This window comes from Companilactobacillus tucceti DSM 20183, from assembly GCF_001434665.1.
Lineage (GTDB): Bacteria > Bacillota > Bacilli > Lactobacillales > Lactobacillaceae > Companilactobacillus > Companilactobacillus tucceti.
Window position 1 is genome coordinate 57,672 of the sequence record NZ_AZDG01000001.1, and the last position, 115,343, is coordinate 173,014.

At 33.5% G+C, this 115,343-nt stretch carries 123 protein-coding genes, 1 tRNA gene, 1 pseudogene and 2 other annotated features (2 of these 127 cut by a window edge); of the genes and pseudogenes, 101 read left to right on the forward strand and 24 right to left on the reverse strand.

What is annotated here, in order from left to right:
• The 7 genes from FC72_RS00280 to FC72_RS00305 form a co-directional block, all read left to right on the forward strand.
• A protein-coding gene (locus FC72_RS00280) for a peptidoglycan D,D-transpeptidase FtsI family protein (protein WP_057763587.1) crosses the window boundary here: on the forward strand, window positions 1-990 show its end. It extends 1,128 nt beyond the left edge of the window; 990 of the gene's 2,118 nt are visible here — the last part of the coding sequence; its start codon lies beyond the left edge, outside the window; the stop codon is at window positions 988-990.
• An 87-nt stretch (window positions 991-1,077) separates the two neighbouring features.
• A complete protein-coding gene (gene rpmG / locus FC72_RS10605; RefSeq protein ID WP_083480699.1) occupies window positions 1,078-1,227 on the forward strand; it encodes a 50S ribosomal protein L33 in 150 nt (49 codons plus the stop codon).
• Window positions 1,228-1,276: 49 nt separating this feature from the next.
• Window positions 1,277-1,840: a 5-formyltetrahydrofolate cyclo-ligase gene (locus FC72_RS00285; protein ID WP_057763589.1), complete on the forward strand. Its 564-nt coding sequence runs from the start codon at window positions 1,277-1,279 to the stop codon at window positions 1,838-1,840.
• Window positions 1,833-2,498: a rhomboid family intramembrane serine protease gene (locus FC72_RS00290; protein WP_057763591.1), complete on the forward strand. Its 666-nt coding sequence runs from the start codon at window positions 1,833-1,835 to the stop codon at window positions 2,496-2,498. The genes FC72_RS00285 and FC72_RS00290 overlap by 8 nt, the downstream gene beginning before the upstream one ends.
• The gene (locus tag FC72_RS00295; protein ID WP_057763592.1) at window positions 2,491-2,724 is read left to right on the forward strand and encodes a YqgQ family protein; all 234 of its coding nucleotides are present in this window, start codon (window positions 2,491-2,493) and stop codon (window positions 2,722-2,724) included. Before FC72_RS00290 ends, FC72_RS00295 begins: the two co-directional genes overlap by 8 nt.
• A 2-nt stretch (window positions 2,725-2,726) precedes the next feature.
• Window positions 2,727-3,689: an ROK family glucokinase gene (locus FC72_RS00300; RefSeq protein ID WP_057763594.1), complete on the forward strand. Its 963-nt coding sequence runs from the start codon at window positions 2,727-2,729 to the stop codon at window positions 3,687-3,689.
• An 11-nt stretch (window positions 3,690-3,700) separates the two neighbouring features.
• Window positions 3,701-4,105, forward strand: coding sequence for a rhodanese-like domain-containing protein (locus FC72_RS00305; protein WP_057763596.1), 405 nt, complete (start codon window positions 3,701-3,703; stop codon window positions 4,103-4,105).
• Window positions 4,106-4,150: 45 nt separating this feature from the next.
• On the opposite strand, the gene FC72_RS00310 is transcribed toward FC72_RS00305, so the two are convergent.
• Window positions 4,151-4,345 (reverse strand): DUF3042 family protein, encoded by a 195-nt coding sequence (locus FC72_RS00310; protein ID WP_057763598.1) that lies wholly within the window; start codon window positions 4,343-4,345, stop codon window positions 4,151-4,153.
• 82 nt (window positions 4,346-4,427) lie between these two features.
• On the opposite strand from FC72_RS00310, the gene miaA reads away from it, so the two are divergent.
• The 3 genes from miaA to FC72_RS00325 all read left to right on the forward strand — a co-directional run bounded on the left by miaA (window position 4,428) and on the right by FC72_RS00325 (window position 6,998).
• A complete protein-coding gene (gene miaA / locus FC72_RS00315; protein WP_057763600.1) occupies window positions 4,428-5,363 on the forward strand; it encodes a tRNA (adenosine(37)-N6)-dimethylallyltransferase MiaA in 936 nt (311 codons plus the stop codon).
• Window positions 5,347-6,600: a methionine gamma-lyase family protein gene (locus FC72_RS00320; protein WP_057763603.1), complete on the forward strand. Its 1,254-nt coding sequence runs from the start codon at window positions 5,347-5,349 to the stop codon at window positions 6,598-6,600. Before miaA ends, FC72_RS00320 begins: the two co-directional genes overlap by 17 nt.
• Window positions 6,601-6,924: 324 nt before the next feature.
• Window positions 6,925-6,998, forward strand: a tRNA-Arg gene (locus tag FC72_RS00325).
• A 78-nt stretch (window positions 6,999-7,076) separates the two neighbouring features.
• On the opposite strand, the gene FC72_RS00330 is transcribed toward FC72_RS00325, so the two are convergent.
• Both FC72_RS00330 and FC72_RS00335 read right to left on the reverse strand, forming a co-directional pair.
• Window positions 7,077-7,361 (reverse strand): hypothetical protein, encoded by a 285-nt coding sequence (locus FC72_RS00330; RefSeq protein WP_057763604.1) that lies wholly within the window; start codon window positions 7,359-7,361, stop codon window positions 7,077-7,079.
• 142 nt (window positions 7,362-7,503) lie between these two features.
• Complete coding sequence (locus tag FC72_RS00335; RefSeq protein ID WP_057763606.1) at window positions 7,504-7,695, reverse strand: hypothetical protein; 192 nt, start codon at window positions 7,693-7,695, stop codon at window positions 7,504-7,506.
• A 210-nt stretch (window positions 7,696-7,905) separates the two neighbouring features.
• Here FC72_RS00335 and FC72_RS00340 point away from each other — a divergent pair, with 210 nt between their 5' ends.
• The 15 genes from FC72_RS00340 (at window position 7,906) to recN (ending at window position 19,920) form a co-directional block, all read left to right on the forward strand.
• Window positions 7,906-9,276 (forward strand): carboxylesterase family protein, encoded by a 1,371-nt coding sequence (locus FC72_RS00340; protein WP_057763608.1) that lies wholly within the window; start codon window positions 7,906-7,908, stop codon window positions 9,274-9,276.
• Window positions 9,277-9,427: 151 nt separating this feature from the next.
• Window positions 9,428-9,673: a hypothetical protein gene (locus FC72_RS00345; RefSeq protein ID WP_057763610.1), complete on the forward strand. Its 246-nt coding sequence runs from the start codon at window positions 9,428-9,430 to the stop codon at window positions 9,671-9,673.
• Window positions 9,674-9,889: 216 nt separating this feature from the next.
• Window positions 9,890-11,428, forward strand: a complete 1,539-nt coding sequence (locus FC72_RS10705; protein WP_235805122.1) for a YfhO family protein — start codon at window positions 9,890-9,892, stop codon at window positions 11,426-11,428.
• A gap of 44 nt (window positions 11,429-11,472) precedes the next feature.
• Window positions 11,473-11,540, forward strand: a sequence feature (ribosomal protein L21 leader region).
• A 10-nt stretch (window positions 11,541-11,550) separates the two neighbouring features.
• Window positions 11,551-11,862 (forward strand): 50S ribosomal protein L21, encoded by a 312-nt coding sequence (gene rplU / locus FC72_RS00355; RefSeq protein ID WP_057763614.1) that lies wholly within the window; start codon window positions 11,551-11,553, stop codon window positions 11,860-11,862.
• A gap of 2 nt (window positions 11,863-11,864) precedes the next feature.
• Window positions 11,865-12,203, forward strand: coding sequence for a ribosomal-processing cysteine protease Prp (locus tag FC72_RS00360; RefSeq protein WP_057763616.1), 339 nt, complete (start codon window positions 11,865-11,867; stop codon window positions 12,201-12,203).
• 16 nt (window positions 12,204-12,219) lie between these two features.
• A complete protein-coding gene (gene rpmA / locus FC72_RS00365; protein WP_057763618.1) occupies window positions 12,220-12,492 on the forward strand; it encodes a 50S ribosomal protein L27 in 273 nt (90 codons plus the stop codon).
• A 166-nt stretch (window positions 12,493-12,658) separates the two neighbouring features.
• Entirely contained in the window at window positions 12,659-13,222 is a 564-nt protein-coding gene (gene efp, locus FC72_RS00370) for an elongation factor P (RefSeq protein WP_057763620.1), read from the forward strand.
• 23 nt (window positions 13,223-13,245) lie between these two features.
• Entirely contained in the window at window positions 13,246-13,668 is a 423-nt protein-coding gene (locus tag FC72_RS00375) for an Asp23/Gls24 family envelope stress response protein (RefSeq protein ID WP_057763622.1), read from the forward strand.
• Between the two features lie 5 nt (window positions 13,669-13,673).
• Window positions 13,674-14,075, forward strand: a complete 402-nt coding sequence (gene nusB, locus FC72_RS00380) for a transcription antitermination factor NusB (protein ID WP_057763624.1) — start codon at window positions 13,674-13,676, stop codon at window positions 14,073-14,075.
• Between the two features lie 38 nt (window positions 14,076-14,113).
• The gene (locus FC72_RS00385) at window positions 14,114-14,962 is read left to right on the forward strand and encodes a bifunctional 5,10-methylenetetrahydrofolate dehydrogenase/5,10-methenyltetrahydrofolate cyclohydrolase (RefSeq protein WP_057763626.1); all 849 of its coding nucleotides are present in this window, start codon (window positions 14,114-14,116) and stop codon (window positions 14,960-14,962) included.
• The gene (gene xseA, locus FC72_RS00390; RefSeq protein WP_057763628.1) at window positions 14,955-16,301 is read left to right on the forward strand and encodes an exodeoxyribonuclease VII large subunit; all 1,347 of its coding nucleotides are present in this window, start codon (window positions 14,955-14,957) and stop codon (window positions 16,299-16,301) included. Before FC72_RS00385 ends, xseA begins: the two co-directional genes overlap by 8 nt.
• Window positions 16,294-16,533: an exodeoxyribonuclease VII small subunit gene (locus FC72_RS00395; RefSeq protein WP_057763631.1), complete on the forward strand. Its 240-nt coding sequence runs from the start codon at window positions 16,294-16,296 to the stop codon at window positions 16,531-16,533. Before xseA ends, FC72_RS00395 begins: the two co-directional genes overlap by 8 nt.
• Before the next feature lie 2 nt (window positions 16,534-16,535).
• Entirely contained in the window at window positions 16,536-17,375 is an 840-nt protein-coding gene (locus FC72_RS00400) for a polyprenyl synthetase family protein (RefSeq protein WP_057763633.1), read from the forward strand.
• Between the two features lie 14 nt (window positions 17,376-17,389).
• Window positions 17,390-18,214: a TlyA family RNA methyltransferase gene (locus FC72_RS00405; protein WP_057763635.1), complete on the forward strand. Its 825-nt coding sequence runs from the start codon at window positions 17,390-17,392 to the stop codon at window positions 18,212-18,214.
• An 8-nt stretch (window positions 18,215-18,222) separates the two neighbouring features.
• A complete protein-coding gene (gene recN, locus FC72_RS00410) occupies window positions 18,223-19,920 on the forward strand; it encodes a DNA repair protein RecN (RefSeq protein WP_057763637.1) in 1,698 nt (565 codons plus the stop codon).
• Here the strand turns inward: recN and FC72_RS00415 are convergent.
• Window positions 19,912-20,238, reverse strand: coding sequence for a hypothetical protein (locus FC72_RS00415; protein ID WP_057763639.1), 327 nt, complete (start codon window positions 20,236-20,238; stop codon window positions 19,912-19,914). The two genes, recN and FC72_RS00415, sit on opposite strands and share 9 nt — an antisense overlap.
• 147 nt (window positions 20,239-20,385) lie before the next feature.
• Here FC72_RS00415 and gmk point away from each other — a divergent pair, with 147 nt between their 5' ends.
• The 10 genes from gmk (at window position 20,386) to FC72_RS00465 (ending at window position 30,940) form a co-directional block, all read left to right on the forward strand.
• Window positions 20,386-20,997 carry a guanylate kinase gene (gene gmk, locus FC72_RS00420; protein ID WP_057763641.1) on the forward strand — a complete coding sequence of 204 codons (612 nt, stop codon included), beginning with the start codon at window positions 20,386-20,388 and terminating at the stop codon, window positions 20,995-20,997.
• 4 nt (window positions 20,998-21,001) lie between these two features.
• The gene (gene rpoZ, locus FC72_RS00425) at window positions 21,002-21,256 is read left to right on the forward strand and encodes a DNA-directed RNA polymerase subunit omega (RefSeq protein WP_057763643.1); all 255 of its coding nucleotides are present in this window, start codon (window positions 21,002-21,004) and stop codon (window positions 21,254-21,256) included.
• A 76-nt stretch (window positions 21,257-21,332) separates the two neighbouring features.
• Window positions 21,333-23,738, forward strand: coding sequence for a primosomal protein N' (gene priA / locus FC72_RS00430; RefSeq protein ID WP_057763645.1), 2,406 nt, complete (start codon window positions 21,333-21,335; stop codon window positions 23,736-23,738).
• A 13-nt stretch (window positions 23,739-23,751) separates the two neighbouring features.
• Entirely contained in the window at window positions 23,752-24,708 is a 957-nt protein-coding gene (gene fmt / locus FC72_RS00435) for a methionyl-tRNA formyltransferase (RefSeq protein WP_057763647.1), read from the forward strand.
• Window positions 24,698-26,008, forward strand: a complete 1,311-nt coding sequence (gene rsmB / locus FC72_RS00440) for a 16S rRNA (cytosine(967)-C(5))-methyltransferase RsmB (protein ID WP_057763649.1) — start codon at window positions 24,698-24,700, stop codon at window positions 26,006-26,008. Before fmt ends, rsmB begins: the two co-directional genes overlap by 11 nt.
• A 16-nt stretch (window positions 26,009-26,024) precedes the next feature.
• Window positions 26,025-26,768: a Stp1/IreP family PP2C-type Ser/Thr phosphatase gene (locus FC72_RS00445; protein ID WP_057763925.1), complete on the forward strand. Its 744-nt coding sequence runs from the start codon at window positions 26,025-26,027 to the stop codon at window positions 26,766-26,768.
• Window positions 26,769-28,715, forward strand: coding sequence for a Stk1 family PASTA domain-containing Ser/Thr kinase (pknB, locus tag FC72_RS00450; protein ID WP_057763651.1), 1,947 nt, complete (start codon window positions 26,769-26,771; stop codon window positions 28,713-28,715).
• Between the two features lie 3 nt (window positions 28,716-28,718).
• The gene (gene rsgA / locus FC72_RS00455; RefSeq protein ID WP_057763652.1) at window positions 28,719-29,609 is read left to right on the forward strand and encodes a ribosome small subunit-dependent GTPase A; all 891 of its coding nucleotides are present in this window, start codon (window positions 28,719-28,721) and stop codon (window positions 29,607-29,609) included.
• Between the two features lie 12 nt (window positions 29,610-29,621).
• Window positions 29,622-30,284: a ribulose-phosphate 3-epimerase gene (gene rpe, locus FC72_RS00460; protein ID WP_057763654.1), complete on the forward strand. Its 663-nt coding sequence runs from the start codon at window positions 29,622-29,624 to the stop codon at window positions 30,282-30,284.
• On the forward strand, window positions 30,284-30,940 hold the full coding sequence (locus FC72_RS00465; RefSeq protein ID WP_057763656.1) for a thiamine diphosphokinase: 657 nt from the start codon (window positions 30,284-30,286) through the stop codon (window positions 30,938-30,940). The genes rpe and FC72_RS00465 overlap by 1 nt, the downstream gene beginning before the upstream one ends.
• Before the next feature lie 55 nt (window positions 30,941-30,995).
• Here FC72_RS00465 and rpmB read toward each other — a convergent pair whose 3' ends face one another.
• Window positions 30,996-31,181: a 50S ribosomal protein L28 gene (rpmB, locus tag FC72_RS00470; protein WP_010019437.1), complete on the reverse strand. Its 186-nt coding sequence runs from the start codon at window positions 31,179-31,181 to the stop codon at window positions 30,996-30,998.
• 184 nt (window positions 31,182-31,365) lie between these two features.
• On the opposite strand from rpmB, the gene FC72_RS00475 reads away from it, so the two are divergent.
• The 25 genes from FC72_RS00475 (at window position 31,366) to purD (ending at window position 58,046) form a co-directional block, all read left to right on the forward strand.
• Window positions 31,366-31,734 (forward strand): Asp23/Gls24 family envelope stress response protein, encoded by a 369-nt coding sequence (locus tag FC72_RS00475; protein ID WP_057763658.1) that lies wholly within the window; start codon window positions 31,366-31,368, stop codon window positions 31,732-31,734.
• 66 nt (window positions 31,735-31,800) lie between these two features.
• Window positions 31,801-33,438 (forward strand): DAK2 domain-containing protein, encoded by a 1,638-nt coding sequence (locus tag FC72_RS00480; protein ID WP_057763926.1) that lies wholly within the window; start codon window positions 31,801-31,803, stop codon window positions 33,436-33,438.
• Between the two features lie 55 nt (window positions 33,439-33,493).
• On the forward strand, window positions 33,494-35,530 hold the full coding sequence (gene recG, locus FC72_RS00485; protein ID WP_057763661.1) for an ATP-dependent DNA helicase RecG: 2,037 nt from the start codon (window positions 33,494-33,496) through the stop codon (window positions 35,528-35,530).
• 12 nt (window positions 35,531-35,542) lie between these two features.
• The gene (gene plsX / locus FC72_RS00490) at window positions 35,543-36,547 is read left to right on the forward strand and encodes a phosphate acyltransferase PlsX (protein WP_201781780.1); all 1,005 of its coding nucleotides are present in this window, start codon (window positions 35,543-35,545) and stop codon (window positions 36,545-36,547) included.
• Between the two features lie 37 nt (window positions 36,548-36,584).
• Entirely contained in the window at window positions 36,585-36,827 is a 243-nt protein-coding gene (gene acpP, locus FC72_RS00495) for an acyl carrier protein (protein WP_057763665.1), read from the forward strand.
• An 85-nt stretch (window positions 36,828-36,912) separates the two neighbouring features.
• Entirely contained in the window at window positions 36,913-37,602 is a 690-nt protein-coding gene (gene rnc / locus FC72_RS00500; RefSeq protein ID WP_057763667.1) for a ribonuclease III, read from the forward strand.
• 13 nt (window positions 37,603-37,615) lie between these two features.
• Window positions 37,616-41,170 (forward strand): chromosome segregation protein SMC, encoded by a 3,555-nt coding sequence (gene smc / locus FC72_RS00505; RefSeq protein WP_057763669.1) that lies wholly within the window; start codon window positions 37,616-37,618, stop codon window positions 41,168-41,170.
• A gap of 3 nt (window positions 41,171-41,173) precedes the next feature.
• Window positions 41,174-42,541, forward strand: coding sequence for a signal recognition particle-docking protein FtsY (gene ftsY / locus FC72_RS00510; protein ID WP_057763670.1), 1,368 nt, complete (start codon window positions 41,174-41,176; stop codon window positions 42,539-42,541).
• A gap of 1 nt (window position 42,542) precedes the next feature.
• Window positions 42,543-42,884, forward strand: a complete 342-nt coding sequence (gene ylxM / locus FC72_RS00515) for a YlxM family DNA-binding protein (RefSeq protein ID WP_057763672.1) — start codon at window positions 42,543-42,545, stop codon at window positions 42,882-42,884.
• A 9-nt stretch (window positions 42,885-42,893) separates the two neighbouring features.
• On the forward strand, window positions 42,894-44,330 hold the full coding sequence (gene ffh, locus FC72_RS00520) for a signal recognition particle protein (protein ID WP_057763674.1): 1,437 nt from the start codon (window positions 42,894-42,896) through the stop codon (window positions 44,328-44,330).
• Window positions 44,331-44,419: 89 nt separating this feature from the next.
• Window positions 44,420-44,692 carry a 30S ribosomal protein S16 gene (rpsP, locus tag FC72_RS00525; RefSeq protein ID WP_057763676.1) on the forward strand — a complete coding sequence of 91 codons (273 nt, stop codon included), beginning with the start codon at window positions 44,420-44,422 and terminating at the stop codon, window positions 44,690-44,692.
• Window positions 44,693-44,762: 70 nt separating this feature from the next.
• On the forward strand, window positions 44,763-45,278 hold the full coding sequence (rimM, locus tag FC72_RS00530) for a ribosome maturation factor RimM (RefSeq protein WP_057763678.1): 516 nt from the start codon (window positions 44,763-44,765) through the stop codon (window positions 45,276-45,278).
• Window positions 45,278-46,006, forward strand: a complete 729-nt coding sequence (gene trmD / locus FC72_RS00535) for a tRNA (guanosine(37)-N1)-methyltransferase TrmD (RefSeq protein ID WP_057763679.1) — start codon at window positions 45,278-45,280, stop codon at window positions 46,004-46,006. Before rimM ends, trmD begins: the two co-directional genes overlap by 1 nt.
• Window positions 46,007-46,121: 115 nt before the next feature.
• Window positions 46,122-46,475, forward strand: a complete 354-nt coding sequence (rplS, locus tag FC72_RS00540) for a 50S ribosomal protein L19 (protein ID WP_057763681.1) — start codon at window positions 46,122-46,124, stop codon at window positions 46,473-46,475.
• 247 nt (window positions 46,476-46,722) lie between these two features.
• Window positions 46,723-47,208, forward strand: coding sequence for a 5-(carboxyamino)imidazole ribonucleotide mutase (gene purE, locus FC72_RS00545; protein ID WP_057763683.1), 486 nt, complete (start codon window positions 46,723-46,725; stop codon window positions 47,206-47,208).
• Complete coding sequence (gene purK, locus FC72_RS00550) at window positions 47,201-48,328, forward strand: 5-(carboxyamino)imidazole ribonucleotide synthase (protein WP_083480700.1); 1,128 nt, start codon at window positions 47,201-47,203, stop codon at window positions 48,326-48,328. Before purE ends, purK begins: the two co-directional genes overlap by 8 nt.
• Window positions 48,329-48,338: 10 nt before the next feature.
• Window positions 48,339-49,046 (forward strand): phosphoribosylaminoimidazolesuccinocarboxamide synthase, encoded by a 708-nt coding sequence (gene purC, locus FC72_RS00555; protein ID WP_057763685.1) that lies wholly within the window; start codon window positions 48,339-48,341, stop codon window positions 49,044-49,046.
• Between the two features lies 1 nt (window position 49,047).
• Entirely contained in the window at window positions 49,048-49,299 is a 252-nt protein-coding gene (gene purS, locus FC72_RS00560; protein ID WP_057763687.1) for a phosphoribosylformylglycinamidine synthase subunit PurS, read from the forward strand.
• Window positions 49,296-49,973: a phosphoribosylformylglycinamidine synthase subunit PurQ gene (gene purQ, locus FC72_RS00565; RefSeq protein WP_057763689.1), complete on the forward strand. Its 678-nt coding sequence runs from the start codon at window positions 49,296-49,298 to the stop codon at window positions 49,971-49,973. The genes purS and purQ overlap by 4 nt, the downstream gene beginning before the upstream one ends.
• Window positions 49,974-52,187 (forward strand): phosphoribosylformylglycinamidine synthase subunit PurL, encoded by a 2,214-nt coding sequence (purL, locus tag FC72_RS00570; RefSeq protein WP_057763691.1) that lies wholly within the window; start codon window positions 49,974-49,976, stop codon window positions 52,185-52,187.
• Window positions 52,166-53,578, forward strand: coding sequence for an amidophosphoribosyltransferase (gene purF, locus FC72_RS00575; protein ID WP_057763693.1), 1,413 nt, complete (start codon window positions 52,166-52,168; stop codon window positions 53,576-53,578). Before purL ends, purF begins: the two co-directional genes overlap by 22 nt.
• Window positions 53,579-53,604: 26 nt before the next feature.
• Window positions 53,605-54,630: a phosphoribosylformylglycinamidine cyclo-ligase gene (gene purM / locus FC72_RS00580; protein WP_057763695.1), complete on the forward strand. Its 1,026-nt coding sequence runs from the start codon at window positions 53,605-53,607 to the stop codon at window positions 54,628-54,630.
• The gene (gene purN, locus FC72_RS00585) at window positions 54,627-55,196 is read left to right on the forward strand and encodes a phosphoribosylglycinamide formyltransferase (RefSeq protein ID WP_057763697.1); all 570 of its coding nucleotides are present in this window, start codon (window positions 54,627-54,629) and stop codon (window positions 55,194-55,196) included. The genes purM and purN overlap by 4 nt, the downstream gene beginning before the upstream one ends.
• A gap of 12 nt (window positions 55,197-55,208) precedes the next feature.
• Window positions 55,209-56,762 (forward strand): bifunctional phosphoribosylaminoimidazolecarboxamide formyltransferase/IMP cyclohydrolase, encoded by a 1,554-nt coding sequence (gene purH, locus FC72_RS00590; RefSeq protein WP_057763699.1) that lies wholly within the window; start codon window positions 55,209-55,211, stop codon window positions 56,760-56,762.
• Between the two features lie 9 nt (window positions 56,763-56,771).
• Window positions 56,772-58,046 carry a phosphoribosylamine--glycine ligase gene (gene purD, locus FC72_RS00595; RefSeq protein WP_057763701.1) on the forward strand — a complete coding sequence of 425 codons (1,275 nt, stop codon included), beginning with the start codon at window positions 56,772-56,774 and terminating at the stop codon, window positions 58,044-58,046.
• Here purD and FC72_RS00600 read toward each other — a convergent pair.
• Complete coding sequence (locus FC72_RS00600) at window positions 58,043-58,927, reverse strand: LysR family transcriptional regulator (RefSeq protein WP_057763703.1); 885 nt, start codon at window positions 58,925-58,927, stop codon at window positions 58,043-58,045. The genes purD and FC72_RS00600 overlap by 4 nt on opposite strands.
• 108 nt (window positions 58,928-59,035) lie before the next feature.
• Here FC72_RS00600 and FC72_RS00605 point away from each other — a divergent pair, with 108 nt between their 5' ends.
• Complete coding sequence (locus FC72_RS00605; RefSeq protein ID WP_201781781.1) at window positions 59,036-59,584, forward strand: prolyl-tRNA synthetase associated domain-containing protein; 549 nt, start codon at window positions 59,036-59,038, stop codon at window positions 59,582-59,584.
• Between the two features lie 60 nt (window positions 59,585-59,644).
• Here FC72_RS00605 and lexA read toward each other — a convergent pair whose 3' ends face one another.
• Window positions 59,645-60,268 (reverse strand): transcriptional repressor LexA, encoded by a 624-nt coding sequence (lexA, locus tag FC72_RS00610; RefSeq protein ID WP_057763705.1) that lies wholly within the window; start codon window positions 60,266-60,268, stop codon window positions 59,645-59,647.
• A gap of 91 nt (window positions 60,269-60,359) precedes the next feature.
• On the opposite strand from lexA, the gene FC72_RS00615 reads away from it, so the two are divergent.
• On the forward strand, window positions 60,360-60,602 hold the full coding sequence (locus tag FC72_RS00615; protein ID WP_057763707.1) for a DUF896 domain-containing protein: 243 nt from the start codon (window positions 60,360-60,362) through the stop codon (window positions 60,600-60,602).
• 61 nt (window positions 60,603-60,663) lie between these two features.
• The gene (locus FC72_RS00620; protein WP_057763709.1) at window positions 60,664-60,885 is read left to right on the forward strand and encodes a YneF family protein; all 222 of its coding nucleotides are present in this window, start codon (window positions 60,664-60,666) and stop codon (window positions 60,883-60,885) included.
• A 27-nt stretch (window positions 60,886-60,912) separates the two neighbouring features.
• Here FC72_RS00620 and FC72_RS00625 read toward each other — a convergent pair whose 3' ends face one another.
• Window positions 60,913-61,536 (reverse strand): lysophospholipid acyltransferase family protein, encoded by a 624-nt coding sequence (locus FC72_RS00625; protein ID WP_057763711.1) that lies wholly within the window; start codon window positions 61,534-61,536, stop codon window positions 60,913-60,915.
• Between the two features lie 62 nt (window positions 61,537-61,598).
• On the opposite strand from FC72_RS00625, the gene FC72_RS00630 reads away from it, so the two are divergent.
• From FC72_RS00630 to FC72_RS00785, 32 genes and pseudogenes are all read left to right on the forward strand, one after another.
• On the forward strand, window positions 61,599-62,318 hold the full coding sequence (locus FC72_RS00630; protein WP_057763713.1) for a tRNA1(Val) (adenine(37)-N6)-methyltransferase: 720 nt from the start codon (window positions 61,599-61,601) through the stop codon (window positions 62,316-62,318).
• Entirely contained in the window at window positions 62,311-62,592 is a 282-nt protein-coding gene (locus tag FC72_RS00635) for a GIY-YIG nuclease family protein (protein WP_057763715.1), read from the forward strand. The genes FC72_RS00630 and FC72_RS00635 overlap by 8 nt, the downstream gene beginning before the upstream one ends.
• A gap of 123 nt (window positions 62,593-62,715) precedes the next feature.
• Window positions 62,716-63,498, forward strand: a complete 783-nt coding sequence (rpsB, locus tag FC72_RS00640) for a 30S ribosomal protein S2 (protein WP_057763717.1) — start codon at window positions 62,716-62,718, stop codon at window positions 63,496-63,498.
• Between the two features lie 66 nt (window positions 63,499-63,564).
• The gene (tsf, locus tag FC72_RS00645; protein ID WP_057763720.1) at window positions 63,565-64,443 is read left to right on the forward strand and encodes a translation elongation factor Ts; all 879 of its coding nucleotides are present in this window, start codon (window positions 63,565-63,567) and stop codon (window positions 64,441-64,443) included.
• Between the two features lie 153 nt (window positions 64,444-64,596).
• Window positions 64,597-65,328: a UMP kinase gene (pyrH, locus tag FC72_RS00650; protein ID WP_057763723.1), complete on the forward strand. Its 732-nt coding sequence runs from the start codon at window positions 64,597-64,599 to the stop codon at window positions 65,326-65,328.
• Window positions 65,321-65,881 (forward strand): ribosome recycling factor, encoded by a 561-nt coding sequence (gene frr / locus FC72_RS00655; RefSeq protein ID WP_057763725.1) that lies wholly within the window; start codon window positions 65,321-65,323, stop codon window positions 65,879-65,881. Before pyrH ends, frr begins: the two co-directional genes overlap by 8 nt.
• Window positions 65,882-65,898: 17 nt before the next feature.
• Window positions 65,899-66,642, forward strand: a complete 744-nt coding sequence (locus tag FC72_RS00660; RefSeq protein ID WP_057763728.1) for an isoprenyl transferase — start codon at window positions 65,899-65,901, stop codon at window positions 66,640-66,642.
• Window positions 66,643-66,655: 13 nt separating this feature from the next.
• Entirely contained in the window at window positions 66,656-67,450 is a 795-nt protein-coding gene (locus tag FC72_RS00665; RefSeq protein WP_057763729.1) for a phosphatidate cytidylyltransferase, read from the forward strand.
• Window positions 67,451-67,468: 18 nt separating this feature from the next.
• On the forward strand, window positions 67,469-68,734 hold the full coding sequence (rseP, locus tag FC72_RS00670) for an RIP metalloprotease RseP (RefSeq protein ID WP_057763730.1): 1,266 nt from the start codon (window positions 67,469-67,471) through the stop codon (window positions 68,732-68,734).
• Between the two features lie 16 nt (window positions 68,735-68,750).
• Window positions 68,751-70,457 (forward strand): proline--tRNA ligase, encoded by a 1,707-nt coding sequence (locus FC72_RS00675; protein ID WP_057763732.1) that lies wholly within the window; start codon window positions 68,751-68,753, stop codon window positions 70,455-70,457.
• Window positions 70,458-70,496: 39 nt separating this feature from the next.
• Window positions 70,497-74,795, forward strand: coding sequence for a PolC-type DNA polymerase III (locus tag FC72_RS00680; RefSeq protein ID WP_057763733.1), 4,299 nt, complete (start codon window positions 70,497-70,499; stop codon window positions 74,793-74,795).
• 120 nt (window positions 74,796-74,915) lie between these two features.
• Window positions 74,916-75,383 carry a ribosome maturation factor RimP gene (gene rimP / locus FC72_RS00685; protein WP_057763734.1) on the forward strand — a complete coding sequence of 156 codons (468 nt, stop codon included), beginning with the start codon at window positions 74,916-74,918 and terminating at the stop codon, window positions 75,381-75,383.
• A gap of 46 nt (window positions 75,384-75,429) precedes the next feature.
• A pseudogene (gene nusA / locus FC72_RS00690) lies at window positions 75,430-76,480 on the forward strand (transcription termination factor NusA); the annotation flags it as partial.
• 90 nt (window positions 76,481-76,570) lie between these two features.
• Entirely contained in the window at window positions 76,571-76,879 is a 309-nt protein-coding gene (rnpM, locus tag FC72_RS00695) for an RNase P modulator RnpM (RefSeq protein WP_157051083.1), read from the forward strand.
• Window positions 76,876-77,175, forward strand: coding sequence for a L7Ae/L30e/S12e/Gadd45 family ribosomal protein (locus FC72_RS00700; protein ID WP_057763738.1), 300 nt, complete (start codon window positions 76,876-76,878; stop codon window positions 77,173-77,175). Before rnpM ends, FC72_RS00700 begins: the two co-directional genes overlap by 4 nt.
• A 13-nt stretch (window positions 77,176-77,188) precedes the next feature.
• On the forward strand, window positions 77,189-80,014 hold the full coding sequence (gene infB / locus FC72_RS00705; RefSeq protein ID WP_057763740.1) for a translation initiation factor IF-2: 2,826 nt from the start codon (window positions 77,189-77,191) through the stop codon (window positions 80,012-80,014).
• A gap of 11 nt (window positions 80,015-80,025) precedes the next feature.
• Window positions 80,026-80,385, forward strand: a complete 360-nt coding sequence (rbfA, locus tag FC72_RS00710; protein ID WP_057763742.1) for a 30S ribosome-binding factor RbfA — start codon at window positions 80,026-80,028, stop codon at window positions 80,383-80,385.
• A gap of 160 nt (window positions 80,386-80,545) precedes the next feature.
• Window positions 80,546-81,334, forward strand: coding sequence for a DNA/RNA non-specific endonuclease (locus FC72_RS00715; RefSeq protein WP_057763743.1), 789 nt, complete (start codon window positions 80,546-80,548; stop codon window positions 81,332-81,334).
• A 46-nt stretch (window positions 81,335-81,380) separates the two neighbouring features.
• Window positions 81,381-81,920 (forward strand): TetR/AcrR family transcriptional regulator, encoded by a 540-nt coding sequence (locus tag FC72_RS00720; protein ID WP_057763744.1) that lies wholly within the window; start codon window positions 81,381-81,383, stop codon window positions 81,918-81,920.
• A gap of 100 nt (window positions 81,921-82,020) precedes the next feature.
• Window positions 82,021-83,004, forward strand: coding sequence for a DUF5692 family protein (locus FC72_RS00725; RefSeq protein WP_057763750.1), 984 nt, complete (start codon window positions 82,021-82,023; stop codon window positions 83,002-83,004).
• A 582-nt stretch (window positions 83,005-83,586) separates the two neighbouring features.
• Window positions 83,587-85,314, forward strand: coding sequence for an LTA synthase family protein (locus FC72_RS00730; protein WP_235805118.1), 1,728 nt, complete (start codon window positions 83,587-83,589; stop codon window positions 85,312-85,314).
• A gap of 98 nt (window positions 85,315-85,412) precedes the next feature.
• Window positions 85,413-86,321 carry a tRNA pseudouridine(55) synthase TruB gene (truB, locus tag FC72_RS00735; RefSeq protein ID WP_057763751.1) on the forward strand — a complete coding sequence of 303 codons (909 nt, stop codon included), beginning with the start codon at window positions 85,413-85,415 and terminating at the stop codon, window positions 86,319-86,321.
• 12 nt (window positions 86,322-86,333) lie between these two features.
• Entirely contained in the window at window positions 86,334-87,272 is a 939-nt protein-coding gene (ribF, locus tag FC72_RS00740; RefSeq protein WP_057763933.1) for a riboflavin biosynthesis protein RibF, read from the forward strand.
• Between the two features lie 161 nt (window positions 87,273-87,433).
• Window positions 87,434-88,480 (forward strand): heat-inducible transcriptional repressor HrcA, encoded by a 1,047-nt coding sequence (hrcA, locus tag FC72_RS00745; protein WP_057763753.1) that lies wholly within the window; start codon window positions 87,434-87,436, stop codon window positions 88,478-88,480.
• 16 nt (window positions 88,481-88,496) lie between these two features.
• The gene (gene grpE / locus FC72_RS00750) at window positions 88,497-89,075 is read left to right on the forward strand and encodes a nucleotide exchange factor GrpE (protein ID WP_057763755.1); all 579 of its coding nucleotides are present in this window, start codon (window positions 88,497-88,499) and stop codon (window positions 89,073-89,075) included.
• A gap of 29 nt (window positions 89,076-89,104) precedes the next feature.
• On the forward strand, window positions 89,105-90,970 hold the full coding sequence (dnaK, locus tag FC72_RS00755; protein WP_057763757.1) for a molecular chaperone DnaK: 1,866 nt from the start codon (window positions 89,105-89,107) through the stop codon (window positions 90,968-90,970).
• A gap of 127 nt (window positions 90,971-91,097) precedes the next feature.
• Complete coding sequence (gene dnaJ, locus FC72_RS00760; protein WP_057763759.1) at window positions 91,098-92,225, forward strand: molecular chaperone DnaJ; 1,128 nt, start codon at window positions 91,098-91,100, stop codon at window positions 92,223-92,225.
• An 88-nt stretch (window positions 92,226-92,313) separates the two neighbouring features.
• Window positions 92,314-93,351: a hypothetical protein gene (locus FC72_RS00765; protein WP_057763760.1), complete on the forward strand. Its 1,038-nt coding sequence runs from the start codon at window positions 92,314-92,316 to the stop codon at window positions 93,349-93,351.
• A 100-nt stretch (window positions 93,352-93,451) separates the two neighbouring features.
• On the forward strand, window positions 93,452-95,293 hold the full coding sequence (gene lepA / locus FC72_RS00770) for a translation elongation factor 4 (RefSeq protein WP_057763762.1): 1,842 nt from the start codon (window positions 93,452-93,454) through the stop codon (window positions 95,291-95,293).
• Window positions 95,294-95,371: 78 nt separating this feature from the next.
• Complete coding sequence (locus tag FC72_RS00775; RefSeq protein ID WP_057763764.1) at window positions 95,372-96,709, forward strand: dihydrolipoyl dehydrogenase family protein; 1,338 nt, start codon at window positions 95,372-95,374, stop codon at window positions 96,707-96,709.
• Between the two features lie 40 nt (window positions 96,710-96,749).
• Window positions 96,750-97,316, forward strand: a complete 567-nt coding sequence (locus FC72_RS00780) for a sugar O-acetyltransferase (protein WP_057763766.1) — start codon at window positions 96,750-96,752, stop codon at window positions 97,314-97,316.
• A 110-nt stretch (window positions 97,317-97,426) separates the two neighbouring features.
• On the forward strand, window positions 97,427-98,248 hold the full coding sequence (locus FC72_RS00785; protein WP_057763768.1) for a Cof-type HAD-IIB family hydrolase: 822 nt from the start codon (window positions 97,427-97,429) through the stop codon (window positions 98,246-98,248).
• A 38-nt stretch (window positions 98,249-98,286) separates the two neighbouring features.
• On the opposite strand, the gene FC72_RS00790 is transcribed toward FC72_RS00785, so the two are convergent.
• Genes FC72_RS00790 through FC72_RS00800 form a run of 3 tightly spaced genes read right to left on the reverse strand, consistent with a single transcriptional unit; the run spans window position 98,287 to window position 100,506 of the window.
• Entirely contained in the window at window positions 98,287-99,213 is a 927-nt protein-coding gene (locus FC72_RS00790; protein WP_057763770.1) for a polyprenyl synthetase family protein, read from the reverse strand.
• A gap of 15 nt (window positions 99,214-99,228) precedes the next feature.
• Window positions 99,229-100,224, reverse strand: coding sequence for a hypothetical protein (locus tag FC72_RS00795; RefSeq protein WP_057763772.1), 996 nt, complete (start codon window positions 100,222-100,224; stop codon window positions 99,229-99,231).
• Entirely contained in the window at window positions 100,225-100,506 is a 282-nt protein-coding gene (locus tag FC72_RS00800; protein ID WP_057763774.1) for a hypothetical protein, read from the reverse strand. It abuts the gene before it with no gap.
• A 138-nt stretch (window positions 100,507-100,644) separates the two neighbouring features.
• Here FC72_RS00800 and FC72_RS00805 point away from each other — a divergent pair, with 138 nt between their 5' ends.
• The 4 genes from FC72_RS00805 to FC72_RS00820 all read left to right on the forward strand — a co-directional run bounded on the left by FC72_RS00805 (window position 100,645) and on the right by FC72_RS00820 (window position 103,921).
• Entirely contained in the window at window positions 100,645-100,848 is a 204-nt protein-coding gene (locus tag FC72_RS00805; protein WP_057763776.1) for a heavy-metal-associated domain-containing protein, read from the forward strand.
• Window positions 100,848-101,729, forward strand: a complete 882-nt coding sequence (locus FC72_RS00810; protein WP_057763934.1) for a DMT family transporter — start codon at window positions 100,848-100,850, stop codon at window positions 101,727-101,729. Before FC72_RS00805 ends, FC72_RS00810 begins: the two co-directional genes overlap by 1 nt.
• Before the next feature lie 139 nt (window positions 101,730-101,868).
• Entirely contained in the window at window positions 101,869-102,867 is a 999-nt protein-coding gene (gene moaA / locus FC72_RS00815; protein ID WP_057763777.1) for a GTP 3',8-cyclase MoaA, read from the forward strand.
• Between the two features lie 163 nt (window positions 102,868-103,030).
• The gene (locus tag FC72_RS00820; protein ID WP_057763936.1) at window positions 103,031-103,921 is read left to right on the forward strand and encodes a helix-turn-helix domain-containing protein; all 891 of its coding nucleotides are present in this window, start codon (window positions 103,031-103,033) and stop codon (window positions 103,919-103,921) included.
• A gap of 124 nt (window positions 103,922-104,045) precedes the next feature.
• Here the strand turns inward: FC72_RS00820 and FC72_RS00825 are convergent, their stop codons facing one another.
• From FC72_RS00825 to FC72_RS00855, 8 genes are all read right to left on the reverse strand, one after another.
• Window positions 104,046-104,699 carry a response regulator gene (locus tag FC72_RS00825; RefSeq protein WP_057763779.1) on the reverse strand — a complete coding sequence of 218 codons (654 nt, stop codon included), beginning with the start codon at window positions 104,697-104,699 and terminating at the stop codon, window positions 104,046-104,048.
• Window positions 104,700-104,711: 12 nt separating this feature from the next.
• Window positions 104,712-105,734, reverse strand: a complete 1,023-nt coding sequence (locus FC72_RS00830; RefSeq protein ID WP_057763781.1) for a sensor histidine kinase — start codon at window positions 105,732-105,734, stop codon at window positions 104,712-104,714.
• A 27-nt stretch (window positions 105,735-105,761) separates the two neighbouring features.
• Entirely contained in the window at window positions 105,762-106,193 is a 432-nt protein-coding gene (locus tag FC72_RS00835) for a GAF domain-containing protein (RefSeq protein ID WP_057763783.1), read from the reverse strand.
• 109 nt (window positions 106,194-106,302) lie between these two features.
• A complete protein-coding gene (locus FC72_RS00840; protein WP_057763785.1) occupies window positions 106,303-106,779 on the reverse strand; it encodes a hypothetical protein in 477 nt (158 codons plus the stop codon).
• Window positions 106,779-107,258 (reverse strand): cyclic pyranopterin monophosphate synthase MoaC, encoded by a 480-nt coding sequence (gene moaC, locus FC72_RS00845; protein WP_057763787.1) that lies wholly within the window; start codon window positions 107,256-107,258, stop codon window positions 106,779-106,781. Before moaC ends, FC72_RS00840 begins: the two co-directional genes overlap by 1 nt.
• Window positions 107,259-107,361: 103 nt before the next feature.
• Window positions 107,362-107,526 (reverse strand): FeoB-associated Cys-rich membrane protein, encoded by a 165-nt coding sequence (locus FC72_RS10610; protein ID WP_083480702.1) that lies wholly within the window; start codon window positions 107,524-107,526, stop codon window positions 107,362-107,364.
• Between the two features lie 15 nt (window positions 107,527-107,541).
• On the reverse strand, window positions 107,542-109,536 hold the full coding sequence (gene feoB, locus FC72_RS00850) for a ferrous iron transport protein B (RefSeq protein WP_057763789.1): 1,995 nt from the start codon (window positions 109,534-109,536) through the stop codon (window positions 107,542-107,544).
• Window positions 109,533-109,766 carry a FeoA family protein gene (locus FC72_RS00855; protein WP_057763791.1) on the reverse strand — a complete coding sequence of 78 codons (234 nt, stop codon included), beginning with the start codon at window positions 109,764-109,766 and terminating at the stop codon, window positions 109,533-109,535. Before FC72_RS00855 ends, feoB begins: the two co-directional genes overlap by 4 nt.
• Before the next feature lie 209 nt (window positions 109,767-109,975).
• On the opposite strand from FC72_RS00855, the gene FC72_RS00860 reads away from it, so the two are divergent.
• Both FC72_RS00860 and proS read left to right on the forward strand, forming a co-directional pair.
• A complete protein-coding gene (locus FC72_RS00860; RefSeq protein ID WP_057763793.1) occupies window positions 109,976-110,842 on the forward strand; it encodes a SufD family Fe-S cluster assembly protein in 867 nt (288 codons plus the stop codon).
• 50 nt (window positions 110,843-110,892) lie between these two features.
• Window positions 110,893-111,100: a binding site (T-box leader), on the forward strand.
• Between the two features lie 46 nt (window positions 111,101-111,146).
• Complete coding sequence (proS, locus tag FC72_RS00865; RefSeq protein ID WP_057763795.1) at window positions 111,147-112,586, forward strand: proline--tRNA ligase; 1,440 nt, start codon at window positions 111,147-111,149, stop codon at window positions 112,584-112,586.
• Window positions 112,587-112,798: 212 nt separating this feature from the next.
• Here proS and FC72_RS00870 read toward each other — a convergent pair whose 3' ends face one another.
• The 5 genes in view from FC72_RS00870 to FC72_RS00890 are tightly spaced (each overlapping or abutting the next) and all read right to left on the reverse strand, a layout consistent with a single transcriptional unit that may run on beyond the window.
• Window positions 112,799-113,056, reverse strand: a complete 258-nt coding sequence (locus tag FC72_RS00870) for a hypothetical protein (protein WP_057763797.1) — start codon at window positions 113,054-113,056, stop codon at window positions 112,799-112,801.
• On the reverse strand, window positions 113,053-113,598 hold the full coding sequence (locus FC72_RS00875) for an NTP transferase domain-containing protein (RefSeq protein ID WP_057763799.1): 546 nt from the start codon (window positions 113,596-113,598) through the stop codon (window positions 113,053-113,055). The genes FC72_RS00870 and FC72_RS00875 overlap by 4 nt, the downstream gene beginning before the upstream one ends.
• Window positions 113,588-114,070, reverse strand: coding sequence for a molybdopterin-guanine dinucleotide biosynthesis protein B (gene mobB / locus FC72_RS00880; RefSeq protein ID WP_057763801.1), 483 nt, complete (start codon window positions 114,068-114,070; stop codon window positions 113,588-113,590). Before mobB ends, FC72_RS00875 begins: the two co-directional genes overlap by 11 nt.
• The gene (locus FC72_RS00885; RefSeq protein WP_057763802.1) at window positions 114,049-115,278 is read right to left on the reverse strand and encodes a molybdopterin molybdotransferase MoeA; all 1,230 of its coding nucleotides are present in this window, start codon (window positions 115,276-115,278) and stop codon (window positions 114,049-114,051) included. Before FC72_RS00885 ends, mobB begins: the two co-directional genes overlap by 22 nt.
• On the reverse strand, window positions 115,278-115,343 hold the final stretch of the coding sequence (locus tag FC72_RS00890) for a MogA/MoaB family molybdenum cofactor biosynthesis protein (RefSeq protein WP_057763805.1). The gene runs 402 nt beyond the window's last position; the window shows 66 of its 468 coding nt (coding positions 403-468); its start codon lies beyond the right edge, outside the window — the gene reads right to left on this strand; its stop codon occupies window positions 115,278-115,280. The genes FC72_RS00885 and FC72_RS00890 overlap by 1 nt, the downstream gene beginning before the upstream one ends.

A 115,343-nucleotide genomic window follows, 5' to 3' on the forward strand; every position in this document is an offset into this window, starting at 1 on the left:
CCAACTACTGGTAAAACAACAGAAGATTCACTAGGTGTTATCAATAGAGCCTTCGTTATGGGATCTGCTGTTAAAGGTGCGACTGTTCTAGGTGCTTTGATGGATGGAGTAATTACGCCAACTAATAATACGCAGGCTGATGTCCCTATCTATTTACCAGGTACTGCAATTAAAAAATCAGTTTACCCAATTGGTACATTTAGTAGTTTGAATGCTGAAATGGCACTTCAAGTTTCATCTAATGAGTACATGATGGCATTGGCAATGAAAGAAGCTAATGCAAAGTACACACCTAATTCATATATTCATATGGATTCAGATATTTTCTCTAAGATGAGAGGATATTTTAATCAATTTGGACTTGGTGTTAAAACAGGTGTTGATATTTCTGGTGAAACGACTGGACTTGTCGGTTCTACGCATAATAGCGATGGACAATTAAAAACAGGTTCCGCACTGGATCTATCTTTTGGTAACTACGATTCATATACTTTAATGGAAATGGCACAATACATATCCACTATTGCTAATGGAGGATATAGAATGCGTCCTTATATTGTTCAGTCTATTCAAAAGACAAATGACAATGGTAAAAAAGGTGCAATTCAATCAGTTACTCAACCTAAGGTCTTGAATCGAGTTGGATTTACTAATTCTGAACTTAACGTTGTTAGAAGAGGTATGTACGCCGCTGTTCATGGTACAAACGGATGGACAACTGCTACAAAACTTAAGGATCTAACGCCAGCGGTTGCAGCTAAAACTGGTACTGCTCAGACATTCTACTTTAATCCTAAGGATCCTAATAATACTAATCCACCTGAAACTATTAATAATAGTTTGGTATCGTTTGGTCCGTATGATGATCCTAATATTGCCATGGCTGTTGTGTTCCCTAACATTACTTCTGAGTCTGGTAATTATTCTCAGGTTGTTGCAAAGGCAATTTATGAATATTACTATAAAATGACAGGACAGGGAAAGGATTAATCTAAATTAATTCTTTTAAAATGTCTGAAAAAATGGTATATTTAATTAGTTGAATTTTAGTTAAGTATAATTGAAAGGATGTTCCTAATGAGAGTAAATATAACAATGGAATGTACTTCATGTCATGAACGTACATATCTAACAAACAAGAGCAAACGTAACAATCCAGAGCGTCTTGAACTTAAGAAGTATTGCCCACGCGAACGTACTGTTACATTGCATCGTGAAACAAAATAAACAACAGGTTAATAGCCCTGTTGTTTTTTTTTACTAGGGAGGCAAAAAATTGGACAAAGTCAGTTTTAGAAAAAAGCAAATTGACTTAATTGATGAATTTATGAGATCAGGTAATGCTCAAGAAGAGATAAATGATCTATATATGCAATTATTTCAAGATGAAGAATTTTTAAATGCTAAAAGTATTGGTATTACTTTGAGTATGAATAATGAAATTCCTACTTTTCCGATTATTAAATATTGTTGGGATATGGGTAAAGACGTATATATCCCTAAAACATTTTCAGATTACACTATGACTTTTGTTAAATATACAAGTGAAACTCCACTTGAGACTAATTCTTTTGGAGTTAGAGAACCAGTTAATTTTGAGACTGATACACTAAATCCGCCTGAACTTATAATTGTTCCAGGTGTGGCTTTTTCAAAAGATGGTAATAATCGTTTAGGTTTTGGGGCAGGATATTATGATCGTTATTTGGCATCTTATCCTACTAGAACCGTTGCTTTAGCATTATCTGAACAATACTATTTGCAAACTCCTTGGCCTATTTATGTATTAGACAAACCAGTGGATAAAATTATCACGGTGAAAGGCAATAACAATGTATAGAGAAAGAGAACCTTATGTTACATGGTTATTATTGGCTGTAACGGTTTTTGTCTTCGTATTGGAAACACTTAGTGGTGGTTCCACAAGTACTGGTACTTTAGTTAATTTTGGAGCAAAGGTTACTCCTTTGATTCAGGATGGACAATGGTGGCGCTTGATTACACCAATATTTTTACACATAGGTATATTTCATATTCTAATGAATGGATTTACCCTATACATCATGGGTAAGTCACTAGAACCGTTAATGGGACATTGGCGATTCTTTGTTTTATATATACTTAGTGGAATAGTTGGTAATCTAGCTAGTTTTGCTTTCGGTGGATATTACACTATATCAGCTGGAGCAAGTACGTCATTATTTGGTACATTTGCTGCCTTTTTGTCGTTTGCCTTAATATATCGCGAGAATCAAGGATTCTGGGAACTAGGTAAGTCATTTTTGACTTTGATTGTTCTTAACTTACTGATCAGTTTAGTAGGTTCAAATTTTGATATTTGGGGACATATTGGTGGTATCATTGGTGGATTTTTCTTAGGTGTCGTTCTAGGATTGCCAAAAAGTACTCGTCCGAAGTTGATAATTAGGGTAGTTTCAGTAATAATTATTATTGTTGTTTCTTACTTTATGTATGTAAGAGGTATGAACATTGGATAATTTAAGTTTAAAAAATCTCTATGACGTACAACAATTGCTGAAGCGTTTTGGAACCTATGTTCATTTAGGTAAAAGGCTTTGGGACATTGAATTGATGTCAATCGAAGTCAGAAATTTATATAATAATGAAATGATTGATAAAAAGACCTTTATTAACGCGCAGTTGGTATTAAAGTCAGAGCACAGAAAAGAAGAGCATAAAGATAAAGAAGAGAAGGAAAGATAAAAGTGGTAGAAAAAAAATTAATCGGTGTTGACCTAGGTGGTACAACAATTAAATTTGCGATCCTTACTGCTGATGGGGATATTCAACAAAAATGGAGTATTGAAACTAATGTACTTGCAGATGGTCAAATGATTATTCCAGATATTGTTGATTCAATCAATCATCATCTAAAAATGTATGAAATGACAGCAGATCAATTTAGTGGTATCGGTTTAGGATCACCAGGTACAATTAATTTTAAAGAAGGTACAATTAAGGGCGCATATAATCTTAATTGGACTAATTCTGTTTACCCTGTTCGTGATATTGAAAAGGGTACAGGAATTCCCGTTACAATCGAAAACGATGCTAACGTAGCCGCACTTGGTGAAAGATGGAAGGGTGCTGGTAACAACGCTGATGATGTTGTATTCGTAACCTTAGGTACTGGTGTTGGTGGCGGAATTATTGCCAACGGTAATATCTTGCATGGTGCTAGTGGTGCAGCCGGAGAAATTGGTCACGTTACAGTTGAACCTGATGGATTCTTATGTACATGTGGAAAACGTGGTTGCTTGGAAACTATAGCATCAGCAACTGGTATCGTACACGTCGCAAGAGATCGTGCTTCTGAATATGCTGGTGACTCTGAACTTAAAGCTATGTTAGATGATGGTCAAGATATTTCTGCTAAGGATGTTTTTGATTTGGCTAAAAAGAATGATGATCTTGCATCTATCGTTGCAGATTATGTATGTGACTCATTAGGTTTTGCTTTAGCAAATGTTGCTAATTCACTAAATCCAAAATATGTTGTTATTGGTGGTGGCGTTTCAGCTGCTGGTGATTTCTTATTGGATAAAGTTAACAAAGCTATGCGCGTTAACGAGTTCGCTACTATCAAAGATTCAACTGAATTACGTTTGGCTAGTCTTGGTAATGGTGCTGGTGTTATTGGCGCTGCTTCATTGATCAAGATGAAATAGGGGGATTATTGATGGATGTTTTAAATGTTGTTTTATATGTTATTGTAATTGCTTTCTTCGTTTATATGGTTGGTTCCTGGGCTTACTACAAAATACAAGCCAAAAAATTAAAAGGTGCCATCGATCAAGACGAATTTGAGGCAAATATGAGAAGAGCTCAAATTATTGATTTACGTGAAAAAAATAATTTTGATTCTAAACATATTTTAGGCGCTAGAAATTTACCTTATACTCAATTGAAGTATAACGAAGGTGAATTGAGACCTGATTTACCAGTGTTTTTATATGAAGAACGTCCCTCTGTAAGTATTAGAGCAGCTTTGAAGCTAAAAAAATGGGGCTTTGAGGATGTTAAATGGTTAGACGAACGCTTTTCTGAATGGAAAGGTAAAACTAAAAAAACTACAAAACTATAAAAAAAGTCGAGACATTGTCTCGACTTTTTGCTATGGGTCAAATTTTTAGCCTTGATGTGCTTGTAGGCTTTTACGGTTTGCACGACGACGGTTAGCTTCAATGCGTTCGTTTTCTTGATCTTCAGGTTCAATTACGTGTTTCTTAAAAGCATGAAGAGCACCATATACTGCAGTAGCAGTAGTTACTGAACCGATTAAAAATCCCTTAGCAAAGCGAAAATGTTTTTGTTGTTTAGCCATAATGTCATACCTCCTATCCTTGATTACATTATGGCGTATTTTTGTAAAAATATCTATAAAATTGGCGTTAGAGGTGGATTTTTTGGAAAAAATTATAGCAATCGTGGGTCCAACCGCTGTTGGAAAGAGTGCTTTAGGTATTAACTTGGCACAAAAATTTGATGGAGAGATAATTTCTGGCGATTCTATGCAGATATATCGTCATTTAGATATTGGTACAGCCAAAGACTCTCCTGAGGAATTAAAACTCGTTAGACATCATTTGGTGGACATATGTAATGTAAATCAGCGATATACAGTTAAAGATTTTCAGGAAAAATCTGTTCAAATCGTTCATGAACTTAGTAAAAATAATAAGATTCCGTTTGTTGTTGGGGGAACGGGATTTTATCTGAACTCCTTAGTACAGAACCTTAATCTGGGTGGATCATCATCTGGAGATGATAAATTACGAGAAGAATTATTAAATTTGGAAAAAAGTGGTAAATTAGAAGTATTACAAAATATCTTGAAAAAAACTGACAGAGTTGCTTTTGATTCGATAGATATTAGTAATTCACGACGTGTTATACGTGCAATTGAAGTTTATAAGACAACTGGAAAATCTATCACTGAACAAGAAAATGGTTCTAAGTGGGCTGATTTTTATATTATAGGACTAACTGACGATCGCGATAAGTTATATGATCGTATTAATTTGAGAGTCGATAAAATGGTTGATATGGGACTTATAGAGGAAGCTAAATTAGTTTATGATAACCAAGATGATATACCACAGGCTAAAAATGGTATTGGCTATAAAGAACTATTCCCTTATTTTGACGGAACTTCTAGCTTAGATGATTGTTTGGACGAGATAAAGAAAAATTCTCGTCATTTTGCTAAAAGGCAGCTGACTTATTTTAGAAATCAAATGAATGTAGATTGGTATAACATTAGTGATGTGACTGACTACCAGCAAGTAATCAGTCAAAAGATAGAAAAATTTTTAGGAGGAAGAAATGACTACTTGGGATAAAGAATTTCCAGATAAACTAAAGGAAGTTATCAAGAAAACAGATCAACAAATTTCTGATAAATTATCTGAGATCGACAATCGAGTTTTAGATAATCAAGATAAAGTTTTAACTGCCTTTCGCAATGAGGGAATTGACGAAAGTAGTTTACTTGGAACAACTGGTTATGGGGATGATGACCGTGGTCGCGATCAATTAGAAGCTATATATGCGGATGTTTTTAAAACTGAAGCTGCATTAGTTAGACCACAATTTGTTTCGGGTACACATACTTTAGCTACAGCATTGTTTGGAATGCTTCGTCCAGGAAATAATTTGCTATATGTAACTGGCGAACCATACGATACTATGCAAGAAGTAGTGGGAACAGCTGGAAATAAAAAGGGTTCATTAATAGATTATAAGATTGGCTTTGATTTTGTTGAGATGATCGGCGACAAGGTTGATTTTGCAACTATGGAAAAGAAAATAAAAGAGCAGACTCCTAAAGTTATTGCAATTCAAAGATCTAGAGGTTATTCAACTCGAAAGAGTTTAACAGTCGCTGAAATTGCTGAAATTATCAAGCATATTCGTTCTGTGAAACCGGATGCAATTGTGTTCGTTGACAATTGTTACGGAGAATTTTCCGAAACTATCGAACCAACTGAAGTTGGCGCAGATATTATGGCAGGATCTTTAATTAAGAATGCCGGTGGTGGTCTAGCTAGAACTGGTGGATATATTGTCGGTAAAAAAGAATTAGTTGAACTATCTAGCTATCGTTTAACTGCTCCTGGAATTGGTGATTCTGAGGGAGCAACTATTGATCGTCAAGCTGAAATGTTCCAAGGATTTTTTATGGCACCTCGAGTTACAGGTAATGCTATTAAAGGAGCAATCTTTGAAGCAGCCATCTTTGAAAATCTTGGTTTGAACGTTTCACCTAAGTGGAATGAAGACAGAACCGATTTAATTCAAACTATTACTTTTAATGATCCTGAAAAAATGGTTCAGTTTACTAAAATGGTTCAAAAGTTCTCACCAATTGATTCAAACGTTTTGCCAATACCTAGTCCGATGTCAGGGTATGAAGATGAAGTCGTTATGGCTGCAGGTACGTTTGTTTCAGGTGCCAGTGTAGAATTTTCTGCAGATGGTCCAATGCGTGCCCCATACATTATTTATATCCAGGGAGGATTAACTTACGAGCATGTTAAAATCGCCATTTCAAATGCATGTAAAGAGTTATTCTTTTAATAATGTAAGTATCTTAGTTATTTAATTGAAATTATCAGCAATCAAAGATATTGTCCAGATACGGATGACATAAAAAGCTGTCTTAAAACTTGGAGTGTGGGTCTATGAAACTAGAAAACTTAATTCAAATTGTAAAGAATGATAGTCCTAAGGATTCCAAGGATGTTGTTCATGATCGCGAAATTGCTGCTGAATTAGAGAAAGAAAATAAATAATGATTAAACTAGATCGTAAGATCTAGTTTTTTTAGTCTAATAAAAATGATTTTTTTTATTTTTCCCGTTGACATATAACAGGTACATTATCTATAATAGTACAAGTGATGTCGCAGTGGCTCAGCTGGATAGAGCAACGGTCTTCTAAACCGTAGGTCGTGAGTTCGAATCTCACCTGCGGCATAATTAAAAAGTCGTAAGTATTGTTTATCAATACTTACGACTTTTTCTTTTGCCTTTTTAATTTCAATTTAAATAATTTTATTCTCTGGTTATGCTTAAGATTGAAGAAGTTTTTATTGATCTTGAATTATCTTTTCCAATAGTAAACCAATCACTTGTACCTAATAGACCCTCAATTTTAGCTACTTCGTCAATAGAATTATATTGCTTGCCATCTTTGAAGTATCCCTCAAAGATTTGTTCCAAATAATATGTGTCTCCCTCGTCGCTAAAGCGTGATGAAAGAGCTTTACTTGTTTTTATGTATGTATCTGGTTTAATCTCAATCGTTTCTCCATTGATTAAAGTAATGATTATGTTCATAAGATTCACCCCCTAAGCCAAGTATAGCAAAATACTGATATTAATTGATTGTAAGCACTAACTTTTTTTCGGATTGTTTTTATTATTGAAATAATTCGAATAAAAAAATCGATAACTGAAAGTGTTACCTTCAATATATCGACTAATTAAGTTCTTCAATCAATTCTTTTTTACGAGTATCCATTATTTCTTGCAATTCTTTAAGATCATCTAAAGTAGATTTTTTGCGGATAAAACTTCTAGCAGAAGATCGCATAGCAATATAATTAGCACGCTCTTTATTGTTTTTGTGCCATTTCCTATTTGCCTCTCGTTGTGCATCTGTTAAAACCATATTATTCTCCTTTAATTCCCCTGTTTACAAGATTATACACAGTTGCTTTAAATCAAATCAAGAATTTTCATAAAATGAACCTACAAAAAAATAATCTTTTGAGACAAATACTCATAATAGATATTTCTTGTAGATTATTTTGATTGTTATACAATTATTATTAAAATAATTCATTATATAGTAAGTTTTAAAAAAGGGTTGAGGAAATTTATGGAAAAAGTAATTGATACCACGACCGGAAGGTTCCAGGGGACGGAAACGGCTAATGGTGTTAAGTTTTTAGGTGTTAAATTTGGACATCCTAGAAGATTTCAGCGTGCCGTACCTTACCGTGCCAAAAAGAAACTTTCATTTGCTACACGCTATGGTACGCAACCAATGCAAGAAGCTGCATTGGATAATGATTACAATGATATTAAATTTGGTGAGGACTGTTTGAATTTAGATCTCTCCACACCAAATCCGAATGGTAAATTTCCAATTGTCATTGAATTTTATGGTGGCGGTTTTCTTCATGGTGGAACTTTAAGAAAAGTAATGCCATGGCTTGATAATAATCAAGTTATACATGTAGTGCCTAATTATCGATTAGGTCTGTTTGGATGGGCCAACGTTGATGGCGGTGATACTAATGTCGGCCTTTCTGATCAAATTTTAGCTATTGAATGGGTCATTGATAATGCTGATAAATTTGGCGGCGATGTTGACGATATTACGTTGATAGGCCATTCGGCTGGCGGTAAGTCAATTGCTGCATTGATGGCGTCAAATTCAACCGTTTTAGATAAAGTGAAAAAAGTCGTCCTATTTAGTGGATCATTACAAACAATTAGAGATAAGAAGACTGCAGATATAGTTTTGCAAAGATTTTGTGAAAAAAATAAGGTTACTTCTAAAGACTTATTTAATCTAACTGACGATGGATTATTACTTGCTCAAAACAAATGTACAGGTAAACACTTGGCAAGAAACTGGTTTGGTCCAATTGTGGATGAAGATCTTATTTCTGATAATTGGAAAGATGTTTTAATAGATCGTCAAAAGAGAACTGGTTTTAAAACCTTAGTTGAAGCTGGTAGTAATGAACTTATTGAACTTGATAAATTTTCAATTGATGAATTGAAAGATACAGTTTTGACGGATCTTTTTGGTGAGAATAGTAAAATCATTTTGGGTCAATTGCCCGATGACTATTCAAAAGATGAACTTCTAAAATTAGTTGGAGAGGCAATGTATACATATCCCGCCGATAGAACTGCGCAACTTCTGAAGGATAATGGTGAGGTATATGGCAACTATTCGAATGTGATAGATGGTCGTCATGGGGGTAATGTTAAGTATCTTGCAACTAAAAATTCAGATCTTCCAATAGATCAGAGGAAAAACCAGAAGTTCTATTTACAATTAATAATGGATTTTATTATCAACGGAAAGCCATACAACGATAATTTGAAATACGAGTGGCCATTATTTGATGATAATCAATTAGTAATGAAATTGGACCCCGATGATATCAGTAGTGTATCGATGATAAGTCATCAATGGATCAAAGATTTGCCATGGCAAACATATAAATTATAAAAAAATAAGCGTTAATTTATGTTGATGTATCAATTATTTGAGCGTGTTGGAAAAAATATAGTATTGCAATTCGAAAAGAATGATTTTAAAATATGGTTGTTGTGCTTAAAGTTTAAGCGATAAAACGCTTAGGATTTTCGAGGTGGGATGCTTGAAAAGAGAGTATTCATATTTAATTACGATAGCTTTTATACTGTTTGATTTAGTTGTTTCAGTTTTGACACAATTAAATGTCATTAGTAATTTAGCTGGAATAATGATAGGAATCTTTTTAATTGCAGCTTTGATCATATTGACCAGAGTTACAAGGGGAATTAACCTTAGACGTGCTAGAGTTGCTATATCGTTTTTTATGGCTCTATTCTTGTCACTGATGTTTACGTCTTTGGCAGTTTAATTAATTTGAATATTTGAAAAAGATTGTTGCAATGTATTTTGCTTCAATCTTTTTTAGTGTACTCTAAAATATATATTGTTTATAAGAGGAGTATTGGGCATGTCCAACAAAGCATTAAAGCGAACTATCTTAGGGACGATTTTTTTGGTCCTGAGTATTTTATATACGATTTTATTTTCTCCACATGCAACTATCCGACTGTTAGACAGTTATGACATGCTGTTTCATTTGAATAGGGTAAATAGTCTAGGGAATATTTTAGTGTCCCCGGTAAATTTTAATTATTGGGATCATGTTGGTAATTTTACAAGTGTATTTTATCCATGGCTTACTTTAACTCCAGGGTATTTTATTTTTAAGTTAGTTTCAGATCCTATTATTGGATTTTTGATATTTCTAACGTTAATTACATTTCTTACTTTTGTTAGTTCGTATTACTTCATGTCGAAATTTTCTAAGGACACTCTACAGGCGTTCTTATTTTCAATCATATATACGTTATCTTTCTTTAGAGTAGCTAGTGTGTTTTATAGGGTGGGGTTAGCTGAATATATTTCTTATATTTTTATTCCACTGATTTTTTATTCCTTTGCGGAAATTTTGTCTGGTAAATTTAATAAGTGGCCATTATTTGTACTTGGGTTAACGCTGACCATTTTGACCCATCCACTCACGGCATTTATTACTGTTATTATGTTGATACCATTAGTATTTTTTGTGCTTTTTTCAAAAGTCTCACATAGTTTTAAATATTGGGGGCAACTGATTTTAGCTGGGCTGCAATCAATAGTTTTGGTTATTATTATTTCTTGTGGCTTTATCTTGCCAATGGTTGAACAAAAAAGGGCACTTGCAACTAACAGGCCTGCGTTACTGAACTTAGCTCAAATGGCACAAAAACCGGTTGATTTGTTTAATAACGCATTGCATACAGATGTTAGAAGTTATTCTATTGGAATTATTTCTTTATTAACGATTGCTGTAATTTTGATTTTTATCTGGAAGGATAAGTTGAAATACCAAATAGTAGCGATTGAAGGATTAATTGCATTGTTTTTATCTACAAATATTTTTCCTTGGCATTTTGTACAGAATACCTTTTTTAATTTAATGCAATTTCCATGGCGCTTTTTAAACATGGTTACGTTTTTCTTTGCTATTTATTTGAGTCATATTTTGGCCAAACTAATGAAGAATCGTTCTTCATTGACTAAATTGTCGGTTCTGATTTTGACGACTATTGCTTGCGGTAGTCAAGTTTATTTGAGTGGTACAAAGGTAAATAGTCAACCAGCTCCATTTGCTATTGTTAATTCGAAAAATGCTGATCAAAAAATCAAGAATTTTCATCAAGAAGATTATTATCCTTTGCAGAGTTTACCTTATAGTAATGAAATTAAGAATCATAAGTTTATCGTCAATGGAAAGAAAGAGAAATTGCCATTTACTACAACGCAGAATTCTTATTTAGTTAAGTACTATAGTAAGGACCCTGTAAAATTGGATATTCCAGTTTTGTTTTATAAGGGCTTAGATGTATCAATTAATAATGAGACTATTAGTCCTAAGATCTCTAAACGGGGAACGATTCAAATTAAGACACAACAAGGACAAAATAATATTCAAATAAAATATCACTATACTAGGATTGCCATTATTTCAATGTCGATCAGTCTAGTTGGAATTGTGATTTTAATTTGGTTATTAGTTAACAATGGACGATGGTCATTTAGAAAACTTATTAAAGATAGTTGAAAAATATCTTAATATTTGCTATATTTTATTAGTTGCAATCACTATTGCATCTACAACCGCTCAAAATCAGGTTTAAGTCGTAGGCACCTGATTGGCGAGTCTTAGAAGGGAGTGTACACACTATGTACGCAATTATTAAAACTGGTGGTAAGCAATATAAGGTTGAAGAAAATGACTCAATCTTTATTGAAAAACTTGATGTTAAAGAAGGGGACGCTGTTACATTTGACGATGTAATTTTGGTTTCTGACGGAGACAGTATTAAAGTTGGAGATCCTGTTGTAGCAGGTGCTTCAGTTACAGGTAAAGTTGAAAAACAAGGTAAGGACAAGAAAGTTGTTACTTACAAATACAAACCTAAGAAGCATTCACATACTAAGACAGGCCACCGTCAACCATATACAAGAGTACTTATTGACAGTATCAAGGCTTAGTTATGATTAGAGCAAGTTTTTACCAGAATGGATCACATATTCAATCATTTTTGATCAAGGGACATGCTGATTCTGGACCATACGGTCAGGATCTTGTCTGTGCAGCTGTTTCGGCAGTTTCAATTGGTACGATCAATAATCTGGAAAAACTTACCAATGATAGTCCTATCGTAGTTCTCGATGAGGAAAACGGAGGACATCTTGGTTGTCGCTTTGACAAAGAAGTATCCCATGATACGGCTTTGTTATTGGAGAACTTATATTGGACGTTGAAAGACATTCAGGAAAGTTATCCTAAAAATATAGAAGTTCAGATCCAAAAAAATAAAATCGACTTTTAATTAGGAGGTAAATTTCATGCTTAAAATGAATTTACAATTTTTCTCTCACCACAAGGGTGGTGGATCAACTGCTAATGGACGTGATTCAGCTGGTCGTAGACTAGGTGCTAAGCGTGCTGATGGCCAATCAATTACTACTGGTGCTATTATTTATAGACAACGTGGAACAAAGATTCATCCAGGTGAAAATGTTGGTCGCGGTGGCGATGATACATTGTTCGCACTTAAAGATGGCGTTGTTAAATTTGAAAGATTTGGCAAAGACAAGAAAAAAGTTTCAGTTTACTAATATGAGTTAGAGGTATTTCCTCTAGGTAACTCATTATATAAAAAAAAGAGGACATAGTCCTCTTTTTTTTATATAATAAGCGTGAGTTATTGCCATAAACATGGAAATATTGGTAAGATAATATGTAAAGTGTTTTTAACGTTTAAAGTAATCGAGGAGATAAATTATGTCAATTTCAGTAAATGAATTTAAAAATGGCCTAACAATTGAAGTTAAAGATGGTATCTGGCGTGTTATTGAGTTTCAACATGTTAAACCAGGTAAGGGTAGTGCCTTTGTTCGTTCAAAGTTAAAGAACTTGAGAACAGGTGCAGTTCAAGAAATGACTTTCAGATCAACTGCTAAAGTTGAAAAGGCTCAAATTGAAAACAAAAAGATGCAATATCTATACGCTGACGGTACTAACCACGTCTTCATGGATATGAACACATATGAGCAACTATCACTTCCACAAGAACAAATCCAAGAAGAACTTAAGTATCTTAAGGAAAATATGGAAGTTAACATTATGATGTATGGTGGTGAAACACTAGGTGTTGATATTCCTAATACTGTTGATCTTGAGGTTAAAGAAACTGAAGCATCAATTAAGGGTGATACACAATCAGGTGGTTCAAAACCAGCTACTATGGAAACTGGCCTTGTAGTGCAAGTTCCATTCTTTGTTAACCAAGGTGATATGTTAACAATTAATACACAAGATGGTACATATATTTCACGTGCTAACTAATTTTTGATTATGGAGATAAGTTTATGGCTGAACAAAAATATGTTTCTCTAAAACAAGATAGTGGAAAAATAAATGGAAACGTTGAAATCTCACATCAAGTTATTGAGATTCTTTTAGGGATCGCTACTAGTCAGGTCGAAGGCGTTTATGAAATGAGAGGAAGTCTATCCAGTCGATTGGATTCTTTGTTTGGAATAATCAATCATGGCAAGGGTGTAGACGTAGTTTTAAGAGACAATCGAGTTTCTGCTGACGTATTTGTTTATCTAGAATATGGTGTATCAATTCCCAAAGTATCTTTGGAAATTCAAAAGTCAGCCATTGAACAACTTGAATTCATGACCGATTTGACTTTAGATGAGATCAATGTACATGTTGTAGGTTTGATTGCTAAAAAAGAAGATGGCGAGATAGAACGTGTAACAACGGGAAAAAAGGATAATTAGTGAGTATGAATAGACATAAAATCAGAGAACTTGCAATTCAATCACTTTTTTCTATTGAAACGACAAAAGACGATTCACAAGCGGCAATTGATTCTGTTATGAAATTAGCCGATCTTGGAGAAGAAGAAGCGCCTGATTATTTGGAATTCTTAGTATCAGGATCTTTAGAAAAACAAGATGAATTGGATAAGGAAATTGCCGAGCACTTAAAGAAAAAGTGGACAGTTCAACGTTTATCCCGAATTGATCGGGTTATTTTACGTATGGGATTGTTTGAGATGGAAAATAGTTTAGAAGTTCCAAAAAAAGTAGCAATTGATGAAGCAATCGAATTAGCCGGTGAATACGGTGACAAAGATTCAAAGTCATTTGTTAATGGTATTTTATCTAACTTTGTTGAAGGGTAAGGCTGGTACTTTGTACCAGCCTTTTTATGGTGAATGAGATGGAAATTTTAGATGGTAAAAAAGTAGCTAGTGCATTAGATGAGAAAATGACTGACCGAGTTGCCAATTTAAAAAAACAAAATATAACTCCAGGTCTAGCCGTAATTTTGGTTGGTGACAATAAAGCCAGTTCTATCTATGTAAGAAATAAAAAACGTCGAGCTGAAAAGCTAGGTATCAATTTTCAACTGATTCATTTTGATGCATCAGTAACTGAAAATGAACTATTAGAAAAAATCGATCAATTAAATCATGATGATTCCATTGATGGTTTTATTGTGCAGTTGCCTCTACCTGATCATATCGATGAAGATAAGGTCATTGATGCAATTGATTCCAAAAAAGATGTTGATGGATTTGCACCAAATAATGTTGGTAGCCTTTGGATAGGTGAACCACATACTTTACCTGCGACTGCATCAGGTATTTTAATGATGCTTGATTTTTATAACGTTGATTTAGATGGTAAGAATGTGGTTATTATTGGCCGTAGTAATATTGTTGGTAAGCCAGTGGCAGCAATGATGTTGGCTAAAAATGCAACAGTTACTATAACACATTCACATACTAAGAACTTGTCAGAAATTGCTAAAAGAGCTGATGTTTTAGTTGTTGCAATCGGACAAGCAAAATTTGTTAATAAAGATTTTGTTAAAGATGGTGCAGTGGTTGTTGATGTGGGTATGGATCATGATGAAAACGGTAAGTTGTGTGGTGATGTTGACTTTGATAATGTAAAAGATACAGTTAGCATGATAAGCCCAGTTCCTGGTGGAGTTGGTCCTATGACTATCACAGCATTAGTTGATCAAGTTATAACCCTTGCTGAAGGTCGAGCAAATGGATAATTCTCAATATTTAACGGTTACAGCATTAACACAATATCTGAAAAGAAAATTTGATGTTGACCCTTATTTAGGTCACGTTTATTTAATGGGGGAAATTTCTAATTTTCGTTTAAGACCATCACATCAATATTTTTCTTTAAAAGATGACAAAGCCAAAATTTCCGCGGTTATGTTTAAATCTAATTTCAGTAAAGTAAAATTTAAGCCTGAAGAAGGTATGAAAGTTCTTGTAAAGGGAAGAATCTCTTTATATGAGCCAAGTGGTACTTATCAAATATATGTAGAGTCAATGGAACCCGATGGTTTAGGTGCCTTGTATTTGGCATTTGAACAATTGAAGAAAAAGCTATCTCAACAAGGTGTATTTGATTTACCTAAAAGAGACATTCCACAATTTCCTAAAAGAATAGCTGTTGTTACTAGTTCTTCTGGTGCTGTTATTCATGATATTATGACGACTGTTCAAAGACGTTATCCGATTGTCCAATTAGTTTTGTTCCCTGCACAAGTTCAAGGAGATACCGCTGCAGCGACAATAGTCCAACAATTGAAGAGAATTAACGAGATTGGAAATTTTGACACAATAATTATTGGTCGTGGTGGTGGTTCTATTGAAGATTTATGGCCATTTAACGAAGAAATTGTTGCTCAAGCTATTGTAGAGAGTCAGATTCCAATCATCTCATCTGTAGGACATGAGACTGATACTACAATTGCTGATATGGTCGCAGATCTTAGGGCCGCAACTCCAACAGCAGCAGCGGAATTGGCAACTCCTGTTTTGAGGGATGTTTTGATGCATATTCAAGATTTAAAAGCACGTCTTGCTAATGCTCAAGTTAAATTGATTCAAAATTATCGTGATCGAGTAAGAAATTATGCTCAAAATACGTTCTTACAACATCCTGAAAGAATATATGAGGTTTATTTACAGAAGGTAGATAATTTAACTTCTAGACTAAATAAAGTTCTTTCTGAAATGATATATAATCAGAGACAATCGTTGTGGGATATTCGTGGTAGATTAAATAATCAATCTCCAATGGGACAACTACATTATTACGATACGATCGTAAATAGTTATCAACAAAGAATATTAAATTCGACTACGAAAATTATTAATAGTAGTAGGAATTCATTTAGTAAAGATGTTGCTTCATTGGATTCACTGAGTCCCCTTAAAACTCTAAGTCGAGGCTATGCAATTGCTACTGATGAAAATGGTAAAATATTGAAGCAAGCCGCTGATTATAAAGTAGATAAAGAAGTTAATCTTAAAATCACTGATGGTAATATTAAATTGATAACAAAGGAAATAAGCGAGGAAAATAATGGCTGAAGATAAAAAATCATTTGAAGATAATTTGAAAGATCTAGAAGACATTGTAACTAATCTTGAAAATGGTAACGTTCCTTTAGAAGAAGCTATGGAAAATTTCAAAAAGGGTGTTTCATTAAGTAAAAAGCTTGAAAAAACACTAAGTGATGCTGAAACAACTGTTACAAAAATCATGCAAAAAGACGGTTCTGAATCTACTTTGGAAGATAAAGATAACGAAGGTAATGAATAGACATGGATATAAAGAATTTTTTAGACTTTCATGAAAAAGTCTTACCGGACTTTGATAAATTTCTAACTGAAAAGTTAACTAAAGAAATCAAACAACCTAAATTAAGAGAAGCAATGTTATATTCACTAAATTCTGGTGGTAAGAGAGTACGTCCAGTATTGATGTTAGCAGTCATTTATTCTTGCGGAGTTAAACTTGAAGATTTGAAGGATTATTATGATATTGCAGGAGCAATTGAATTAATACACACATATTCATTGATTCATGATGATCTTCCCGAGATGGACAATGATGATTATCGTCGTGGTAAATTGACTAGCCATAAGAAATTCGGTACTGGCTCTGCTGTTTTAGCAGGAGATGGATTGTTAACACAAGCATTTTATTGGATAGCTAAATCTAGTCTAGATGCATCTAAGCGAATGGCTGCCGTTCGAATCCTAAGTCATAATGCGGGTCCAATGGGGATGGTTGCTGGACAAATGACAGATATCAGTGGAAAAAAGTTAAATGAAGAAGAGTTAACAGAACTCCATCAACATAAAACTGCTGATTTGTTAGTTGCTGCTATAACTATTGGTGCCTTTTGTGCTGATCATGAATTATCAAGTAACCTAGTTGAGTATGCCCAAAAAGTTGGATTAGCATTTCAACTAAAGGATGATCTTGACGATAGTGATGACGGTGAAGATGTAGATAAAAACACATTTCCTAATTTAATAGGAAAGTCTGCAACTGAAGAAAAATTGCGTAATCTAGTTAAAGATGCTTTGAATGCAGTATTAAAAGAAGAAAGATTTGATAAGAATTTAATGGTCAGTTTTTTAGACTATTTCAAATAGACAGGTGAAATTTATTGGCAAAAAAAAGAGTAGATGTATTATTAGTTGAGCAAAATTTATTTGAGTCGCGTGAACAAGCAAAAAGATCAGTTATGGCTGGTGAGGTTTATAATCAGGATAATTTACGTTTTGATAAACCAGGAGAAAAAGTCGACCCTGATACTATTTTTCATGTTGTAGAAGGTGCACACAGTAAATATGTTAGTCGTGGTGGTTATAAGCTTGAAAAAGCTGTTGAATCATTTGGAATCGATTTAAAAGATAAGGTCTGTTTGGATATTGGTTCATCAACAGGTGGTTTTACTGATGTTGCATTACAAAATGGTGCTAAAATGGTTTATGCATTAGACGTTGGCTATAATCAATTGGCATGGAAACTGCGTAGTGATGATAGAGTAGTTGTTATGGAACGTGTTAATTTCCGTTACAGCAAATCAGAAGATTTCCATCAAGGACTTCCAGAATTTGCAATGACTGATGTTTCATTTATCTCTTTGGAGCTTATTTTGCCACCAATGTTTAATATTATTTTGCCAGGATCTCAAGCCGTTTGTTTAATTAAGCCACAATTTGAAGCTGGTCCTGAAAATGTTGGAAAACATGGGATTGTTCGTGACCATAAAGTACATCAAATGGTATTGGAAAAAATCTTGAATTTCGCTAAAGAAACAGGATTTATTGTTAAGGGATTAGATTTCTCTCCTATTAAGGGTGGAGAAGGAAATATTGAATTTCTAGTTCAAATTCAAAAGCCAGAAAAACAACAAGCTGGTGAGATCTTAGATAATGTTTCCATCGAAAATACTATGAATGAAGCGTACGCAAGTCTTAATAAATAGGTGATTGAATGTTAAAGGAATTAATAATCAATAATTTTGCAATTATTAATGAATTACGACTTGATTTCAATAAAGGGATGACAGCACTTACGGGTGAAACGGGTGCTGGTAAGTCTATTATTATTGATGCACTAGGCCTTTTAGTCGGTAGTCGTTCATCAATCGATTTCATTCGAACTGGAAAAGATAAGCTTAAAGTTCAAGGATTATTTGAAGTCAATTCGGATAGTCCTGTTTTTGCTATTTTAGACCATTATGGAATTGATCATTCAGATAACTCAATAATTATAAATAGAGAAATCAATCGTAAGGGACGAAATGTTTGTCGGATCAATAACGAATTGGTGAAAACAAATACCTTAAAAGATGTTGGAAGATTTTTAGTAGAAATTCATGGTCAAAATCAGCAACAAGAATTAATGGACGAAGATAATCATATAGATATTTTAGATAGATATTCAGATGATGAATTCCAAAAAGATTTTTCTAAGTATCAAGAATTATTCCATCAATATCAAGAGAAGACAGCTCGTTTGAGAGCAATTCAAAAAGATTCACAAAATATTGTCCAAAGAATTGATATGCTTAAATTTCAAATTGAAGAAATAGACAGTGCTCAATTAAGAAAGGGCGAGGATGAAGAACTAGAAACAGAAAAAAATCATCTTGCTAACTTTGAAAAAATAAATAGTAGACTACAAGAAAGCTATCGTATTTTGTCTGAAAATAATATTGGGTCGGTTGATTCTTTAGGAAATGTTCGAGATAGCTTAGATGATATAAAGGGATTCGATAAAACTTATCAAGAGCTATATGACTCTATAAATGGTGCGTACTATCAAATTCAAGACGATGCGGCTACGATATCTGACGCACTTGAAAATTTGGATTTTGATGAGGATCGGTTGGATGATATTCAAAAGCGTCTAAATGTAATAGATGGCTTAGAGAAGAAATATGGTCCGACATTGGATGAAGTGATTCAGTATGGTCAAAATGCGCATGACGAACTTGATAAGATTGACATTGATGATACAACTGAAGACAAATTAGTAGAATCAATTGAAAAAGATAAAGCCAAATTATTAATTTTAGGAAAATCACTATCTGATAAAAGACATACGACCGCTAATGAATTAGAAAAATCGATCAATAAACAACTAAAAGAACTTTTCATGAAGAATGCTAAATTTAGTGTTCAGTTTAAGACATTAGACGGAGATTCTTTAACCGAAAAGGGAATAGACCAAGTTATATTTAACTTAAAAACTAATGTTGGCGAAGATTTCAAACCTCTGGTCAGAGTCGCATCTGGTGGTGAACTTTCACGTGTTATTTTGGCTTTTGAAGCCATTATTGCTGAAAAAATGAATGTCGATACGATTATTTTTGATGAAATCGACACAGGGGTAAGTGGTCGTGTCGCACAAGCAATTGGTGATAAAATTTATCGAGTTGCACAATCAGTTCAAGTATTGTGTATTACACATTTACCTCAAGTTGCCGCTATGAGTGATCAACAATTTGAAATAAAAAAAGAGACCGTTAAGAATAAGACACAAACTAAAGTCTCATTACTTAACGATCAAGATAGAATAGAAGCTGTTTCACTTATGTTGGCCGGAACAAAGATAACAGATTTAACTAGAGAACACGCCCAAGAATTATTAGAACTAGCTCAGGGCGAACAAAAAAGATTAGATTAAATTTATTGATTTCAAATCCTTAATATCAATTATTTTGAAGAAGCTTTTATTAACTTCTAAAATATATTTATTTGAATTAATTCTTTTAATCAACTTGCCTTGCATAGATTCTTCGTTTACCATAGTTACATTAATATAATATTGTTTTTGAAAACTTTGTTTAGCAAAGATAAACAGTTGTTTAATAGGCATTTGCTTGATTTGGGAAATACTTTTACTGTCCATGTTAAAATCGAAGTTCCTATCGATAAATTTAGCAGTATTGTTAATGATATTTTTAGTGAAGGTATTTGATAAATATTGTTGTTTTAGTTGCATACTTCAATTCCCCCGAACGCTTGTTTGTGTCTTTATTATACGAACCTTTGTTCGTATAAGCAACTTTATTTTAGTATTTCTTAATATTTATTTGTGTGTGAAAAGTTTTTAATTATAAGAAAATAAGAATAAGTAGGGATAAGTGATATGTCAACAAGGGGAATGTTAATCGTTCTATCAGGTCCATCCGGTGTGGGTAAAGGAACTGTTAGAAAAGCAATGGTAAAGAAGTCTTCAATCAGATTTGATTATTCTGTTTCAATGACAACAAGAAATATGAGACCTGGAGAAGAAGACGGAGTCGATTATTATTTCCGAACCAATGAAGAGTTCGAAGAAGAGATTGCAAATGGTGGAATGCTTGAATATGCCAAATATGTTGACCATTATTATGGAACACCATTAAAATATGTAAATCAAAAACTTGATGCTGGTATTGATGTTCTATTGGAAATCGAAGTAAATGGTGCTATGCAAGTTAGAGAAAAAATGCCAGATGGCGTCTTTATTTTCTTAACACCACCAGATTTACCTAGTCTTCGTCGTCGCATTACACATCGTGGAACTGACGATGTTAAGACTATTGATAAACGAATGGAACAGGCAAAAAAAGAAATTGAAATGATGTCAAACTATGACTATGCCGTAGTTAATGATAAAATACCTAATGCAGTCAAAAAAATTGAAGGTATAATAAGAAGTGAACACTTAAGAGTGCCACGAGTAATTGATAAATATAAAAAAATAATAGGAGAATGATAATATGATTATTTATCCATCAATCGACAAATTGTTAGACCAAGTTGATTCAAGATACTCTTTAGCTGTCTTAGCAGCAAAGCGTGCTCATCAACTTGAAGATGGTGATGTAGAACTACTTAATAAATATGAATCACCAAGAACTATCGGAAAAGCTTTCGAAGAAATTGCTGACGATAAAATTGAAATTGATCCTAATTCAATTCTTCTTGAAAAAGAAGCTGAACGAGTTGAGGAAGAGAAAAAAGAAGAAAAATAGTTTTAAAATTCCTTCACTGATTGTCTAAATGATAATTGTGAGGGTTTTTTATTTATTGTGTAGGTGATTTATTTATATGACAGTTGCAGAAGTTATTGTGGATGTTCCAACAATGCAAACTAATCGTCCTTTTGAATATGATGTCCCAAGCAGCTTGTCAGAGGTTGTTGAGCCAGGGATGCGAGTTGAAGTCCCATTTGGACGTGGCAAGCGTAAAATTCAAGGATTTGTAATGAAGCTAAAGGATACTAGTAGTTTTAAAGGTAAGTTAAAGCCGATTGATCGAGTTATTGATCTTCGGCCTGTTTTGTCGGATGAAATGTTGGATTTATCATCTTGGCTTGCTGATAGAACTTATTCTTTTCAAATATCATGTCTACAAACTATGTTACCAAGTGTTATGAGAGCAAAATATCATCAAATCGTCAAACCTGTTGATGTTGAAGATAAAGAAGTTGAACAGTTATTTCAAGGACAAGATAGTATAGAAGTAACAAGTCAAATGAGTGATGAAACAATAAATTTGATCAATCGGCTTAAGAAAAATAATAAAATTGAAATTGAATATACTGTTGAAAATAAAGCTAATCAACTTAAACGACAGGCGATAACTACAACATTAAATACTATTCAATTAAGAGAAAAACGCAGTGAATTACGTTCCAATGCAAAAGCTCAGTTGAAATTAATAAATTTTATAATAGACAATTTAAATAATATGCCTATTGAACTAAGTGATTTAACTAAAGTAGGAGTCAATCGTGCAGCAATCAAAACTGCTGAGAAGAATAACATTCTATCTATTATAGAGGTTACAAAGAGACGAAAGCCGGTTGGTATAACTCCAGATAAAACAACTAAGATGCATTTATCAAAAGAACAGGCTCAAGCCGTTGAACAAATTAATCAGGCAATTGATAACGCAAAAAACGAGACCTTTTTAATAGAAGGTGTAACTGGAAGTGGGAAAACTGAGGTTTACCTACAAACTATTGACCGCGCTATAAATGAAAATAAAACTGCTTTAATGTTGGTACCTGAAATATCTTTAACTCCACAAATGGTAAATCGTGTAACAGGACGCTTTGGTAATAAGGTCGCTGTTTTACATAGTGGTTTGTCAAGTGGTGAACGGTATGACGAATGGACTAGAATTGAGAATGGTAGTGTTCAAGTTGTTGTAGGTGCTCGTAGTGCTGTATTTGCACCATTAAAGAATATTGGTTTGATAATAATTGATGAAGAACATGAAGCTAGCTATAAGCAAGATGATAATCCAAGATATCATGCTAGAGACGTTGCTTTATGGAGAGCTAAAAGACATAAGTGTCCTGTTGTTTTGGGAAGTGCAACACCTAGCTTAGAGTCACGAGCTAGAGCCCAAAAGGGTGTTTATAAGTTAATCAGAATGAAAGAAAGAATAAATAAGCAACCTTTGCCGCACGTTCAAATCGTTGATATGCGTGATACTGAAAATTCAGCCGCCAAAGGTGACTTGTCACCATTATTGCAGGATAAGCTGTGGCGAGTGTTAAAGAGGAAAGAGCAGGCAATTATTTTACTAAATCGTCGTGGGTATTCTTCGTTCATGATGTGTAGAGAATGTGGTTTTGTTTTGAAGTGTCCTAATTGTGATGTTTCTCTGACTTATCATAAAGATCTGGGTAAAATGAAATGCCATTATTGTGGTCATGAAGAAAATGTACCTCAAATATGTCCTCAATGTCATAGTAAAAAGATTGGCTTTTATGGTACAGGTACTCAAAATATAGAACGTCAGTTAAATGAATTATTTCCAGATGCTAGAGTATTAAGAATGGATGTTGACACGACCCGTAGAAAAGGTGCTCATGCAAAAATTCTAAAACAATTTGGAGATCGAAAAGCTGATATTTTATTGGGAACACAGATGATCGCTAAAGGCTTGGATTTTCCAGATGTTACACTCGTTGGCATAGTAAATGCTGATACTACATTGAGTCTTTCTGATTATCGAGCTAGTGAAAGGACATTCCAATTATTGACCCAAGCTAGCGGGCGAGCAGGTAGAGCTGATAAATCAGGTAATGTTATTATTCAAACTTTTAATCCAGATCATTATGCAATTAAGGATGCAGCCGTTCAAGATTATGAAACTTTTTATAATCAAGAGATGTATTTGCGCCATCAGGCCAATTACACTCCATATTACTTCACTACCTTGATTAGTATTTCTCATAAAGACGAAGGCCAAACTTTGAAACAAGCATACTGGTTAAAAAAACAATTGAGTACAGTTTTATCAAATAATTCAATTTTATTAGGCCCAAGTCCAACGATGATTTCTAGAAAACAAAATAAGTATTATTATCAAATTATTGTAAAATATAAACATGAGCCAAAATTACATCAAAAATTACTTGATATTTTAAATGATACACAAGCTGATACAAAAAAAGGCTTCACTATCGCTATTGATAATGAGCCGCAACATATTGATTAAGGAGAACTATTAAATGACAAGCGTAATATTTTTAGGAACACCTGATTTTTCCGCAACTGTATTAAATGGACTTTTGAAAGCAAACTATGATATTAAAGCAATCGTGACTCAACCAGATAAACCTGTTGGTAGAAAGCAAAAACTTCAAAAAAGTCCGGTAAAACTTATTGCCGAACAAGAAAATATTAAACTTTATCAACCAGCTAAGCTTTCTGGAAGTGAAGAAGTTGAAGAACTAAAGGCTTTAAATGTAGATTTAATTATTACAGCTGCATTTGGTCAATTTTTGCCTACATCATTTTTAAATTCAGCAAAAGTTGCGGCAATTAATGTTCATGGATCATTACTGCCTAAGTATCGTGGTGGAGCGCCTATTCAATGGTCAATTATGAATGGTGACAAAGAAACTGGTATTACCATTATGTATATGGTTAAAGCTATGGATGCTGGAGACATTATTAGTCAAGTTAAAGTTCCAATCACATTGGACGATGATAATGGTTCTGTCTTTGACAAAATGGCAATCGCTGGTCGTGACTTGTTGATAGAAACTATTCCTCATATTTTAGATGATACAATTAAGCCTATTAAACAAGATGAAGATAAGGTTGTATTTTCACCAAATATTTCTAAAGAACAAGAGAAGTTAGATTTTAATCAATCAGCTGAACAAATATTTAACCATATAAGAGCACTAAGTCCCGAACCTGGTGCATGGGAAATGTTCAATGGACAAAGAACTAAGTTTTATAAGAGTGAAGTTGTCGATATTGATACAGATCAATCAGCAGGAACAGTTTATGAAACTGGCAAAAGGAAATTGGTTATTGTTGCTGGTGATAAAAAGGGTCTTTCAATCAAGAAGATTCAACCAGCTGGTAAAAAAGTTATGGATATCGCCAATTATATGAATGGTTTAGGAAATAATTTAAAAAAGGGACAAGTAGTGGTTAATACAAATGAAAAATAATCCTCGTGCGGTATCAGTTGAAGCATTGACACGTATTTTGCAAAATAAGGCATATTCAAATATCGAAATAAATAATCTATTAAAGCGATCGGATCTGTCGAATGCTGATTCAAGATTAATGACTAATATTGTTTATGGTGTTTTGCAAAATATGTATGTACTTGAATATCAATTAGGACCTTATATTAAGGGTAAAAAAATAAAGCCTTGGATCATGAATTTGTTGATGACTGCTATTTATCAAATGCATTATTTAGATAAAATTCCAGATCATGCAGTTTTGAATGAATCTACTGAAATTGCTAAACAAAATGGAAGTATCGGTCTGTCTAAATTAGTTACAGGTGTTTTGAGAAATTACCAACGTAACGGTTTTAGAGAGTTGCCAACTGGTCAAGGTGAAAAAGATCTAAGTATTCGTTACAGTACGCCACTTTGGTTAGTAAAACTATTGATAAAACAGCAAGGAATTAATAAAGCTGTGGAAGTTTTGGAGTCTATAAATCAACCCTCACATGTGTCTATTAGAGTTAATACTAATAAAATAAGCGTTTCTGATTTAAAGGAACGTCTCGAAGATCAAGGATTCGAAATCAAGAATAGTCACATTTCTCCAGTTGGACTGGTCTTAAATAGTGGTAGTTTGTTTGATACAGATGAATTTAATGATGGACTATTTACAATTCAAGATGAAAGCTCAATGCTTGTTGCTCCTGCTTTGGATTTAAAACCAGATGATTTGGTTTTGGATACTTGTGCAGCACCAGGCGGAAAAACAACTCATATTGCTAGTTATTTAAAGAAGGGTCATGTTACTGCTCTGGATATTCATGAGCGTAAAACAAAATTAATTCGTGAAAATGGTCAGAGACTGGGATATAAGGATATAATACAGACGAAAGCTATGGACGCTAGAAATGCGAAAGACCATTTTCCAGCCCAAAGCTTTGATAAGATTCTTGTAGATGCTCCATGTTCTGGACTCGGCTTGATAAGAAGAAAGCCAGAGTTGCGCTATTTTAGAGAATTTGAGGATCTAATGAACTTGCAAAAGATTCAACTAGATATCCTAGATAGTATTAGTGATTTGTTAAAAGTAGATGGTAGATTAGTTTTTAGTACCTGTACTTTTGATGATGAAGAAAATGAAGCGGTTGTTGCTGAATTTTTAAAAAATCACGAAAACTATGAATTGACACCAATAAAAAATGATCTTTCAAATGAAGATACTATAAAATTATTCCCAAGTGACTATTTCACCGATGGATTCTTTATAGCAGCTTTTAGGCGAAAAAAATAATGAGGTAAAGTTGGATATGGATTACGCGTTATTGACCGACGTCGGTAAATTAAGAAAAAATAATCAAGATTATGTAAATGTATTTAAAAATAAAAAAGGTGTTATTTTCGGTATCGTCGCTGATGGTATGGGAGGACACCGTGGTGGGGATGTTGCCTCTGATATGGCAGTTTCTCACTTGGGACACACCTTTGAACAATCAAATATTGATGAATTAGACGATCTGCGCGAATGGATCATTAAAGAAATCAGTAAAGAAAACGATCGAATTGTTTCTGTTTCAAATCAATTTGATGATCTAAATGGTATGGGAACAACTATGGTCGGTGTTTTCTTCTCTGGTAAAACAATGATGGTGGTAAATGTTGGCGACTCACGTTGTTATATTTATCATAAGAAGAAATTAGAACAACTTAGTGTGGATCATTCATTAGTACATGAATTGTTGGAAACTGGACAAATTAGTCCAGAGGAAGCTGAAAATCATCCGCAAAAAAATATAATTACTCAAACATTGGGTGTTTCTCAAACAGTGCAACCCCGTATTAAAAATTTTGACCTTGTTGATGATGCTATTATTCTTTTATGTACTGACGGTCTCACTAATATGGTTTCAGAAGATGAAATGAAGAAAGTTTTAGGTGAGAAGATTAGTTTAGATGCTAAATGCCATATCTTAATTGATAAAGCTAATCAAGCCGGTGGAAGAGATAATATCACCGCATTACTTTTTGCCTCAGGAAATGGAGGTATTAAGTAAATGGACAAAGGTTACCTTGTTGGTGGCCGTTATGAGATCTTAGGTACGCTTGGCGAAGGCGGAATGGCTAATGTGTATTTAGCAAAAGATATAAGACTCAACAGAAAAGTTGCTGTTAAGGCTTTAAGATATGATCTTCAAGATGACGAATCAGTTAAAAGAAGATTCGGACGTGAAGCTAAAGCTACCAGTGGTCTTTCAAGCCCTAATATTGTTAATGTTTTAGACGTTGGCAATGATAATGGGATTCAATTTATCGTAATTGAATATGTTGACGGCCCTAATTTAAAAAGATATTTAAAAACTCACTTTCCAATTCCATATCATGAAGTCGTTGATATAATGGAACAAATTTGTTCAGCAGTTACAACTGCGCATGAACATGGAATTATTCATCGTGATTTAAAACCGGAAAACATTTTAGTTGATGATTCTAAGGATCCAATACAAGTAAAGGTTTCAGATTTTGGAATCGCACTTGCACTAAGTGACCAATCGATCACAAGAACTAATTCACTTTTGGGATCAGTACACTATATGTCTCCAGAACAGATTCGTGGTAAATCTGCGACAGTTTTATCTGATATTTATGCTCTTGGAATTATTTTGTTTGAATTATTAACGAAACATGTTCCATTTACTGGAGATACAGCTGTATCTGTTGCTCTTAAGCATTCTAAAGAAGATATTCCTGATTTACATGCAATTGATCACAATATTCCTCAGCCTCTTGAAAACGTTGTTTTGAGAGCCACAGCAAAAGATCCTGAAGAACGTTATCAAACAGTTAGAGAAATGTGTGAAGATATTGATACTTGTCTTTTGCCAGAGCGTGCTAGTGAACCTAAATTTGTACCGATATCTCATAATGACCTTGAAGAAACAAAAGTTATGCAGCCTCTTCGTGAAGATGATCAAGATAAGTCTGCTAATAAAAAGAAAAGTAAACGTAATAAGATAATTTGGATGTCATTGATTCCTTTGTTGCTACTATTATTTTTGATATTTGCAATTGTAAGAGGTAGTGCAGAGACGTCTGTTCCTGATTTGAGTAACTTAACTATTAAACAGGCTACAGTAATGTTAAAGGGATCTAATCTTCAAGTTGGATCCATTTCAAAAGAAAACGATGACGATGTGATTGCTGGACATGTTATTAAGTCAATTCCGGCAAAAGGGCTCAAACTGAAGAATAATGCTAAAGTTAATTTGGTTGTCAGTTTGGGTGCAAGATATTACAAGATGCCAAAAGTAACCGGTAAACAGTATGATGAAGTGTCTGACGGCTTGAAGAAGCGAGGATTTACTATTCATCTGAAATATAAAGAAACAAATGAATATTCTGCTGGTGTGGTTATGAAGCAGAGTATAAAAGCTGGTAGTAAAGTAGTTGCAAAAAAGAAACGTCTAGTTTTGACTATTGCTAAAACACCTACTGTTAAAAAGAAGACATACAAAGTACGTGATTTAACGGGATACAATTTAAAGAGCATTCAAGATTATGCAGATGAGATCGATGCTGTACTTGATGTTACTTATCAATATTCAGATACAGTCACATCAGGTATGTTGATATCTCAAAATCCTTCAGCAGGAAGCAGTATTAGTCAAGGTGCAACTTTAACAGTCGTTATGTCCAAAGGAAAAGAAGAAAGTGATAGTAATTCTTCGGATTCAGATAAGGACAATGATAATAACAATGATTCTGGAACAAAGACTGTTACAAAAGAAGTAAGCATACCATATGATGATGGTGGCGGAACTTCTAATTCAGTTACAATTTATATTGGTGATGCTAACCATAATATTAGCAATCCTTATAAGACAATGACGATAACACAGACAACACCAGTAACATTAAGTTTTAATTTAAAGAGTGGTCAAACAGGTACATACAATATCGTTAGAGACAATCAAACGGTCGTGACCGGCTCAGTAAGCGGGTAGTGAATGAAAAGAGAAGGAAGAATTATTAAATCGATCAGCGGATTTTATGATGTTTTAGACCATGAAAGCCATGAATTGATAAGAACTAGAGCACGAGGCAATTTTAGAAAGAGAAAAATCAAACCAATTGTTGGAGATATGGTTACATATGAGGCCAGCGGCGATCTTGGTTATATTCTGGAAATTGAAGATCGTGAAAATAGTTTAGTTCGTCCTCCAATAGCAAATATTGATCAGGCAATTGTAGTTACTTCATCAGTTGAACCTAACTTTTCAAGTAATTTACTGGATAAGATTTTGGTTAATATTGAGCATAATGATATTGAACCTTTAATTTATCTAACTAAAACTGATTTGTTAGATGACGAACACTATAACGAACTTAAGATGACTTTGAATGGTTATCGTGAAGCTTCATATACCGTGTTTGATGGTCGAGACAGCTATAGTAGAGAACAAGTTAATGATTTAATGAAACATTTTTCAGATAAAGTTACTGTATTTACTGGTCAGTCAGGAGCTGGAAAGTCAACGTTATTGAATCATATTGATCCAGAACTAGGATTGGCAACTGCAGAGATATCTCAAACCTTGAATCGTGGGAAACATACGACGCGACAAGTATCACTTTTTGATATAGAAGGTGGGTTAGTTGCAGATACCCCAGGTTTTTCCTCTTTAGAATTAATTGAAATCGATAAAGATGAATTACCAAATCTTTTCCCTGAGTTTGTTAAATATAGTAATGAATGTCAATTTCGTGGTTGTCACCATGTCAACGAGCCTAACTGTAAAGTTAAGGAAATGGTTGAGAATGGTACAATAATGAAGAGTCGTTATGACAATTATTTATATTTTTTAAATGAAATAAATTCCTATAAGAAAAAATATTAAGGAGTGTTTTGAATGACAAATAAGATAGCTCCATCAATTCTTTCTGCAGATATCATGAATCTGGAGAGGGATGTGAAGATGGCTGAAAATGCTGGTGCCGACCTATTTCATATTGACATCATGGACGGACATTTTGTACCAAATATGTCTTTTAGTCCAAGTGTTGTTGAGGGTATGAATAGAGTTACTGACAAACCTCTAGATGTTCATTTGATGATCGATAATCCTGAAGAATATATTAAACCAGTAGTAGAAGCTGGTACCGATACGGTCTTGGTTCATGCGGAAAGTACACATCACACATATAGATCAATTCAAATGATCAAACAATTAGGTGCAAAAGCTGGAATTGTAGTTAATCCTGGTACAGCACTTGAAAATGTCAAAGAATTATTTCCAATTATTGACCAAATTTTAGTTATGACAGTTAACCCTGGTTTTGGTGGACAAGAGTTCTTACCAGGTATGACCAAGAAAATTCAAAGATTGGATCAATTAAGACAAACATCAGCTACTAATGATTTCCAAATTGAAGTTGATGGTGGAATTAATGATGAAACAATTACAAAATGTGCGGATGCCGGAGCAGATATTTTCGTTGCTGGTTCATATCTCTTTGGTAGTGATGATTTTGAGGGCAGAATCAATAAACTAAAGGACTTAGTAGAAGACTAATGAAACGAGTTAATATTTTATTAGGTGGTCCAAAAAGCGAATATCCTGAGGAAATGAATAGTATCAAAGCCATCCCTGGGCCTTGGGTTGGTGCAGATAGAGGAAATCTTTATTTGGTTCAAAATGGCGTGATCCCAGAGGTTGCTATTGGAGATTTTGATTCGATAAACAAAAAAGAACAAAAGTTTTTGAAAGATAATATTTCTAACTTTTACAAGTTTCCTCCAGAAAAGAATGATACCGATTCTGAACTTTGCTTATTAGCAGCAAGAGAAAAATTTAACGCTCAAGAATACATCATTTATGGTGGTACAGGTGGTCGTATTGATCATTTCTTGGTTAACTTATTCTTACCATTTGATAAAAGATTCTTTGATTTTTACGATAAACTTTATTTCAAATCAGCTAATAATACTATTAGATTTTTTAAACCTGGTAGTTATACGGTTTATCATGAGCACGGCATGAAATACATTGGATTTATTAATTTAGGTCCAGTTACCAGATTGAATTTGGTTAATGCAAAATATAAATTAAAAGATTACAGTGCAGATCATCCAGTAAGTTGGGCAAGTAATGAATTTATTGGTGATTCAATTGATTTCAATTTTGGTAGCGGAGTGATTGCAGTCATTCAAAGTGCCGATAAAAAATAGATAAAATAAAAAGGACTAACGAAATTAATCGTTAGTCCTTTTTAGCATTTTAAAATTATACGCGGGTAACTTTTCCTGATTTCAAAGCTCTAGCAGAAACCCAAACACGTTTAGGTTTACCATCAACCATGATGCGAACTTTTTGCAAGTTTGGCTTCCAAGAACGTTTTGATTGATTAAGAGCGTGAGAACGTTTGTTACCAAACACTGTCTTACGGCCTGTAATAATATCTTTTGCCATGGGACCGACCTCCTTTGGCTACATGTTTTCTTTTAAAATATCACCTGACTAATTTACCATAACATTGCATTGAAAGCAATAGAGTAATAATATTGGTCTTAAATCTTTAATTCAAAAAGTTGCTATGATAAAATTTTTATGGTTATGATAGGATAGATAAGGTCCAAAGATAGGAGGATCCAGAATGGCAGTTACAATTAAGACAAAACATGGCGAGATCGTCGTGTCTACCAATACTGTTTCTACAATTGTTGGTGGAGCTGCATCAGACATATACGGTATTGTAGGTATGGCTAGCAAGAATCAATTGCGAGATGGAGTTAATACAATTTTAAACCGTGAGGATTTTTCTCGTGGTGTAGTTGTTGATCAAAAAGACGGTAAACTTGCCGTTGATGTATATATCATAGTAGGATATGGGATTAAAATATCTGAAGTTGCTAAAAATTTAAAAGCGAAAGTTAAATATAACCTAGAGACAATGCTCGGAACACCAGCCGGCACTGTTAATGTGTATGTTCAAGGAATTAAAGTTTTGGACGACATTAAATAGGTATTAAGCTGGTTGGAGGGAATTTTTTTGAGCAAAGAACTTATTACCAAAAATGAATTTTCTGATATGGTGCGTGTCGCATCACATCGTCTAGAAAAAAATGCTAAATTTGTTAATTCACTGAATGTTTTTCCAGTTCCAGATGGGGACACAGGAACAAACATGAGTCTTACTATTCAAAGTGGATTTAAGGCAGTAAATGAATCTGAGAGTACTCACGTAGGAACATTAGGTAAGGCTTTAGCAAAAGGTCTTTTAATGGGTGCTAGAGGTAATTCAGGTGTTATAACATCTCAATTATTTAGAGGCTTTTCTAAGAGCATCGAGAAAAAGGAATCTTTAAATGCTAATGATTTAGCAACAGCCTTTGATGATGGTGTAAAAACAGCATATAAAGCTGTTATGAAACCTGTAGAGGGAACTATTCTTACAGTTGCAAGATTTGGTGCTGAAGCCGGAATGAAGAAGGCTAAAGAAACTAAAGACACATCAGAAGTTATGTCTGCGGTTGTAAAGGGCGCAAAGATCGGATTAGAAAAGACACCATCATTATTGCCAGTTTTAAAAGAAGTTGGCGTTGTTGATTCAGGTGGTCAAGGATTAGTATTTATCTATGAAGGTTTTCTTGAAGGTTTATCAGGGGAAGCTGCTAGTGATGAAGCATATACTCCTGATGAAGCTGAAATGGATGAAATGATCAATGCTACTCATCATCAAGAATCAGTCCAAAGTCAATTTAATACAGATTCTATTGAAAATGGTTATTGTACTGAAATGATGGTTGAACTAGGTCAAGATCCCACATCAAATGAAAAATTCGATTATGAGAAGTTTCGTCAATACTTAAGTGAAATTGGTGATTCTCTATTAGTCGTTTCTGATGATGAAGTGGTCAAGGTCCACGTTCATACTAACTACCCATATAAAGTTTGGGAAGCTGGTAGAAAGTTTGGTGCTTTAACTAAAATCAAAATAGATAACATGCGTATTCAACATGAGACTATTATTGATGATGACGAAATTGCCACTCCGGTAAGCAATCAACCGATTGATTATGCAGTTATTGCTGTGTCATCAGGTGATGGATTGTCTACCTTATTTGAGAGCCTTGGTGTTACTCATGTTATTAGTGGTGGACAGACAATGAATCCGTCAACTAATGATATTGTTGATGCTATAAATGCTTCAAATGCCAAACGTGCGATAATCTTACCTAATAACGGTAATATAATTATGGCCGCTAAGCAGGCAGCAGAATTGGTTAAAATTCCAGTGGCAATCGTAGCATCTAAGACAATTTCTCAAGGTATGACAGCAATGTTGTCATTTAACCCTGAAGCAAAACTAGATGAAAATAAAGAAAATATGGAAGATTCACTTGATACCGTTAAGAGTGGACAAATTACTAAGGCAATTCGTGATACTGAGATCGATGGCCTTAAAATCACTAAGGGTCATTACATGGGAATCGTTGATGGTAAGATCTTAGTGGATTCTGAAGACATTATTTCAGGCGCAGAAAAAACCTTAGATAAAATGATTGATGAAGATAGTGAAGTTATAACTATTTTGATTGGTCAAGATGGTAATGAATCAGATGCTCAAAAACTTGTTGACTATCTTGATGATAAATATGCAGATTTAGAGACAGAAATTCATCAAGGTGATCAACCAGTTTATCCATACTTAATCGCTGTAGAATAACTAATACAAAGTTTGGGACTTTTTTGTTCCAAACTTGTTTTATTTAGGAGGGAAAATGGATTTAAGGAAAGTTTCAGTATCGACTTTGCCAGGAGTTGGGGCAAAACGACTAGAAGCAATCGAGTCGTTGGGTATTAAAAATATTTATGACTTATTATTTTATTTTCCCTTTCGATATGAAGATATGGAAGTAAAGTCACTTAATGACGCTGTTGATCAAGAAAAGATTTTATTGAAGGGTATAGTTGCCAGTGATCCTGTTGTAGCTAGATTCGGATATAAAAAGAATCGCTTAAATGTCAGAATAATGGTCGAAAATGAATCGATCATGGTGACTTTTTTTAATCAGCCTTGGTTAAAGGATAAATTTATAACTGGTAATGAAGTGGCTGTTTATGGTAAATGGAATGAAAATAGACGTGCAATTACGGGTATGAAAGTCATTGGTGATGGTCACGCTGAAGATTCAATCGATTCGGTTTATTCAGTAAATAAGAATATTCATCAAAAAACATTGATCAATTTGATCAAAATAGCATTTGAAAAATATTCTGACCAAATCAATACGGTAATACCTGATAATTTAATTGAAAAATATCATCTAATGAATGACCATGATATGGTTGAAGGAATGCATTTTCCAAAATCAGATGAACAAAATGAAGAAGCTAGACGAAGTGCCAAATTTAGAGAGTTCTTTTTATTTGAATGTGGTATTCAAAATATGAAATATCGTGATAAAGAGCAAAATGTTGGTTTACTTGAAAAGTATGACGAAAAATACATAAAACAATTCATTGATTCTTTACCTTTTGAATTAACTAGTGCTCAAGCAAAAGTTACTAATGAAATTCTAGAAGATATGAACTCCAATCATCATATGAATCGACTTCTTCAAGGGGATGTTGGATCTGGAAAAACAATCGTCGCCGTTATTGCGATGTTAGCTTCAGTTACAGCCGGATATCAAGCTGCTATTATGGCACCAACTGAAATTCTTGCTCAGCAACATTTTGAAAAAATCGGTAAGTTATTATCACCATTGAAAATTAGAACAAGTATTTTAACTGGTTCACAAACTAAAAAAGAGCATGACGCAATAGCTGAAAATGTACGTGAAGGTAAAACTAATATAATTGTTGGTACCCATGCTTTGATCCAAGATAGTGTCCAATTTAAAGATTTAGGGTTGATCGTCATTGATGAGCAACACAGATTTGGTGTTAATCAACGTAAAAATTTACGTGAAAAAGGAACTAATCCCGATGTTTTAGCAATGACTGCAACGCCAATTCCTAGAACACTTGCAATCACTACTTACGGAGATATGGATGTTTCAAGAATTGATGAATTACCAGCTGGTAGGAAAAAAATCGAGACTTATTGGATAAGAAGTACCAAAATTGAGCAGATGTATCGTTTTGTTACTAAAGAATTAGCAGATAAAGCTCAAGTTTATGTGGTAACACCGTTAATTTCGGAGTCTGAAAAAATAGATTTGAAAAATGCTGAGCTTATTTTTGATAAATTTAATGAATTATTTGCTCCAAAGTATAAGATAGGTCTTTTGCATGGTCAGATGTCAAATGATGAAAAAGAAGATGTCATGAATCAATTTAGTCATCAAAAAATTGACGTACTAGTTTCGACGACTGTAATTGAAGTAGGAGTGGATGTTCCTAATGCTTCTGTAATGGTCATATATGATGCAAACCGCTTTGGACTTTCTCAACTGCATCAATTAAGAGGTCGAGTTGGTCGAGGTGAGAAGCAGTCGTATTGTATCTTGATAGCTGATCCTAAAAACGAAACAGCTTTAGAAAGAATGAAGATTTTGACATCTACAAATGATGGCTTTGTTTTGGCTGAGGAAGATTTAAAGATGCGTGGAGCGGGGGATGTTTTAGGTAATCGCCAGTCGGGGTTACCAGAATTCAAAGTCGGTGACCCGGTAGCTGATATTAATATCTTAGAAGTGGCACAAATTGAAGCTGAAGAGATTTTTAAGAATGAAGCTATAGCTAAACCGGAAAATAAAGTGTTAAAATCTTTCTTGAGTGATGAATTTGAACAGTTAAATAATTTTGATTAGTGAGGAAATATGATGAAAATTGCTGTAGATGCAATGGGTGGAGATAATGCACCCCAGGTTATTGTCGAAGGAATTGAAAAAGCACGTGATGAGTGGACAGATTTAGAATTTGTTCTCTATGGTGATGAAACAAAAATAAAAGAGTATTTAAAAGACGATAAAAGAATTAAAATTGTTAATACTGATGAAGAAATTCTAGGTACAGATGAACCAGTAAAGGCCATTCGTTCAAAGAAAAATTCTTCAATGGTTTTAGCTGCTAAATCTGTTAAAAATAAAGAAGCAGATGCAATGTTGTCTTTGGGTAATACTGGTGCGTTATTAGCCGCTGGTATTTTCATTGTCGGACGTATAAAACAGGTTTCTCGTCCAGCTTTGATGCCAACGCTGCCAGTTACTAACTCCTCTCTAGGAGTTAATGTCTTAGACGTCGGTGCGAATGCTGAAGCTAAGGCCACTTATTTGCAACAATGGGCCATTATGGGTTCAATTTATGCTCATGACATTAAACAAATTGAAGAACCAAGAGTTGCTTTATTAAATAATGGTACTGAATCAGACAAGGGTGATCCACTTCATAAAGAAGCTTATGACTTGCTTAAAAATACTGAAGGAATCAATTTTATTGGAAATGTTGAATCAAATGATATATTAGCAGGAGTAGCAGATGTTATTGTTACAGATGGGTTTACTGGAAATGCTGCTTTAAAGGCTACTGAAGGGACTGCCACTATTCTTTTGAGTCAGTTGAAGAATGCATTACTTAACAATGGATTCTTTACTAAAATGGGCGCCGCTATTGTTGCACCTTCATTGAAATCATTAAAGGATATGTTTGATACTTCTAAAGCAGGTGGAGCTGTTCTGTTAGGATTGAAATCACCTGTTGTAAAAGCCCATGGTGCGGCTGATGCTAAGACTGTTTTCTATACAGTAAAACAAATTTATGGTATGTTGCTTAACGACACAATTAATAAATCAAATAAGTACTTTGAACAAATGGAAGAAAAAAAATAATTTAAACCAACTTGGTGAAAACAGGAGAGTTATTTAAATGTCAGAACAAGATATTTTTGAAAAAATTAAAGCTATGATTGTCGATAAATTTGAGGTTGATTCAGATACAGTAAAAAATGAGACATCTTTTGTAGATGATTTAGATGCCGACTCAATTGACTTAGTTGAATTTGTACTAGAACTTGAAGAAGAATTTGGCCAAGAGATTCCTGATGAAGATGCAGAAAAAATTACAACAGTAGGACAAGCTGTTAGTTATATTAAAGATCATCAAAAATAAGGCCAATAGGTCTTATTTTTTTGGTTTAATAAATATTTAAGCCAAAAAATTTAGTATAATTAATATTATCGGAAAGGGGCATATCATGTTAGATCCGAAATTTTTGAGTTACTTAAGTGAAAACTATGGAATAACTTTCAATGATAAAAAATTGGTGGAACGTGCGATGACACATTCCTCATTTGACAATGAACATAAAGAATTAGGTATTGGTGATTATGAACGTTTGGAATTTTTAGGAGATGCTGTTTTGGAAATAAATATTTCAAAGTACCTTTTTGAAAAATTTCCACAATTACCTGAAGGAAAGCTGACAAGATTACGTTCAGATATTGTAAGAACAGATAGTTTTGCCAGATTTGCTAAAGAAATTCAAATAGATAAATATTTATTAATTGGTAAAGGTGAAGAAAAACAAGGAGCACGTCAAAGACATACTCTGCTTGAGGATATTTTTGAAGCATTCAATGGGGCACTTTACTTGGATCAAGGAAACGAAACAGTAGACAAGTTCTTACAACGCGTTGTCTATCCTCATATTGATTCAGGGGAATTTTCAGAAGATACTGATTTCAAGACTCATATTCAAGAAAGACTTCAACAATCAGGTGAAGTTGAAATTGATTATGAGGTTATTGACGAAGAAGGACCCGATCATGATAAAAAATTTGAAGTTGAACTATTAGTAAATGGAAAGTTCTTATCTAAAGGCTTTGGTTACAGCAAGAAACATGCAGAACAAATGGCCGCTAAGAAAGCGTTAGAAGAATTATAGGAGTTTGTATTTTATGCCATTAAAATCATTAACAATAAATGGATTCAAATCTTTTGCTGATAAAACAAAGATTGATTTTACAAGTGGAATTACTGGTATCGTTGGACCAAACGGTAGTGGTAAATCAAATATAACAGAAGCAATTCGTTGGGTTATGGGCGAGCAGTCAGCAAAAAGTTTACGTGGTGACAAAATGGCTGATATTATTTTTGCTGGTAGTGATACTCGTTCACAAATGAATCATGCAGAAGTTGTTTTAGAGTTTGATAATTCTAAAAAGGAATTAAAAACAGATCAAGAAAATATTTCAATTAAGAGAAAATTATATCGTAATGGTGATACTGAATTTTCAATTAATAATAAAGAATGTCGTTTAAAAGATATAACTGAATTATTTATGGATTCAGGTATGGGAAAGCAATCCTTTTCAATAATTTCACAAGGTAGAGTTGAAGAAATATTTAACAGTAAACCTATACAAAGACGATCAATTATTGAAGAATCAGCAGGAATTGCTTTATTTAAGCAGAAAAAAATACAAGCTGAGAATAAATTGTCTGAAACTACAGATAATTTGCATAGAGTATCAGACATTGTTTCAGAGCTTGCTAAACAGGTTGAACCTTTAAAAGAACAAGCTAGTATAGCTAAAGATTATCAACTACAAAAAGGACAATATGATGCCATTTATCAGCAATTGTTAACTCTTGAAATAAAAGACGCTTCTGCAATTAAACGTAAGACTAACAATGAGTTACGTGAAGTTAAGCTAAGCTTAAAAGAGATCGAGAAAAAAGTTAAAGAATCGACTGCCAGTTTAAATGAAAATAGTAATAAAATAAGTAATTTCGCTAAAGAAATTGACTCTAAACAAAATGAATTGGTGGAAAAAACTAGGTCATTAGAGATTTTGAATGGTCAAATTGCCGTTTCAGATGAGCGAAATGGGTTCAATTCTAGCAATCAAAAATCATTAAATGATCGATTGGAAAGACTTTTATCTGATAAAAAAGTTATTAATCAAAAACTATCTGAATCCAAGAAAAAATTAGATGATTATCAAAATAGTATTAGTGATTATCAAAATAAACTAAAAGAAATACAACATCTTAAAGAACAGACCCCAGAAGATCTTCAAAATGAAATAAACAAATTAAGAGACCAATATGTTAATACGCTACAAGAACAAGTTTCAAATAATAATGAACAAAAATTCAGTCAAAGACAATTAGATAGAATATCTCAACAAGAACAAGAACAAAATAAGAGTACCGACACGGTTTCTATAAAAATTGCTGATTTGAAACAAAACATAGTGGAAGTTAATACATCTATCAATAAGCTTGTAGAGGAAAACCAAGGTTTAATTAAAAAGAGCCAACATATTGCCTCTGATATTGAGGATGTTACTACACAAGGTCAAAGTGAAAACCAAGCTTATCTTAAGGAATTAGAGAGTCTTCAAGAAATAAAAGCCAGAAAAACAGTTCTTGAAAATATGGAACAAGAACATGCTGGATTTTATGAGGGAACTAAAAATGTCTTAAATAATCAGCAATCATTGAATGGGATTGTTGGTGCCGTTGCCGAATTGATTACTGTTCCTAAGAAATATCAATTTGCAATTGAAACAGTAGTTAGTAATCAACTTCAATCCATTGTAACTATCGATGAATCATCTGCAAAAATGGCAATTTCGTTTTTGCGTCAAAAAAATGCTGGTCGAGCTACATTTTTGCCAAAAAATATTATTCAACCTAGAAATATTTATTCAACGGATCTAAATTCAGCACACAATATTGTTGGTTTTATTGATGTTGCTAGTAATTTGGTTGAATTTGATTCAGATGTTGAAAATATAGTTAAAAATATTTTGGGTAATTTATTAATTGCTACTGATATCGATGCTGCAACTAAAGTGTCAGCAGCTGTAAATCGTAAATATCGGGTAGTGACTCTTGATGGAAATGTTGTCAATGCTGGAGGATCTTTGACCGGTGGACAAAGGCGACGTGTTAATTCGAGTCTTCTAAGTAGAAAAGAAGACCTGAAAGAATTAGTCGCAAGTTTGTCTAAGAAAGAAGCTACATTAGATCAAAAACAAAAATCCGTTGAGGAATTGCGTAAAAAGTTGATCGACTTGCGTCAAGAAAAGTCCAGTGTTGATAAAGAATTAGATGAATTTAACAAAAATAAAAGTGAATTGAGCAATACCTTATTAACTCAACAAAATGAATTAAAACATTTTGAAAGTCAGCAGTCTGCTTATACGTATAATCAAACTAAGACTCAAAATGAGAAGAAAGAATTATCTGACAATTTAGAGAAGCAATTGCAAATTGCTGATGATTTAGCTAATAAATTAACTGCGGTCCAAGAAAAGATTGATAATAAGCAGAAAACCTTGAAAGATTTTGATTCAAAAATAGCTTCAACAAATGAGAGAATTCAAAAATATCAGACAGATTTAGCTGTTGTGAAAAGTAATTTTTCAAATGAAAATTCTCAATATAATCGTTTATTAGAAGAAATAAGTTCTAATGATGAACAAGTAAAAGAATTACGAATAAGATTAGATCAGTTAAATAGCGAGAAAAGTAATTTGGATCTTAGTAATTCAGAGATCAAAGAAAAAATTAAAAATCTTGATGTTGAAATAGCTGAAATAAAAGATGTATTAAATAAATTGCAAGAGAATCGTTCAGATGAAGAATCAAAAGCCAAAGATTTAAATGAGTTGGCGCAACGTAATTTCGACTTACAAAAGTCAGCATCTGATCAACAAGAAAGCTTGGCTATTCAAGTTACTAAATTAACTAATAAAATTGATAGTCGTTTGGACATTTTAGCAAATGATTATCAATTAACTTATGAAGCTGCAATGGTCAATTTGAAAAAGCAGGATGCAGATCCTGACGATTTAAAGAAAAAAGCTAATCTATTGAAAATGGGAATTGATGAGTTAGGTCCAGTGAATTTGTCAGCCATTACCGAATACGACAAGGTAAAAGATAGATATGAATTTTTAACTCAACAACAAGATGATTTGATCACTGCTAGAAAGCAATTACTTGATACGATGTCTGATATGAATAATGAAGTAATGACTCGCTTTAAAAAGACATTTGATAATGTTGCCGCAGCTTTTGAAACTATCTTTCCAGAGATGTTTTCTGGAGGTAGAGCAAAGTTAGTTCTAACTGATCCGGGTAATCTTTTAGAAACAGGTATTGAAATTATCGCTCAACCACCGGGGAAGAAATTCCAAAGATTAAGTCTTTTGTCCGGAGGAGAAAAAGCTTTAACAGCAATAACTTTACTGTTTGCAATAATTAAAGTGAATCCAGTACCATTTTGTATCTTGGATGAAGTCGAGGCTTCACTTGATGATGCTAATGTTTATCGATTTGCAAATTACTTGAATAAATATGATGATAATACAGAGTTTATCGTTATTACTCATCGTAAGGGTACAATGATGAATGTAAACCGACTTTATGGTGTTACTATGGAAGAATCCGGTGTTTCGAAGATGCTATCAGTTAAAGTAGAAAAACAAGGAGATTAATATATGGGACTTTTTGATCGAATTAAGAGAGCCTTTACGGGCAAAGAAGATGAGCCAAAGAAATCTGAAAAAGTAGAAGAAGAAAAAAAAGAATCAAAAGAGTCTGAGCATGAAGAAATAAGTCATGATAAAGAGTTTAATGAAGAAGATGTTTCTAATTCAGAAGAAGCTGAAGTAAGTTCTGAGAGTGAAGAGCCTGAACAAGAACAAGCTGATGTACCTGAAGAAGATTCTGAAAATTCTACTGAGAAAACAGAAAATGTTGAACCTGAGAATAATACCAGTGAAGTATCTGATAATTCTGATTCAGATAAAGCAGAGGTTTCTGAAGATTCTGTTGAAGAAAAGGAAACTGAAGATGCTACTGATACAGATTCAAAGGAATCAGATTCTGATATAGAACAAAGTGAAGAATCAGATAAAGATGATATTAAAGAATACGATGAAGGTTTAAAGAAAAGTCGTAATTCATTTGGCGCTAGATTCAATCGCTTTTTAGCTAATTTTAGAAGTGTAGACGAAGAATTTTTTGACGATCTTGAAGAATTATTGATTGAATCTGATGTTGGCTATGAGACAGCAATGCGTTTATCCGATGAATTAAGAGAAGAAGTTAAATTGGAGAACGTTAAGAAACGTTCAGATGTTTCAGATGTAATTGTTAGAAAATTAGTCGATATGTATGATGAAGAAGGCAAAGAGGAAGACAATACTCTTAAATTCAGTAAAGACAAGACTCCTACTGTATTTTTATTCGTTGGTGTCAATGGTGCCGGAAAGACTACAACTATTGGTAAATTAGCTCATCGTTATCAACAAGAAGGCAAAAAAGTTCTCTTGGCAGCAGGAGATACTTTTAGAGCCGGAGCAATTGAACAACTTCAAGTTTGGGGTAAACGTGTAAATGTTCCAGTTCAAGCAAGTAAAGCGCAAACTGATCCTGCTTCTGTAGTGTTTGACGCTGTCCATCGTGCAGTAAATGAAGATTTTGATATACTTTTAGTTGATACAGCGGGTAGATTACAAAATAAAGAGGGTCTAATGCGTGAGTTAGAGAAAATCAAGCGTGTTATTACTCGAGAATTACCCGATGCACCACAAGAAGTTTTATTAGTCCTAGATGGATCTACTGGACAAAATGCCTTGAGTCAGGCCAAACAATTTAATGAGACAACTGATGTTTCAGGTATTGTCTTAACAAAGATTGACGGAAGCTCACAAGGTGGTATTGTTTTAGCCATTAGAAATGAGTTACATATTCCTGTTAAATTAGTTGGTCTAGGTGAGCAAATGGACGATTTACGGGACTTTGATCCTGAGAAATTTATTTATGGATTATTTAAAGAGTTAATTGTCGGTTCTGGAGAATAATATGGAAATTGATGAGACAACAAAAGTAAATTTGTTGTATAATTTTTATCATTCTTTATTGACTAAAAAGCAAAGTCAATATTTAGATTTATATTATGTCGAAGATTTTTCTCTTGGTGAAATTTCGGAGCAGTTAAAAGTGTCCAGACAAGCAGTTTTGGATAATTTGCACCGTTCTGTAAGTTCACTGGAATTATTTGAAAAAGAATTAGGATTGATCAAGAAAACAAAAGAAATTGATGATATTTCTAGTAAACTTGGTCAAATAGCTTTGAACAGGTATCCGGATGACAAGGAATTAAGTGAGCTAGTAAAACGTATTTCTAAAATAAATGAAATGTAGGAGTAAGAGATGGCTTTTGAAGGATTAAGTGAACGACTTCAAAAAGTTTTTTCCACGCTAAGAGGTAAGGGGAAACTTTCAGAAGATGATGTTCGTAAAGTAATGCGTGAAGTTAGAATGGCTTTACTCGAAGCCGATGTTAACTTTGACGTTGTTAAGGGTTTTGTTAAACAAGTTAGAGAACGTGCTTTAGGCGCCGAAGTAATGGATAGTTTAAGTCCATCACAACAAGTTATTAAAATCGTTGATGATGAATTAACTAAATTAATGGGTGAAGAAGCCGTTCCATTAAATAAGGCCCCACATATACCAACGATTATTATGATGGTTGGTCTTCAAGGTGCTGGTAAAACAACAACAGCTGGTAAACTAGCCAAGTATCTTATTAATAATGATAAAGCTAGACCTATGTTTATCGCTGGAGACGTTTATCGTCCGGCTGCTATTGAGCAGTTAAAAACTGTTGCTCAACAGGTTGGTGCCCCAGTATATGAAGAGGGTACTGATAAAGATCCAGTTGAGATCGTTAAGAATGGTTTAGCACAAGCTGCAGAAAATAAAAATGATTATGTAATCATCGATACTGCAGGTCGTCTTGAAATTGACGATAAATTGATGGATGAATTATCTAGAATTAAAGAATTAGCACATCCAAATGAAATCTTGTTTGTCGCTGATTCGATGACTGGTCAAGTTGCTGCAAAAGTAGCGCACGGATTTGATGAACAATTAGATATAACTGGTGTTGTCTTAACTAAGTTAGATGGTGATACCCGTGGTGGTGCCGCTTTATCGATTCGTTCTGTTACTGGTAAACCTATTAAGTTTATCGGACAAGGTGAAAAATTAGATCAATTAGATGTTTTCCATCCTGATCGTATGGCAAATCGTATTCTTGGTATGGGTGACATGCTTACTCTTATTGAGAAGGCTCAAAATGATTACGATGAAAAACAAGCCAAAGATATGGCTGAAAAGATCCGTGAGAATAGTTTTGATTTTAATGATTTCATCGATCAAATGGATCAAATTCAAAAAATGGGTCCAATGGATGAGTTAATGAAAATGATTCCAGGAATGGCCAATAACCCAGCTATGGCTAATGTTAATATTGGTGAAAAAGATATTGACCATTTAAAGGCAATTGTTTACTCGATGACTCCTAAAGAACGTGAGAATCCAGATTTATTAAATCCTTCAAGACGTCGTCGTATTGCGAGTGGTTCTGGAAGAAGCGTTCAAGAAGTCAACCGCATGATAAAGCAATTTAAGCAATCACGAGATATGATGAAGCAAATGAGTAAAGGTAATATGTCTGGTTTGGATCAAATGATGGGTGGCGGAATGTCTGGTAAGCTAGGCAAGATGGCTATGCACTCAATGGTGAAAAAACAAAAGAAACGTAAAAAGAAACGTTTAAAGAAGATCAAACGATTTAAATCATAAGAAAATAAAGAGGTGTAAAGAAAAAAACTTTACACCTCTTTATTTTTTGTGTATACTAACAAAGTTAAGTATTTAGGAGGAAACAAAATATGTCAGTTAAGATTAGAATGAAACGTATGGGTAGTAAATTAAGACCTTTCTACAGAATCGTTGTTGCTGATTCACGTGCACCACGTGATGGTCGCTTCATCGAACAAGTTGGTTATTACAACCCAATCGCTCAACCAGAAGAAATCAAGTTGGACGATGACAAGATTATGGATTGGTTACAAAAAGGTGCACAACCTTCAGATACAGTTCGTAACTTACTTAAGACACATGGTATTATGCAAAAGTATCATGAAAGCAAATATTCAAAATAATGAATAATTAAAATGGGATCAGATAAAACTTTGTTTTGTCGTGGTCCTATTTATTTATGTGGAGGAATAAATGGCTGATAATTTATATCGAGTTGGAACAATAGTTAATACACATGGTATTAAAGGTGAGTTGCGAATCATTCCAATTACAGATTTCCCTGAAGAACGTTTTAAAAAGGGCGCCAAACTTTATTTAAAAAAAGCCAACAACTCAAAAGAGTTTATTGTGGAATCATCGCGTAAGCATAAGAATTTTATTTTAATAAAATTTAAAGGCTACGATAATATTAATGATGTAGAACAATATGTTAAATCTGAATTATTTTCTGACAATGAAGTGAAACCCAAATTAGATAATGGAGAATTTTTCTATAGTCAAATTATTGGACTAAAAGTGGTTGATAATAAACTTGGAGAAATAGGAAAAATAAAAGAAATAATGGAATTAGGTCCAAATGATGTTTGGGTAGTAAAAAGTCCTAAGTATGATGAAGTTTTAATTCCTTATATTGACGATGTGGTAAAAAAAGTGGATCTTGAAAATGAGATAGTTAATGTAGAGATCCCGGATGGATTGATAGACTAATGGATATAACTGTATTGAGTATTTTCCCAAAAATGTTTCAGGCTTTAAATGAGTCACTGATTGGTAAGGCACAAGAAAAGGGACTTGTTAATTTAGATGTAGTTGATTTTAGAGACTTTACTACTGATAAACAAAATCACGTAGACGACGCTCCATATGGTGGTGGTGCTGGGATGTTATTACAAGCACAACCCATTTATGATGCTATGGATAGTGTCGAAAAGAATAAACCTGGTAAAAAAAGAGTGATCTTATTGGATCCAGCAGGTAAAACATTTAATACAAAAATGGCGAGAGATTTTGCTAAAGAAGATCAGCTGGTTTTTATTTGTGGACATTATGAAGGCTTTGATGAGAGAGTCAAGGACTTAGTTACTGATGAAGTTTCTATTGGAGATTACATTTTAACTGGTGGCGAATTGCCAACAATGAACATGATAGATGCTACGTTAAGATTTGTTCCAGGGGTTTTAGGGAATTCGTTTTCCGCTGAAGATGAATCATTTTCACATGGACTTTTAGAATACCCTCAATATTCACGACCAGCAGATTTTAGAGGTAAAAAGGTACCTGAAGTCTTAACAAGTGGTAATCATGAGAAAATTCGAGTCTGGCGTTTAAAAGAATCTCTAAGAAAAACTTTAGATAGACGCCCTGATCTGCTTGAAAATATAGAATTAACTGATGAAGAGAAAAAGTTGATTCGTGAAATTCGTTCTGAAAATTAGTTTACAAATAGAATGCAATATTGTAATATTGTAAGAGTGCTTGAACACATATTAACGATATTCCGCTGTGTATTAAATAAGATATATAAGAGTGTCGAATTAGGAGAAATTATTTATGAAACCATTAATTCAAGATATTACTAAAGAACAATTACGTTCTGATATCCCTGACTTCCGCCCTGGTGACACTGTTCGTGTACATGCTAAGGTTGTTGAAGGTTCACGTGAACGTATCCAGTTGTTTGAAGGCGTTGTAATTAAGAGACGTGGTTCAGGTGTTAGTGCTACATATACTGTTCGTAAGATGAGTAGCGGTGTTGGTGTGGAAAGAACATTCCCACTAAACACACCACGTGTTGAAAAGATTGACGTTGTAAGACATGGTCTTGTTCGTCGTAGCAAACTTTACTATCTACGTGATCGTAAAGGTAAGGCTGCACGTATCAAAGAACGTCGTATTGAAAAATAGTAGTTTAATTAAAAGACACTTAGGTGTCTTTTTTTATTTGAGCAGATATCATAAATTAGATATCTGCTTTTTTTTTACTCAAATTTATGTAAACACGTATAATTATTTGAATATGTGTTAAAAACACTTTTAAATATATTTATACACGAACATTTAAAAATGCGAGATTATTTTTTGTACGTAATTTGATTGAAAAAAACTTATTAGATTGATAAACTGATGACATACTTTAAGGAGAAGGTGAATTATGAAGGATGTAGCAATTGTTATGGGTTCGATTTCAGATTTACCAACAATGCAAAATTCAATTGATATACTTCAACAATTGGGCGTCAGCTATGAAAGATTTGTAATATCAGCACATAGGATGCCTCGTGAAATGATATATTTCAGTGAAAACGCAATTGATAATGGATTTAAAGTAATAATTGCCGGAGCAGGTGGTGCTGCTCACTTACCAGGTATGATTGCTGCTTCAACAATTTTACCGGTAATTGGTGTTCCGGTTGAATCTAAGTCTTTAAGTGGAATGGATTCACTGTTGTCGATCGTACAAATGCCAGGGGGTGTTCCTGTAGCAACAATGTCTATTGGTAAAGCAGGAGCAGTAAATGCAGCAATTATGGCTACTAAAATTTGTGCAATAAATAATGAACAATATTCAAAATCACTTTTAGATTTTAAAAAAGAAATGCACGATAATTCAGTAGAAAGTGGGAAACGTTTTGAGTAAATATCACTTACCTGGAGAAACGATAGGAATTATTGGTGGTGGCCAACTGGGTCAAATGATGTCGTCAACTGCCAAAGAAAAAGGGTATAAGGTTATAATCTTAGATCCAACAAGTGATTGCCCTGCTGCTCAAGTTTCAGATGAACAAATTATTGCAGAATATGATGATTTTGATTCTTTAAAAGAATTAGCTGAAAAATGCGATGTTTTAACGTATGAATTTGAAAATGTCGATGCTGAAACGATTGAAGAAATCAAAAAATATACAGATGTACCACAAGGAACAAGAGCATTAACAATTACTCAGAATAGAAGATCTGAAAAAGATTTTTTAATGGAAAATGAATTTCCAGTTGTTGCTAATATTATCGTGAGAAATGAAGATGATTTTTTAAAAGCATTAAATCAACTGGGATACCCTTCAATTTTAAAGACTGTCGAAGGTGGATATGACGGTAAAGGACAGATTTTGATTCAAGATGATGAATATGACAAAGAGTTAGTCCATCAGTTGATTAAATCAAGTATTTGTATTTTAGAATCCAAGATCGTTTTAAAAAAAGAAGTCTCGGTTGTTATTTCTTCGAATTCGAAGGATCAACATTCAGTATTTCCAATTATTGAAAATGAACATAGAAATAATATCTTGCATATTAGTAATTGTCCAGCTCGAGTAAGTGAAGAGATAAAAACACAAGCTTATGAAATATCTCGAAGTATTGCAAAAAAACTTAGTTTAGTCGGAACTATGTGTATTGAATTTTTTGTTTCAGAAAATAATGAATTATTTGTAAATGAAATTGCTCCTCGACCACACAATTCAGGTCATCTAACTATTGAATCATGTAATATTTCTCAATTTGATGCTCATATAAGAGGAATCTGTGGGTGGAAAATGCCTCAAGTAAAGCAATTCAGCCCAGCTATTATGGTTAACCTTTTGGGACAACATCTTAATAAATCAAAAAACAAGTTAATTGAGCATTCAGATTGGAATTTCCATGATTATGGAAAATACCAATGCAAATTGGATCGTAAGATGGGACATATAACTATATTAACTGACGATATTGATAATGAAATTTTAAAGCTTAAAAATAATCCAATTTGGAATGACTAGGAGAAATTTGATGAGAGGGAAACTTTTGTATTCTGGTAAGGCTAAGGATGTCTATTCCACTGATAATGAAGATCAAATATTGATGGTTTATAAAGATCAAGCAACAGCACTTAATGGTGGTCGTAAGGAACATATTGAAGGTAAGGGAACTTTAAATTGTCGAATATCGACTTTGATCTTTAAATATTTGATAAAAAATGGAATAGAGACGCATTTATTGGAAAATGTTTCTGATAGCGAGCAATTAGTTAAGAAAACGGAATTAATACCAATTGAAGTTGTTTTACGAAATAAAATTGCTGGCAGCTTTGCTAGAAAATTTGGATTAGAAGAAGGAAAACAACTTAATCCACCTGTGATCGAATATTACTTTAAAAGTGATGAGCTAGATGATCCAGCCATAAATACATCCCAAATTGAATCAATTGGTATTGCTACTGGAGAAGAGCTTGCTTCTATAAATGAAAAAACGCTGATCATAAATGATCTTCTAAAAAAAATGTTTGATTTAGATGGATTGGATTTAATAGATTTCAAATTAGAATTTGGTCGAATTGATGGGAAAATTATTTTAATTGACGAATTTTCACCAGATAATTGTCGACTTTGGGACAAAAAAACGCATCAATCTTTAGATAAAGATGTATTTAGAAAAAACGAAGCAGATCTTGTGACAACGTATAAAAAAGTATTAGAGAGATTAGAAGGAGTTCAATAATATGACCTTAGTAAAGGTATACGTAACTTATAAGAAATCTATTTTAGATCCTCAAGGTGAAGCTATTAAAAAAGCAGTGCATGGAATGGGTCATACAATTATTCAAAATGTCCGAATGGGTAAGTATTTTGAATTAACGGTGAGTGATAATGCTCAAAATATTGATGCTGAAATAAATGAAGTTTGTGATCAATTGTTAGCAAATCCTAATATGGAATCTTATCGATATGAGGTTATGGAGGAAAACAAATGAGATTTGCCGTAATAGTCTTTCCAGGATCCAATTGCGACAAAGATTTATATTATGCGGTTAAAGATGGCATCAATGCTGATGTAAAAATGGTTGATTATAGAGAAAATTCACTTGAAGGCTTCGATGCAATTTTGATTCCTGGAGGTTTTTCATATGGGGATTACTTACGTAGTGGAGCTATCGCAGCACATGCACCCATTATTAACGAAATAAAAAGAGTAGCCAATTTAGATGTACCAATCTTAGGTATTTGTAATGGATTTCAGATTTTGACGGAAATAGGATTATTGCCTGGTTGTTTAATGAAAAATCAGCAAAATAAATTTATTTGCGAAGACGTAGAGTTGTCAGTAGAAAATAATCAAACCGTTTTTACTAGTGATTATAATTATCGACAAATTCTCAAGATACCAGTAGCTCATGGTGAAGGTAATTATTACTGTGATGAAAGTACTTTAAATGAATTAAATAAAAATAATCAAATTGTTTTTAAGTATTGTTCAAATATAAATGGCAGTGTTGAAAATATTGCCGGTATTTCAAACAAAAAAGGAAATGTTTTAGGGATGATGCCACATCCAGAACGAGCTTTAGAGGAAATTGTTGGATCTGATGATGGTCTAAAGATGTTTCAATCAATTTTAAAATCACATATGGATAGGGTGAATCTATAAATGACTGAGCCAACTGCCGAAGTAATAAGAGAAACCAAACTTTATAAAGCATGGGGATTGAGTGAACAAGAATATAAAATAATAACTGACAAAGTTTTGAATAGATTACCTAATTATACTGAAACAGGACTTTTTTCAGTAATGTGGAGTGAACATTGTTCGTATAAAAATTCTAAAAATGTACTTAGAAAGTTACCAAATAAGAGTAAACGAGTATTAGCTGGACCAGGAGAAGATGCCGGTATTTTGGATATTGGTGATGGGCAAGCAATTGTATTTAAAGCTGAAAGTCACAATCATCCATCTGCCGTTGAACCTTATCAAGGTGCTGCAACTGGTGTTGGTGGAATTATCAGAGATATCTTTTCTATGGGAGCTACACCAATTGCTTTATTGAACAGTTTAAAATTTGGTGAATTAGATGGTGAACATACAAAATACTTGGCTGAAGAAATAGTCGCTGGTATTGGAGGATATGGCAATTGTATTGGTATTCCAACAGTTGGTGGTGAAATAGCTTTTCAAGAGAGATATAGTAACAATCCACTAGTTAATGCAATGTGCGTTGGGGTAATCAATCATAGTGATGTTAAATATGGGAAAGCATCAGGAGACGGTAATTTAATTGTTTATGTTGGTGCTAAAACAGGCCGTGACGGCATACATGGTGCTACTTTTGCTTCTGATGAATTTGCTGATGACAAAGAGACTCAACGTTCAGCAGTGCAAGTTGGAGATCCATTCATGGAAAAACTGTTGATGGATGCATGTATTGAATTGGTACATGAGCATTCTGAATGGATCATGGGGATACAAGATATGGGTGCTGCTGGTTTAGTTTCATCGACAGCTGAAATGGCTTCAAAAGCGGGCAGTGGATTAATTATAGAATTAGATGAAGTACCACAAAGAGAAACCGAAATGTCACCATATGAAATAATGCTGTCTGAATCTCAAGAAAGAATGGTTTTGTGTATACATCCTGAGTTTAAGAATGATGTTTTAGACTTCTTTACAGATAAATTGTTGGATGCCGTAATAATAGGTAAAGTGACAGATGATAGACAGTATAAGATTTATCATCATAAAAAATTGGTATGTGACATTCCGGTATCTGGATTGGTTGATGACTCTCCAGAATATAAACACACTGGATCAAGGCCAAAGAGATTAGATATATCAGATAAGCAGTTCGAACCAAACGTAGAGGATTTAAAAAGTGTTTGGCTAAGTATATTAAAACAACCAACTGTGTCTTCTAAAGAATATTTTTATAATACATATGATTCTCAAATTAAAGCTAATACCATTGTGAAATCGGGGAGTGACTCTGCAGTTGTAAGAATTAGGAATACAAATAAAGCAATTGCACTTACAAATGATGGTAATTCAAGGTTCGTTTATGTTGATCCATACATTGGAGGACAATTAACCGTCATTGAAGCAGCAAGTAATATAGTTGCATCTGGTGCAACACCGATAGGAATAACAGATTGCTTAAATTACGGTAATCCGGAAAAATCAGAAATTTTTTGGGAGTTTGAGCAAAGTGTCGAAGGAATTGCATCTGTATGCGAGAAATTTGATATTCCGGTTATTTCTGGGAATGTGTCTTTATACAACGAATATAACGACAAGGCAATTTTCCCTAGTCCTATGATAGGGATGACTGGTTTATTGGAAGATAGTTCAAAAGCCACCACGCAGGGATTTAAAGATGCTGGTGACTTGATCTATTTAATCGGTGAAACGTGTGATGATTATAATGGATCAGAAATCCAACAGATGCAGATCAATAAGGTTGAGGGCAGATTAAATAAGTTAGATTTAGATGTTATATCCAAACGATATCAAAAAGTATTGAGTTTCATTGATAAAGGACTTATTAAAAGCTGCCATGATGTATCAGAGGGAGGATTAGCAGTTGCTCTATCGGAGGCTGCATTTGAAAAGAAACTGGGATTCAAAATCAATTTAAATATGACTACAAAACAATTATTTTCGGAAACTCCTGCTAGGTTCTTGGTATCAGTTTCTAAAGATGACAGAGATAAATTTGAAGATGCTGTTGGTGATGAAGGAAAACAAATTGGTTTTGTTGCAAATGACGATTTTATGGATATTCAAACAGTTGATTCTGAAGTAAAAATTAATTTAAACGAAGCATTGTCTAGCTGGAAAGAGGCCATACCTTGTTTGATGAAAACGGAATAAATGAAGAATGTGGGATTTTTGGAGTTTTTGGTTCGAATGATGCGCAATATTTAACTTATTTTGGATTGCATAGTTTGCAACATAGAGGTCAAGAGGGAGCAGGAATTGTTAGTAATAACGAAGGCATGCTTAGAGGTCACAGAAATCTAGGCTTATTATCCCAAGTTTTTGATGATCCAGAGAATTTAAATAGTTTATCTGGAAATTCAGCAATTGGACATGTTAGATATTCAACTGCTGGTGAAAATAAAATTGAGAATGTTCAACCGTTATTATTTGATTTTACAGATGAACAAATTGCTTTAGCACATAATGGAAATTTGACTAATGCCACCACCTTAAAGAGTCAGCTAGAAATGTTAGGAGATATTTTTAAATCAAGTTCTGATTCTGAAATTTTAATGCATCTAATTCGACACTCATCTAAAAAAGATTTTGAAGATAAATTAAAAGACGCTCTGAAACAAATTAAGGGTGGATTTGCATATATTTTATTAACTGCTGATAAATTATTTGTTGCACTAGATTCAAATGGATTTAGACCATTATCAATTGGAAAATTGTCTAATGGCGGCTATGTTGTTGCTAGTGAAACTTGTGCTTTAAATGCGGTTGAAGCTGAATTTGTTAGAGATGTAAAGCCCGGTGAATTGATCACAATCAGTAAAAAAGGTATGAAAATAGACAGTTGGACAAAGGATGTTAATTTGGCTATTTGTTCTATGGAATATATTTATTTTGCAAGACCAGATTCGAATATTTTGGGCGTAAATGTTCATTTGGCTAGAAAAAGAATGGGAATGAATTTGGCCAATGAAAAGCCAGTGGATGCAGATATAGTAATTGGTGTCCCTAATTCCTCATTATCTGCGGTAAATGGTTATGTTGAAGCAAGCGGTATTCCATATGAGATGGGATTAATTAAAAATCAATATATGGGTAGAGAGTTTATTCAACCCAATCAAGAATTGCGAGAAAAAAGTGTTCGACAGAAATTAGCAGCCGTTAAAAGTGTTGTTGATGGTAAACGGGTAGTATTAGTTGATGATTCAATTGTTAGAGGAACAACATGTGCCTATATAGTTCATCTTTTGAAGAAAGCTGGGGCGACAGAGGTACATTTGAGAGTTGCGTCACCACCGTTTAAATATCCAAGCTTTTATGGAATAGATATTCAAAATTCAAGAGAATTATTGGCAGCTCATAAAACTAATGAAGAGATGAGAGAACAATTTGGGGCTGATTCATTGGAATTTTTAAGTGAGCAAGGATTAGTTTCCGCCATTGGTTTGAAAAATAATCTTCCATACGGTGGATTGGATCTTTCATATTTTAATGGTGATTACCCGACACCGCTATTTGATTATGAAAGTATGGTTTCAAAGATTTAGTGATTATTCTAGAAGGGAATTAATAAATGAATCCTTATCAAAAAGCTGGCGTTAACGTAAATTCTGGATACGAGATTTCAAAATATGTAAAACAAAATGTGTCAAAAAAGAGCCAAGATAATATTGGAAACTTTGGCGGTATATTCCAAATTCCTTCAGGGTATAAAGAACCAGTACTTATTTCAGGTAACGATGGAGTGGGGACGAAGCTTTTATTGGCAACTGAAAGTAAAATCTATGACACAGTGGGAATAGATTGCGTTGCAATGTGTGTAAATGACATTTTAGCGCAAGGTGCGACACCATTATATTTTTTAGATTATATTGCAGCTGGAAAAATAGATTCGAGTATTCAAAAGATTATATCTGGAGTTATTGAAGGTTGTAGATTAGGTGAACTAGATCTAATAGGCGGAGAAACCGCTGAAATGCCAGATATGTATCCCAATGAAACTTTTGACTTAGCTGGATTTGTTACAGGTATAGCTGAAAAAAAGGACCTCTTAAGTTCTGATAATGTCAAAGAGGGGGATAAATTAGTGGGTATAGCTTCAAGTGGTTTACATTCAAATGGATTCTCCTTGGTAAGGAAAATCTTCTTTAAAGACAATGATTTTGATTGTAATTCAAAAATTCCAGAACTTTCGGGTAGAGCATTATCCGAAGTTTTACTTGAACCCACTCATATTTATACGAAACAACTAATGCCTCTTTTAAAGAAGAAAATGATCAATTCAGCTTCGCATATTACTGGAGGAGGTTTTGTTGAGAATATACCTCGAATGTTACCTGATAATTTAACCGCAAGAATTTATACAAATAGTTGGCCAATCCCCAAAGTTTTTAAAGTTGTTCAAAAATATGGGAAAATATCGGATACCGATATGTTCAATATTTTCAACATGGGTATAGGGATGGTGCTTGCTATTGATCCTAAGGATGAAAGTTCTGTTTTAGATATTCTCAGTGAAACTGGGCAATTAAGTTTTGTTATTGGAGAAGTTGTAACTAGAAGAGAAGAGCCGATTGAAATGGTGGGATGTAAAAGATGAGAGTAGCAATATTTGCATCAGGTAATGGAACAAATTTTGAGGCCTTAGCCGATGATGAAACTTTGAAATCAAATGGTCTAGAGATAGTTACATTAGTTTGTGATCAACCCAATGCTCCGGTAATTAACAAAGCAAAGTCTCGAAATATTCCAATTTTTATAAATAAGTTGAGTGAATATAAAAGTCGATCAGAATATGAAAAGGTAATTGTAGATTATTTAAAACCTCTTGATGTGGGATATATTTTGTTGGCTGGGTATATGAGAGTAGTAACGAAGACATTACTATCTAAATATACTGGGAAAATAGTAAATATCCATCCATCTTATTTACCAAGTTATTCAGGATTAAATGCAATTGAACGTGCCTTTGAAGCAGGTGAGAATCATACAGGCGTGACGATACATTATATTGATGAAGGCGTGGATACGGGTCCGATAATAAGACAAGAAATTGTTTCTATTTATAAATCGGATACTGTCGATATACTTGAGCAACGTGTACACGATAAAGAACATGAGGTTTATCCAGAAGTTGTTTTGAATTTATTAAAAAAATATCAATAGGTGGGTAAAAAAATGAAAAATGCGCTTATCAGCGTTTCAGATAAAACAGGAATTGTAGAATTTGCAAAGGGTTTAGTAAGTCTGGGTTATTCAATAATCTCGACTGGTGGAACATTTAAAAAACTACAAGAAAATGGAGTTGCAGTTACCGAGATCGATGAAGTAACTGGTTTTCCCGAAATACTTGATGGGCGCGTTAAAACTTTACATCCAAAAGTACATGCAGGACTATTAGCAAGACGCTCAGATGCAAAACATATGGATACTCTTAAACAAATGAACATCGAGACAATTGATTTAGTTTGTGTAAATTTATATCCATTCAAAGAAACTATTTCTAAAAAGAATGTTGAACTACCTGATGCAATTGAACAAATTGATATTGGTGGACCATCAATGCTTAGATCTGCTTCAAAAAACTGTGAGAGTGTATATGTTGTAACTGATAAGAATGACTATGAAAATGTTTTATCTAATATAGCTAGTGGTTCTGATGATCAGGTTTCATTTAGAAGATCATTAGCTGCTAAGGCATTTAGACATACTGCAGAATATGATGGAATAATTTCAAATTATTTGACGAAGATATCTGATAATGAATTTCCTGAATCTAAAACTCTTCCTTTAGAGTTTAAACAATCATTAAGATATGGTGAGAATTCTCATCAAGAAGCAGCGTTCTACAAGAATTCAATGGAGTCTGCTTACTCAATTGCTTCTGCAGATCAGTTGCATGGAAAGGAATTATCATTTAACAATATTCGAGATGCTGATGCAGCTATTAGAATCGTTTCAGATTTTGATACACCGTGTGTAGTCGCTTTAAAACACATGAATCCTTGTGGAATCGGTATTGATGATAAAGATATATATTCAGCTTGGAAGAAAGCGTATGAAGCGGATACTATGTCCATTTTTGGTGGGATAGTTGTTGTAAACCGTGAAGTGGATGAACGTATTGCTAATGAAATGCATAAAATTTTCTTAGAAATTGTTATAGCTCCAAGCTTTTCAAAAGAAGCACTAGAGATTCTTGAAAGTAAGAAGAATATTCGTTTATTAACTCTAGATTTTACTAAAGCTAAAGAAGCTGATAAATTTGACTATACTTCAGTACTTGGTGGGATGTTGATACAAGAGCGTGACACAAAAGTTGATTCGATTGATGAGTTACAAGTCGTAACGACAAAAAAACCAACCAAAGAAGAAATGGAAGCTTTAATATTTGGTCAAACCGTGGTGAAACATGTTAAGAGTAATGCAATCGTAGTTACGACAAAAGATATGACTTTGGGAATTGGCGCAGGTCAAATGAATCGTATTGGATCAGTAAAAATTGCCATAAATCAAGCAGAAGAAACATTTGAAAACAATAAAAAGACTCCATTTATCATGGCTTCTGATGCATTTTTCCCAATGGATGATTGCGTAAAATATGCTGCAGAACATGGTATAACGGCAATTATTCAACCGGGTGGATCTATTCATGATCAAGATTCAATCGACATGGCTAATAAATATGGGATTGCTATGGTCTGCACAGGACGTAGACATTTTAAGCATTAGGAGCTGTTTATGAAAATTTTAGTGATAGGTTCTGGTGCAAGAGAAGATGCTATTTGTAAGTCTTTACAAATTAGTGATTCTAATGATGTTTTTTGTGCCCCAGGTAATTCAGGAATGAATCTTTTTGGCATAAAAACAGTAGATTTAGATGAAATGAACTTTGAAGAACTTTCTGACTTTGCGATAAATAATAAAATTGATTTTACGATTGTTGGACCCGAAAAGCCCTTGGTTGCAGGAATTGTTGATTATTTTGAATCTAAAAATTTAAAGATATTTGGTCCCAATAAGTCATCTGCATGTATTGAAGGTTCCAAGTCATTCACAAAGAAAATAATGAAAAATGCAGGAGTTCCAACTGCCTTTTATGAAGAATTTACTAATTTTGATTTAGCATATCAAAGTTTATTAAATTTAGATTTTCCTATTGTCATAAAGGCAGATGGGTTAGCTAGTGGCAAAGGAGTTTATATTGTCGATGATTTGACGGATGGGAAGAAGATCTTACAGGATCTTTTGTTGGATCATCAGTTTGAAACAAAAAAAGTCATTATTGAAGAATATCTAGAGGGTGAAGAATTTTCCTTAATGTCATTTGTTTCTGGAAATAAGTTTTATCCAATGCCAATTGCACAAGATTATAAGCGTGCATTTGATGAAGATAAAGGTCCAAATACTGGTGGAATGGGTGCCATATGTCCTGTTGCTAATATTGGTCAAGATACGATAGATAGTGCTTATGAAAAAGTCTTAAAACCGTTTATAAATGAGATGAATAATCAAGGTGTAGATTATATCGGTATCTTGTACGCAGGATTGATATTAACTAAAGATGGTGTAAAAGTAATTGAATTTAACGTTAGATTTGGTGATCCTGAAACAGAAGTCGTATTGCCTAGGTTAAAATCTGATTTGTCAGATATTATATTAAATTTGTTAAATAAAAAAGATATCAGTCGAATTGAATGGCAAGATAATGGTATTGATTTAGGGGTTTTTGTAGCTAGTCAGGGATATCCTAAGCAACCACTTATTGAAAAAGATATTGGTAATTTAGAACAATTTAAAAAGTATCAATATGGAATAAACTTTGCCAGTGTTAAAGTTCAAAATGAAAGTATTATCAGTAATGGTGGAAGATTGTACTGTGTAAACTCACACGGAGTAAATATTAAAGAAGCCAAAAAGAACATTTATGAATTTTTAGATAAAATTGATACCAGACATGTTTTCTATCGAAAGGATATTGGCAAAAATGCGCAAAAAGAAGATCTCTGCAACTAGAGATCTTCTTTTTTGCTTCTGTAAGTTAAATAATTTAAGAATTTTTTACTTGCCAACGATAAAGTTTGTTTATTTTTCATAGCCAAAATTATTTTCCTATCGAATGGTATTGAAAGCGGCTTAACTAAGATATTATAGGGGTTTCTTTGTAAAATTAATTTAGGAAGGATGCTGATACCTAAGTTGTTTTCTACCATTGACATAATTGCGTAATCGTCCCAAGTGATAAAATTGATATTTTGATGAATCTTATTTTTGGACAAAAAATTAGATATATCTGAATTTCCGTTTTTATCTAATAGAATAAAATTAGAGTTATCAAAATCTTCAATCGGGAATATTTCTAAATGCTTTGTGGGATGATTTTGAGGCAAGATTGCCATTAATGGATCACTTTCAATTTCGATAGTATCAAATTTGTCTAATGTTGGACTTTTAACAAATCCTAGATCAACTCTTCCCGTTGAAATCCAATTTTCAATTTCATGATAATCGCCCAGAAGTAGTTCAAAGTCAATTTTTGGATAATCGTTTTTGAAAGCAGTTATAATTTTGGGCAGCCAATGAGTCGCTACGCTTGAAAAAGTTCCAATTCTAATAGTTCCAGATTGTAATCCGTTTAAATTGTCAACGGCGGAGGCTAATTTTAAGTAGCTATTATCTAGATTTTTGATGTATGAATAAAGGAATTTTCCATCTGAAGTTAAAGTTAAACCGGAATTATTTCTTTCTATTAAAGACACATTCCATTCTTTTTCTAAATCGTTTATCATTCTGCTAATTCCTGATTGAGAGTAGTTTAATTTGTCAGCAGCTTTAGTGAAACTACCAAGATCAACAGTTTCTATAAATGCTATGTATTTTTGTATATTAGTATCCAAGTTATTTTCCTTGTCATCTGATTTTGTAATTAACTACATTACATATATTCACTTTTGTAATGTTAGTTTGAATGTTACGCTTTTTTTGAAAACATTTAAAGAAGTGAGATGGGTAAATTGTTCTATATTAGTGAAATAAAAAAATCAAAACCGGGAAAATATTTAACACCACTGCAACAAGAAGTTTATACTACATTAGACGATCTAGATTTATCATATGAAAGAGTTGATACTGACGAAGCCATAACAATGGATGACTGTACTTTGATTGATGATAAATTGAATATGAAAATGGTCAAAACACTATTTTTATGTAATCAAAAAAGGACATCTTTTTATTTGTTCATAACAACAGGCAATAAGAAATTTAAGTCAAAAGATTTTAGTCATGCATTAGATATTTCACGTGTTTCATTTGCACCTAAAGAATTGATGGATAAAATGTTAGGAACCAAAATAGGTGCCGCAACGGTTTATAGTTCTTTAATAGATAAGACTAATGAAGTGAAAATAGTCATTGATAAAGAAGTGGCAGATGAAGAATGGTATGGTTGTTCAGATGGTACTACTACAGGTTATATGAAAATTAGAACCAGAGATATCATCGATAAGGTGTTGCCAAAATCTAATCATGTTCCTGCAATAATTGAAGTTTAAAATAAAAAATCTTATGTTAAATCGAATTTTTACGATTAACATAAGATTTTTTTGAATATTTTAGAATATTTCGGAACGGTATAATCCAACTACTTTTCCTAATATTTCAACGTTGTCGAGAATAATGGGGTCCATAGTGTCGTTCTCTGGTTGTAGTCTGTAATGATCTTCTTCTTGGTAGAATCGCTTGCAAGTTGCTTCAATATCTTCAGTCATTGCAATAACGATTTCACCATTATTAGCAGTATTTTGTGAGTGCACAATTACATAGTCACCATCAAAGATACCGATATTTATCATACTTTCACCGTGTACCTCTAGCATAAATAATTCACCAGAATCACGATTCAAATCAGGTGGAACAGGGAAATATCCATCCGGATTTCTTTCAGCGGTTATAGGTTGTCCTGCCGCTACTGCACCAAGAATAGGAATTTGCTTTGACTTTATTCCAATGGAATTTAAGCCTGCTGTTGTCAATTCTATTGCTCTTGGCTTAGTGGGATCACGTTGAATAAAACCTTTTTTCTCCAATCTGGATAAATGACCATGAACTGTTGATGTCGATGAAAGATCGACAGCTTCACAGATTTCTCTGACTGTTGGAGGATATCCATGATCATCTAAATAATCGTGGATACATTGTAGAATTTGGGATTGTTTAGAAATCTCGACTTTTGACATTAAAACACCTCATTGTTAGTATCTTAATTAGATTGTATCAAAATAGTGGTACAAATTCAAACAAGTGTTCGCTACACAGGGGTGTTTATTAATGAAAGAGCAAGAAGAACTAATTGCTAAGATAAATGAATTGGCCCACAAGGCCAAAGCAGGTACAATTACACACGAAGAAGAGAAGCAACAAGCCGCATTACGTGAAAAGTATTTGGAGAATTTTCGTGCTAGTTTCCGTTCACAAATTGAAATGATGAAAGTTTACAATAAAGAGGGTAAGGAAGTAACACCTAATAAGGTTAAAGAAATTCAACGTAAAAAGGGGTTGCGTGACGATTAGCCTTTTAATTTTATGTTTTTTTTTGTAATATTATTAGTTGTATAGAAAGGGTGAACAATATATGTTGACAATAATTCTTGTCGCAATCATTGCTTTATTAGCGGGATTGGCTGCAGGTTTCTTTATTGCTAGATGGTACATGAAAAAGTACTTTGAAGAAAACCCACCAATCAGTCCAGATATGATCAAACAAATGATGGCACAAATGGGACAAAAGCCTTCACAAAAGAAATTGAATCAAGTGATGAGCTCAATGAAAGCCCAACAAAAAAAGAAAAAATAAAAAAACTAGACGTCATGTCTAGTTTTTTTATTTTTTCTTAGTTGGTATATATACGAAGCTTGGATCTATTTCGTTGTCTATTTTCTTCCAGCCTTTTTCCATATCTTCGTTTACTTTTTTTGTTTGCTCGTCATCTAATTTTGCTTTAAAATCAAAATCGATTTCTGGACCAATTCCAATTGTTATTTGTTGATGTCTTAATAAACCTGAGAACTTTAATGGTCCTTGATATACAAATGGGACTAACGGTGCTTTTGATAATTTTGCAATCAATGATGCACCACCCTTTAATTCTTCAGAGTAGCGTGTTCCTGAAGGGAACATGATCAAAACTTGTCCTTTATTCTTCAAAGCCTTAACGGGTGTTTTGATAACTGATGGGCCAGGGTGTTTTCTGTCTACAGGGAAGGCATGTGAGTGATTTAGAATAAAACGAATAATTGGGTTTTTAAATAATTCTTGTTTTGCCATGAAAGTCGCTTCTCGTGGGGCAATAACAAGTGCAAAGAAAACTGGCTCCCACCATGTTCTATGTGGTGCTACGATAATGTATGGCCCGTCAGGTAGATTTTCTTTACCAACAACATTAAATCTACCATTTAAAATAAAGACTAGACCTTTAACCAAAGCTCGGATAAATTTGTAAAACATAAAGTTATCATTCTCCCTAAAATTAATTTTACTTAAATAAAATACCATAAAGTAGGTGCGTAATGTCCAATTTGTCTCAAGATATAATTTCCAATAGTGGAGTTAAAATATATCAAGATAAAGAACTCTATTCATTTAATTTAGATACCATTCTACTATATAATTTTGCAAAACCCGCAAAGAAAGGTTCAATAGTGGACTTGTGTGCAGGAAATGGAGCAATAGGTTTGTCTTTAACTGCTAAAACAAAAGCAAAAATATATCTAGTAGAAATACAAAAGCAATTGGCTGATTTAGCTCAAAAAGGTATCATCGAAAATAATTTGAGTGATCAAGTGGAATTGATCAACGATGATATTAGTAACGTTCAAGAATATATTACACATGATACTATTGATACAATTGTATGCAATCCACCCTATTTTCCTATTGAAAGTCATAAACAAATAAAAGACAATCCAGTTCTTGCAATAGCTAGACATGAATTAAAAACTAATTTATCAAAAATATTGTACATATCTAAGGTGTTATTAAAGGAAAATTCTCATTTGTATATGGTTTATAGACCAGAAAGAATGGATGAATTAATAAAATGTTTGTTAGAAAATAAATTAAGACCAAAGAGAATTAGATTTGTCAGAACTTCAGTTAATAAGAATGCAAATTTATTGTTAGTTGATGCAGTTAAAACGGTAAATGAGTCTTCGATGATCGTTGAACCGGATTTGATTATGTATGAAAATAATGTATTGACTCAGGAGGCAAAAGATATTCTTGGATAATAATTATTATGTTTACATATTACTTTGCGCTGACAGTACATTTTATATAGGTACTAGTAATAATGTAGAAAAACGTGTTAAAACTCATAATTTAGGTAAAGGTGCCAAGTATACTAAAGTAAGAAGACCAGTAAAATTACTTTATACAGAAACATTACCTAATAAATCTGAAGCCTTGAAAAGAGAAATTGAATTAAAAAAGTTTACTCGTGCTAAAAAAGAAAAATTGTTGTCTAATGCGGGAATAAATTGGCGTAACTACTTGATTAAATGAGTTTTTTTCTATATAATATTTGCTTGTATTGAATACACACACTTAACGATTCTGTTGATGGTGCGCTAAGGCGTATCAATGGGACACGACTTAAGTGGAGGTAAAAACCAGGAGGAATTTTTTATGTCAGTTATTTCTATGAAACAACTACTTGAAGCCGGTGTACATTTTGGACACCAAACAAGACGTTGGAACCCTAAGATGAAGCCATTTATCTTTACACAAAGAAATGGTATTTACATCATTGATTTACAAAAAACAGTTCGCATGATCGACGATGCTTACAACTATATGAAGGCCGTTGCTGGTGATGATGGTATCTTCTTGTTTGTTGGTACAAAGAAGCAAGCACAAGATTCTATTGAAGAAGAAGCAAAACGTGCAGGTCAATTCTACGTTAACCATCGTTGGTTAGGTGGTACTTTGACTAACTGGAACACAATCCAAAAACGTATTAAGAGATTAAAGGATCTTAAGGCAATGGCTGAAGATGGAACATTTGAACGCCTACCTAAGAAAGAAGTTGCCTTATTAACAAAACAACAAGCTAAGTTAGAGAAGTTCCTTGGTGGTATCGAAGATATGCCAAGAATTCCTGATGTTATGTTTATTGTTGATCCACATAAAGAAAATATTGCTGTTAACGAAGCTAAGAAACTTAACATTCCTATCGTTGCTATGGTTGATACAAATACTGACCCTGACGATATCGATGTTATCATTCCTTCAAATGATGACGCTATTCGTGCCGTTCGTTTGATTGTTTCTAAGATGGCTGATGCTATTGTTGAAGGTCGCCAAGGTGAAGATGACATTTCAAGCGATGATTTCAATAATGATCAAGCACAAGATGATAAATCTATTGAAAATGTAGCCGAATCATCAGATAATAATAACGAAAACTAAAAATTAATAACTGTGAATAGAGTCATCTGAATAAGATGGCTTTATTTTACGACTGGAGGATAATTGATGGCTAAAATAACTGCTGCTCAAGTTAAGGAATTACGTGATAAAACAAGTGTTGGTATGATGGACGCTAAAAAGGCTTTGGTTGCTGCTGATGGTGACATGCAAAAGGCTATTGACGAATTACGTGAAAAGGGTATTGCTAAGGCTGCCAAGAAAAATGATCGTATCGCCGCTGAAGGTTTAGCTGAAATTGTTATTTCTGGTAACAAAGCTGCTATCTATGAAGTTAACTCAGAAACAGATTTTGTTTCATCAAATGATAAGTTCAAAGATTTAGTTGCTAAGATTGGTAAAGCTCTTGTTGAAAATGAACCAAAATCAATGGATGAAGCTTTGGCACTTAAGACAAGTGATGGCGAAACAATTAATGATGCTATTACAGGTTTGACTGCCGTTATTGGTGAAAAAATCACTTTGAGACGTTTCCACATTGTTGAAAAGAGTGATTCACAAGTATTCGGTTCATATCTACATAATGGTGGTTTAATTGCCGCACTTACACTTCTTAACGGTTCTGATGAAGAAGCTGCTAAGGATGTTGCTATGCACGTTGCTGCTATCAATCCAACATATCTTAACCGTGATGACGTACCTGCTGATATTTTGGAACATGAAAAGAAGATTTTCACAGAAGAAACAAAGGCTGAAGGTAAACCTGAAAAGATTATTCCTAGAATCGTTGAAGGACGTCTAAACAAGTACTTATCAGAAATTAGTTTGGCTGATCAAGAATTTGTTAAAGATTCAGACATGACAGTTCAACAATATGTTGAATCAAAGAAGAGCTCATTGGTATCATTCGTTCGCTTTGAAGTTGGTGAAGGAATCGAAAAAGCTCAAGATAACTTTGTTGACGAAGTTATGAATCAAATTAAGTAATTAATTTTTTTGAGAGGGGATCGCTTAATTCTTATGAATTAAACGGTCTTTTCTTGTATAATCAGCTATTTTTTAATGAAAAATACTGATTAATATAATTTAGCTTAATTGATTATGTTAAAATGTTTAGTAGCAAATTTAAAGGAGAGTACTATGCCTGATATCAAGTATAAAAGAATAATTTTAAAAGTTTCTGGTGAGGCTTTAGCGGGTGAGAAAGGTTTTGGAATTAACCCACCTGTTATAAAGAAGATTGCTGAACAAATCAAAAGCATTCACGAATTAGGAGTAGAAATTGCTATAGTTTGTGGTGGCGGTAACATTTGGCGTGGAGAAACCGGCGCTGAAATGGGAATGGATCGTGCTCAGGCTGATTATATGGGTATGATGGCTACCGTTATGAACGGTTTAGCATTGCAAGATGGATTGGAGCAATTAAACGTTCCAACACGCGTACAAACATCAATTGAAATGCGCCAAGTTGCAGAACCATACATTAGAAGAAGAGCTGTTAGACATCTAGAAAAAGGTCGTGTTGTGATCTTTGCTGGTGGTACAGGTAATCCTTACTTCTCAACTGATACTACTTCTGTTTTACGTGCAGCTGAAATTGAAGCTGATGTTATTTTAATGGCTAAGAATAATGTTGATGGTGTATATTCAGCCGATCCTAAGAAAGATCCTAATGCTAAGAAATATGATGAATTATCACAACTTGATATTATTAATAAGAACTTGGGTGTAATGGATTCAACTGCTTCATCATTATCAATGGATAACAATATTCCATTGATCGTGTTTAATTTGAATAAACCTGAAAACATCAAACGTGTTATTCAAGGTGAAAATATTGGAACAATTATAAAGGGTGGTAATGATGACTGATAATGTAGCGCTTTCAAAAGCAAAAGAAAATATGACAAAATCAATTGAAGTTTTGAATAGAGAACTTGCTAATATTCGTGCCGGAAAGGCAAATGCTTCAATTCTAAATAATATTAAAGTATTCTACTATGGTACTGAAGTTCCATTAAATCAAGTTGCTTCAATCAATATTCCTGAGGCACGTGTTCTTTTGATTTCTCCATATGACAAGACTGCTTTGGATGATATCGAACATGCTATCAATGCATCTGATTTAGGATTAAATCCTGCAAATGACGGTGATGTTATTCGATTAGTTATTCCACAACTTACAGGTGAACGCAGACAAGAGATTGCAAAGCAAGTAGGTAAAGAAGCAGAAGAAACACGTATTGCTGTCAGAAATGTAAGAAGAGATGCAATGGACGATATCAAGAAACAACAAAAAAATGGTGACATAACAGAAGATGGATTACATGATTTAGAAGATCAAATCCAAAAAGCCACTGATAATGCTGTTTCAGAAATTAACAAACTTGCCGAAGCTAAAGAAAAGGAAATTACTGAAGGGTAACCTTCAGTTTATTATTTATGGCAGATCTAAATAATAGTAAACAAAATTCTGATTTGAGGGTTCCAAAGCATATTGCAATCATTATGGATGGTAATGGACGTTGGGCTAAGAGATTAGGGCAACCAAGAATTGCTGGACATAAAGAGGGCATGAATAATGTCAAACGTATTGCGATCGCCGCAAATAATCTCGGGGTAAATGTTTTAAGCCTCTATGCTTTTTCTACTGAAAATTGGACTCGTCCTAGCAAAGAAGTAAACTTTTTAATGCGTTTACCAGTAGACTTTTTCGGTACTTTTATGCCTGATTTGATTGAAGAAAATATTCGAGTTATGGTAACAGGTTTTACTGAAAAACTTCCATCTAAAACTAAAAAAGCTGTTTTGGACGCGGTGGAAGATACTAAGCAAAATACTGGAATGATTTTAAACTTTGCCTTTAACTATGGAGGACGAGCTGAAATAGTTAATGCTGCCAAAATGTTGGCGAATCAAGCAAAAGATGGAAAGATTGATCCTGAAAATATTGACGATTCAATTTTTTCTAAACAATTGTTGACTAGCCCGTTAGGTGAATTGTCTGATCCTGATCTATTGATCAGAACCAGTGGTGAGGAACGTATTTCTAATTTCATGTTATGGCAACTGGCATATACTGAAATGGTTTTTGATGAAACATACTGGCCAGATTTTACATCTGATAATTTAGTTAATGATATTAAGATCTTTAATGACAGAGACAGAAGATTCGGGTCTGTTTAACTGGGGGAATATTATGAAACAACGTGTAATTACTGCGGTAATAGCGTTAGCAATTTTTATACCAATCTTATACTTTGGCGGTATTTGGTTGGAAGTTGCTGCTGCCGTACTTGCAGCAGTCGGTGTATTTGAAATATATATTATGAGAAAGAGAATTATCGTCTCAATTGATTTTATACTTACTATACTAGGTACTTTGGCTTTAGCTGTACCTGTTAATTTCTATCGTGGATGGACTCCAAATAGTTTTTCAAGATTGGATATTTTTTATATCTTCGCTGTGCTTTTAATGATTGTTACGGTGTTGACTAAAAATAAATTTAATTTTGAAGATGCAGCCGTTTCAGTTATTTCAATGATATATATCGGTACTGGATTTCATTATCTAGCATCGGTTAGAAACTCAAGTGGTGGTCTTGGTTTATTAATGTTCGCATTAATTGTTGTGTGGTCAACTGATATTTTTGCTTATACATTTGGTAGAAAAATTGGTAAACATAAATTATGGCCAGCAATTAGTCCTAATAAGACATGGGAAGGTACAATTGCAGGAGTTATTTCTGCGTTAGTATTATCAGGAGTATATATGTACTTTGTTCCTCAAAAATACTCTATGGTAACAATGCTTTTGATTGCTCTAGTCCTATCTGCGTTTGGACAAATGGGTGATTTAATTGAATCTGCTTATAAGAGATATTATAAGGTTAAAGATTCTGGAAATATTTTACCGGGACATGGTGGAATCTTAGATAGATTTGACAGTATGTTGATCGTATTGCCACTATTACATGTTTTTGGTTTAGTTTAAAGGTTTGTGGAGGTTAAAATGACCGCAATAATTACATTTATTATTGTCTTTGGGATATTGGTGGTTGTTCATGAATTTGGACATTATTATGCAGCTAAAAAGTCAGGTATCTTGGTACGTGAGTTTTCAGTTGGTATGGGCCCAAAGCTTTATGCATATCGGAAGAATAATACAACATACACATTGCGGCTTTTACCGTTAGGTGGCTATGTTAGAATGGCTGGATCTCAAGAAGACGATTCTGAGATAAAGCCAGGAACAATGGCTTCACTATTAATAACAGGCGACAAAGTTACAAAAATAATTACTTCAAGTAAAGTTTATGATGCACAAGCGGTTCCAGTTCAAATCTCTAAAGCAGATTTGGTCGATGATTTAACAATAGAAGGTTACGAAAATGGTGATGAATCAGAAATTAAGCATTATGATGTAGATCATGATGCGACTATTGTTGAAGAAGATGGAACTGAAGTACAAATAGCGCCACGAGACGTTCAGTTACAGTCAGTATCAGTTTGGAAAAGAATGATCACAAATTTTGCCGGACCCTTTAATAATTTTATTCTAGCAATTGTTTGTGCAATTATTGCAGCATTTATGATGAATGGTATCCCAATGCAAACAAATCAATTGGGACACATTGAAAGTAACAGTGTTGCAAAATCTGCTGGACTAAAGAGCAATGATAAAATTTTGGCTGTCGGTAATAAAACGACTTCAAATTGGACTACTTTGACTGAAACAATTAGAGATAATCCAGGTAAAAAGGTTGATTTAAAAGTTGAGTCTAAAGGTAATATAAAGCATGTCACAGTAGTGCCTAAAATTATTAAGGTCTCAGGTCAGAAATATGGACAATTGGGTATTATGGCTAAAAGAGATTATAGTCTAGGTGCAAAGATAAAATACGGCTTTACATCTAGCTGGCAGACTACAGTATCTATTTTTCAAGTTTTAGGTAAAATGGCTTCAGGTGGATTTAATATTAATCAATTATCTGGTCCAGTCGGAATCTATTCAATGACTTCACAAGTAGCATCGCAAGGCATAATCAATATTATTTTGTTTATGTCGATGCTTTCACTTAACTTAGGAATTGTTAATTTGATACCTATTCCTGCTTTGGATGGTGGGAAAATCCTATTGAATATAATCGAAATAATTAGACGTAAACCAATTCCTGAAGAGTATGAAAATATCATTACTTTGGTAGGGGTCGGCATCTTAGTACTATTAATGGTTGCCGTAACATGGAATGATATTCAACGTTTCTTTATAAAATAGGTGGGGAGAATCAGATATGAAACAATCGAGACTCTATATTCCAACTTTAAAGCAAATTCCTAATGACGCAGATTCAGTTAGTCATCAATTAATGCTACGTGCTGGGTATGTTAGACAAGTATCAACGGGGATATATGCATACTTGCCACTAGCTTTATCAGTAATCAATAAAATTGAAACGATTATTCGTCAAGAGATGGATAAAATTGAAGCTGCAGAAATGCAGCTTCCGTCATTATTGCCTGCAGAATTGTGGGAAGAAAGTGGTCGTATCAATACTTATGGTGATGATGTTTTTAAGTTGGAAGATCGTCATAAAAGAGAGTTCATTCTGGGACCAACACATGAAGAGACAATAACAACGGTCGTAAAAGAGTACCTAAATAGTTATAAAAAATTACCTATGGTACTTTATCAGATGCAAAATAAATATCGAGATGTAACCTCTACAAAATATGGATTGCTAAGAAGTAGAGAGTTCTTGATGGCAGATGCATATTCGTTTAGTTCTAACTCAGAACAATTAGATATAATTTATAGTCAAATGGAACAAGCATATAGAAATATTTTTGACGAAATTGGTCTGGATTTTAGGGCTATTTATGGAAGTGCCGATCTAATGGGTGGTACGGAATCAAAAGAGTTTTCCGCACTGGCAAATATTGGATCAGACACTATTGCTTACTCAGATGATAGTGATTATTCTGCTAATTTGGAGATGGCGTCAAGTAAATTACCTGATAATCCAACTGAAGAAAAAAAGAAATCTGAGTTGATAAAAACACCTGATGTACATACTATTGCTGCATTGGCGTCATTCTTAAATATAGCAAGTTCTAAAATTATGAAGGCTGTAGCATATATGGCTGATGATAAACCTATTCTGGTCATGATTCGTGGAGACTATGAAGTAAATGATGTAAAAGTTAAAAACTTTTTGGATGCAGACTTGTTGACTGTAGCTACTCCTGATCAAGTTACTGAAGAATTTGGTAGTATACCCGGATTCATTGGTCCAAAGGGATTAAATCCTGATGTGACAGTACTTTATGATAGCTCATTAGAAGGTTTGACTAATTTTGCGGTTGGACCCAATATTAGAAATAAACATCTTGTTAATGCAAACTTCGAGGATTTATCCGATAGTGAAATCGAATTTCATGACTTTCGAGTTGTAAAAGAAGGGGAAGCTTCTCCGGATGGACATGGTGTAATTAAGTTTACAAATGGCATTAGAGTTGCTAATATTTACAAGTTAGGTACAAAATTCTCAGAAGATTTTGGGGCTAATTTTTTAAATGAAGATGGTAAATCTGAACCTATTATTATGGGTTCATATGGAATTAGCATTTCCAGATTACTTTCGGCAGTAATAGAGCAACATAATGATGAAAATGGTATAGTATGGCCTGCAAGTATAGCCCCATACCAAGTCCACGTTATTCCAATAAATTACGATGATGACACCCAAAAGAAATTGAGTGATGATGTTGTAAAAATATTAAAGGATGAAAACTTTGACGTTTTATTAGATGACCGAAAAGAACGTCCTGGAGTTAAGTTTGCAGATTCTGATTTAATTGGAATACCTATTAGAGTTACTGTTGGTAAAAAAGCAGCAGACTCAATTGTAGAATTGAAAATCAGAAGTACTGCTGAAACTATTGAAGTTAATAAAGATGAATTAGTAAATTCAGTAAAAATATTGCTTAAGAATCAGTAAATGAGGCTTAGGCCTTTTTTTATTTTTAAAGGATAAAATATGTCAGACAAAAACCAACTTTTTAAAATTTTAATTAAACAAATTAAACTAGAAAACTTTTTAGATGAAGAACCGTTGTTTGCTAGTGCCAATTTAAATAAATTAGATGTCCATAAAGTTTCCAAAAAATGGGTGTTTTTCTTCGAGTTTGAAGATGTCTTACCATTCAACGAATTTAAAATTTTTACGGAATCATTAAAAGAATCATTTAAGGGGATTGCTTCGATTGATTGGGAAATTAGTACAACTAAAGCACATCTTGATGAAAAGAAAATTCGTGATTATTGGGAATTTGTTTTACAAACTGCTGAGCTGAATTCTCCGGTAGTATCGCAATTAATGAAACAAACACCTCCTACAATGGAAAATGGGCAATTATTTTTGTCAGTCTCTAATGGATTTATCGCCGATTTCATGAATGGAGATTTAACAAAACAAATTCAAGATAAGTATCAAAATCTTGGATTCCCTGATTTTAAACTTCATATCAATGTTGATGAAGAAAAATCTAAAAAAAGCTTAGAAGCACTTCATAATGCTAATGACGAAAAGACTAAGCAATTTCAAACTAAGGTTAAAGAAATTAGCCAAACTAAAGCCAAAAAGACACCAAGTAATATTTCTAAAGTTGGTCGTAAAATTCCAGATGATCAAGAAATAACCCAAATGGTCGATATTATTGAAGAAGATCGTGGAAAAGTAGTTGAAGGAAATATCTTTGATAAGGATGTTAGAAAGTTAAAATCAGGACGTTCCTTATTGATTTTAAAGGTAACCGATTATACCTCTTCTTTTAGTATCAAGAAGTTCTCAAATGGTGAAGATGATGAGGCATTCTTTGAAGAATTAAGTGAGGGATCTTGGATAAGAGTACGTGGTAGTGTTCAAGAAGATAATTTTTCCCGTGAACTTGTGATTATGGCTAATGATATTAATATTATTAAACATCAAGAACGACAAGATACCGCAGAAGATGACAATAAACGTATTGAACTTCATGCCCATACAAATATGAGTCAAATGGACGCAATCCCTAGCGCTACAGATTTGATCAAACGTGCAAGTCAGTGGGGACAAAAAGCAATTGCTATCACTGATCATAGAGCTTTACAGGCTTTCCCTGAGGCATATAGTGCAGGTAAAAAATTTGGTGTAAAAATTGCTTATGGTGTTGAGGTTGATTTGGTCGATGAGGGTAACCCAATTGCATATAATCTTCGAGATGAGAATCTACAAGATGCAGAATATGTAATCTTTGACGTGGAAACCACAGGCTTATCAGCTGTTTATGATAGTATCATTGAGCTAGCTGCCACAAAGATGAAAGATGGCGAGGTGGTCGATTCATTTGATGAATTTATTAATCCTGGTCAAGAGTTGTCTGAATTTACAACTAATTTAACTAGTATTACGAATGATATGGTTAAGAATGCACCAGATGAAAAAACTATTATTCAAAAGTTCATTGAGTTCGTGGGTGATGATGTATTAGCCGGTCATAATGTTACTTTTGATATTGGATTCTTAAATTCTGCTTTAACGAGAATGGGTCATGACCGTGTGTCAGTTCCTGTTATTGATACTTTGGAAATGTCTCGTACTCTTCATTCTGAGTATAGAAACCATAAATTAGATTCATTAGCGAAAAGATATAATATCGTTTTGGAACACCACCATCGTGCTAATGCGGATGCCGAAACTACTGGTTATTTAATGTATAAATTATTTGAAGAGATGGAATCTAAATTTGATACTACAAATATCTCTCAATTAAACGATCATGTTGGTGGAGATGAGGCATACAAGCAGGCACGTCCTAGTCATGCTATCTTGTTAGCTCAAACCCAAGAAGGTTTGAAGAATATGTTTAAGATAGTTTCATATTCAATGACAGAATATTATTACCGAACCGCACGTGTTCCAAGAAGACTTCTTAACAAATATCGTAAAGGAATATTGGTTGGATCAGCATGTAAAGATGGTGAAGTATTCAATACCATGATGCAAAAAGGATATGAAGATACTAGAGAAGTTGCTCAGTATTATGATTATCTTGAAGTTATGCCAAAGCCAGTTTATCAGCATTTATTAGATATAAAGTTGATCAAAGATGAAGCTGGTCTTGAAGAGATTTTAAAGAATATTGTCAAACTAGGTAAAGAAATTAATAAACCTGTAGTTGCAACAGGGGATGTTCATTATCTAGATCCACATGATAAAGTCTATAGAGAAATCGTTATAAAGGCTGTTAAAAGTAATCCTTTAGCAAGGCAAAACTTACCAGATGTTCAATTCAGAACTACAAATGAAATGTTTGATGAATTTGAATTCTTAGATGACCAAACAAAACAAGAAATCATTGTTGATAATCCTGCAAAAATAATGGATTTAATTGATGAAATTTCACCAGTTAAAGATAAGCTGTATACTCCAAAAATGGATGGTGCTGAAGAAGAAATTCGTAGTTTGACTATGAATAAAGCACATGAGCTTTACGGAGATGATCTTCCTGAAATCGTTCAAGAACGTATGGATAAAGAGCTTAAAAGTATTATTGGTAACGGATTCTCGGTTATTTATTTAATTTCTCAACGTTTAGTTTACAAATCAAATAAAGATGGGTATTTAGTTGGTTCTCGTGGTTCCGTTGGGTCTAGTTTTGTTGCCACAATGACGGGTATAACTGAGGTTAATCCACTTCCGCCACATTATCGTTGCCCTAAGTGCAAGTATTCTGAATTCTTTACTAAAGGTGAAGTTGGTTCGGGATTTGATTTGCCAGATAAAAAGTGTCCTAAATGTGGAACTGAATTAAAGAAGGATGGGCAAGATATTCCGTTTGAAACATTCTTAGGTTTTAAAGGTGATAAGGTTCCTGATATTGATTTGAACTTCTCTGGTGACTACCAACCAGTTGCACATAACTATACAAAAGTATTGTTTGGTGAGGATCACGTATTTAGAGCTGGTACTATTGGTACGATTGCCGATAGAACAGCTTTTGGTTATGTTAAAAATTATGAAGAACTTACCGAACAACAATTTAGAAATGCAGAAGAAGAACGTTTAGCTATGGGATCAACAGGGGTTAAAAGAACCACTGGACAGCATCCCGCTGGTATTATTGTTGTTCCGGATTATATGGATATTTTTGATTTCACACCAATCCAATATCCAGCTGATGATCAAAATGCCGCTTGGAAAACTACCCATTTTGATTTCCATTCGATCCATGATAATATTTTAAAACTTGATATTTTGGGTCATGATGATCCTACTATGATTCGTACTTTACAAGATTTGTCAGGTATAGATCCTAAGACTATTCCGGTTGATGATAAAGATGTTATGGCACTGTTTTCAGGTACTGAATCACTAGGTGTCACACCGGAGCAAATCTTTTCAAAAACAGGTACCCTTGGAGTACCTGAGTTTGGAACAAGATTTGTTCGGGGAATGTTAGAAAAAACTCATCCAACGACATTTGCTGAATTACTTCAAATTTCAGGACTATCTCATGGTACTGATGTTTGGCTGGGAAATGCAGAAGAGTTGATTGATAAAGGAATAGTTACATTGAAAGAAGTTATTGGATGTCGTGATAATATCATGATGGATTTGATTCATTGGGGTATGGATTCTCAAATTGCTTTCCAAATTATGGAACATGTTCGTAAGGGACGTGGTATTCCAGATGAATGGAAACAACAGATGAAAGACGCCGATGTTCCTGATTGGTATATTGAATCTTGTCTAAAGATTAAGTATATGTTCCCTAAGGCCCATGCCACTGCATATATTTTGATGGCATTGCGTATTGCTTATTTCAAAGTTCATTATCCTTTATATTATTACAGTGCATACTTCTCAGTTCGTGCGGATGATTTTGATCTTGTTGCTATGACAACCGGTAAACAAGCAATCAAAGATGCAATGAAAGCAATTAATGATAAGGGAATGGACGCTTCTACTAAAGAGAAGAATCTATTAACAGTTTTGGAATTAGCTAATGAATGTGTTGAGCGTGGATTTACTATTAAAATGGTAGACTTGGAAAAATCCGATGCATTTGAATTTAAGATTATTGATGATAAGACCTTGTTAGCACCATTCAATGCCATACCTGGGTTGGGTGATAACGTTGCTAAACAGATCGTTGCTGCTCGTGAGGAACAACCATTCCTTTCTAAGGAAGATTTGGGAACTCGTGGTAAGGTTTCAAAAACTATCATTGAATATATGACAGATAATCATGTCTTAGATGGAATGCCAGATGAAAATCAACTATCGCTCTTCTAGTATCAAGGCTTCAGGTTGATTTTGTTTCACAAATGTGTTAAGTTACTACTAGTTAATTATTGATTTGAGTGAGCAGCAATGCTCACTCTTTTTATTGCCGATTACTTTGGAGGAGTGTTTTTGAATACAAAAGTTGATGAATTAAAAGCCATTTTGCAACCAATACTAGATCAACATGATTTCTTTTTAGTTGATTTAGAGTTTGTACATGAGCATGGCGATTGGTATTTAAGAGTTTATGCAGACAAAAAGGGCGGAATCAGTATTGATGATTGCGCCTTGATTAGTGAGGAATATGGGGAAAAATTGGACGAATTAGATCCGATAGATCCAGCTTATTATTTAGAGGTATCTTCACCAGGTGCGGAACGTCCTTTGAAAAATGATGATAGTCTTTCTAACTATGAAACTGACTATGTTCATGTCTCTTTATACCAAAAGCAAGATGGAGAAAAAGCTTTTGAAGGAACTTTAACAAAGGTAACCGCAGAACAAATAACTTTAGATGTTAAAATTAAAAATCTTCATAAGCAAGTTGAGATAAGTCGAGATAAAATTGCTAAGATTCGACTTGCAATTGAATTCTAAGATTGAGAGTTTTTAGAAACTTAAAAACTCGTTAAGGAGAAATAGCATGAGTAAAGAAATGATCGATGCACTTGATGCGTTGGAATCCGAAAAAGGTATTAAAAAAGAATACGTGATCGAATCTTTAGAAGCAGCTTTAGTTGCAGCTTATAAGCGTAACTATAATCAAGCTCAAAATGTTGATGTTGAGTTTGATGCTAAAAAAGGTAACATCCACGTATATGCTGTTAAAGAAGTTGTTGAAGAATCAGTTGATGATAGATTAGAAATTAGTCTTGCTGATGCACAAAAGAAGAGTAAAGGTTACGAAATCGGAGATCATATCAAAGAAGAAGTTACTCCAAAAGACTTTGGAAGAATCGCCGCTCAAACTGCTAAACAAGTTATAATGCAACGTGTTCGTGAAGCTGAACGAGATGTAATCTATAATGAGTATAGTCAATATGAACATGAAATTATTCAAGGTATTGTTGAACGAAGTGATAATCGTTTTGTTTATATCAACTTTGGTAAAATTGAAGCTGTAATGTCAAAAGCAGATCAAATGCCTGGTGAAACATATAATCCAAGAGATAGAATAAGAGTTTATGTTACAAAGGTAGAAAATGCTACAAAAGGACCACAAGTATTTGTTTCAAGAACGGATCCAGGTTTAGTTAAGAGATTGTTTGAACAAGAAGTTCCTGAAATATATGATGGAACAGTTGAAATTGTTTCTATCGCAAGAGAAGCTGGAGATAGAACTAAAATTGCGGTTAAGTCAGATAATGCGGATGTTGACCCAGTTGGTACATGTGTTGGACCTAAGGGTGCTCGTGTTCAAGCCGTAGTTGATGAACTTAACGGTGAAAATATCGATGTTGTACCATATGTTGATGACCCAATTGATTTTATTGCTAATGCATTAAATCCTGCCGAGGTTATTGCGGTTCAATTTGATGATGATAATAAGAAACAATGTATGGTAATCGTTCCAGATTATCACTTATCATTAGCAATTGGTAAAAAAGGCCAAAATGCTCGTTTGGCAGCTAAATTAACTGGTTATAAGATTGATATTAAGCCGGAATCACAAGTTGAATTTGTTGATGATAATGATCAAGATGTCGATATCGATGATATTAACAAAGACGACATTAATAAAGATGATAGTGATAGTGATTCTGAATAATTAGGGGGTGATTGATTTGGCAACTCGTAAAATACCCATGCGTAAAGATATTTTAACTGGAAAAATGTATCCAAAAAGAGAAATGGTCCGAATCGTAAAGAACAAAGAAGGCGTTATTTCCATTGATCCAACTGGAAAAAAAGCTGGAAGAGGTGCTTACGTTGGCCTAGATCCAGAAGCTGTGAAGAAAGCCAAGTCACAAAAGATTTTGGAAAAAGTATTTTCACATGCAGTACCAAGTGAATTCTATGATGAATTATTCGATTTTGTAGATCATCAAAAAGCCAGAATGGATTTATTTGGGGATTTGGGTAAGAAACATTGAGAAACAAGTTTTTAGGTTTTTTAGGAATAGTTCTAAGATCTGGTAATATGGTCAGTGGCACAGATTTAACATTACAAGGAATTCGTAACAAGAGTGTTAAACTAGTAGTGATGGCTAATGATTGTAGTGACAGAACTAAAAAGGATTTAACTAATAAAACAGAATATTATAAAGTACCACTAATAACAGAGTTTACAAGTTATAAAATTAAAAAGTCTATTGGAAAAGATAGAAAAGTTATTGGAATAACAGACTTAAAAATGGCTAAAAGGTTGAGTGAACTTATGGAAAACTAAGGAGAGTGATAGGATGGCCAAAAAACGAATCTATACTATTGCAAAAGAAAATAACGTGGACAATCAAGTTGTCATTGACGTTGCCGAGAAATTAGGAATGGATGTAAAGAATCATATGTCATCTGTTGACGAAACAAGTGAATCAAAGATTGTTAACAGTCTTAAGAAGAATAATACAGGTGCTAAGACAAGTAGTTCTAATAACGCCCATGCAAATACTGCTAAAAAAGAAGGCACGGCTTCTTCAAATAATAACAGTAATGGACAACATAAAACTAAGATTAAAATTACAGCTGTGAGAAGAGATGCTACCAAGGGTAATAATGGTCACTTTGATCATAACAACCGTAATAATAATCACCATGCAAATAATCATGGTTCGGTAAATTCAAGTAATAGTAGACATAATACAAACAATAGTAATCAGAACGGTAACCGTACTAATAACAACAATAGTACATTTAATAACCGTTCAAACAATGGTAATAACCGTACTAATAATGGTCGTCCAAACAACAATCGACCAAACAATGATCGTCGCAATAATCAATCACGCGATAATCGTAATAATAGAAGTGTTAGAAATAATCAAACACAACAAGCTCCTAGACCAAGACAAAGTGCTGGAAATAAGTATCTAGAACAATATAAGACAAATATTCAAGATGCTAGTCGTGCAACAACACCTAGTCGTCCTAGAAATAATAACAACCATAACGGTAACAATAATAACCGTAATAATCACAACAATAGTAACAATAGCCGTCCTAACAACAATAACAGACGTTTTAATAACAATAATAATCGTCCAAACAACAACAATAATCATAACAATAATGTTAGAAAACCTGTTGAGGCTAACAAAGCACAATCTGCTCCAAAGGCAACTGTACCTCCAGTTGAAGTTCCAAAGCCAGAATATAAGAAGCCAAAAGCAACAAATAATCGTGATTTCGGTCATAAACAAAACTTGGCTAATCCTTTCGGATCTCGTAAGAAGAAGAAGGAAAGAAAGAGACAACAACGTCAACGTAACAATGAACCTAAGAAGGTCATGCCACAAAGAAAAGAACGTCCATTACCAGAAACACTTGTTTATACAGTTGGTATGAATGCTCAAGATATTGGTAAATTATTGCATCGTGAACCAGCAGAAATCGTTAAGAAGCTATTTATGCTTGGAATCATGATCAATCAAAATCAATCTTTGGATAAAGATACTATTGAACTATTAGCTACAGATTATGGAATCAATGCTGAAGAAAAAGTTGAAGAAGATATTGCTGATATTGACCAATACTTTGAAGCAGAAACTAAGAGTACAAAACACTTAGTTCCAAGACCTCCAGTTGTTACAATCATGGGACACGTTGACCATGGTAAGACAACACTATTGGATCATTTGAGACACACCCATGTTACAGCTAGTGAAGCTGGTGGTATTACTCAACATATTGGTGCTTATCAAGTAAGACTACAAGATCGTTTAATTACATTCTTGGATACTCCAGGACATGCTGCCTTTACAAATATGCGTGCTCGTGGTGCTGATATTACTGATATCGTTATCTTAGTTGTTGCAGCTGATGATGGTGTTATGCCTCAGACTATTGAAGCTATTAACCATGCTAAAGCCGCAAATGACCCTATTATCGTTGCTGTTAATAAGATTGATAAACCGGGTGCTAACCCACAACACGTAATTGAACAATTGATGGAATATGAACTCATTCCTGAAAGTTACGGTGGTGATACGATCTTTGTTGAAATTTCCGCTAAGGAAGGAACAAACATTGATCAATTACTAGAAATGGTTCTATTACAAGCTGATGTTCTTGAACTTAAAGCTAACCCTGATCAAAAAGCTGTCGGTACAGTTATCGAAGCTAAACTTGATAAGGGTCGTGGACCTGTTGCATCACTATTAGTACAACAAGGTACACTTCATGTTGGAGATCCAGTTGTTGTTGGTAATACATTTGGTCGTGTCAGAACTATGACTAACTACAATGGTAAAGAAGTTAAAAAAGCTACGCCATCAGAACCAGTTGAGATTACTGGTTTGAATGATGTTCCAGAATCAGCTGATAAGTTTGTTGTCTTTGAAGATGAAAAAACTGCTCGTGCTGCTGGTGAAGAGCGTGCAAGTCGTGCCCTTCAAAAGGAACGTCAAAACACAAACCCTGTGACACTTGATAACTTGTTCGAGACAATGAAAGAGGGAGAACTAAAGAAGGTCGACGTTATTATTAAGGCCGATGTACAAGGTTCTGTTGAAGCTATTGCCGGAAGTTTGAAGAAGATCGAAGTTGAGGGCGTTCGTGTAAATATTATTCATCAAGCCGTAGGTGCAATTACTGAAAGTGATGTTAACTTAGCTGCCGCAAGTAATGCTATCATCATTGGATTTAATGTTCGTCCTACTGCACAAGCTCGTGTTCAAGCTAAAGATGAAAATGTTGATATTCGCTTGCATAGAGTTATCTATCAAGCAATCGATGAAATCGAAGCTGCTATGAAAGGTATGCTTGAACCAGTATATGAAGAAAAAATTACTGGTAACTTATCAGTTCGTGAAACATACAATGTTTCTAAGATTGGTACAATTGCCGGTTGTTATGTAAATACTGGTAAAATCACTCGTGAGTCAGGTGTACGTTTGATCAGAGACGGTATCGTTGTCTACGAAGGAAAACTTGCTTCACTTAAACGTTTCAAAGACGATGCCAAAGAAGTTAAAGCAGGATTCGAATGTGGTGTTACAATCGAAAACTACAATGACATTAAGATTGGCGACGAAATTGAAGCCTATGTGATGGAAGAAGTTCCAGTCAAATAGGAGATGATAATATGGTAAAACATCGAATTGGTCGTGTGGAACAAGAAATACAAAAAGAAGTAAATGATATTTTACTTAAGCGTATTCGAGATCCACGAGTTCAAGGTGTAACTGTAACTGGTGTTGAAATGACAGGTGACTTGCAACAAGCCACAATCTACTACAGTATTCTTTCTGAAAAAGCCAGCGACGTTGAAAAAACTCAAGCTGGTTTGGACAAAGCTAAGGGCTTGATCAGAAAAGAACTTGGTTCACGTTTAACACTATATAAGGTTCCAGAATTAGAATTTAAACAAGATCAATCTATTCGCTATGGTGAAAAGATTGACCGATTAATTGCTAAATTACATCAAGACGAAGCAAATCGTTAAACTAGTAGCCGTTGAAATAAAAATTTCAACGGCTATTTTTTTGTTTTGTGTATTATTAATTATCAAAATAAAAATCTTACTTTATTTAAAAGAGGCGATATCTATTTCCAAATTTATCAAGTAGAATTTGTTCTAAGATTAATTTTAACTGGAGAAAAAATTGCGTAAAAAACTTTTATTACTTCTATTGGTACCATTTTTATTTTGTACTGGTCCAATCACTGTAAGTCATGCGGCCACGAGTGACCATATAACATCAAAAGCTATTAGTAAATGGACTTATAAATCAGGTGATGATTCAATCAAAATTCTGAATAATGACAAGCCAACTGAGATCAAAGAAGAGAAATTTGATCGCCCACATATTAAATATGGTGGATTAGACGATTTGAACCGTACAAAAACGGCAACAGCATATCTAACAAAAAATAATTTAGGACGTTCAAATACGCGAACTGAACAAATTTGGCGTCCAACTGGGTGGCATAATCAACCAAAGTATATCGATGGCATTCGAGTTATTCCTCAAAATCGTGGTCATCTAATTGCATATACTATGACATTTAATTTGAATAAATCGGGTCAACCTAAACAAGGTGAGTTAGGAAGTATTGATAATCCTTATAATTTATTTACACAGACAGAATTTTGCAATCAAAAAACAATGACTCAAGTTGAGCAAAAGGTTAGAGATGCTTTAGTTAAGAATAAAAAAGTAATTTATAAAGTAACTCCAATTTTCTACGGGAAAGAATTAATGGCGCGTGGTGTCTGGGTCCAAGCTTCGTCGTTAGATGGTAGTTTGAAAATAAATCGTTATTTGTGGAATGTTCAAGATAAGGTCAAGTTTGATTACGCAATCGGAAGATCTAAAGTTGACAATAATTGGAGAGTTCCTACAATTGGTGATCAACAACCAAATTATCGTTACAATCAAAAGAGATATTAGTTAATAATCAATGGTACTATCTTTATATAACGTGGGGGAAACAACTATGGATACAAAGGAAATACTTGCTCAAACCTTAAAAAAGTTAATGGATAGTACATCAGTTGATAAGATCACTATAAATATGTTAACCAGTGAATCTAATGTTGCTAGGAATACCTTTTATTATCATTTTGAAGATATTAAATCAATTTTAGAATGGATATATGCTAGAGAAATAGTCGTACAATTAGCCTCATTTCAAAGTCAGATGAATTGGAATGATGGATTTAAAACATTATTGAATTATATAGAAGAAAATCGTAAGTTTTGCTTGAATACTTTTCATTCAACTAATCGTTCGTTTCTTGAACACTTTTTATATAGATTAGCATTTGATATGGTTTCAGGTGTTGTTGTAGATTTAAAACCTGAGTGTAGTAATAAATTACGTGATGAAATAAGTAATTTTTATGGGCGAGCTTTAACTAGCCAGGTCATTCAATGGTTGGTGACCGATATGCGTGAGTCAAAAGAAGAGTTTGTTGATCGTATGGAAAGGATGCTTGGAGGAACTATAGAAGCTGTAATTAAGAGAAATTCTTAAAGTTTGGTCAACTGAGTATTATTGACCATATGAACGTCTAGTGAAACCGTTTACGATAATATATATAAAGAAGTATTTAATGTGAATGGAGGCGATCATAATGTTCTTATTTCAAAACATTACAGCTATTGATTGGGTAATGTGGATTGCGGTCATTGCTGCATTGATGTTATTAAATGAAGCCGCAAGAGCAAATAAGTGGGTAGGATTGACACTTTTTGTTGCTGTTCCAATCATTTTAACGATATTTGTTTGGCCACGTACAGCAGGTGCTGGTAGTAGTACCGGAACTTGGTTTCATTGGGTCAAAGTATATTCAGCCTTAGCGGGATGTCTAGGATTTATGGCATTAAGATTTATACCAAAGTTGCAAAATAACAAGTGGATGTTGATGTTCCCACCAATTATTCTTTCAGTTAATATCATGGAGGCAGTATTTAGAGATTTTCAAGTATATGGACTACACGGTATGGTTGATGGAGTATTCATGAATGGAGGTGCCTGGAATATCATGAACGGTATTGCAGGTATCATTAACATAATTACTATTACTGGCTGGATGGGTATTATTGTCAGTCGTGATAAGCAAAAGGATATGATCTGGCCTGATCAAATTTGGCCATGGATCATTGCTTATGATCTTTGGAATTTTGCATATGTTTATAATTGTGTAGGTGATCATTCATTCTACGCAGGTGCTGCTTTATTATTATCATGTACATTTGCAGCATTCTTTATTAAAAAAGGATCTTGGCTTCAAGCACGTGCACAAACTTTGGCATTTTGGATGATGTTTACCATGAGTTTTCCAGCATTCGTAACAGATTCTCAATTTGCAGTTCAAAGTTCTCATAATAGTACTGCTTTGATGACAGTTAGTGCAATTGCCTTATTGGCCAATGTTTTGGTACTTGTATTACATGTCTATCGCGTAATCAAGTTACACAGAAATCCATTAAAAGATTCTGTATATGCCGGTACTAAAGCACATGATAAAGTATTAGAAGATAATTTAAATAAAGAAAAAGATTCCGATAAATTGAATTCAACGGATTCAGATTCTGTGGATTCATCGTTAATTTAAACTTAAGTCATATTGATTGTTACATTGATCAATATGACTTTTTTTACTGCTTTAACGTACGATATATGATTATATAAATAATTGATATGACTAAACAAATACTTAATGAGTTGTTATACATGCTACAATCATAATAATATTTGAGAAACTGATCTGTTTTTATAATTTCAGATTGGAGTGTGTTACTACGTGCTATTAAAAAGTTTGACCAAAATAAACAATATATTTAAATATATGCTTTTTTTGATTTTTGCTTTTTGGATAAAATGTATTTTTTCATATTATTTAGATTTCAATTTAGGTGCCAATGGGCTTTTACAAAATTTAATTCTATTATTTAATCCCTTGGCGACAATTATTTTATTGTTGAGTTTGGGACTCTATTTTCGTAATACTAGAGTTGCTTGTCTCGTGATGACAGCAATTTATTTTATCGATTCTATTTTTTTATATAGTAACGTTCTGTACTATAGAGAATTCACAAATTTTATTTCTTTAAACACTATTCTTAGCTCTTTAAAAGCTATTAAAAGTCTGGGACCTAGTATTCTTAACTCTATTAAATACTACGACTTTATATATTTGGCTGATTTTTTGGTTGTAGCAATTGTCATTTTTATAATGTTTTCTAAAAGCAAACTATTCGTATGGAGAAAGTTAAGTGCCGTTGCGTGGACAAGTTTTGGTTTAATGTTGTTTACTTTTAACTTAGCAATTTCTGAGATGAATCGTCCACAACTATTAGGACGCTTGTTTGATCAGACATATATCGTAAAGTATCTAGGATTAAATACATTTTTTGTCTATGATTCAATTAAAACTGTTAATTCAGATAGAGTTAGAAAAAATACAAGGTCCAATAGTATTGATGTGCCTTTAGAATACCAGCAAGAGTATTATGCAAAACCTAATGCTAAATATTTTGGTGTAGCAAAAAAGAAAAACATAATAATTATTCATCTTGAAAGTTTTCAGCAGTTTTTAATTAACTTTAAAGTTAATGATCAAGAGGTAACGCCATTTTTGAATTCTTTATATAGTGATGATAATACATTAGCCTATAAGAACTTTTTTCATCAGGTAGGTCAAGGTAAAACTAGTGATGCAGAAACTATGTTAGAGACGGGACTATTTGGTTTACCTGAAGGGTCATTTTTCCCTCAATTGGGTCCTAACAACACATTCCAAGCAGCTCCTGCAATTTTAAGTCAAAAACAAGACTACACTAGTGCTGTTTTTCATGGTAATGTCTCTAGTTTTTATTCGAGAGATAAGGTATATCCTAATTTTGGCTATAATTACTTTTTTGATCAAAAGTCTTTTGTTACTTCAGGTAATAGTAATATTGGTTTTGGGCTAAAAGACAAGTTGATGTTTGCACAGAGCATCAAATATTTGGAACAGTTACAGCAGCCATTTTATGCAAAATATATTACTGTAACTAATCATTATCCATTTGATCTTCCTTCTGAAGATAATGATGAATTTATTACTACAAATACAAATAATAATGTTATAAATAATTATTTCCTAACTGCACATTATTTGGACAATGCGTTAAGAGAGTTTTTTGATTATTTAAAGAAAAGTGGACTGTATAATAAATCAATGATTGTTTTGTATGGTGATCACTATGGTATTTCCAATGATAAAAATCCAGATTTAGCACCATTATTAGGGTATTCAGATACTGAATGGAATGAATTTAATAATACACAACTGCAAAGAGTACCTTTCATGATGCATATGAAAGGGTTAAAGGGCGGTGTTAAAGATACCTATGGTGGAGAGATAGATGTTTTACCGACGATTCTTCATCTGGCCGGAATTAATTCAAAAAAATACCTTCAATTAGGGCAAGATTTATTATCTTCAGAACATAGTCAAATCGTACCTTTTAGGGATGGTAGTTTTGTTACACCAGAATATACTGCCATAAAAAAGGGGAAGGCTATTTATGATGTTTATTCTAATAGTGATGGTAGTAAGATAGATTTATCTGAGAATTCTGGACTATCTAGTGATGTAAATGAGTGGGGAAAGCAAGTAGATCAACGTTTGAAAATCTCTGATAAGATCAATAATCAAAATTTGCTGAGATTTTATACTCCGATAGGATTCACCCCAGTTGATCCAAATGATAAAAAGTATAATTATCAAACTCAATTGGATAGACTGCTCAAGACTCGTGATAATTTGGGAAATAGTTCAACCAGTCTTTATTCACAAAATGGTGATAATTCCAGTACGAATCTTTATGATAGTAATGCTCCAGAATTAGATCAATCCTCTATTGAAGGTTTCAAATAAGTACTTTAATAATAACAGTAAGTAAAACTTCCAATTCAGTGGGAGTTTTTTTGTTATAATTAATAAAGTTGTTTATTAATAGGTACGGAGATAAATTCATGAATGGTGTAATTCCTTTACATAAAGAAATCGGTTTAACCAGTTCCGATTATGTATACAAATTAAGAAAAATTTTACATACTAAAAAAATTGGACACACAGGAACACTGGATCCATTAGTAGATGGTGTTTTGCCTATTTGTGTGGGTCAGTCTACAAAATTAGTTAATCGATTGACAGGTTCACCCAAAGAGTATGAAGGTGAAATAACGCTAGGTGTTTCAACAACAACAGAAGACCGTGAGGGGGATGTTGTTGATAAAATCAAATTAGAATCTCCCTTTAAAACTGAAAAATTGAATGAGACTTTTAAAAGTATGATTGGCGACTTAACACAAATTCCACCAATGTATTCGGCTGTGAAAGTTAATGGTAAAAAACTTTATGAATACGCTCGTGCTGGTCTAGAAGTAGAGCGTCCAAAAAGAGAAATCCACTTATATGATTTTTATCTTATGGGGGAACCGAAATTTGATTCTGAAAAGGGATTACAAACGGTAAAATTCCATGTTAGATGTTCTAAAGGAACATATGTAAGAACTTTGGCAGTTGAATTTGGATCACTGCTGGGCGTTCCTTCATATATGTCTGAGTTAACAAGAACTCAGAGTGCAGGATTTAACTTAGAAAATACATTTAAATTGTCAGACATAGAATCTATGATCAATGAAGATGACTATAGTTTCTTAATAAGCATTGACGAGGTATTGTCTGATATGCAGGCTCATGAATTGACGAATGAGGAATGGGAAATAAATGTGCAACACGGAGGCTTCTTGGAGCTTTCACAATATGATACTAAAAATAATCTCAGAGTTACCAAGAATAACATTACTAAGGCGATTTATAAGTATGATCCAAAGGATTCGATGTGGAAGCCCGATACAATGTTACTAAACAATGAGTAGAAAAGATTGATTATGAAGATTTTAAATGTAAAGCATCCACTGCAATCTGATCAATTTCCTAATGAGGATACAGTTTTAATAATGGGATACTTTGATGGTGTACATGAAGGTCATCAAAAGGTCATCAATAAGGGTGTAAATTTAGCTAAAGAAAAGGGATTAAAATCTGTCTTACTTACTTTTGATCGCTCTCCTAGAGAAGTTTACCAACATGAAAAAAACTATCAGTATCTTTCAACTGTTTCGAGAAAGGCTGAATTAGTTGCTAAATTAGGTGTTGATTATTTATATGTGATGGAATTTAGTAAGTTATTTTCTAAATTATTACCACAAGAGTTTGTTGATCAATATATGGTTCAAATGAGGGCTAAATACGTTGTTGCAGGTTTCGATTATACTTATGGCAAGCGAGACATTGCTAATATGGAAAACCTACCTAAATATGCTAAGGGACGTTTTGAGGTAGTTACAATTCCTGAACAAATGTACGATGGTAAAAAGATTGGTTCCAGTTCTATTAAGGAATTGATTGCTAATAATCAAGTAGATTTAGCTAATAAGGTTTTAGGATATAGTTATCAAAATCAAGGTGTAGTGATACATGGCCTGCAAAGAGGTAGAACACTTGGTTATCCGACGGCTAATATTCTTACAACACCTGATCAAGTAAAGCCTTCAATTGGTGTCTATGTCACTCGTGTAGAAGTTAACGGAAAGTGGTATCCAGCAATGACCTCTGTAGGGTATAACGTTACCTTTAAAGAAGATACAGGCGTTACTATAGAAGCTAATATTTTTGATTTTGATGAAGATATCTATGATCAACCAGTCAGAGTTGAATGGCTTCATTATCTTCGAGGGGAAGTTAAGTTTGACGGCGCAGACGGCTTAGTTCAACAACTACATTTGGATAAAGATAATTCATTAAAATATTTTCGGGAACATAAATAAAGAGATAGGACCTTAAAAGTTCTAGCTCTATTTTTCTGATTTCATTTTCTGTAAATTCTTTTTAGTTTCTAGAGTTCAACACTTGACACTAAAGGGAGAGATTGTTATATTTTACATTGTTAGCACTCATAGTTGATTAGTGCTAAAAGGAGGACGGTATAATGTTATCGGAACGTCAAGATGCTATCTTGAAAGAGGTCGTGCGCATTTTTACAGATACCGGCCAGCCGGTTGGTTCAAAGACATTGATGAATGCGTTGACTTTTCATGTCAGTTCGGCAACAATCAGAAATGAAATGGCAACGTTGGAAGAGATAGGTTATCTTGAAAAAACTCATCTTTCTTCCGGTCGTATTCCATCTGCAATGGGATATCGTTATTATCTTGATCATTTGGTTCGACCTATGTCAGTACCTCAAAATATTGCTCAAAGAATCGATGAAGATTTTGGTAAAACTTATCATCAAATAGATGACATTATTGAACAGTCAGCTAAGATTCTTTCTCATTTAACTAGTTATACGGCAATTACATTAGGTCCTGAAAGTAATGCACTTTTATTAACAGGATTTAGAATTGTGCCACTTAATGATCGTCAAATAATGGCAATCATTGTTACGAGCGATAATAATGTTGAAAGTAATATTTATACGATAAATGAAGAATTTGATACAGAATTAATTGAAAAAATCGTTAGAGTTGTTAATGATAAATTAGTTGGGCAACCATTACCTAGGGTCATTCAAATGCTACATAATGATGTACCTGCAATTTTATCTGAATATATGTACTCAAATGATGGTTTGATCGATATGATCGATCAATTATTTAAAAAAGCAGGTTCAGAAAAGTATTTTGTTGACGGCCAACTTAATTTATTGAATTATGCGAATAATGAAGATCTTTCAGAAGTACAATCGCTTTTCTCAATTATTAATGAAAGTAATGATTTAAAGAAGTTACTTGATCCTGATATTGCTGATGACGGCATTCGTGTTCGTCTAGGTAGTGAATTAGGTTCAGATGCATTTAAGAATTACAGTATTATTACTGCTAATTACGATGTTGGTCATCACGGAAAAGGTGTTATTGCTCTATTAGGTCCAACTACGATGCATTATTCACAATTGATCGGATTGTTAGGAGAATTCCGTCAGGAGTTAGCTAAGAGATTGATTGATTATTATTCACGGTATGATGATTCTTGATACTTAGGAGGAAGTAATGGCAGATAAAGATGAAACAAAGAAGAATGTAGACGATCCTCAAAAACCAGAAGAACAAGCTAAAGATACTTCAGCTAAAAAAGATTCTTCAAAGGAAAGTCAAAAAGAAAAAGTTGATTCAAAAGATGCAGCTTTAAAAGATCTAAAAGCTAAGAATGAAGAGCTGGAAGATAAATTTCTTAGAAGCCAAGCCGAAATTCAAAATATGAATAATCGTCATAAAAAAGAAGTTTCAGGAATTCTTAAGTATGATGGTCAAAAATTGGCAACTGAAATACTTCCAGTTTTAGATAATCTAGAACGTGCTTTGACAGTTGAAGTCGACGACGATGCCGGCAAGCAATTGAAGAAGGGTATCGAAATGGTCCAACAACATATGGTAAAAGCCTTAAAAGATAATAAGGTAACTGTTATCGATGGTGTTGGCGATAAATTTGATCCGACAGATAGCCAAGCAGTTCAAACTGTTCCGGCTGATGATGATCATCCTAAAGATACTATCGTTCAGGTTTTACAAAAGGGTTATAAATTAGAAGACCGTGTATTGCGTCCCGCAATGGTCGTTGTTGCTCAGTAATATAAAATTTTAAAAAGAGGTTTTAATTTATGTCAAAAGTTATTGGTATTGATTTAGGTACTACAAACTCAGCTGTTGCGGTACTTGAAGGTGGCTCACCAAAGATTATTGCTAATAAAGAAGGTGCAAGAACTACTCCTTCTGTTGTTGCCTTCAAAGATGGTGAAATTCAAGTTGGTGAAGTTGCAAAGAGACAAGCAATCACTAACCCTGATACAGTTTCATCAATCAAGAGACATATCGGTGAAGCAGGTTACAAAGTAACTGTTGCTGGTAAGTCATACACACCACAAGAAATTTCAGCTATGATCTTGCAACATATCAAGAAGTTCTCAGAAGAATATCTTGGTGAAGAAGTTACAGATGCTGTTATCACAGTTCCTGCATACTTTAACGATTCACAAAGACAAGCTACTAAAGATGCTGGTAAAATTGCTGGTTTAAATGTTCAACGTATTGTTAACGAACCAACAGCTTCAGCACTTGCTTATGGTCTTGATAATGACAAGGGTGATGAAAAGATTCTTGTTTATGACCTTGGTGGTGGTACATTTGATGTTTCGATCCTTGAATTAGGTGACGGTGTCTTTGAAGTACTTTCAACAAATGGTGATACACATCTTGGTGGTGATGACTTTGACCAAAAGATCATCGACTGGCTAGTTGAACAATTTAAGAATAAGAACGGCGTTGACTTGTCACAAGATAAGATGGCTCTTCAAAGATTGAAGGATGCCGCTGAAAAGGCTAAGAAGGATCTATCAGGTGTTAGCCAAACATCTATTAGTTTGCCATTTATTTCATCTGGTGATAATGGTCCACTTCACTTGGAAGAAACATTAACACGTGCTAAGTTTGATGAATTAACATCAGAATTAGTTGAAAGAACAAGAATCCCAGTTGATAAGGCTTTGCAAGATGCTAACCTTAGTGCTGCAGATCTTGATAAAGTTATCTTAAATGGTGGTTCAACACGTATTCCTGCTGTTCAAGAAGCCGTTAAGAACTGGACAAACAAAGAACCAGATCACTCAATCAACCCTGATGAAGCCGTTGCTTTAGGTGCTGCTATTCAAGGTGGTGTTATCTCTGGTGATGTTAAGGATGTTGTTTTGCTTGATGTTACACCATTGTCATTAGGTATTGAAACAATGGGTGGAGTATTTACTAAGTTGATCGATAGAAATACAACTATCCCAACAAGTAAATCACAAACATTCTCAACTGCTGCAGACAATCAAAGTGCTGTTGATATTCATGTTCTTCAAGGTGAACGTCCAATGGCTGCTGATAACAAGACCTTAGGTCGTTTCCAATTAACAGATATTCCTGCTGCACCTCGTGGTGTACCTCAGATCGAAGTTAAATTCGATATTGATAAGAACGGTATCGTTAACGTTTCGGCTAAAGACCTTGGTACTAACAAGGAACAAAAGATCACTATCAAGAGTTCATCAGGTCTAAGTGATGAAGAAATTGATAAGATGATGAAAGAAGCTAAGGAACACGAAGACGAAGATAACAAACGTAAAGAAGAAGTAGACGTTAAGAATGATGTTGAACAAACATTGTTTGCTACTGATAAGACTCTTAAGGATATTAAGGGTAAAGTTTCTGATGATGAAGTCAAGAAAGCAGAAGATGCTCGTGATGCTTTGAAGAAAGCTCAAGACTCTGGTGATCTTGAAGATATGAAGAAGAAACGTGACGATTTGAATAAGATCGTTCAAGACTTATCTGTAAAACTATATCAACAAGCTCAAGATCAACAAAAGGCCGCTGGTGATGCTACAGGTGCTGGTGCTCAAGGTACAACTGGCACTGACAACAAAGATGATGGTAAGACAGTTGACGGTGATTTTGAAGAAGTAGACCCAGATAAAGATAAAAAATAGTTTTTTGTGATAAAGAGCAGCGATTTTAATTACTAGACTGTTAATGGTATAGTATAAAAATGTACTGCTCTTTTGAGCTTAATAAAGATAAAATGGGACGGCTGTCCCGTCATAAAGGTGATTTTTAATGGCAAATAGAGATCCATATGATGTTTTAGGCGTTGACAAAAGCGCTTCTGAAGATGAAATAAAAAAGGCATTTCGTAAACTTTCAAAAAAATATCATCCTGATATTAATAAAGCACCTGATGCTGAAGAAAAGTTTAAAGAAATAAATGAAGCATATGAAACTCTTAAGGACCCTCAAAAGCGTGCCCAATATGATCAATATGGATCAGCAGGTATGAATGGCGGACAAGGATTTGGTGGTTTTGGCGGCGGAGCTGGAGATCAGTTCGGTGGCTTTGACGATATCTTTAGCCAATTCTTTGGCGGCGGTACTGCTAGACAGAGTCCTAATGCTCCAAGACAAGGTTCAGACTTACAATATCGAATGGATCTTTCTTTTGAAGAAGGAGTCTTTGGTAAATCAACAAATATTAACTACAATCGTGAAGAAAAGTGTAAGACTTGTGGTGGTAACGGTGCTAAGCCTGGTACTCAACCAGAGACTTGTCACAAATGTCACGGTTCAGGACATATTGAAGTAGAACGTGCAACTCCACTAGGACGTATGCGTACTAGAGTTGTTTGTGATGTCTGCAATGGTACTGGTAAAGAAATTAAAGAAAAGTGCCCAACATGTCATGGTAAGGGTAAAGTTAATAACAAACATACTCTTAAGGTTACTGTTCCAGCTGGTGTAGAAGATGGACAACAAATGAGATTAGATGGCCAAGGTGAAGCCGGTGAAAATGGTGGACCTTATGGTGATTTATACATTGTCTTTAGGGTAAAACCAAGTAAAGAATTTACTCGTGATGGTGGTACAATCTATACATCAGTAAATATCAGCTTCCCACAAGCAACTTTAGGTGATGAAATTGAAGTTAATACCGTTCATGGTCCTGTTAAATTGACGGTTCCTGGTGGTACACAAACTGGTACATCATTTAGATTGCGTGGAAAAGGTGCACCAATTTTAAATAGTGATAAAGTTGGTGACGAGAAGGTAACCGTTAATATTGTCACACCTCGTAAACTTTCAAGTGAGCAAAAAGAAGCTTTGCAAAAGTTTGCTGAAGCAGGTGGAGATAAAGTTAAAAAAAATGATAGTAACTTCTTTGATAAATTAAAAGATACATTTAAAGGTTAGAATATAAAGGGAAATCTTAATTTTAGATAATTAGGATTCCCTTTTTTGTTATTATTATTGATAATAAAATGTTTTGGAGGATATTTTAATGAATCAGCACGTATATAAACGGAGTTTTTTCATTATATTATGGGAAATTATATTTGGTGGATTCTTAATCTGGATATCAGCATTAATGTATGAAAGTTCAGGTCAAATTGAGTACGATCTATTATCACTAATAATTTTTTTGTTTGGTGTATTTGCAATAATTACTGCCATTTTACAAATCTTTAGGCGGGAAGTTTTAGTAATCGATAGTTATGGAGTGAGAGTCATTCCTAATTATTTTAAAAATAGTGTTGTTTTACCTTGGAATGAAATACTCCATGTAGAGTTAATGCGTAAATCTAACGTTAAAATTATGGTATTTTCTTTAAAAAATGGTCGAAAGATACAAATTTCATTTGCTGGAATATCTAGTCGAAAAACAAAAGAGTCTATTGAATTAATGAATAATTTCATGAATAACGAATCCGTTGGTGAAGATATATCTAAAATTTATATTGATAAAGCGACTACATCTTCATTTGGAGTTCTGCTTTTGTGGTTATTATTCCAAACTATCGCAGTGCTTTTAACTTGGCTTCATATGCTAATTTATAGTGAAGTGATTTTTAAAGGAAATATATTATCACCTTTTTTCACCACGTCTGTAATGACTGCTGTCTTTTTAATCGTCACGGATTTAAATTATTGGGTTCTTTTTAAACTTGGTTGGCATTCAACAGAAAATGGAATTCAATTACGTGGGTCAAAATGGTCTATTCAATTGCCTGCATTTATTCAAAATACTTCTGATTATTTAAATATAAGAAGTTCTGTTTCATCCAGAGCTAAGTCTTTACAAAAGATTTATGTTATTACCAGAATAATATTATTATCTTTTTCGGTTGGTGTAAGTGCTGAAGCAGCTATTTATATGATGAATTTTAATTTGAATAGTTACTTCTCGACAGTATTAATTATTGCAGTTGTGATATTTTTGATATTTATCTTTAGCATGTATAAGCAAATTTTCGCCAAAATATTTAAGTTAAAAATAATCCAGTCCGAAAATTCACATCCTCATTTTGACGACATTTAATAATGGCTTGTTTCGTGGTGGTATAGGTAGAAATAGTGTAAAATAGATAAGATGAGAATTAACTTTAAGTGATAACTGAAGTGATAGAAGGGAATAATTTATGGATCTAGATCTTGATAAATTAAAAGAACGACAAAAAAGAATTCGTAATTTTTCTATCGTAGCGCATATTGATCACGGTAAATCAACGATTGCCGATCGTATTCTAGAAAAGACTAAAACAGTTTCAAAACGTGAAATGAAAGCCCAAATTCTAGATGACATGGATCTTGAACGTGAACGTGGAATTACAATTAAATTAAATGCGGTTGAATTAGAGTACCGCGCTAAAGATGGGAAAGACTATATTTTCCATTTGATAGATACACCAGGACACGTGGATTTCTCCTATGAAGTTTCACGTTCTTTGGCTGCTTGTGAAGGTGCATTATTAGTCGTTGATGCTGCACAAGGTGTTGAAGCTCAAACTTTGGCTAATTCATATTTGGCTATTGATAATGATTTGGAAATAGTTCCAGTTATCAATAAGGTAGATTTACCATCTGCACAACCAGAAAAAGTTCAAGAAGAAATTGAAGAAATGATTGGTATTGATGCCGAGAATGCCGTTATGACTAGTGCCAAAACTGGTTTAGGTATTGATGAGTTGCTTGAAAGGATTGTTACTGATATTCCTGCTCCAGAGGGGGATATTGATAAACCTCTGAAAGCTTTAATATTTGATTCAGTTTATGATAGTTATCGCGGTGTGGTTTTAAACGTCCGTGTACGTGAAGGAATCGTTAAAGTGGGCGATACAATTGAACTAATGAGTAATAAGAAGACCTTTGAAGTTACTGAAGTTGGTGTTATGTCACCAAAAGCGGTCTCTCGTGATTATTTAATGGCTGGGGATGTTGGCTATATAACGGCCAGCATTAAATCAGTTGTAGAAACTCAAGTGGGTGATACTGTAACTTTGGCCAACAATCCTACAGAAGAACCTTTGACTGGTTATCGTAAGAGTACACCAATGGTTTATGCTGGTATGTATCCAGTTGATAATGCTAGATATGAAGATCTACATGAAGCCTTGGAAAAATTAAAGCTTAACGATGCCGCCTTAGAGTATGAGCCTGAAACATCCCAAGCTTTAGGTTTTGGTTTTCGTGTTGGGTTCTTAGGCTTACTTCACATGGATGTTGTGCAAGAACGATTAGAAAGAGAATTTGATCTTGATTTGATAATCACGTCGCCATCAGTTGATTATCATGTAACAACTACTAGTGGTGAAGAAATTGTTGTTGATAATCCTGCCGAGTTGCCTGATGCATCAGAGATAAAGGAAGTTCGTGAACCATACGTTAGAGCTGAAATAATGGTTCCTGAGGACTATGTTGGTCCAGTTATGGAACTTTGCCAGCGTAAGCGTGGACAGTTCGTTACAATGGATTATTTGGACAAATACAGAGTTAATGTAATTTACAAATTGCCACTGTTAGAAATCATTTTTGATTTCTTTGATGATTTAAAATCAAATACTAAAGGTTATGCATCACTTGATTATGATGTTGATGCATATGAGGCTAGTGATTTAGTTAAGATGGATATTCTACTTAATGGTGAAATTGTTGATGCATTGAGTTTCATTGTCCATCGTGATTTTGCTTATCAACGTGGACGTGATATTGTTTCACGTTTGAAAGAAGTAATTCCTAGACAAATGTTTGAAATTCCTGTTCAAGCAGCTATTGGTAACAAGATCGTTGCTCGTGCGACGGTTAAAGCATATCGAAAGGATGTTACTGCTAAGCTTTATGGTGGTGACCGTACTCGTCGGGATAAATTGTTGAACAAGCAAAAAGCTGGTAAGAAACGTATGAAGGAAGTTGGAAAAGTTTCAATTCCTCAAGAGGCTTTCATGTCAGTTCTAAATCTTAACAAAGGTAAGAGTGACGACTAAGCAAAATAATAATTAAATAAGATTTAAACACTTATAATAGAAATGTTATAAGTGTTTTTTTATTTGGGAGGTAAATTGATGGTAAAATCTGAAAACAAATTTGATGTCATTGTTATCGGTGCTGGGCCTGCTGGATTAGCAGAAGGATATGCATTAAATAGCGCTGGTAAAAAAGTTGCAATCGTTGAAAATTATCAATGGGGTGGCACTTGTCCTAATAGAGGATGTGATCCTAAGAAAATGCTATTGAGTGGTGTTCAAGCACGTGATCACATTGCACAACTGAAAAATAAAGGGTTCTCTGATGTGCCTTTTGTTAATTGGAGTGAAATAGAGGCATTCAAAGAAACATATACAAGTAAGATTCCTGGTGGTAGTCGTAATGGAGCAGTCAGTGCAGGAATTACCGCAATTGATGGTGAGCCTCATTTTATTGCCGAAAACCAAATTGAAGTTAATAATGAAACTTTCCAAGCTGATAATTTTGTGATTGCTACAGGTCAACGTCCTAGTCAATTAAATATTCCTGGTAAAGAGTATCTATTAACTAGTACAGATTTTATGAATTTAAAAAAGATGCCTAAGAAAATAACCTTCATTGGAGCTGGTTATATTGCCTTTGAATTAGCAACAATTGCTAGTTCAACAGGTGCACAAGTGCATATTGTTCATCATAATGACCGTCCATTAAAAGAGTTTGATAAATCCTATGTTGATGAATTAGTAAAACAACTAGAAAATCGTGGAGTTAAATTTCACTTCAATATTGATACAACGTCTATTGTTAAATCTAATGACGGTTTCACTCTGAATGCCGAGGGATTTAAGTTGGAAAGTGATTTGATCGTTGGTGCAACTGGTCGTATACCAAATACGGATAAATTGGATTTAGAAAAGTCTGGTATCAAGTATACAAATAAAGGTATTCAAGTTAACGATCATTTACAAACTACTAATACAAGAGTTTATGCAATTGGGGATGTTTTGGACAAAAAAGAACCTAAGCTGACACCAATTGCTGGGTTTGAGGCTCGCTATGTGGCTAGTGTTTTGAATAAAGATAACAGTGATAAGATTATTTATCCTGCAATTCCGACATTGGTCTATGGTAGTCCAGAGTTAGCTAAAGTCGGGATCAATACGATAGATGCGAAGGACAATGATGAATATAAGGTAGTAGATCAAGATCTAACAAAATGGTTCACCTATTATCGTACAAATGAGCCAATTGCTAAGGCGAAAGTAGTGTTTGATAAAAACAATCAGATTGTTGGTGCAACTATTATGAGTAATGAGGCTGATGAGGTTATTAATTACTTAACAATTGCTATCAATAAAAAAATGAAACATGACGAAATAGTAAATACAATTTTTGCATATCCAACGCCTGCTAGTGATCTTCAATATTTACTTTAATCAAAGAGTATAATATTCATTAGATTCTGGAGGCAGATAAATGAAAACAGAAAAGGAAAAGTTTTTAGCTGGTGAACCATATCAAATTATGGACTCAGAATTGGCTGCTGATGAGACTAGAGCTAGAAGGCTATGTAAGATCCTAAATAATTTAGATGATGCTGCTGTTTCTGAGAAGGATAGAGTTATTCGTCAGTTATTTGGATCGGTCGGTAAGAGCCCCTATATACAGCCCAATTTTAGATGTGATTTTGGATATAATATTCATGTCGGGGATAATTTTTTGTGTAATTACGACAATGTGATTTTGGATATTGCTCCAGTAACGATTGGAGATCATTGTTTAATGGCTCCGCATGCTCAAATATATGCTGCATATCATCCTTATGATCCAGTTGAAAGGGCTAATTTCATTGGTTTAGGTAAACCTGTAACGATTGGAGATAACGTCTGGATAGGAGCTAATGCAGTTATTCTACCTGGAGTAACGTTAGGAAATAATGTTATTGTTGGTGCCAACTCCACGGTCACTAAATCGTTTGGGGACAATGTAATTATTGCTGGAAGTCCTGCTAAAGTATTACGTAAAAATATGCCTAAGGACTAAATATATGAAAAGACACCCTTTGATAGCTAATCAATCAAGGGTGTCTTTATTTATTATTAAACTTAATTTTTGTGATATTATAATATAATGATTTTTAAGGAGATAAAATTATGACCATTAAATTAGTTGCTTTTGACATGGACGGAACTTTCCTAGATGATCAAAACACATATAATCACCAACGATTCGGTGAAATTTTAAAAAAACTACGTGCCAAAGATATTCATGTTGCTGCAGCAAGTGGATCACAATATCAACGGCTATTGAATCAATTTGACGAATTTAAATCCGAAATGGATTTTGTTTCACAAAATGGAGCTGTTGTTTATAGTCAAAATAAACCGCTTTTGATTCAAGCAATACCTGATGATGCAGTGGCAAAAACGTTAGATGTTATCAATAATCAATTTGAATCAACTGATATTGCTGAACATCTTGTGGTTGGAGTTAATTCGGCTTATGTCGACGAAAATATTTCTCAAGCTGCTTTTGATATGACATATAGATATTATAATGATTTAAAAAGAATTCCTGATCTTCCTACAGTCACTCCTAAACGATTGCAAGATCAAGTTACGAGTATTGGTATAACTTTTGAATCCCATGTTGATTTTGGTAAGATGATCAACAACCTTCGTGGTTCATTACCAGTAGGGTTATCAAGTCAAACATCGGGTTATAATACTGAACTTATTAGTGAAAATTCAGTTAATAAAGCTGCAGGTCTAAGAGAATTACAGAAGAAATATAATATTGCAGATGATGAAATAATGACATTTGGAGACAATGAGAATGATTTGAGTATGTTGAATCTAACTCCATATGGATATGTAGTTGATAATGCTTCAGATAAAATGAAGGAACAAGTTGATCATTATGCTGATTCAAATAATGATGAAGGTGTTCTGAATGTAATGAGCAGTTTAGTATAAAAAATCACGTTTAACATAAAAGTTAGACGTGATTTTTTTTAGAGCAACATATTAACTAATTTTTTTAAATCTTGTTTTTCAGGAATTTCTGGAAGCATATTAATATCAAAGATTGCTTGGTCTTTGTATTCTTTAACCATTACTTGAGCAGCATCGACACCACTATCAATAACTTGTTCAGCTGTTTCAGCCAATGCCTTGTCACCAGTACGTCCTGCTTCAGCAATTTTATTCATAAAATCATTACCATTTTTACCGATTGCAAAAATTACTGGTAAAGTAAATTCTCCATTTTGTAGCATATACAATGGTCCAAATTCATTTTCAGAAGTATTAATACCGATCAGATCAAAAATCTCGCTCTTGATTTGATAAGCGATTCCAATAGTTCTACCAATTTCTCCAGCAGAATCGATCAAAACATCAGATGCATGTGCCGCCTGTGCCCCAAATCTACATGCAAATTCAAACATAACTGCAGAACGTGCTTCAACTCGTTTAATATACTCAGCTATATCTTCAACTGGTTTTATCATTTCTTCATCGGCTAATAATTGATTGGTAGTAATTTCTTGAACGGCGTCAATTTTACCTTGTAAATCGTCGTCATCAGCAGAACATTTTCTAAATTCAACATCGATCAAATCGGAAAAATATTCTACCATAAAGTTCAAATTGATGGCATCAGGTCCAGCTTGATGTTTACGCATCAATTCGTTTCTTATATAAAACATTTGCGAAGCCGCAGCAGCTGATTGAAGTGAATTTTCTCTTAATTTGTCAGCCTCACCGAAGCTAGAAAATAGGTAGAAAAATGCAGCATGTAGAAATCTTCCGGAATGAAGATAACCTTTTGCCTCATTGATAATGTCATTTTTATTTAGTTCAATCAATCTGAGCATATAGTCTTCTAAATTGACTAGTTTAGTATTTAGTTTTGGAAATTGTTGGAAAGGAGATTCCATTAATTAGTACTTCCTTTATTTAAATTTATCTACTTCTACTTCGAGGTTTTCAGCGATAGGTAAGAATACTTCGGTAAAGAATTTTTGAGGGTCGAATTTCTTTTGATCTTCAATAATATCATTACAACGTTTCCAGGCATCGTTACGCATATTTGTTGCTAGATTTTTGCGAATAGAGTGTAAATGCTTTTTGAGATTTGCATCTGTTGATCCAAAGGCTTGAATATAGAAAAAGATTATTTCGTTATATGTGTTGTCTAAAATCCAGAAAAAGGTATTTCTTAGTTGAGCAATGTTCATCATTTGGGTGAAAACTTTTCCCTTTAAAATTTGCTCTTTAGTAAAGGTGCTTGCTGAAACTATAATTGAATTTACTTGACTCATATCAGCAATGTAACTAGAGTAGTGCTCCCATTGGGACTCTTTTAAATCAATTCCAATTTTTTCTTTGATATCATCTTTTGACATAGATTGAAGTTGCTTTAATGTATTTTCTCTTATGTCTTCTTTTTCTTCAACGAGTCTCTTTTCTAGATTATATAAGATAGTTTGATTCTCGTTTAAGTATTTCATGACTACCGGCCAAATAATATTATTAAAAGTATCATGAAAGTGATTAAATAGGTCATCCGTGTAGGTATTTAAAACTTGTTTGTCTGAATCTGTTCCTTTAACGTGTGATTCAAACTTAACTACAAGTGGAGTACCTTCTTTTTTGTCAGTAGAACCATATGTTACTCCGCTTTCTTTGCGTTGATTATTTTCCCATTCTTTTAATTCATTCAAATCAAGTAATCCCAAAGGCATAATTGTAATGTCAGAATGTGTGGCCATTATTTGTAGTGCAAAGGGGGTAGTGATATTTTGAGTTTCTGTGAATGATTTTAAAGTAACACGTAATTTTTTTTGATTATCCAAGTGATCTTCAGGATCGGCATAGAAGGCTGAAGATTGAATTGGTGAATTTTCAAATCTATCATTTATTTGCTTTTTTAAATCGTTAATATCCATTTATTTATCTTCCTCATTAGTATCATATTTAACTTTTAATTCTTGTAATTTTTTTAGACCCTCATCAGTTAGAGTGGCATTTTTTAAAGTAACAGTTGCAAGTGAATAGTTTTCAATAGCTTCAATTTTTAGATTTTCAAACCAATCACTATTTTGTACTTCTTCGACAGTCTTATATAACATTGATGTCTTATTAAGTTGTCTATTAGAAGTAAAATAATTTCGATCGACGTCTTTTAGTAATTGATATATAGATTCTTCCATAGTTACATTAATTGTCATAATTGATTCTCCATTCCTATTTAGTTATATTTTACCGAAAGTTTAAATAATAAAAAATTAGTAAAATTCCTAAGTTAAAAGAATTTATTAGTCTGTTATGATAAAAAAGTAATAATATTAATATATGGAGGGAATATTATGTCAAAGAAAATTTTAATTAGCGGTCTACATTGTGAGAAATGCCCAATACATATCGCAGAAATGATTAAAGATATACCAGGAGTTGAAAAACAAGAAAAAGATATGGACAAAATGACTTTAACTCTTACAGGTAATATGGATCTAGCAAAGATACAAGCTGCTTTGAGTAGTAAACCATTTACTGTTGAGGAAATTGCTTGATTAAGTCTGCTTCAAATAAAAAGGCTCAACTTTTAGGAGTTGAGCTTAATTTAATTTCATTATTGTTCAGTAGTATTAGTCCAGTACTTAATAAGTTCTCATTAGTAAGTTTAAATCCTATTTTAGGTGCTTTACTAACGAGTGTCTTTGCGGCAATTTTGAATTTGATTTTGGTCTATGTAATGTATCATGATTTTTCTATTATAAAAAATAAATGGGTGATTTTTTTAGGATTATCCAATGCCATTGGTGTTATTTTACAATATGTTGCTTTATCGTTACTAAGTCCGGTTACAGTTACCTTAATAGCACGTATTTACTTGGTTTACGTTTTTGTATTATCATATATTTTCTTAAAAGAGAAATTAAATAAGTTAGATTATTTAGCAATTGTGTTATGTATAGCAGGTTCTATCTTTGTTTCTCAAGGTAGAATTCAAATTGACAGTGTTTGGGGAATCCTTTGTGCATTTATTTACCCATTGATGTATGCCATCAATAATATTATTGCCAAATATTTGGTACACGACAATAATCCAGGAAACGTGTTATTTTATAATCACTTAGTTTCAGCAGCAATGCTTTTGATTTATGCATTATTTGTTCCAGGTACATTTTCTGGAATTCAAACAAGAGCCGTAACATTCAACTTTTTTGGAGCATTCTTTAATGGATTCTTATCATTACTATTGTTCTACACTAGTTTGAAATATATTACAGCTGGTAAAGCTAATATTGTGCGTGCCTTGGGTCCAATTGTAGTAATTATCTATTCTTACTTCTTCTTCCCAATTCAAATTACAACTAATATTATTTTAGGTGCATTATTATTAATTGCTTCGACAGCTATAGTAACATTTACTAAAACTGATAAAGCTTAAATATAATCTCATATGAGAGTGAGACGAAACATAACTTTTTCCACTCTCGTATGAGATTTTTTTATCTAATTAGGGAATTAACTAATTAAATTTACTAGAGATCTTTGAAATAATGTAACTAAGATAGTGAGGGATATATATGGAAAAATTATATGATAGCTACGGTCGACTACATGATTATGTTCGTCTTTCAATTACAGATAGATGCAATTTACGTTGTGTTTATTGCATGCCAAAAGAGGGGCTTCCTTTTTTCCCAACGGATAAAGTCCTATCACAAGATGAAATAGTTAAATTAATTGAGAATTTTTCAGAAATGGGTGTTACAAAAGTCAGGATCACTGGAGGGGAGCCTTTATTAAGAACCGATTTAGTTGATATTGTTAGACGAATTAAAAATGTCGATGGTATTGATGATATTTCGATAACAACTAATGGTTTATTTTTAGCAAAAAAGGCTAAAGCTCTTAAAGAGGCAGGATTAGATCGATTAAATATAAGTTTAGATACTTTCAAACCAGATAGATATAATGAAATAACTCGTGGGGGAAGTATTGATCAGGTTTTAGAAGGAATCGAAGTTGCCAGTGAATTGAATTTCAAAAAGATAAAGTTGAATGTTGTGTTGATCAAAGGCCAAAATGACGATGAAATATTAGACTTTTTAGAATATACTAGAAACCATAATGTGAACGTTAGATTTATTGAGTTTATGCCAATTGGTAATCCTATTAAAATGTGGAAAAAAGAGTACATTGGACTAGATAATGTATTCAAAATATGCAAAGAAAATAACTTTGAATATACGCCAATCGAACTGAACGGTAATGGTCCTTCAGATAATTATCAAATTTCTCAATTTAAAGGAAGTTTTGGTTTGATCCATCCTATCAGCGCTAAGTTCTGTGAAAATTGTAATCGAATGAGGATTACGGCTGATGGGTATGTTAAAGCTTGTTTGTATTGGAATGAAGAAATTAATATTAGAGAAGCCATATCTGATAAAAAAGAATTTCGTCGATTAATTCAAAAATCATTAGATAATAAGCCCTTGAATCATGAGATGGCAATGGATGAGGCAGATAAGATCATTGATAAAGCCCCAACATGGCGTCATATGAGTCAAATAGGTGGATAATACTGATATTGTTGGCTTTGTCGATAAGAAAATGCTTACAAAAGCTAGTTTTACACTGTAAAATTTACTTAATTTATAATATTATAAATATAATGATAAAGTTTTTCAGATTGATAAATTGTCGACCTAATAGGCAGATTTTGGAGAAATAGCTGTGAAAGAAATAAACATTGATGTATTCATAAAACGTCGTAAACAACTTAAATTATCACAAGTAAAACTTTGTGAAGGAATATGTACTCAAGCAACGCTAAGTAAATTTGAGAATAATGGTCGTGTACCATCGTTGTCTATCTTAAATAAGCTTTGTGTTCGCTTGGGTCTTATTGTTGACGATTTATATCAAAGTTCAACTGCAAATACCTCTAGATTGCATGATCTACTTGATACTGCAGAAAAGAAATTGATGATGGAAGATTATCAAGAGGTTATTAAATTATTAGGGGAGATAGACCCAGAAAAAATTGAATTTGCTCCATTGAAAACTCAATTTTATTATTTAAGAGGCTTATTGAATGCATTGACGAATCAACAGCCTGTTGACGTTCTTTTTGATTTCTCACAAATTCTTGATGATTTGGATGATGAACATAGTACTATTTTTACGCAATTAGCTTATGTCGGTTCAGGAATTATGTATTCTCGAAAAAAACAATATGATAAGGCAGATTTCTACTTTGATAAAATTTGTCAATTTATAGAGGAATATCGTCAAAATTCTAATCCTGATGAAGAGGATAAAGATAATTATTATTTGAGAATATTGACGTTGATTTTCTTCACGGCTGAATATCATGCTCAAAAAGATAACTTTAGAGATAGCGATAATTTAGTTAAGTTAGGTATCAAACTGTGTTCTGAGTACCATGTTACGTATTACTTGCCAAGATTAAAGTTGTTAGAAACACAAAATGCTATCAGCGAATCTAAACCACGTGATCTTATTGCGCAATTAATGAGTGAAACTTTAGCGTTTGGGCGTATTAATAATAACCAAGTTGTTGAAGTTAGGTTAGCAGCTATTAAAAAGAAGTTTGAAAATGAGAATAAATAAAATGAATTTGGAAAAAACATAGCTTTTTCCGTCTAAAATAAATGGCACCAGTAATCCGATTTTGGATTGCTGGTGCCATTTTCCTTAATGCTCGAAAGCTGAACATGTTTTGTCCCACTCTAAACTAAAATTCTATTAAATGATGGTGTATTGCATAACGAACTAAATCAGTTCGTGAATCTAGTTCCAATTTTTTTATGATACTAGCTTTGTGTGCTTCAACCGTCTTAGTTGAAATAAACATTTGACTAGCAATTTCTTTATTAGAATAGCCTAGAGCTATAAGAGGGAAGATTTCTTTTTCACGTTTTGAAAGACCATTGTAACCTTCAAGATCAACATCAACTCCATCGGAATTGATTTGCTGAATATCATTTTTGGTTATTTTTATATTTTGATCGATGTAATTTTCACCATTAGATAGAGATTTAAGTGCTTTTAGCAATTCTTCATCAGATGAACTTTTCAAAACATAAGACATTGCACCGTTATGAATGGCTTTATTGATGTATTCTTGTTCCTCATGCATTGATAGAATCAATATTCTAACATCGGGATAGTGTTCATGGATACGTTTAGTTGTTATCAGTCCGCTTTCACCAGGTGGCATACTAAGATCCATAATTAAAATATCGATTCCACCTTGTTCAACCCTTAGATATGTGTCAGTTCCATTAGCTTCTTCGTCTACGACTTCAAAATTGGCTTGTTGATTTACCAGAAATGATAGGCCGGACCTGACAATTGCATGATCGTCTGCAATTAAAACCTTATACATATTTGCCTCCCTCTAAGCAATTGGAAATTTAACAGTAATTGTTGTTCCTTCGCCTGATTTAGAATCTATTTTGAAAGCACCGTTAAACGTTTTTACTCGTTCATTCATATTCATTAGTCCCATTGATCGACCATTAAAATGTTGATATTTTGGTACATCAAAACCATCACCATCATCAATAATTTCTAAAGTAATAAAGTGATCATGAGAGACTAGCAGAATTGCAATCTCATCAGCATTAGCATGTTTCAAAGCGTTATTGATAGATTCTTGAGTTATTCGATACAAAACGCTTTGGATGTCATTTGATAAGTTTCTAGTGTCAGCATTACCAGCAACGTTTATTGTTACGCCGGAGTTCTCCTGTAAACGTTTTGCCAAAACTTTTAATGCCGCTAGTAATCCAAAGTTATCAAGAACAGAAGGTCTAATATCAAGTGCCATTTCTTTGACCTCTGTCAAAGTGTCATTTAGCTGTGACTCGATTACTGTTGTTAATTCTTTTAGTTGTTCTTTAGTAAATTCATTATTTTCTAGTCGTCTAACACCCATAATTGCAGAATAAACACCTTGAGCAATACTGTCATGGAGATCCTCTGAAATTCTCTTGCGTTCTTTTTCATAAGCTCTATTTACGTATTGGGTCAGTTTTCTTTGTTGAGCCAATTGATCCATTCGATCAATAGTTCCACGATTTTTTAAAGTTAGTGAAAATACTTTTTCATCTTGATCTATTACGTTATATATCATGAAGTAGTTTAGAGGATGTGACATATCCTTAGCTAAAGTTATTGGAATTGATATTTCTTTCATCTTGTTTTGAATAATGCAACTGAAACAATTATCAGTTGGTGAAAATTTTTGTTTGACAGATGAATCTGCTACTTCTACTAAATATTGTGGATTCATATTTAGTTCATTTTGTAAGTCTTTAGCAATTTGATTACTAAGAATTAGTTCTTCATCTTTAAATATCATAATTGCATCGGTAGAATCATTAAAATAATTGTTGATCCATTGTGTAGTTTCAAGCAAAAAAATAACCCTCCTCAAATAACTTAATTAAAGGTATTGAGAAAGGGTTAGAGCAGATTGCTCTGAAACTTTTTTATTATCAAAACGATATCCTGCTAGTAATACTCCACGTACTAATTTAGTTAATGGAGAAATAATCGGCACTGCAATCGCCGATTGAAGCGATTCAGACTTAGCAATAGGGGTGTACATTTCATCAGAATATTGATAATGATCCAAATTATTATCCCAAAATGGTTTACCAGTTCTTACGACTAGTCCGGCAATCCCAATACCACTTCTCAAGACGATTTTTCTAAACTTTTCATTAGTGTTACCAGCCACAAAGTCCCATTTGATTAAATGGGGTGATTGTGTTGATTGGAGTGCGATTCCCACAAAATCAAATTGTTCTTTTTGGTAAATTTTATCAACGATCAATTGATAGTCATTTTGACTACGTAATTGTTCTGAATTCACGTCTTGCACCTCCTTATAATAACATTGTTAAATTGTTTTGAACGATTATACATTAAAGTTTTATCATTTTTTATTCACTTATGGAATATTTAATATGAATATCTATACATTAAAACATATCACCACTACTAAAGCTAAGTGGTAGACATTGAATCTCCTGAGTTATGAATTTTTCTAAAGAGAAGTCGTCTAAACTTAGATATTGGAACAAGTCATAATTATCAATATTGAAATGACTGATAGTGTAGTAACTCTTGTTAATTGTTGCAGCGTAACAATTTGAATTGTTTGATAGATTGGTTAATACAGTTGTTTTTACTTGGCTGTAATTTGTTGATAGAGTTAGATAATCAGTTTGATCAGGGAACTGGGAACTTACTGCATAAATTTCACTTAGACAATTACTCTTTTCAAATGGTTGTTGTTGAGAAATTATAATAAGATTTTTTTGCTTTTTTAAAGTGTTTTTCAGATTTTTATTTTGGGATACGATTACAACAGTGTTTGAGACTAATAAAAGTTTATTGGCGGTAATTTGGATTTCTTGAGTTGTAGCTTGATCAGAATTTAAAACTATACCGATCATTATTTATCCTGGTAAATGAAGTGACCACTTTTACCGCCATTTTTTTCAACTAGGTGAACGTCAGTTATAATCATGCCTCGATCAATTGCCTTACACATATCATAAATAGTTAGTAGGGCAGTTTGTGCAGCAAGTATTGCTTCAATTTCAACACCAGTTACATGTTTTGTTTTAACTATTGTAGTTATAGTAATCGTATCTTTATTGTTGTCCTCAAATTTAATATCCACACCAGTCAATGGGATTAAATGACACATTGGGATCAATTGGCTTGTCTGTTTAGCAGCCATGATACCAGCAATTTGTGCGACCGCTAAAACATCTCCCTTTTTTATCTTTCCATCATGAATTCTAGATAAAGTATTTGGATGCATAGTGATTTTTCCAGTTGCTTGTGCCATTCTTGAGGTTACGTCTTTGTCAGTAACATCGACCATCTTTGCTCTATTTTGGTCGTTGAAATGTGTTAAATTATCCATCTGACGGCCTCCTTTAAAATTTGATATAGCTCTTATTGACCAAAGTATAGCAAATAGGCCACCTCCCTGATATTAGGGAAATGGCCTATCTTTATTAATATATTTATCCATTTTGCCTTTTTGCGCGTTCAGCCATCATTTTTGCCTCACATTTGTAATCGCAAGCAGCACACTTTCCTTTTTTGGATTTCTGAGCAACTTTGTAAATTTCATAACCTGCAAAGCTGATAATAATAAGTGCGATAATAATATTTGTGAATATTGACATTTACTTTCTCCTTTTTTATAAGAATAATGATCCAACTTGAAAAATTATAAATGATAGAGCATACGCAATTAAAATACTGGAAAAGACAGAATATACTGCCCATTTAGTGGATCCTGTTTCTGATTTAATAGTACCGATCGTGGCGAAGCAGGGTACATATAAAAGAATAAAAACTAATAATGCATATGCAGAGATGGGTGTAAATAATTGGCCGAATGTTGCAATTAAAGTTGTTTGACTAGTTGTATGGAAGAGAACCATCATACTAGAGCTAATTACTTCCTTTGCTAAAATTCCAGTGAATAATGCGCTAATAGCTTCCCAAGAGGTTATTCCAATTGGAACAAATAATGGCAATAAAAATTGACCTAGAATAGCTGAAAAGCTTTTATCGATGTTAGTAACGAATCCGCTAGGGCCAAAGTTTGATAGTAACCAGATAAGAACAGTACCAGCAAAAATTATAGTACCAGCTTTTCTAACAAATCCCTTACTTTTATCCCAAGTACCACGCCAGATAATATCAAATCTTGGTAAATGATATTGGGGTAATTCGACGATAAAGACGGTATTTTCTTTTACATGAAAAATTAGTTGATAAAATTTTGCCATCGCTAATGCAACAATAATTCCTAAAAAGTAAATTGATAAAACAATCAAAGCTTGATTTTTGGGGAAGAATGCTGCTACAAACAAACTGTAAATTGGTAACCTAGCTGAACAGCTCATGAATGGAGATATCAGTGTTGTTATTAATCTTTCCTTAGGTTGTTCAATAGTTCTCGCTGCCATGATTCCCGTAACATTACAGCCAAAACCAATAATTAGCGGAATAAAAGCTTTACCATTCAGTCCTATAGCTTGCATGACTCTATCTGTAACCAGAGCAGCTCTTGCCATATAACCGGAGTCTTCTAGTATAGAGATACAAGCGAACAAGACCATTATTTGAGGAATAAAAGTTAATACGCCGCCAACTCCAGCAATTATCCCATCAACTATTAGTGAGCGAAGAAAAGGTAAGGCACCGATATTTTTAAGAAAAATATCAGAGTAATGAGAAATAGGACCTGATAAAAATGCATTTAGTTGATCTGACAGAGGAGTTCCGATCCAATCAAATGATAATTTGAACATCAAATAAAAAATGGCTATAAAAATCGGTAATCCTAAAATTGGGTTAGTAACAACTTTGTCTATCTTAGAGGTTATTTCAACATTACTAGTTGAAGAAATATTTTCTCTGGCTTCATTTAATGTTTCTTCAATGAAACTTAACCTAGTTTGAAATATTTTTTCTTCAAATTCGTTCTTATCAAACATATCGGCCTTATCGAGCAAAGGTTTAAAATCATTTTTTAAAGCATATTGTCTTACGACTTTGTTCTTGTTCATAAACTGTATAGTTAGCCAAGATGCAAAGTGTTCAGAAATTTGGTAATTATCAACTAGACTTTTAGTTGCTTTATTTATCTCTGCTTTTATTTCACTTGGATAATTAAGATCAAGATTTGTATGGGGGAGATTTTCGACAGGAACATTTTTAATTTCTTCTCGTAGTTGTTCAATTCCATCATGATTTCTTGCGTTAGTTGTTTTAACAACACATCCTAGTTTGTCAGCTAAGGTTTTAATATCGTAGTAAATACCAGAACGCTTAAGATCATCGATCATATTTAATGCGAGAATAACTGGTTTTCCAAATTCTAATAATTCAATTGAAAGAAGTAAATTTCGTTTGAGTTGATTGGCATTAGTGACATTTAATATAACATCTGCATCGTTTTGTAAAAGATAATTAATGGCAACGGATTCATCTTTGGTGATAGGATTTAGTGAATAGATACCAGGAAGATCAACGACAACTATTTCAGTGTGCTTGATGCTGCCCATCTTTTTCTCCACTGTTACGCCAGTCCAGTTACCAACATAAGCATATGAATCGGTGAGTTGATTAAAGAGGGTTGTTTTCCCTGTGTTGGGATTACCCATTAAAGCAACAGTCGTCATTCAGAGATACCTCCCATCAATAGTTTAAAGACTTTGTAGCGTAGACCAATTCTTTGATGGTCTATTTCTACGATAACAGGGCCGTGAAATGGGAGAAATCTAACAATAGTCATTTGACTTCCAACATGAATACCCAGGCTATGTAATCTCTGTTCAGTTTGACTATCAAGATAATCAAGGTCTTTTACCTGATATGTTTTAGTTATGTATTGTTCAGAAATAAGTTGCATTTAATTCACGCTCCTTAAACAAATATTCCAAAAATGAATAAAAAATATCTATTAGTGAAATAATTAACTTTACGCATATTATGCAATAATTTCTGTGGTTTGTATATAAGCAAAATGACTAATTAATTCTACAAAAATGTGCATTTTTGAGATTAAAGTGTTTAATATTATATATAGAATGAATATTGAACTTATTCAGGGAGGAAGATATGAAAGAGGGAATTTTAGAAAGCATTGAGACGGCAGCAAATTATCACGGAGAGTCACATTGGTTAGTGGATCGAAGATTAGATGCAACGAAAAAAATCATTGATCTTCCTAAAATGTTAAAATTGGTGACTCCAAGTTTTAAAAGATCCGATAGAGACTTAATCAAATCTGAAGCAAATTCAAATAAGACGGTTGTACAAGTAGGACAAAGAGTCATTAAAAATGATTTACCAGATGAATTAGATGAAAAAGGTGTGATACTGACTGATATTTTTACCGCCTTACGTGAACATCCTCGTCTAATACAAAGATACTTTATGGATAAAGTCATTAACTATGATGAATCCGATTTTACTCGTTATCATTTATCGATGATAAATTCTGGAATATTCCTATATATCCCAAAAGAAGTTAAAATAAAACAACCAATTGAAATTCAGTTAGTTCAAGATAGTACGACCGAAGTTCCTATGATTAGTCATATTCTGGTTGTTGCAGAAGAAGAAAGTGAAGTTACTTTTAAACAGTCTTCAAAAACTGTCGGCAACAATTCCAATCTAGTGCAGTCATTTGTAGAGATATTAGCTCGAGCAAATAGCGTTGTTAATTATGAATCCATTGATGAATTTTCCCAAAATAGCCAAGTTTATTTTAAAAATAGGGGATTTTTGAATCGTAAATCAAAGATTAACTGGAATATTTCTATAAAAAATAAGAATAAGACCGTTGGTGAAATTTCTAATAATCTTTTTGGATCTGAGTCTTCTGCCAATATCAAGTTAGATTCACAAAACAATAATAATAAAATTGATTTGCCAGTAAAGAAACATGGGAAAAATGTTAACTATACCGAGACAATTGTTTAAAAAAATAAGTTTGTCACTTGACAAAATGATTTATAAATAATATCGTTGTGTCATGAATTAACATTTGGATCATTAGTAAATACGACCGATCACAGAGAGCCTGTCATGCTGAGAACCAGGTATCGAAGTCATTTACGAACCTACCAATTGACTTTATCGTTGTAATGACGATACGCATATCGGCGTTAATGATTTGAGTGAATCTTTATATTGAAGATTAATTAAGGTGGTACCACGGAAAGCTGTTTCGTCCTTTTAGGATGGAACAGCTTTTTTATTTTCTAAAAATTTAGGAGGATGTAAGATGTCAGATTTACAAAAAACAGATTTTTCAAAATGGTATATTCAAACAATCCAAAATGCTGATTTAATGTCATATTTACCAGTTAGAGGATGCATTATTTTCAAGCCGGACGGGTATGAACTTTGGGAAAGAATTCAACAAAGATTCAATGCTTACTTGAAGAGTCAAGGTATCAGAAATGCATATTTCCCAATGCTTATTCCAAAGCATTTCTTTGAAAAAGAAGAAGAGCATATTGAAGGATTTGCACCAGAATTACCTTGGATGACACAAGTTGGTGATGAAAAGCTTGAAGAACCTTATGCCTTACGTCCAACTTCAGAAACAATGATCGGTAATGCATTTAGTGATTGGATTCAATCATACCGTGATTTGCCTTATGAAATTAACCAATGGGCTAATGTTTTCCGCTGGGAAAAGAAGACACTTCCATTCATGAGAACTTCAGAGTTCCTATGGCAAGAAGGACATACAGCACATGCATCAGAAGAAGATGCTCGTAAGAGAACTCTAAGTGTTCTTGATGCTTATACTGATTTGATTGAGAATTTCTTGGATATTCCAGTATATAAAGGTCAAAAGACACCTTCAGAACGCTTTGCTGGTGCGGTTGATACATATTCAGCTGAATCAATGATGCGTGATGGAAAGGCCGTTCAAGCTGGTACATCACATTATCTTGGTAATAACTTTGCTGAATCATTTGATATCAAATATCTTGATAAAGACAATCAAATGAAATATGTATTCACAACTTCATGGGGTATTTCAACACGTTTGATTGGTGCTATGATCATGGAACATGGTGATGAAAATGGTTTGGTATTGCCTCCAGCAATTGCTCCAACGCAAGTTGTCTTGATTCCAGTTGGTCCATGGCAAAAGAATCCTGAGATTATGGAAAAATTGACAACCATAGAAGAAAGTCTTAAGGCTAAAGATATTAGAGTACAAATTGATGATACTGATTCTTCACCTGGTTATAAATTTAATGATTGGGAACAAAAGGGAGTTCCAATGCATGTTGAATTTGGACCTCGTGATTTGAAGAATGATTCAGCTGTTATCAAGATGCGTGATTTAGATGATAAAGAATCTGTTTCACTAGATGGTATTGAAGATAAAATTGCTGATGAATTGAAAGTTATGCAAAAACGTCTTCTTGAATCAGCTCGTGCACGTAATAAAGCTAATGAATATTATGATATTGACACTCTTGATGACCTTAAGAAACACATCGAAACAAAGAAAGAAGCCAATGAAACTCCTGGATTTGTCTTGATTGGTTGGGATGGAACAGCTGAAACTGAAGCTAAGATCAAAGAAGAAACTGGATTTACAACAAGAAATATTCCTTTCAATCCACCAATGGAAAAGAAAGTTGATATTGTAAGTGGTAAACCTGCCAAATATACTGTTTGGATCGCACGTGCATATTAAAATAGGCATTGTAAAACAGTAGTAAAATAAAAAGAGAGTGTGCCGACACATGGTCAGCTTTCGAGCATTAAGACAAACAAGCTCATCAATCCGATTTTGGATTGATGAGCTTGTTTGTTTTAAGCGGAAAAAGCTATGTGTTGACACACGTTTGTGCTGCATGTTTAAAGGAAATAATAGTTTTGTTCCAGACTTTTTTTATTTTTAAGTGATTAATCCACATCGTAAGTTGCTTCTGATTTATCAAATGAAGGATCTGAAAATTCTTTAAAATGTTCATAGTCTTTCTTTATGAGCATGATGTTTCTCTCCAATTTTTCAATTGCCTGATCTTGTTCAAGTGTTCTTAGGTCATCACGTTGATGTTGAATCTCGTTTTCGAGTAGAGTGCGTTGAATACTTAAGTCATTCAAGCCAATTGCTAATAGCTTTTGGAAATCACCATTGCTCATATCATTTTTTGATTTCATTTTAAATCCTCCAGATAATTAATGTTTTTTAAGCGACCATCAAAATTCCGTGCTGGGCAATTTGCATCTTTTAACAAACTTCTCCATCGATAATTTTGTTCAGTCATATATTTTTTTAATAATTCAATTTTAATATTCAGATGGCAGCAAGTGTAGTAGGGAACACTCTTAATTTTAATGTATCCCGTTTCTAAACTTAGAAATTCAATGGCTGATTTATCGATGATATAGTCAGTTGCTACTACTATTAGGTCTGCACTTGTCTTATTAGTAGTTTTGAAATATGACCAAAGTGCAGACATTGGTCCGCAATCTATTAGTGGTGCTACATCTTGAATAACATTTACCTGATTATTAAAAAGATTTTTGACGGTTGAATGATTGTTAGAATTTGTTGAAACAAAACAATTCTTTACCAAAGGAGAGGTTAAATCCGCTGTATATTTTACATTTGGAATTACTACATCGTTAAAATGAGCTAATGCTTTATCACTTTTGAATCTAGTGGATTTTCCACCAGCCAAAATCAAACTATCTGTCATTTGTAATATTCCTTAAAAATTGATTTATAAATGATTCTCTTTTGTTTAGATCCTCGATATCTAACGCTAGACTGTTTTGTTGAATTGAAACATATTCTTTTATATTGCTTATATTTTTGAAATCATTTTTTGTTTCATCTTGTTTCAAGAGTACGATTTTAGGAAAATCCAATTCTTTTATACCCTCAATGATAATGAAATCTGCGAGGGTCTTTTTTTGCATGTCTTCAATTTTTTTTAGCTCGTTAGAAGGAAGATTTCTTTGATAATGAATAGTTTGTTCATCATTGAGTAACAATACGTTGTCTGAATTTTTAAAAAATTTACCAGTATCAGTATTAGTTGGAATATCTATGGGTAAGTGGGTATGTTTAACAACGCTATACTTATAGTTTGTCATGGTAAGAAAATTCTCAATCAGAGTAGTTTTGCCACTTTTTTTATGGCCAATTATTTGAAAGGTAGTAGCCATGTTCTTAAAACGCTTCCTTTAGGAGTAATTGATTTTCCACGTGGAATTTCAAACATACATGTTGCACGTTGTAAGTTATTTAAGTTTCCGGAAGCATCCCCACCAACACGACCGATTTCAATATGATCTCCATTAAAGATATATTTTCCACGAAGAATACGATCGTACATATTAGTTTTAGTATATTCTGCATTTAAAGTTCCGGTACATTCGATACAGCGACTAGTTTGGTGTTGCATCAGTCTTAATGCGTATTCTACATATAAGTAGAAACCAGTGAAACAAGCACCTGGATTTCCGGATAATCCAAAGAATAAGGTATTGTCATAAATAAATGCCGTAGTAACACTACCAGGGCGCATTTCAAGTTTGTTGAATAATAATTTTTCAGACGATTTTGCTAAATCAGCAATGATATCAAAATCACCAACAGAAACACCACCGTCAGTAATGATAACGTCGCATTTTTCTAAAATATCATTTACAGCTTGTTTTAAAGCGTTTGGATCATCTTTAATTTGAGTATAGCTTATAACATCGGCACCGTTTTCTTTACAAAGTTCACGAATCATTGGTCCATTACTGTTGAAGATTTTTCCGTTAACTATTTTTTCACCAGGATTTAAAAGTTCTGATCCAGTAGTAATAATTCCAATAGTTGGTTTTTTATAAACGGATATTTCTTGTACATCAAATGCGCTTAATAAACTAATACCACCTGGATTAATTTCAGTATTCTTGGCTAATAATAAATCGTCTTTTTTAAAGTAATCACCAATTTGAGTGATGTTATCTTTCTTTTGAATTTCTGTAATTTGTACAGTATCTTTATCGATCATTCTAGTTGTTTCCAACATAACAACTATATCTGCGCCATCTGGAACATAGCCACCGGTCATAATTCTAACGGCTTCTCCAGAGACTAATGGTCGATCAAAATCGGCACCAGCAGGAATATCACCGACGACTTTTAAATTTGCAGGTAGGTTTTTTAAATCGGATTGTAACATGGCAAATCCATCATATCCTGAGCGTCTGAAGGTGGGAAAGTCATGAGGTGCCTTAATATATTCAGCAATTATTCTGTGGTTTGCTTTTGAAGCAGGCATTTTTTCTGTTTTTAGTGAAACACTCTCAATATTATCAACGATAACTTTTCTAGCTTCGTCAATACTAATAGCATTTCTTTGATCGACTGGTTTATACATTATTTAGTGATCTCCTTAATTAAATGATTTAAATCTGGCAAGATAATTTTTTCTAAAGCTGTCTT

Bases quoted from the DNA above. Each gene is read 5' to 3' on its own strand.
- dnaK (WP_057763757.1), top strand. From the start codon at position 89,105: ATGTCAAAAGTTATTGGTATTGATTTAGGTACTACAAACTCAGCTGTT.
- FC72_RS00665 (WP_057763729.1), top strand. From the start codon at position 66,656: ATGAAACAACGTGTAATTACTGCGGTAATAGCGTTAGCAATTTTTATA.
- FC72_RS00480 (WP_057763926.1), top strand. From the start codon at position 31,801: ATGGTGCGTGTCGCATCACATCGTCTAGAAAAAAATGCTAAATTTGTT.
- purQ (WP_057763689.1), top strand. From the start codon at position 49,296: ATGAGATTTGCCGTAATAGTCTTTCCAGGATCCAATTGCGACAAAGAT.
- ffh (WP_057763674.1), top strand. From the start codon at position 42,894: ATGGCTTTTGAAGGATTAAGTGAACGACTTCAAAAAGTTTTTTCCACG.
- ylxM (WP_057763672.1), top strand. From the start codon at position 42,543: ATGGAAATTGATGAGACAACAAAAGTAAATTTGTTGTATAATTTTTAT.
- FC72_RS00465 (WP_057763656.1), top strand. From the start codon at position 30,284: ATGAAACGAGTTAATATTTTATTAGGTGGTCCAAAAAGCGAATATCCT.
- FC72_RS00775 (WP_057763764.1), top strand. From the start codon at position 95,372: ATGGTAAAATCTGAAAACAAATTTGATGTCATTGTTATCGGTGCTGGG.
- purE (WP_057763683.1), top strand. From the start codon at position 46,723: ATGAAGGATGTAGCAATTGTTATGGGTTCGATTTCAGATTTACCAACA.
- rseP (WP_057763730.1), top strand. From the start codon at position 67,469: ATGACCGCAATAATTACATTTATTATTGTCTTTGGGATATTGGTGGTT.
- rbfA (WP_057763742.1), top strand. From the start codon at position 80,026: ATGGTAAAACATCGAATTGGTCGTGTGGAACAAGAAATACAAAAAGAA.
- FC72_RS00885 (WP_057763802.1), bottom strand. From the start codon at position 115,278: ATGTATAAACCAGTCGATCAAAGAAATGCTATTAGTATTGACGAAGCT.
- ftsY (WP_057763670.1), top strand. From the start codon at position 41,174: ATGGGACTTTTTGATCGAATTAAGAGAGCCTTTACGGGCAAAGAAGAT.
- FC72_RS00800 (WP_057763774.1), bottom strand. From the start codon at position 100,506: ATGACAATTAATGTAACTATGGAAGAATCTATATATCAATTACTAAAA.
- rpmG (WP_083480699.1), top strand. From the start codon at position 1,078: ATGAGAGTAAATATAACAATGGAATGTACTTCATGTCATGAACGTACA.
- feoB (WP_057763789.1), bottom strand. From the start codon at position 109,536: ATGACGACTGTTGCTTTAATGGGTAATCCCAACACAGGGAAAACAACC.
- rplU (WP_057763614.1), top strand. From the start codon at position 11,551: ATGTACGCAATTATTAAAACTGGTGGTAAGCAATATAAGGTTGAAGAA.
- purH (WP_057763699.1), top strand. From the start codon at position 55,209: ATGAAAAATGCGCTTATCAGCGTTTCAGATAAAACAGGAATTGTAGAA.
- FC72_RS00385 (WP_057763626.1), top strand. From the start codon at position 14,114: ATGGAAATTTTAGATGGTAAAAAAGTAGCTAGTGCATTAGATGAGAAA.
- FC72_RS00625 (WP_057763711.1), bottom strand. From the start codon at position 61,536: ATGTTTTACAAATTTATCCGAGCTTTGGTTAAAGGTCTAGTCTTTATT.
- FC72_RS00855 (WP_057763791.1), bottom strand. From the start codon at position 109,766: ATGCAACTTATTTCTGAACAATACATAACTAAAACATATCAGGTAAAA.
- FC72_RS00790 (WP_057763770.1), bottom strand. From the start codon at position 99,213: ATGGAATCTCCTTTCCAACAATTTCCAAAACTAAATACTAAACTAGTC.
- recG (WP_057763661.1), top strand. From the start codon at position 33,494: ATGGATTTAAGGAAAGTTTCAGTATCGACTTTGCCAGGAGTTGGGGCA.
- lepA (WP_057763762.1), top strand. From the start codon at position 93,452: ATGGATCTAGATCTTGATAAATTAAAAGAACGACAAAAAAGAATTCGT.
- efp (WP_057763620.1), top strand. From the start codon at position 12,659: ATGTCAATTTCAGTAAATGAATTTAAAAATGGCCTAACAATTGAAGTT.
- acpP (WP_057763665.1), top strand. From the start codon at position 36,585: ATGTCAGAACAAGATATTTTTGAAAAAATTAAAGCTATGATTGTCGAT.
- FC72_RS00805 (WP_057763776.1), top strand. From the start codon at position 100,645: ATGTCAAAGAAAATTTTAATTAGCGGTCTACATTGTGAGAAATGCCCA.
- FC72_RS00395 (WP_057763631.1), top strand. From the start codon at position 16,294: ATGGCTGAAGATAAAAAATCATTTGAAGATAATTTGAAAGATCTAGAA.
- FC72_RS00605 (WP_201781781.1), top strand. From the start codon at position 59,036: ATGGGTAAATTGTTCTATATTAGTGAAATAAAAAAATCAAAACCGGGA.
- FC72_RS00335 (WP_057763606.1), bottom strand. From the start codon at position 7,695: ATGGTTTTAACAGATGCACAACGAGAGGCAAATAGGAAATGGCACAAA.
- FC72_RS00765 (WP_057763760.1), top strand. From the start codon at position 92,314: ATGAATCAGCACGTATATAAACGGAGTTTTTTCATTATATTATGGGAA.
- FC72_RS10610 (WP_083480702.1), bottom strand. From the start codon at position 107,526: ATGTCAATATTCACAAATATTATTATCGCACTTATTATTATCAGCTTT.
- hrcA (WP_057763753.1), top strand. From the start codon at position 87,434: ATGTTATCGGAACGTCAAGATGCTATCTTGAAAGAGGTCGTGCGCATT.
- FC72_RS00305 (WP_057763596.1), top strand. From the start codon at position 3,701: ATGGATGTTTTAAATGTTGTTTTATATGTTATTGTAATTGCTTTCTTC.
- nusB (WP_057763624.1), top strand. From the start codon at position 13,674: ATGAATAGACATAAAATCAGAGAACTTGCAATTCAATCACTTTTTTCT.
- rpe (WP_057763654.1), top strand. From the start codon at position 29,622: ATGACAAATAAGATAGCTCCATCAATTCTTTCTGCAGATATCATGAAT.
- rsmB (WP_057763649.1), top strand. From the start codon at position 24,698: ATGAAAAATAATCCTCGTGCGGTATCAGTTGAAGCATTGACACGTATT.
- trmD (WP_057763679.1), top strand. From the start codon at position 45,278: ATGGATATAACTGTATTGAGTATTTTCCCAAAAATGTTTCAGGCTTTA.
- infB (WP_057763740.1), top strand. From the start codon at position 77,189: ATGGCCAAAAAACGAATCTATACTATTGCAAAAGAAAATAACGTGGAC.
- FC72_RS00870 (WP_057763797.1), bottom strand. From the start codon at position 113,056: ATGAAATCAAAAAATGATATGAGCAATGGTGATTTCCAAAAGCTATTA.
- lexA (WP_057763705.1), bottom strand. From the start codon at position 60,268: ATGTCAAAAGTCGAGATTTCTAAACAATCCCAAATTCTACAATGTATC.
- FC72_RS00340 (WP_057763608.1), top strand. From the start codon at position 7,906: ATGGAAAAAGTAATTGATACCACGACCGGAAGGTTCCAGGGGACGGAA.
- proS (WP_057763795.1), top strand. From the start codon at position 111,147: ATGTCAGATTTACAAAAAACAGATTTTTCAAAATGGTATATTCAAACA.
- rpmA (WP_057763618.1), top strand. From the start codon at position 12,220: ATGCTTAAAATGAATTTACAATTTTTCTCTCACCACAAGGGTGGTGGA.
- FC72_RS00780 (WP_057763766.1), top strand. From the start codon at position 96,750: ATGAAAACAGAAAAGGAAAAGTTTTTAGCTGGTGAACCATATCAAATT.
- FC72_RS00675 (WP_057763732.1), top strand. From the start codon at position 68,751: ATGAAACAATCGAGACTCTATATTCCAACTTTAAAGCAAATTCCTAAT.
- ribF (WP_057763933.1), top strand. From the start codon at position 86,334: ATGAAGATTTTAAATGTAAAGCATCCACTGCAATCTGATCAATTTCCT.
- FC72_RS00860 (WP_057763793.1), top strand. From the start codon at position 109,976: ATGAAAGAGGGAATTTTAGAAAGCATTGAGACGGCAGCAAATTATCAC.
- rplS (WP_057763681.1), top strand. From the start codon at position 46,122: ATGAAACCATTAATTCAAGATATTACTAAAGAACAATTACGTTCTGAT.
- FC72_RS00320 (WP_057763603.1), top strand. From the start codon at position 5,347: ATGACTACTTGGGATAAAGAATTTCCAGATAAACTAAAGGAAGTTATC.
- purM (WP_057763695.1), top strand. From the start codon at position 53,605: ATGAATCCTTATCAAAAAGCTGGCGTTAACGTAAATTCTGGATACGAG.
- grpE (WP_057763755.1), top strand. From the start codon at position 88,497: ATGGCAGATAAAGATGAAACAAAGAAGAATGTAGACGATCCTCAAAAA.
- rpoZ (WP_057763643.1), top strand. From the start codon at position 21,002: ATGATTATTTATCCATCAATCGACAAATTGTTAGACCAAGTTGATTCA.
- FC72_RS00620 (WP_057763709.1), top strand. From the start codon at position 60,664: ATGTTGACAATAATTCTTGTCGCAATCATTGCTTTATTAGCGGGATTG.
- FC72_RS00415 (WP_057763639.1), bottom strand. From the start codon at position 20,238: ATGCAACTAAAACAACAATATTTATCAAATACCTTCACTAAAAATATC.
- moaC (WP_057763787.1), bottom strand. From the start codon at position 107,258: ATGGATAATTTAACACATTTCAACGACCAAAATAGAGCAAAGATGGTC.
- purN (WP_057763697.1), top strand. From the start codon at position 54,627: ATGAGAGTAGCAATATTTGCATCAGGTAATGGAACAAATTTTGAGGCC.
- FC72_RS00785 (WP_057763768.1), top strand. From the start codon at position 97,427: ATGACCATTAAATTAGTTGCTTTTGACATGGACGGAACTTTCCTAGAT.
- xseA (WP_057763628.1), top strand. From the start codon at position 14,955: ATGGATAATTCTCAATATTTAACGGTTACAGCATTAACACAATATCTG.
- tsf (WP_057763720.1), top strand. From the start codon at position 63,565: ATGGCTAAAATAACTGCTGCTCAAGTTAAGGAATTACGTGATAAAACA.
- fmt (WP_057763647.1), top strand. From the start codon at position 23,752: ATGACAAGCGTAATATTTTTAGGAACACCTGATTTTTCCGCAACTGTA.
- truB (WP_057763751.1), top strand. From the start codon at position 85,413: ATGAATGGTGTAATTCCTTTACATAAAGAAATCGGTTTAACCAGTTCC.
- FC72_RS00310 (WP_057763598.1), bottom strand. From the start codon at position 4,345: ATGGCTAAACAACAAAAACATTTTCGCTTTGCTAAGGGATTTTTAATC.
- FC72_RS00630 (WP_057763713.1), top strand. From the start codon at position 61,599: ATGTCCAATTTGTCTCAAGATATAATTTCCAATAGTGGAGTTAAAATA.
- gmk (WP_057763641.1), top strand. From the start codon at position 20,386: ATGTCAACAAGGGGAATGTTAATCGTTCTATCAGGTCCATCCGGTGTG.
- FC72_RS00875 (WP_057763799.1), bottom strand. From the start codon at position 113,598: ATGACAGATAGTTTGATTTTGGCTGGTGGAAAATCCACTAGATTCAAA.
- plsX (WP_201781780.1), top strand. From the start codon at position 35,543: ATGAAAATTGCTGTAGATGCAATGGGTGGAGATAATGCACCCCAGGTT.
- FC72_RS00615 (WP_057763707.1), top strand. From the start codon at position 60,360: ATGAAAGAGCAAGAAGAACTAATTGCTAAGATAAATGAATTGGCCCAC.
- FC72_RS00825 (WP_057763779.1), bottom strand. From the start codon at position 104,699: ATGTATAAGGTTTTAATTGCAGACGATCATGCAATTGTCAGGTCCGGC.
- frr (WP_057763725.1), top strand. From the start codon at position 65,321: ATGACTGATAATGTAGCGCTTTCAAAAGCAAAAGAAAATATGACAAAA.
- rsgA (WP_057763652.1), top strand. From the start codon at position 28,719: ATGAAAAGAGAAGGAAGAATTATTAAATCGATCAGCGGATTTTATGAT.
- rimM (WP_057763678.1), top strand. From the start codon at position 44,763: ATGGCTGATAATTTATATCGAGTTGGAACAATAGTTAATACACATGGT.
- smc (WP_057763669.1), top strand. From the start codon at position 37,616: ATGCCATTAAAATCATTAACAATAAATGGATTCAAATCTTTTGCTGAT.
- recN (WP_057763637.1), top strand. From the start codon at position 18,223: ATGTTAAAGGAATTAATAATCAATAATTTTGCAATTATTAATGAATTA.
- rpsB (WP_057763717.1), top strand. From the start codon at position 62,716: ATGTCAGTTATTTCTATGAAACAACTACTTGAAGCCGGTGTACATTTT.
- rpmB (WP_010019437.1), bottom strand. From the start codon at position 31,181: ATGGCAAAAGATATTATTACAGGCCGTAAGACAGTGTTTGGTAACAAA.
- moaA (WP_057763777.1), top strand. From the start codon at position 101,869: ATGGAAAAATTATATGATAGCTACGGTCGACTACATGATTATGTTCGT.
- purC (WP_057763685.1), top strand. From the start codon at position 48,339: ATGAGAGGGAAACTTTTGTATTCTGGTAAGGCTAAGGATGTCTATTCC.
- FC72_RS00840 (WP_057763785.1), bottom strand. From the start codon at position 106,779: ATGATCGGTATAGTTTTAAATTCTGATCAAGCTACAACTCAAGAAATC.
- FC72_RS00375 (WP_057763622.1), top strand. From the start codon at position 13,246: ATGGCTGAACAAAAATATGTTTCTCTAAAACAAGATAGTGGAAAAATA.
- FC72_RS00725 (WP_057763750.1), top strand. From the start codon at position 82,021: ATGTTCTTATTTCAAAACATTACAGCTATTGATTGGGTAATGTGGATT.
- purD (WP_057763701.1), top strand. From the start codon at position 56,772: ATGAAAATTTTAGTGATAGGTTCTGGTGCAAGAGAAGATGCTATTTGT.
- FC72_RS00475 (WP_057763658.1), top strand. From the start codon at position 31,366: ATGGCAGTTACAATTAAGACAAAACATGGCGAGATCGTCGTGTCTACC.
- pknB (WP_057763651.1), top strand. From the start codon at position 26,769: ATGGACAAAGGTTACCTTGTTGGTGGCCGTTATGAGATCTTAGGTACG.
- pyrH (WP_057763723.1), top strand. From the start codon at position 64,597: ATGCCTGATATCAAGTATAAAAGAATAATTTTAAAAGTTTCTGGTGAG.
- FC72_RS00720 (WP_057763744.1), top strand. From the start codon at position 81,381: ATGGATACAAAGGAAATACTTGCTCAAACCTTAAAAAAGTTAATGGAT.
- FC72_RS10705 (WP_235805122.1), top strand. From the start codon at position 9,890: ATGCTGTTTCATTTGAATAGGGTAAATAGTCTAGGGAATATTTTAGTG.
- FC72_RS00330 (WP_057763604.1), bottom strand. From the start codon at position 7,361: ATGAACATAATCATTACTTTAATCAATGGAGAAACGATTGAGATTAAA.
- purS (WP_057763687.1), top strand. From the start codon at position 49,048: ATGACCTTAGTAAAGGTATACGTAACTTATAAGAAATCTATTTTAGAT.
- FC72_RS00360 (WP_057763616.1), top strand. From the start codon at position 11,865: ATGATTAGAGCAAGTTTTTACCAGAATGGATCACATATTCAATCATTT.
- priA (WP_057763645.1), top strand. From the start codon at position 21,333: ATGACAGTTGCAGAAGTTATTGTGGATGTTCCAACAATGCAAACTAAT.
- FC72_RS00795 (WP_057763772.1), bottom strand. From the start codon at position 100,224: ATGGATATTAACGATTTAAAAAAGCAAATAAATGATAGATTTGAAAAT.
- dnaJ (WP_057763759.1), top strand. From the start codon at position 91,098: ATGGCAAATAGAGATCCATATGATGTTTTAGGCGTTGACAAAAGCGCT.
- rnc (WP_057763667.1), top strand. From the start codon at position 36,913: ATGTTAGATCCGAAATTTTTGAGTTACTTAAGTGAAAACTATGGAATA.
- purL (WP_057763691.1), top strand. From the start codon at position 49,974: ATGACTGAGCCAACTGCCGAAGTAATAAGAGAAACCAAACTTTATAAA.
- mobB (WP_057763801.1), bottom strand. From the start codon at position 114,070: ATGGCTACTACCTTTCAAATAATTGGCCATAAAAAAAGTGGCAAAACT.
- FC72_RS00290 (WP_057763591.1), top strand. From the start codon at position 1,833: ATGTATAGAGAAAGAGAACCTTATGTTACATGGTTATTATTGGCTGTA.
- FC72_RS00445 (WP_057763925.1), top strand. From the start codon at position 26,025: ATGGATTACGCGTTATTGACCGACGTCGGTAAATTAAGAAAAAATAAT.
- rpsP (WP_057763676.1), top strand. From the start codon at position 44,420: ATGTCAGTTAAGATTAGAATGAAACGTATGGGTAGTAAATTAAGACCT.
- FC72_RS00660 (WP_057763728.1), top strand. From the start codon at position 65,899: ATGGCAGATCTAAATAATAGTAAACAAAATTCTGATTTGAGGGTTCCA.
- FC72_RS00400 (WP_057763633.1), top strand. From the start codon at position 16,536: ATGGATATAAAGAATTTTTTAGACTTTCATGAAAAAGTCTTACCGGAC.
- FC72_RS00680 (WP_057763733.1), top strand. From the start codon at position 70,497: ATGTCAGACAAAAACCAACTTTTTAAAATTTTAATTAAACAAATTAAA.